Raw genomic sequence first — 115,343 nt, 5'->3', positions numbered from 1 at the left:
TATCAGATATTGATGCTGTTAGGAATCCGAGAAGGTAGCAGGTAAGGGTAGTCGATTCCGGTGGCACGATCGCGCACTCGATTTCGGGTCTGAATCTCAGTTTCGATCGCTTGCAGATCAGCTTGAAATTGGTGCAGAATCGCCCGATCGCCCTGATCCAAAAATTGCATAATCTCATCACTTCCTAAGCGACTCCAAATAATGCCACTCAGAGCAAAGGTTAGCTTCATTTGGGCAAGGTCTTGCGCGGGTTTGGGCAGCATCTCTTTGAGCGATGCAGAAACATCAGGCTGTGTGTAGGCGGCAAGTGGCGCATTGGGAACGTAGCCAAAATAATCAAACTGGCTAAAATTCACCGCCGCGTGTTGAGCGCTGCACGTAAAAATAATCTGCGTTGCGGCATCAATGAGTTGCTGTAAGGTGACGATCGTCCCCGGATTCTGCATCGTCGGAAATCCGGGAACTCGCGGATAATCAGGCAACTCGTCAATCGACAAACCCACCTGCGCGGCAATCTCTGGAGAAATCCAGTCAGGAGCTTGAGCAAATTCGTCACGCGATCGTGTGTTGAGAGGTGCGCCCAATTCTGCTGCCCAAGCTTGCAAATCGGGGTCTTGCTGAACTGCAAGATCATCTTTGTAATAGCGCTGTAGATAAGCCGTCACATAGTGAGCGATCGCGCCCCACAGCAGTTGAGCATCGTCTCGATAGGGATAGTCTGACAGAAATTCAGCCTCTACGCCTCGATGTTTGAGATCGGTTGGCAACGCATAAGACTCAAACGGACGATCGCGATAAGCTCGATTCATCACGGCGATCGATGCTTCACGAGTCGGAGCCATGAGCGTGTCGATCGCGGCTCCTTCGCCTAGCAAAATGGCATTGCCGCGCGTGTTGATTGCCAACAAAAATCTAACATGTGGTTTGAGTAGTCGATAAACGGGGTGATTAGAGGGCAATCGGCGCGGAGTCGCGATCGCAAATGCTTCCATTGCCAAATGGGTATAGCACAAATGAGTCAATAACTCATGTTGGGTAATATCTGCCACCTGAACAAAAAGTTTTGCCCGCATCCAGTCATCGGCATCGCTGGTTGGTGTGTAGATTTTTTCACCCGACTCTAACTGAATTAGGAGCGGTTCTAAACCCTGATCACCTCGATAAAAAAGCGTTTTTGGACTACCTACATAGCGACCGATCTGCAATTCTGCGGGCGCAAATTTTAACAATGGATAGTCTAATCGAAATAAACGATTTTGATCCGCAGCCTCTTCAAGAATCACAGCAGTTCCGCTAGAGGTAGAGCAGACTTGATCGCCTTGCCAATCTGCTAAATCTACTCGATCGCTGACTCGCTGTAATGAGGTTGGGTTCGGCCCGGCGAGGCGCTGACGCGCAAACTCACGATCGCTCAATCCACCGTCTCGATCGTGAATTTTAATAATTTTGGGGCGCGATCGTCCGTGTTCTTTTAAAGTCTGATAAAACTGGAGGCGTTGAGCTTGAGCAAAATTCGGCTGATTAGAATTAACTTTTTTCGCTGCCTTTTCTGCGTTATTTAGGGCTTCTCCCATCTTGCGCCGCAACTGCACAAATTCGACATTAAACTGCTCGGTTGGCGGCAAATCAAAGTTAAACAAATCAGACTGAAAAATCTCGAAATCGACCAGTAGCGTTGTCAGTTTTAACCAGGTTTCATGGAGCGTATGATCGTCCGATTCGATCTGCTCTAGTGCCCAAGTCAACGGCGCAGAAAGTTGCCCCCGCTCTAGCAAATTGTGGCGTAGCTCAGTCAGAATGTATCGTAATGCACCATCTTCTCCAGCGTGGGGAAAGATTCGAGCCGGGGCAGCCTGACTGATTTGGGTGGGATCGTAGCGATAATGACCCTGTTGTTGCTGAAGTGATTGAGACATCACTAACTCCAGTAAATTTGTGATTAGCGTCAGTTTGACGAGGTTTTTCGCTTTGTTGTGGGCGGCTTCTGCCCCCTAAATCCCCCAAAATGGGGGACTTCAAGCCAAAACTTCCGGTTCAAAGTCCCCCAAAATGGGGGATTTAGGGGGCTTTCTTCACAACCGGAGCAAACCGCTTCTGTCGAACTGACGTTGTGATTAGCGCGATCGTATAACGATTCGCATTGATCAAATACACAATGAATCGGTGTTTCTCCGGTTTCACTACACAATTTTTAACGACCCGACCAGCGCAAAACGACGACTTCTTCACGCAACTGTTCTTGAGTGACGGTCGCTAATCGAGTCCGAAATAGATCAATGCTGACGACTTCATAGCCAAGGGATTTTGCAATATCTGCCAAGAGCGTCCCCGTGCGGATCATGACACGCAAATAGGATGCCTGATCACCGACCACGTAAGCAAGCTGGGCACCTGGGCGCAAAACATGACGCAAATCTGCCAGATGTCTCGCCATGCCGCCAAAATAAAGCCGGGTAGCTCTCGCATACATTCGCTCAAAGCCGCTCGTTTTGCCGAGTTCGATCCGTTTGGCTTCGATCGCATTAGCAATGCGCTGAATTTCAACATGATCGGCAACCCAGCGATCGTCGTCGTCGGCTTTATAGACATTGCGAGAATTCGATCGCATCAAGCCTTTTTTGAGAGTTCGCAGTTCTGCCTTGTCGTTGATAAATTCTAAAATCACAGATTCTAAGCGAGTCGTGCGCGTGTAGTCTTTCTCGTTGGGATAGGGCGGTGACGTAATCACAGCGTCGATCGAGTTAGGCTCTAAAACGTCAGCTAGTTGGCGAGAATCGGCATGATGCACGATCGCGCTCGTGTCAGGCAGAGTTTTGAGACAACGGAGATCAGCAGCGATCGCTTCTATGCCTTCGAGCCACGAATCGACGACTTGAGCATCGGTCTTGGCCTTACCGACTCCCACTTCTGGTCCAAAGTGAAGATTGCTAATCGAAAAAACTAACGCTTTAGCCAAAGCTAACAATTCGTGACGCTGATAGGGCGAGTCAGTATGTTGTTTAATTTGCTCTAGCAGCACCAGCGATTTGTGAAGCGGTAATGGACTAATTGAGTTTTTGAGCAGCAATTTTAAGCGATCTTCGGGTAGCGTTTGCCAGGGTTCTTCGGTGCGATCGAGCCTTTTTTCGGTCGCTTTAGCAATCTGATCAGCGTGGCGCAACAGCTCATCGGGGTCAAGACTCCAATCGAGTTTTACCGTTCCTGCAAACCACGCCATCGGATTCGCCTCAACCCCGACGCTGGGAATTCCTAGCTTTTTGCATTCAACCACTGTGGTGCCTGTTCCACAGAACGGATCGAGAACTTGATGCGACTCATTGACCCCAAACTTTTCTAAATAATCCTGCACTAAATGCGGCGGAAACGACAAAATAAACCGATACCAATGGTGGGCGGTTTTGTCTTCAGTGCGAAGGTGATTGAGTTCTGAATTGTTGGATTCTAGCTTGAGATGGGGAATGAGCGGTTGAATGTATTGCAAGGGAACAGCAGCAGCTTTGGCAAGAGTAGCACTGGCATTCTACTGAGAGCAATGGTGTAGTTGCAAGCGCTAAACGCTAGAACCGCGATAAGCCTTGATGGTTGCGACGTATAAGTGAAACGTGCCGGGAGTAAATTTGGGATTGAGTGCCCCATCATACTCAAATTTACTCAGCATCAGTTGCAGCGATCGCAGATGTTGAGTAGCGATCGGGTTAGCATCTTTCAGCGTCTTTGCCCGAAATGCTGGAACCAACTCTGCAAACGGAATGTTGACGGTGAGCCACTCATCAGCCACGGTGTCAAATGAATAGGTATAGGCGATGCTGTCCCACGTCTCGTCATCACGAGCGATAAACTTATAGCGGTTGCCGTCGCCCTTAACACGCAGTTCAATGCCTTCGTAGCCTGAAAGATTGACAGCAGGCTCAAAATTGCGAGTCCGAACTGAGGCAAAGCCACCCGAATTTTCAGTCGAGACAGTGCCCGTAAACAGCGCCGCGCGATCGATCTGCTGAAACGAACTGGCGCTAACCCCTCCCATCACCACATCATCCAAGGCTCCCCAGAGATTGATCGTGCCTGACGGATTGCTAAAGTCAAACAAAACGTCTGACTGAGGGTTAATCGGCTGAGAAGGCGTGTCACCTTGAAACATTTTCTGAAGCCAGCTTACGAGAGGGATCACCTCAAAGTATGCCAGGGTTTGCACAAATCGACCTGCATCCCATTGAGCCATTAGGGTTGTCCTCGCAAAACTAAGAGATCTCCAGCTTAACGAATCTGACGATCGAGCGATGACATTTCGATCGCAAACTGCGTTAATCTCCAAATAAACGAGTGTGATAGAGCAGAATGGTACAGTTTCAACCTCCAGGATTTGGTCAGAAAAATATTCAGACTTCGCTGGGTGAGATCGCTTATTACACCCCAGTCGCGGCACCTTGGACGATCAAGGAGTCGCCGCGTCCGCCGATCGTGTTTCTCCACAGTTTTGGGGGCGGTTCTTCGGCTTATGAATGGTCAAAAGTGTATGCGGCGTTTGCCAATACGCATCACGTCATCGCGCCCGATTTGCTGGGCTGGGGCAACTCTGCCCATCCGATGCGAGACTATCGAATTGAGGATTATTTGATCACGATCGCCGAACTGATTCAGCAAGTATCGTCCTCGCCAGTTGCGGTGGTGGCATCTTCGCTAACGGGCGCGATCGCGGTTCGGCTTGCGGTGCAAAAACCAGCGCTCTTTCAGTCACTTTATCTCGTCTGTCCATCTGGATTTGACGACTTTGGGCAAGGTGCAGGGCGAAGAATTCCGCTTCAGATTATCAATACGCCGATCCTCGATCGCCTGATCTACGCGATCGGGGCGACGAATGAGATTGCCGTGCGTAACTTTTTGGAACAGTTTTTGTTTGGCGATCGCAGCCGCATCACCGATGAAATGGTTGCGGCTTATTTAGAGTCTGCCCAACAGCCCAACGCCGAATATTCTGCCCTGGCATTTTTGCGCGGCGATCTCTATTTTGATTTGTCGCTGTATCTGACTCAGTTAACTGTGCCCACGTCGATTTTGTGGGGAGAGTTGGCACAGTTCACCAATGTTGCTTTAGGGCGACGACTAGCGGGGCTAAACCCTCAAGCGGTACAGGAATTTGCAGTCTTGCCTCAGTCAGGAGTGCTGGCTCACCTCGAACAACCGAGCGTGATCACAGGATTGCTAGGAAGTTGGCTAAAGAATTTTTGTTAACGTCAGTTCGATGAGTTCTTTCGCTTCGTTCTTCAGCGCTTCAGCCCCCTAAATCCCCCAATTCTGGGGGACTTTAAGCCCAGAATTGAGGTTCAAAGTCCCCCAATTTTGGGGGATTTAGGGGGCAGCCTGGATTTGCAACCGTAGCGAAAAGCTGCATCGAATTCACATTTTGTTAGCCTTGTAGGTTAATTTTCGGCATTGGGTAGAGGCAATCCTCCCGTGGTTGCCCTCCGCCAGGGGTAGGCACGGGGGCACTAACCCTACTTAGTGGGTTGAGTAGCCCGATTTGGAAACGGCGCATCCACGAAGCCAAGTTCTAGCAGTTGTTGATAAGACTTTTGTCCTAAATCGCGGGTAGGCTGTTGACTGCCGATGATCTGCACCAGCAGAGGCACTGCTAATTCTGGCTGATTTTGGGCCCGATGCACGAGCGCCAGTTGATAGGTTGCCTGATCCCGCATTTGAGCCGCTTCGAGGGCTTTCTTGCGTTGGCTATCTGCCACCCGATTATCAATGCCAGAAAAACTAGTTGCTAATTGTTGATAGAAATTGGAAAGCTGGTTAAACACCTGACGCGCTTCTTGCAGCTTTTTGGTGGCTAACGGATAGTTTTGACTGTTAACGGCTTTGGTGGACTCATCCATCAGCCGCTGCCCGCCTTGAGCGCTGAGAAGGCTGTCATTTTGAACGCGGAGCGCATCGTTGTCGGGTTGAATGGTGCCAGGCGGTGACGAAGGTGCAGGAGTTTGGGCACTCACGGCTCTGGTCAATGTCAAACTTGCCAAAACTGATAGTGAAATCAATCCTGGGAGATAAAGGCGGCGAACAGTTCCAGCAAGTACCATGAATGACCTTTCGTATTTACAGAGAGAGGACAATTTTAGACTTCGGGTATTTTATCACTACGCGACCCTTTCAGAGCGAGATCGCGACTAACTAACCACAATCAGAGAGCTTCATATCCTGACTGTATTTAATAGCGACGCGAAGTTTTTTAATAAGTTCCCAGTGACTTGAATTGTGGGGTCGATCGCTGTCCGAACCAAGAATTTTGAGCATAGATTCCTGACTCGAAGACTAAACTGAGAATAGTTTGCGGTGAGGCGTTTATGACTAACCCATCCAATGTGCCAAATTCTGCTCAAAATCAACCTGCCAATGCCAGTGTCGCTGAAGAGAGTCGAGGCAAGATTCTACAGCGCGGCGGCGAAGAACTGCTGTTAGAAAAGGTAGACGATCGCTTCACAGTCCACGCGGGGTCGGGTCAACAAGCTAGAGATTTAGCCAATCGGTTTCCTGCAACGGTCGCTCCGGGCACCGCTCCGCCTGAGTTAACAGAGTTTGTGGTCAACCCGGCACAAAAAGATCAGGTGCTGAACGAGGTTCGTCAAGCCGACACGGTAGAGTATGCCAGTCACGTTTACCAGGTTAAAGACAATCCCGCCTCACGAATTTATTTGACCAATCAGGTGACGATTCAGTTTGCGCCTAGCGTCAGTGCAGAAACGATCGCTACCATCACATCAGAGTTGGGGTTGAGGCAGGTCAAACCGATCGTGGGCGTTAACAATGCTTTTGTGTTTGAACTCACGTCAGACGCAAAAGAAAACCCGATGAAGATGACTAATCGGTTGATTGCTCGCACCGATGTGATGACTGCCGAGCCGAATGTGATCGTCAAAACCCAATCGCACTATCGCCCCAAAGATCCGCTTTATGCTAAACAGTGGCACCTCAATCACACAGGCGGGTTTGGCTTAACGTCCGGTTCTCATGTGTTTGCCGAACAAGCCTGGGATGTGACGCGAGGTAGCCGCTCGATCGTCGTTGCTGTGATGGATGACGGCATGGATCTCAACCATCCCGATTTTCAGGGAGTCGGCAAAATCGTTGCACCCAGAGATTTTAAAGGCGATGATTTTGACCCCGACCCCGACGAAGCTGGAGAAGATCACGGCACTTCTTGCGCGGGGGTTGCCGTCGCTGAAGAGAATGGCTTCGGGGTCGTGGGAGCGGCTCCCGAATGTGCGCTAATGCCCATTCGGACAACGGGCTTTCTGGATGACGATACGATCGAGTCGCTGTTTGATTGGGCAACGACCAAAGGCGCGGCAGTGATCTCCTGTAGCTGGGGACCGAGTGCCGTTTATTTTCCGCTATCCCTGCGGATGAGAGCGGCTCTGACTCGCGCTGCCACTGAAGGACGTAACGGTAAAGGCTGCGTGATTGTGTTTGCTGCTGGCAATGCCAACCGCCCCACGAATGGAACGGTGAATGAATCCGGCTGGCCACGCGATGCGGTCAGTAATACCACCATCAGTGGTGACACCAAATGGTTAGGCGGTTTTAGCGTGCATCCAGACATCATCACGGTGTCTGCCTCCACCAGTTTAAACAAGAAGGCTGCCTACAGTAATTGGGGTGCAGAAGTTTCGGTGTGTGCGCCCAGTAACAATGCGCCTCCAGGAGTTGGATTACCTAATTTGGGCTATGTGGCAACGCCGCCACAGGTCAAAGTTCAGCTTCAGGGCTTGGGGGTGTTCACCACCGATCGAGTCAACGCGGCGGGTTATGACGCGAGTAGCTTCACCTCAGAGTTTGGCGGCACGTCGAGCGCAACACCGCTTGTAGCAGGAATCGCAGCATTAGTGCTGTCGGCAAATCCTGAGTTGACGGCTCAAGAAGTGCGACAAGTTTTGCAGCAATCTGCCGACAAAATTGTCGATAGTGATGCTGATCCGCAGTTGGGCTTGCGGAAAGGCACGTATGAATCGAATGGGCGCTGTGACTGGTTTGGCTATGGTAAAGTCAACGCGGCAAAAGCCGTTCAGATGGCAGTTCAAAAACGGGCAATGCTCGCGGCATCACAGCGATCGATTCAATTGCAAAACAATACGAGTATCGCCATTCCTGACAACAATCCTCAAGGCATTGTGAGCGTGATTCAGGTCGCAGACAGTGCGATCGTGCGCGATGTGCAAGTTGCACTGGATATTGATCACACTTATCTGGGTGATTTAGAAATTAGTTTGGTTTCGCCATCTGGCAGTGCCGTGATGCTGCAAGGTCGCACGTTAGGACGCAGGACAAAACTGCAAACGATTTACTCGCTGCAAACCACGCCAACGCTGAGAAAGTTTTTTAGTCAACAAACACAAGGACGCTGGCAGCTACGCATTATAGATTCAATCGCCAATGATATAGGAACGCTGAACTGGTGGAAATTGACGTTGGGAGCTTAAAGACTAAAATGACAATAATCTGGCGTTGCTGAATTGCGGTATGAATGGCTAAGTTCTCCCTCACCCCAAAGGCGAGGGAACAAAGATCCAGCTCCCTCCTCCTTAGCAAGGCTAGTTCATCACATTATTTTTTGTTCTATGAACTAGCCCTGCTTTGTGAGGAGGGCTGTCCAGGTTCATGCATGAGGTCTATTCTCTAACGTTAGCAAGGCACCTTATTCGTGCACTCGACCATTGGGCATGATGGCTCCCGTGAGAAACGCCCCGGTGAGTTTGACCATGATGCGATCGTCAAACCCAATCTTTGCCCCGCGCAAATCTGCCCCGCGCAAATCTGCCCCACTCAAATCTGCCCCAATCAGATTCGCTTCTCGCAAGTCTGCTTTGTTGAGACTCGCCTGAAGCAAGTTGGCTCTAAACAGGTTTGCCTTGTGCAAATTTGCTCCGTCTAGATTGATCTTGTGCATAAAAGCGTCACTCAAGTTGGCATTGCTCAGGTTTGCGTGGCTAAGATTACGACCCGACAAATCTCTTTCTTGAAGGTTTTGCCCGCTCAAATCAGTTCCGCTCAAGTCAGGAGTCTGCGGTCTAGGGGGCGTATGGGCACGCTGTTGGGGCGGATGATAAGGCGAGTGAGGATAAGGACTCGCAGGTGGGGGGCTAGGCTGTGGGCGCTGGGTTTGCGTATTTGCCTGATGCGTTTGAGGGTCAGGCGATCGATGATATTCCGGTCGATAGTGAGACTGCGTATAGTAGTTTTGATCTTTTGACTGAGCGTGAGTCTGTCCACTATTGGCTTGATGCCCATTCTGAGACTGCCCGTTTTGAGCACGATCCTTTTGAGAATGCCCATGGGTCTGAGAATGACTCGCCCCCTGAGAAGTCTGCGAATTAGGCTGAGGCGGACGGTAATAATAAGATTGATAGTAGGTTGAAGCTTGTTTCGGGGTGGGTGCAGGCTGCGCTTTTGGGGCTGGACGCTCACGCGCTTGGGTTCGCAGCGTATCTCGTGCGTGATTAATTGCTTTAATTTGGTCTTCTGCTTTTTTGAGCAACCGAGGATTGTCTTTAGGCACGCGATCGGGATGCCAAACAAACACCAGGTCTTTATACGCCTGGTTCACTTCTTCTAGTGAGGCACCGGGTTCGAGTCCCAAAATTCGATAGCAACGGTCTAACTCACTCATACTTCACCAAGATTGCTATTCAACCATCTATATAAAGATGTGTTTGCGAATCAGATTTCTCATGAAACCACACACTATGCCCACTCTCCCTTGTGAAGTAGAGGTTTTTCTAGTCTTACAAAGTGTAGTCTGAACTCGATAGAGCGGTCAGAAAGTAAAGACTGATTTAATAGAATGGGTAAATTGTTAATATAAAAGAAACTTATCATTGAGTCTATTTTTCAAAATCCCGTAACAAGATCGTAGCGCAGACCTCCCACTTATCACTGAGTCAGCGAGAGATCTGCGCTAAATACGTCCAAATTCTGCTCAGGACATCAGCGAAAGATGTTAAAGATGCCCAAAAAGCCCGACAGAGGTGCGAAGATCGTCCCTAGAGTATCGCCGATGCCAGCCAGCCCTGACTTGCCGACCACGATCGTATCGTTATTTCGCAACGGCGGATTGCTCTGCTCGTTGATGCCTTGATTAAAGTTAATGGCAATATCACGGCGATCGACCGTTCCGTTAGGGTTGAGTCTTAGAAAACTAACTTCTCGCTTTTTGGCGCGCGTGTTAAATCCGCCTGCTGCCAAAAGTGCCTGATTAAGCGTCGTATTGGGCGGAAGCTGAACCGTTCCGGGTTTAGCCACTTCGCCGACGACATTGACCACGATCGCATCAGGCGAAAAACTGGCACGAGCCAAAATCGTCGCATCGGCTGGAGAAAGCGTCGCGGCGGTGGGAACGATCACCCGATCGCCATCCTGCAACGAAATATCTTGCCGCGAATCGCCCGCTTGCAGCAGTTGAAACAAGTTGACCTTCATCACCTGATCAGATCCAGCTTTAGTTCGTCTTCGCACTTCAATCTCGCGAATGTTGGCAGATTGCGTGATTCCTCCGGCAATTTGCAGCGCTCGTGTCACCGTCGGCACCTGCACCTTATTGCCGATCGTCGGAGCCGTCCCGCCCGTTTGAGTTTGCGGCACCGCCTCGCTTTTAATACTGTGAGGGCCAGGACGATTGACCTCACCCGCCACCACGATTTTCAACGGCTGATCGGTGCTGACCGAAAAGCTAGAAGAGGCGATCAGGTTTGCGTCATCTATATTCACAGCAGTAGATGCCGGAACAACAATGCTATCCCCATCGCGCAGGGGCAGGTCTTGACTGATATCGCCCGTGAGCAGCAGTTGTCGCAAATCAACGGTGCGTACTTGAGGGGCACCGCCCTTGCTCGATCGCCGCAACACTTGCACTCGCTGAAGATCGGCTGACTGGCTCATGCCGCCTGCTAGTTGAAGCATTTTGGTTAAAGTCGGAATGCCCCCTTCGGTCAGCGTCGTAGTGTAAGAGCCGGGGCGAGTCACTTCCCCCGACACCGCTACATTAATCGGTCGCGATGCCACTAAGCTGACGGTGACGATCGGGCGAGTTAGCCATTCACTGAATTTCTTAGAAATTGCTGTCGATGCGTCCTTGATCGTCAGCCCCTCTACCGTGACGCTGCCTGCTAGAGGCAAATTCAACGTTCCGTCAGCCAACACTTGATAGTCGCCGCTATATTCTGGCACGCTAAAAATGTCGAGCTTGATTTTGTCACCCGCTCCTAACAGATAGCCTTGGTCAACAGGCAGAGCCGGACTCGGTGCGGAACTAGACGCTGGAGAATTTGATCGAGGCGGTTGAGGGGTTTGAGCAAAGCTGGGATCGACCAGGCTGAGACTCAATAGAATTAGGAAAAAGCTCGATCGATTCAACATACTCACTCGTTTAGAAAATTGACTCGTCATAGATCAAAGCCTCGGATTGCATCCTCATAGACCTCTAATGTTTCTTGATGCACCCGTTTCACCGATAGCCACTCTAAGTTTTGCGGTGCCCGTTGTTTCCACATCTCTAACTGCGTTGGGTGAGATAGCAATTGGATCAACGCTTTTGATAAGGCAGATGCGTCTCTGGGTGGTACTAATAGTCCGGCTTTTCCGCCCTCCAAGACTTCAGGAATGCCATCTACCTGAGTGGCCACAATCGCACACCCGGCTTCTCGCGCTTCTGAAAGCACTAGCCCAAAGGGTTCTCGATCGGATGCCAACACAAAGATATCAGTTGCCAGCAAATAGCGCTGTGGTTCTGGCTGAAAGCCTTCAAAATGAATGCGATCGCCGACTGGACTTTTTTGGGCGTGACGCTCAAACTCGGCCCGATCGTCGCCGTCTCCGACCAAATAAAGGTGAACGGGAAAATCAGCCAGACTAGTAAACATTTCAGTAAAGGCATCAATCAGTGTTTTAATCCCCTTGCGGTGAAACATGCCTGCAACCGTTGTGATAGCGGCACGGTGTAAGGGGAGAGGTTCGATCTCAGACAACGGGCGACAGCGAGGACTGCCCAACGTGCCATTGGTAACGACTCGCAGTTTGCTAGCCGGAATGCCTCGCTGCTGCATCGAAATCGCGACGGCTTGACTAATGGCGATGACGCGATCGGCAAGTCCCATCAAAATTGCACTGCGCTGAAACTCATTGTGAACCGTAGCTACGATCGCGTAATTGGCACTGCCTTTAAGCAGTTTTGCCAAGACGACCCCAGTCATCATGTGAGTATGGATAACGTTTGGCTCAAACGCCTCCACGATCTTCCAAAAGCGCTGGGCGGCTTTGATTAATGGCACAGGTCGGCGGCGTTGATCAAACCTAAAGTGCCGCACTCCATAGTCAGCTAACAGCGCCTCAAACTCACCGCCGCCCGATGCGACAGCGACATCATGACCCGCTTGAGCTTGGAGGCAAGCCAAATCGATCGCCACATTGATGATGCCGTTGCCGATCTTTTGAATATCGTTGAGAACGTGAAGGATTCGCATTAGGTGAGGTGCGTCAATCTCTCTAAAACTTCCATGTATTGGTCAATCACGCGATCGGTCGAAAACTCTAGCGATCGCCGTTTCAAAACCGTTGCATGAATGGGATGGTCGAGGGTGTCTAAAATGGCTTTGGCGAGAGTGGGCGGATCAGCAACTGGCGCTAACTCGCCATAAGTGCCATAGTCTAAAATCTCCGCCGGGCCGCTAGGGCAATCTGTGGAGACGATCGGGGTTCCGGTTGCCATCGCCTCTGCAACGACATTGCCAAATCCTTCAAATTTAGACGAAAGCACGAACACCGAGGCGTGAGCCATATAAGCGTAGGGATTGTCTGCGAACCCCGGTAGTGACACATCCGCTTCTAAATTCAATTCGCGGATCAGCCGCTCTAGCTGTGGGCGTTGTTCACCTTCGCCTAAAATCATCAATCGAGCCGGGCGCTGCCGTCGCACTAGCGCAAATGCATTAATCAACGTAAAGAAATCTTTCTGACTCACTAACCGCCCAACGCCCAAAATCACGGGCGGTTCTGCTGGCAAAAACCAGGGATGAGCGATCGGCTCTTGGCTTTTCTCTAAAACTTCAGGCGTGACGACTGGATTGTAGATCACTCGAATCCGCTCTAGGGGAAGCGAGGTGATTTGTGCCAGATCTTCGGCAGTCCCTTGAGAAGCTGCCACCAGATCATCTGATTTTGGGTAAAGCCAGCGCACTAACTTGGGTCGAAGTTTTCCCATCGTGTTAGGCTGATGCTCTTGAAATTGTCCAGATAGATAGGTTTGGATGCACATCACCACACGAGTCGGAACTCGCGCACTCCACTTAGCCCAGAGAGCAGAACTAACAATATCTAGCGCTGAAAATAAAACCGTGGGTTGTTCTTGCTGCAAATGACGCTGCAATGCCCTTGTCTTTGACAACACCACTGGAAACTTAGACTTTAAATCCACCAGCCTGACGTTTGCCGGAACTTGCTTAAGATAGTCTCCTTCGGCTTCTGCAAGCACTAGATTTGTCCTTAAACCGCGATCGGCAAACCCCTGCGCCAGGTGCAGCATTGCTCGCTCGGCACCACCTCCCGCTAGAGCAGGCAGAAACACGCTTACAGAAGAATTATTCACTGTCATACTTGCCAGACTTACGGCTAATCCTCCTGAGAATGGCGTAAGGACAGGAGATTTACCTCCCCCCGAAGTGAGAATCATTGTAAAAATCTCCCGATCGCGGCATCTATCCATCTAACTATTGCCGCAGTTCGAGCGACCTACCGGGCTGAGGAGATCTAGCGGCGATCACTTGTTCTAAAAGGTGCCGAATCTGCTTCCGAGTCACTGTGAGATTGAAGCGTTGCTTTGCTTGCTGTCGTCCTTGCTGCGCGATCGTCTGGGTTTCCTGCCAATAGTTTCGACAGTGGTTAATCGTTTCTGCTAACCGTTGAGCGTCGCCCGGAGGCACCAACCAGCCAGTCACCCCTGGTTCAACAATCTCTAACACGCCTCCCGCATCAGCCGCGATGATCGGCTTTCCACACAGCATGGCTTCTACGATCACTCGTCCAAACGGTTCTGCTGTGGTTGACGTGTGCGTGATTAAGTCACACATCTTCATCAATGGCACGACATCTGAGCGGAACCCCAAAAAGTGAACTCGATCGCTTAAGCCCAATCGCGCTACTTGGTCATGCAGTTCTTGCACATAATCTTGCTCACCAAATAAGTCATCTCCGACTAAAACGGCAGTTACGTCTGGAGGACAATGAGTCAGGGCATCGATTAAGATGTGTTGCCCTTTCCAAGCGCAGAGACGGCTAAAGTGCCCGATTACGAAACGATCGTCAAGTCCCAACCGATCGCGAAGTTGTTGAGCCGTGTTGTGTTGCCGTTTCTCGTCAGGGTCATCGTCGCTATAGTCTTGGAGCTGAAAGCCGTTGTAAACTTTGACTCCGATTTCTGGACGACCTCCCGCTTCAATAAACGAGTTTAGGCTGGCTTGAGAAACCGCGATCACCCGCGAGGCAAACCGATTGCATAGCGCGACGGTCAGCCGACGATTTGCGCGACTAAAGTGGTCAAGTGAGAGAATATCGTGAAGATGAAAGACGAGCGGACGACGAGCAATCAAGCTCGCGAATGCGCCCACAACCAGAGCCTTTAGAGTGTTGGCATAAATTAAGTCATAGTCGCGGCTAAGTTGCGTCACGTTAGCCACTAATGGAATCAACGAACCCAAACTGCTTAACCCCACCAGCCAACTGCTTTCTTTGCGAACCGCGATCGTTCTATCACTCAAGATTTTGACAGGCACCTGGTTTTGCTCGGCTAATTGCCTAAACTGCCCGTCCTCAAATAAGCCTAGCAGAGCATCTGGATAAACTTTTGCAAGGTCGAGTAGGCTTAACTCTGCACCTCCCAGCTTTCCACTGTAATTAAGGAATAAGATTTTCACGGATGCTACTCAGCAGATGTCCGTCTGATTAAACCCCGATCGCAGCGATAGCAGGGTCTAACCTTTGGCAGATTCTAGCCAGTCATAAATTTGATCAAGCTGTTGCAGCGTCACTAGCCCATATTGCCAAAGAATCATCGGCAAAGGCCCGTTGTTTTGTTCTCGGTGTCTAAGGGCAAACGCGATCGAAGAGTCAGAAATCGCTAACTCTTCTCGTAAAAAGCAAATAAATTTTGAATGGGTTGTAGGTGCCATTATGCTCTCATCTCCTGAGTGACCCTATCTTGAATCGATAGTCTGCTTTTCGATATTTGTCAGTAGCCACTCTTTAATCTGGACTAGAAGATCTTTTTTCAACCACCCACACCTAGATCAAGGCTCAATCTCCGCAGTGAGCCAACTTAAAACGTTGCTAATTTAACGTGAGTTCGACGAGTTTTTTCGCTTCGTTCTCAGCGGCTTCTGCCCCCTAAATCCCCCAACTTGGGGGACTTCAAGCCAAAATTTCCGGTTCAAAGTCCCCCAATTTTGGGGGATTTAGGGGGCTTCCCGAATTCATCATCGGAGTGAACCACTTCTATCGAACTCACGTTAATTTAACTGCCTTAAAATGACGGCTCAGAAAATAAGCCTCTAAGTTACATAGGGCTGAAGAACTATAAATCTATCTAAAGACAGGTTGCAGAAGAACTATTTAACATCGGTCTATCGTAGCCGAAGTTAAACAAATGGATGCATCAAAAATTAATTTTGGGCAGATCTACCCGTTTTGAGAAACTGAACCGGAACTCGATCGCCAACCTTCAACCCTAAGTCAGTCGATCGTCCGCCGCGTAGCTCAATCACCTGGTCAATCGCATCGCGAGTCGAGCCGTAAGTCGCACAGGGATCAGAAGTGCAGGGAGGCACATTCACCGCGATCGCCTTGACTACACCTTTATAAAGAAAGATCATGTCCAGGTTGATCAAGGTGTTTTTCATCCAAAACTGGGTAGGTCTGGCGGGGCTAAAGATAAACAGCATTCCCCGATCGTCTGCCAAGCTGGTGCGACCCATCAAGCCAATTTCTTGCTCTTGCGGCGTTTTGGCGACTTCTAGCTGAATGACTTTTTTACCGATCGGCGCTTGAGCCGTGATTTGCAAACTCTGTCCCAAATTTGCGTTGGCTTGCATGAGAGGTGACGAACTAGCCGCTTGAGTCGCAGACACCGAAGCCGTCGGCGCAGGAGAACAGCCTATTAGCAGTAGACCCAACCCTAGCCCTGCCCATTTAACACGACGACCTAACTCAGATTTAGCAAGTTTATTTGCGCTCATTTACCTTCACCTACGCTTCCCGCAGCACATATCCTACGCCACGTACAGTCTGAATTAACCGCTTCTCGCCTTCGTCTTCGATTTTCAAGCGCAGATAGCGGATGTAGACTTCAATCACGTTCGATTCGCCGACAAAATCGTAGCCCCAAACGCTTTCTAAAATTTGCTCACGAGTCAGAACTTCACGCGGATGCTCCATCAAACATTTGAGCAAATCAAACTCTTTCATCGTTAAGTCGATCGCGCGCCCATTTCGCAACGCTTGGCGGATCGCCAGATCTAACACGAGATCTCCAAATCTCAACTGCTCTGCGCCGGGAGCATCGACTTTTAGATAGAGCTTAACTAGTTTGAGAAAATCATCACTCCGGTAAGGCTTGAGGAAATAATCATCGGCTCCAGCCTCTAAGCAAGCCACCCGATCGTCTACAGCATCTCGTGCCATCAACAGCAAAACAGGGGTTCGCATTCCCGTGCCGCGCAGATGATTGCAAAACGCCAGTCCTGATTCTCCTGACAGCATCCGATCGACCACAATTAAAGCCGGATGCCGCTCGGTTGCTTGGCGCAAACCACTCGCTGCGTCATGGGTGACGATCGTCCCATATCCAGACTCTTGCAGGTCTAAACTGACGCTGTGAGCTAGGGTCTCGTCTGTTTCGATGATCAGAACGCAAGGGCTGTGATCAAGGGTGGCAATACTCATAAAACCTGGGGAATAAAGGGTTTTAATCTCAGCACTGTTGTAACACGTCTGGCAATCATTGGTTACTTAAGTAGGTTTTGCAATGTGAGGTAAGCCCCATCCTAGCTTCTCGCGCAGCAGATGAAAAAACTCTGGCGGGCGGAGGCGAACGAAACGAGCCAGGTAGGGCGATCGCTGTACCCGCACACAATCATCGGGCAACACATAGCATCCAGCATTGCCATCGGCAGTCATCACTAAGCGGTTGGGGTTTGCCGGAAAAATCGTCACAGGCTCACTGTTAGCAAACACCAGAGCGCGAGATGCCAGCGAATGCGGACAAATTGGCACCAAGATCATCACCGGAACTCCGGGCGTGATCACGGGCCCTCCCGCCGAGAGCGAATAAGCCGTCGAGCCAGTTGGCGTAGACAAAATAATGCCATCTGCCGCAATGTCTACGCGAGTGTGCTTGCCAATCTCAACCTCAAAATGGCACATGCTGGTCAGTGGTTCTCGATGCAGCACCATCTCGTTTAAGCAGAGCGCTTCCCAAAGAACGGTGTTTTCTCGAAAGACTTGCACCTGTAGCATGGTGCGTTCTTCGACCTCGTAGTCACCTGCCAAAACTGCCTCGATCGCTTCTGGCAACTGCTCTAACAAAGTCTCGGTGAGAAACCCCATGTGCCCTGTGTTGACTGCCAAAATCGGCACATTGCAAGGAGCCACCTGCCGAAACGCAGACAAAACAGTGCCGTCGCCTCCTAGCACCACAGCAAAGCGCATCGCTTCATCAAACCCTGGAGGAGATAGCTGATCGATCGGAGCATGACAAACCGGGCTTCCCGGCGTGGAGTAGCCCAAAATTCCACCCGCTCCCGTTGCTAGAATGACTTCCCAGCCGCACGAAATTAGCTTATCTTTTAGCTCCCTAGCCGTTTGACAAGCGATCGGTTTGTCGTCGTTGTAAATAATGCCAGCTTTAGGCACGCGCAAAAGTCCGTATCAGAACAGAAAAACGAATAATTGGGACTATAGCACTCCCCATGAGAGCGATGAGATTTAAGTTAAGCAACTCAACGCCCATCGCTCGATCTAAAACCGGGGATAGGTTCGACCGTCTTTGGCAGTTGGCTTCTTCTTGTTCTTGATTTGAGCCTGAGCGACTTCGACTTCTTTCAGTTTTTTGAGAATCCGACCGAAGTAGTCTTGCATATAAGCTTCTAATGTCGTCATATCCTCCGGGTCTAGCTTAAAGGTTTTATAGACCTCATCCATCGGGGCACTCAAGGGTTTACCCGTTGCAACCACTTCGGTGAAAGACAGCCGATCGGCGATGTTCCAAGTCCACTGAAAGAATCGGGCAAAGCGGGTGAAGGCACGCAGCAAGCCGATCGGCATCCGTGAAACTTTTGCCTGCTTGCCAGACATCCGCTCACATAAACGAATAATCTCATAGGCACCCCAGGCTCTTGACCCCACCACTGGAAAGGATTGCTTCTCAGTTTCAGGCACCTTCAGCGCTTGCACCGCGAACTTAGCCACGTCTTGCGTATCCATGTAGGCGATCGCAGAGGTGTCACCCATCACCCAAACGGCTTGCCCTTCTAAGATCGGAATCGCATATTGACCAATTAAGCCTTGCAAAAACCCAGAGGGACGCAGGATAGTGTAATTTAACCCTGATTCGGCTAAAAGCTTTTCAGTACAGGCTTTAATCTCCATCAACGGCACTTTGGGAAACTTTTCAGCATCCAAAATAGAAAAGAAAATATAGCGATCGATGCCCGCCGTTTTTGCGGCTCGAATCAGATTTTCTTTCCCATCCCAATCTACCTGTCGAATGCTGAGAGAATCGGTGGCGCGGGCGGTTGCCGCATCAATGATTGCTGTCACGCCTTCTAATGCTGGCGGGAGACTTTCAGGATCACAAATATTGCCCGTTACTAACTCTGCGCCCCACTCCTTCAAGAAGGCAGCTTTCTTAAGACTCCGCACCAAACACCGCACCTCGTACCCCTCATCTTAAGGCGCGACGAGTCACCTGTCTTCCTAAAGTGCCAGTGGCACCCACAATTAATAAGCTCATGAGGAATTCGTGACGAATTGTTAACTTTTTGTCAGATTCTATCAGAAATTTCGACCAAACGGAGAAACTTCCCCCATTCAGATGAGATTCTCAAGAAGAGTGTTGCGATCGTCCCTCAAAACAAGCCGCCATATTGGGCATGTGTTGCCTTGGGGTCTGTTAAGCTACCCTAAAAGCAGCCTTCTTCTCTGCTGATCGCTTAAGCGGTTCAGCTACATGAACTTTTATGAGTAACTTAAACTCTGCCCATGTCAGTGATTTTAAGGTCGATCGCAGCCAGACCTCTGACGATCTAAACTGCACTATTCAACATCCTGTCGATCTGAGTCAGGTGCGGCAGTTAAACCGAGACCTGATCAGCGTCGAGAAAGCCCAGCGAATGGCAGAGTTTTTTGCGCTGCTAGGAGATGCCAATCGGCTCCGAATTTTGTCAGCATTGGCAACTCAAGAACTATGCGTGTGTGACCTCGCTGCTGTTGTCAAGATGACTGAATCAGCCGTGTCTCATCAACTGCGATCGCTCAGAGCGATGCGTTTAGTGGGTTATCGCAAGCAGGGGCGCAATGTTTTCTATTCTCTTAAAGACAATCATGTGTTCAACCTTTATCGAGAAGTAGCTGAACATCTTGATGAGTCAGACGACTGATCAAAGGCAAAGGGTCAAAGCAGAATTTTCTCGCTTTTCCCCTTTTTTCACTCTTTACTATTCCTCACCACCCTGAATCTTAAGCAGCAAAAATCCTAGGGCTAAGCCAATGGGAATCAGGGTGAACGATAGAATAGCAGCGTTAAACATCTCTCCAGACATTGATCGAATCCTCCTAAACTTGAATTTTATGGGTCGATCGTGACCCCAGTTTTGTAAGCAGGTGTGTTTACTTAAGTTAGTAGACCCGCAGAAAGTATTGTAAACCGTTCAGTAGCGGGTTTTCTGCAAAGGGTGTAGATGAAGAAGTTTTGAGGTTGTCTGATTGCGCTGTCCTTTAGTTTTCCGTCTTTATGAATCGTGTTCGTTTAGTGATTCCGGTAGGTGACCCGGCTGGAATCGGGGCAGAAGTGACTTTAAAGGCGTTGTTTGATGCGTCTGTGACTGATAGTGCAGAGGTGACGATCGTTGGCAGTCAGGCTCATCTTCAAGAGACTTACGATCGTTTGGCTGCAACCTGCGATCTGGCAAATCCCAGTCGGCTGACTCTTTTAGATATTCCATTAGAGCAACCAATTACTTTGGGAATAGGCAATGCGGCTAGTGGGGCTGCAAGCTTTCAGTATTTAGAATCCGCGATCGCGCACACCCTGGCTGGAGAATTCGAGGCGATCGTGACTGCCCCGATCGCCAAATCTGCCTGGAAAGCAGCCGGACACCTCTACCCAGGACAAACCGAGTTGCTAGCAGAACGAGCCAACGTGAAGCGATTTGGGATGTTGTTTGTGGCAAGATCGCCCCATACAGACTGGCAGTTGCGAACTCTGCTGGCAACGACGCACATTCCTCTGCGGCAAGTGGCAGATGCGCTTACGCCTGACTTGATGACGCTCAAACTTGAACTTCTGATCGAATGTCTAGGGCGATCGTTTGGCATTGAACAGCCGCGAATTGCGATCGCAGGTTTAAATCCTCACAGTGGCGAACAAGGGCAACTCGGACGGGAAGAACACGACTGGCTGTTAGGCTGGTTAGAGCAGATGCGTTGCCGCTTTCCTCAAGCCCAACTTGATGGGCTGATTCCACCAGATACGCTTTGGGTAAAACCAGGACAGGCGTGGTATGGAGCGAATCCACCTGTAATAGCTCACGATGGTTATCTAGCGCTCTATCATGATCAGGGGCTGATTCCAGTTAAGCTGATGGCGTTTGATCGGGCAGTTAACACCTCGATCGGGCTACCATTTATTCGCACGTCTCCCGATCACGGCACTGCCTTTGACATTGCTGGGAAAGGAGTTGCTGATGCCACCAGCATGAAGGCAGCGATTCAGCTTGCGATCGCATTGGCACGAAAATAGGCGCTGTAAAATTTCAGTTAGAAAGTTATAATTTACTGACATTTGTAACAGTTCTTAATATGATTGGGAAGAGTTCACCCCGAAAATAGAAATTATTCAGTATAGGTTACTACAAAGCGCGATTGTAGAAGCTACATAACAATAATTTCCTGACATTTTAAGTTTTGCTCCAATTTATGGCACCAGTTGCAGGAGGGCGATGATGGTTCAACTAGCACAGTACTCTTTAACCATGATTCAAGACGAGGTTCGCCAACTCGTAGAGAAAGGAGTGGTCAACCGCCAGCAGCCAATTTATAGCCTCTGCAAGCACATTCCTTCTCGTGAATGGGTTTGTATGGAGGGCGAATTAGAAAAATGTGATTTTTTGTTGCGCGATCGCATCGGTGATCTGATGGGGCACGAAACTTGGGACAACGACTAAAAAGTTTGAGGGTTGAGTTAGAAAACCAGCCCTACAGATCGTGAATTAAATCCCGGAAGTTGCATCAGGGCATTGCCGTGCCCATTGTTCTTGTAAATAACCGATATTATTTAATTCACACTTCTAAGTTTCCTGCAAACACTCTCGTCGCCGGGCCCGTCATAGCAATTCGTCCGTCGGCTGCCCACTCAATTTCTAGACAGCCACCGGGTAGCTCGATCGTGGCGCGGCGATCGCACCTACCCGTCAGCACACCCGCAATTAGCGAAGCGCACGCCCCTGTACCACACGCTAATGTAATTCCAGCGCCTCGCTCCCACACACGCATTTTTAGATAGTCCGATCGCACTACTTGAATAAACTCAGTATTGATGCGCTGCGGAAAGGCTGAATGATGTTCAAACTGAGGTCCAATTTGCTCTAAAGAAATCGCAGCCACATCTTCCACAAATGTGATGCAGTGAGGGTTTCCCATGCTGACGCACGTCACCTGCCAGGTTTGACCCGCCACGTCTAGCGGTTGGTCAATGACCTTGAGATCGGCATCCACCAAGCTGGTTGGAATCTCTGCGGCTAATAGGTAAGGCATTCCCATATCGACTGTGACCTGCCCGTTTGCTTCGAGCTTTAGAGTCATCACGCCTGCCAGTGTGTGAATCAGATATTTCTGCTTGGAGACTTCGGTATCGGTGGTTTCAAGGTCTGCTAAAAATCGACCCAGACAGCGAATTCCATTGCCACACATTTCTGGCTCTGACCCATCAGAGTTAAAAATTCGCATGGTGTAATCGGTGCCATCTTGCCCAGGTAGAGCAAAGATTACACCATCTGCGCCAATGCCAAAGTGACGATCGCACAGCTTAACGGCTCGGTCAGGGGTCAAACGAAGCTTAGTTGAGGCACGATTATCGACCAAAATAAAATCGTTGCCGAGTCCGTGATATTTGACAAATTCGAGGCTCATAAGTATCGATCCGCAGAATGTGTAGAGTTGCAGTAGGGAACTATAAAGGTGCGGTCAGCAAATGCTACTCTCACTGCTAACCCTTGATCATTTTAAGAAAGGAACTCAGCATGGCTATTGAACTAGATACTGGACTGCCGAGCGTTCGTCAAATTCAAACCGTGATTCGTGAAGAAAAAGAAGTTGAGATGAAACTCGTCACGGGCGATTTGCTGACCGGAAAAGTGCGCTGGCAAGACCACCATTGTATCTGTGTGTTGGATCAGTATGACCAGCCTGTGATTGTTTGGCGACAAGCGATCGTTTACGTCAAACCAAAAGCCTAAAGCTCTGCTGAATCGATGGAAATCGGCAGAATTGAAAGCTCAAATTTTGGCGAGATAGAAGTCGTCGCTTGGTTTAAAGCGTGAAAACTTCCGCACAGCAGTAAGCGATCGCCTGCTTGCACATCTACATCATCGGCAGGAAACCGCAAAAATTTGTTTTCTCGCCGAATTGCCTGAATTTGAATCTTATACTGCCGTCGCCAATCTAACTCCGCCAGGGTTTTGCAGACGATCGTGCTATCTTCAAGCACCTGTATCCACTGACACGACGCATTTTCAGCCGGAACCGCCGCTTCTCCTTTGGCTAACTCGTCAAAGGCGGCTAGCTCATCCGATTCGCCCACAATTAGCAAGCGATCGCCCTGTTCTAACGTGGTGGCGGCATCGGGGTAGTCTAGTTCAGCCCCACCCGCTCGCCGAATTGCCATCAAGGTCACGCCCGTTAACCGTCGAATATCGGTTTCTTCTAACGTCATCCCTGTGAGCGGCGATTCTTCAGGCAGCGGATACCACTTGCTGTTCATCTCCTCGGTTGCGGCTTTTAACTCGCGAGAAATTTCAGCCGACGGGCGCTCAGGACGCAATTCTAAATAGTGCGAGTTGCGAATTTGCTGCACTTCTCGCTGAATTGCTGGCAAGGGCAGACCCACACCATTCAGCAAGTGGGCTGAGAGTTCTAAACTGGCTTCAAATTCTGGCTGAACGACTTCTCTTGCGCCCAACTGATAAAGCAACTCAATGTCTTTTCCCTGGTTGGCACGAACGACGATATCCAGATCAGGGGCAATTTCTAGCGCACGCTTGAGGCAGAGACGAGTGCTCATCGGGTCGGGCAAGGCGATCGCCATCCCTTGGGCGTGAGCAACCCCCGCTTTTTCTAAAACGTGCAGACTCGCCGCGTTGCCATAGATATAAGGCAGCCCTGCTTCTCGGACTTGCTGAATCCGGCTTTCTGATTGGTCAACCACCACGACTGGATAGCCACGATCCTGCAAAAGTCGCACAATGTTTCGTCCGATTTGCCCATAGCCGCAAACCACGACATGATTTTGGGTCGGCAGATCGTCGGCGATCGCTAACGGCACATCACTTTCCTCAAGATATTTTTTGAGCAGTGGCAGAGACTCCGCCCAAGTAAAGAGCCGGGGCACCAATCGCAGCACAAAAGGGGTTAGCACCAATGTGACGGCTGTGGTTCCTAAAATCAGCAGATAGACGCGACGAGAAACTAGCCCTAGTGACAGGCCTTCACTGGCCAACACAAAAGAAAATTCTCCGATCTGGGCTAGTCCCAATCCGGCAATCAGTGCCGTTTTAAGGGGATAGCGAAACAGTCGGACAAGAGGCGTGATGATCAAAAACTTGCCGACAAATACGATCGCGACTAATCCTAAAATCAACTCTATATTGTTCCAGAGAAAGACCGGATCGATCAGCATTCCGATCGACGCAAAAAATAGCGACGCAAAAATATCGCGGAGTGGCTCGACATAAGTGAGCGTCTGATCGGCGTATTCTGCCTCTGAGATCATTAACCCGGCGACAAAGGCACCCATTTCGATCGACAGTCCTAAATGCTCAGTCAGCAGCGCAATGCCCAAACAGATGGCCACAACTCCTAGCAAAAATAGCTCACGACTCTCGGTTTTTGCCAGCAATCTCAAAAGCGGCGGAATCACCCAAATTCCAGCAGCGATCGCGCCGAGGGCAAAAAGCCCAGTCTGAATCAGCGCCCAACCGACTGCCAGTCCAATTTCTTCTACAGGTTTATCTAGTGCCGGGAGAACTGCCAGCATCAGACCGAGCGCCAAGTCTTGCACCACCAAAATGCCCAACATCACCTGTCCGTAAGGTGTGCCTGTTTCATTGCGCTCCATCAAGCACTTCAGCACAACGGCAGTCGAGGACAGAGAGAGAATCGCCCCTAAAAACACGCCTTGGGCTGGAGACGTGACCCAACCTAAGCCAAGCGATACCAGAGTAGTCACCAAAACCGTCAGCGTGATCTGTAACCCACCGCCTCCCAAACTGATGGCTTTGACTTTCTTCAACTCTGAGAAAGAAAACTCAACGCCCAGTGCAAATAAGAGAAAGGCAACTCCAAACTGAGCCAGTGTTTCTACCTGCACAACTTCTTTAATCAGCCCTAGCCCAGTTGGGCCAACCACCACGCCTGCCAGAAGATATCCTAGCAAGACGGGTTGTTTAAGCAATGCAGCCAGCAAGCCTCCTGCGGCAGCGGCAGCCAAAACCGAGACGAGATCGACGATTAACCGGAAATCTTCTTGCACGGGTTCTAAATATTAGAAGAAATATTACAGTTTATAAACTTTAGAATACTAAGTTTTCAGGGAGTTTGTTAAGGGAATCATAAAAGAGCGATCGATCTCTTAACGATCGCCACACCCTTATTGCACAAACTGCATAACTTTTTATAATTCTGCGTAATTGAAGTGTTGTTTGACACAGAATCTAGGGCAGAATGATTCGGGGGTTGTCTATATCAAACTGCTGCTTGGAGTTTAAAAAGGCGCTATGAGTATAGTCAAAATTGTTGAACAAGCCTTACAAGACGGCTATTTGACACCAGCAATGGAAGCTGAGGTGGGGCGCATTTGCGATGCAGCTTCAGAACTGTTGATCGAAGAGTATATGGCTTTAGATCGGCTGATGGGAGCGCTGCTAACAGGCGAAGTCGTAGCAGTTCCCCGAAAGCAATTTATCAATGTGATGGAAGAATTAGTGTTGACGGAGGCGATCGCACGAGTTGCGGAGATCGAAGCGACGAGCGATCGCACGTTAGATCTCGGCGATATTGCGGCTTATGCGCTCAATCGCTTATTGCCGCTTTATGCCACGACTGAAGAAGGTGCAGTTTATCAACGTCAACGAGCCAAAGAAGAACTACAAGGACTCATTGCTCAACAGGTCGGTGCCGCGATCGCTCGCAGCCTCGATCGTCCCGAATTTTTTCCTGAGCGGCAAGCGATCGGCAAAAAATCAAAAGACGAAATTTTGGCGCAAGTTAGCACTCTGCTGCAAGCCTACGCGCCTAACTTTGAGTCAGAGCCAAGCCGATAGTCAAAAGTCTCATCACAATCTTGGAGGTGAGGAGCTTAAGGATCGTGAATTCAATCATATCGGTTACTTGCAAGGTCAATGGGCACGGCAGTGCCATGCCCGTACGCAAGCTCTGGTCTTAATTTAATTTACAATCCTAAGCCCTTTTTTTGCTGTTTTAAGGTTTTACCGTGACGGGTGTTCCGGTAGATATTTGTTTGTAAAGCTTTCCAATGTCTGAATTTCTCATTCTTAAGCAACCATGAGACACGGGTTGACCCACTAGTCGTTCATCGTTGGTTCCATGAAAGCCGATCAGCAAGCTTCCGACCGACCCAAACCCAATCCACCACTTGCCGAGGGGATTTCTTTTTCCGGGTAAAACCTTCTCTCCGGTGATTGGGTGTTGCCAAACAGGGTCTTGATACTTTTGCGACACGCTGGAGGTTCCGATCGGAGTCTCCCAGCCCGGTTGCCCGATCGCCACAGGGTAACTAACTTTTTTGAGGTCTTTCTCATAAACATAGACGCGGCGATCGCTGAGATCCACCACCAGCTTTAAACGTTTAGCCGCGACTTTTGGAGACGGCTTTTTTGCCATTGGCTCTGGTTTAACAAAACTAGGGACTTGAATCTTAGACAAAGCCGTGCGAGGAAGCGCTGAAATTTGCTGCCACTGGGACGCAATTAGCAAAATGCCAGTCCCCATACACAGCACCATTAAATGGCGAGGAAACGTAACATCCTGGTTTTTACTCGCCATTCTGCTGAGTCTAGTCACACTTTTTTGAACTTCAGAGTTTCTTAAAATTGCTCTGTGGAATCACGGTCGCAATTGTCGAACCACGATCGTACTTTACTAATAGCATTCCGGAAGTGATCGTCTCAGCGTGAAGAACAAGGTAGCAGCCCTAAGCGTTAGGGAAGCACGATCGGAGATGACAGACGATCGTAAACTCTCGTTCAAAAAAGGCAAAAACTTCAACGCTTCTTCATAAATTAACCTAGATTTCTTTTCGGAACATAGGGCACTTTATAGGTGCAAGTGCATTCTTGAGGTTGGAAGAGCCTGCTAAAACCGATTGAAGCACTCTTCTAAATCTACAATTTCATCTACTTATTGGTGTGCAGGTCTTGTGGGGGAAAATAACGATGACTGAGAGATTACTACTAGCAATCATAATCACATTCTCACTCAACTGTCTTTTAGGGCTTTCTGCAACATCAGCGCAAGAGACAGCAGGCTCACAGCCGATGCAAGCCATTCAAAAACAAGTCACCATGCTTTTGGCGAGTGCGGCTCTGCATGACAAATAAGTTGAGTCATCTATCAGTAGTCTGAAACCCGCTCTGCCAGTAAAAGATATTTTGCGCCGTGTGCGAGATATGCTGGTGAAACAACCGGAAAGATTGGGAGATTATCAGGGAACTTCTAAAACAGAGTTTGTGTCATGGGAGAAAGAATGTAGGAACGTTTAGAGCGAATTCCGCCCATGAGTCAATCCTTTCCTGTATCCTGGTCTTCGGTTGAGGCAACCGCTTCTCAAACGCCAGTGCAAGCAGAAAAACTCCCTAACTACGATTTAGTTTTGCAGTGTCAGACCGGGCATCGTCCAGAGAAAGCGGCGTTTGCTGAACTCATGCGGCGATATCAGTCTCACGTTGACAAAGTTCTCTACCACTTGGCTCCTGATTGGCAAGATCGGGCTGACCTGGCTCAAGAAGTGTGGATTCGGGTCTATCGCAACGTCAAGCGACTCAACGACCCGATCAAGTTTCGAGGCTGGCTGAGTCGAATCGCAACCAACTTGTTTTATGACGAGTTGCGAAAGCGTAAGCGTAACTCAAGTCCGCTTTCTCTAGATGCGCCCCTCACCTTAGATGATGGCGAATTAGACTGGGAGATTGCTTCAGCCACTCCTGGCCCTGAAGAAGATTTGACGACCCGCGAGTTTTATGACCAGCTCAATGAAGCGATCGCTGACTTGCCCGAAGTGTTTCGCACGACGATCGTGCTTCGAGAGATTGAGGGCATGGCTTATGAAGAAATCGCTGAACTGACTGGCGTTTCTTTAGGAACGGTTAAGTCTAGGATTGCGAGAGCGAGACATCGTTTGCAGACTCAGCTACAGCAATATTTAGATGGAGGCTGAGGTTTTAAGTTCTGATGACTCCTAATGTATTTACAATTTGTTTCTGCTAATATTTCTTGACTGCGGTAATTACTACGACTTGCGTCAGTTGAATTTCTCAGATTGACTTCGGTAGACTAACTTGTGTTGATGACAACTGGGTATTCTCATTTCAAGAGAAGTGATTCCACGATGAACCCTGATTTAGATCCGCTTAATAATTCCATGCAACCATCCTCCGATCCGGCTTCCCCTAAAGATTCGTTTGAGTCAACCACTCTGCAACGCGATCGCTTTGAGTTGCTGAGTGCCTATTTAGATGGCGAGGTGACTGCCGCCGAGCGCAAGCAGGTCGAAGAGTGGCTAGTCGATGATGTCACGGTGCAAAAGCTTCACGCTCGTTTAATGATGCTGCGTCAAGGGTTCCGTTCTCTGCCTGTGCCGCAGCCCAGTCAGCCCGTTGAGCAGACGGTTGAGAAAGTCTTGGCTCAGGTTGAGCGTAGACCAAAACTCTCACTGGTTTGGGGAGGGTCAGCGATCGCGGCTCTTTTTGTCGGAGCGGTGACGATCATTTCTCCGATAGTTAGACCTCCGGCTTCACAAGTGGCAATCAAGACTTCGCAGCCTGCGGTGACTAATTCACAGCCTAGCGTTGAAAGTGATGGGCTATTAGTCGCGCTCGATCAACCCGTGTTGGCGATTCCTAAAGAGGCAACTACTCCCAAAGCTACTACCGGGGTGAAATCGAATAGCTCGGCGCATTAAGAATCGGCTCTTCTAGCTCATAGTCCGCAGTCGTTCAGTCTGGCTGCGGATTGTTTTTATTGCCAACTTGCTTCATCGAGCAAATTACCTCTGTGGTGAGTAGAAAGTGTCACAATAGTTTAATCAACGTCAGTTCGACAGAAGCGGTTCGCTCCGAGCAGCTTTGTTGAGCCGAAGGCAGTGTAAATTCGGGAAGCCCCCTAAATCCCCCAAATTGGGGGACTTCAAGCCAAAATTTCCGGTTCAAAGTCCCCCAGAATGGGGGATTTAGGGGGCAGAAGCCGATGACAACGCAGCGAAAAAGCTCGTCGAACTGACGTTAAATTAAATCGTTAAAGCTTAGTTAGGAGTTCCGATCGTGGAGTCTCGTTACAACCCCGCCGACATTGAGCAAAAGTGGCAGCAAGTGTGGAATCAGCATGGGCTGAACCGGACTTCAGAAGATAGCAGTAAAGAAAAGTTTTATGCGCTATCGATGTTTCCCTATCCGTCTGGCGACCTTCACATGGGGCATGTGCGGAACTATACGATCGTGGATGTGATTGCGCGTCTGAAGCGAATGCAGGGTTATCGCGTGTTGAACCCGATGGGCTGGGACGCATTTGGTCTGCCTGCGGAGAATGCGGCGATCGAGCGGAATATTCACCCGGCAAAGTGGACTGATCAGAATATTGCTCAGATGCGGGATCAGTTCAATCAATTGGGAATTTCCTTTGATTGGGATCGAGAGATTGCAACCTGTTCGCCCGATTATTATCGCTGGACGCAATGGATCTTTCTGGAATTCTTTAAAGCAGGATTGGCGTATCAGAAAGATGCCACAGTAAATTGGGACCCGATCGACCAAACTGTTTTAGCCAATGAGCAGGTTGATGCAGACGGAAAATCCTGGCGATCGGGCGCGATCGTCGAACGCAAACAATTGCGTCAGTGGTTCTTAAAAATCACCGATTATGCCGAACAGTTATTGACCGATCTCGACCAGTTAACCGGGTGGCCCGATCGCGTCAAGCTGATGCAAGCCAACTGGATTGGCAAATCAGTCGGCGCTTATTTAGAGTTTCCGATCATGGGAATGGATGAGAAAGTTGGCGTGTTTACGACTCGTCCTGATACGGTTTATGGCGTGACTTATGTGGTGTTGGCTCCTGAACATCCACTGACGCAACGAGTAACAGTCAGCGATCGCAGAGCAGCCATTGACGCATTTGTTCAAGAAGTCTCGACGCAAACCGAGCTAGAACGGACTGCGGAAGACAAGCCAAAACGCGGAATTCCGACGGGCGGCAAGGCGATCAATCCCTTTACAGGGGAAGAAATTCCGATCTGGATTGCAGACTATGTGCTGTATGAGTATGGAACCGGGGCAGTGATGGGCGTTCCGGCTCATGACGTGCGAGATTTTGTGTTTGCCCAACAGAATGAGTTGGCGATCGTCCCTGTAATCATTCCTGAAGGCGGCGATGTAGCGACTCCTCTAACGGCTGCTTACACAGAGCCAGGTGTGCTGATTAACTCTGCTGAATTTGATGGAATGCCGTCTCCCAATGCGAAACAAGCGATCATTCAAAAGGCAGAACAGGCGGGTTGGGGCAACGCTCGAATTCAGTATCGGTTGCGAGATTGGTTGATTTCGCGTCAGCGCTATTGGGGTGCGCCGATTCCGATCGTCCATTGTCCCAATTGCGGTGCGGTTGCTGATGCTGATCTGCCCGTGAAGTTGCCCGAAGATGTTGAGTTTTCGGGGCGTGGGGCTTCTCCGTTGGCGAAATTAGACGCTTGGGTAAATGTGCCGTGTCCGACCTGCGGCGCTCCTGCAAAACGAGAAACCGATACGATGGATACTTTTATGGATTCGTCGTGGTATTTTTTGCGCTATCCCGATGCTAAAAATGATCACGCAGCCTTCGATCGCACGAAAATTAATGATTGGATGCCCGTTGATCAATACGTTGGCGGCATTGAACACGCGATCTTGCATTTACTGTATTCGCGATTTTTCACAAAAGTGTTGCGCGATCGGGGCTTGCTCAAGGTTGACGAACCTTTTCAACGGTTGCTAACACAGGGTATGGTGCAGGGCAAAACCTATAAAAATCCACGCACCGGAAAGTATGTGATCGCGACTCAGATTGCAGATTTGACGACTCCGATCGATCCTGAGACGGGCGACAAATTAGAAGTCGTCTACGAGAAAATGTCGAAGTCAAAATATAACGGCGTAGCACCCGGAGATGTGATTAAAAAATATGGGGCTGACACGGCTCGAATGTTCATCTTATTTAAAGCGCCACCCGAAAAAGATTTGGAATGGGAAGACGCAGATGTTGAAGGACAGTTTAGATTCTTGAACCGGATCTGGCGTTTAGTCACAGAGTTTGCACCGGGTTCAGGAATTAGAGTTCAGGGTTCATTGAGTAAGCCTGAAAAGGAACTGCGGCGATCGATTCACATCGCAATTAAAGAAGTCACTGAAGATTTGCAAGGTGACTATCAGTTCAACACTGCCGTTTCAGAGATGATGAAACTGAGTAATGCGCTGAGTGATGCCGCGATTAAAGAGTCTCCTGTTTACGCAGAAGGGATTCAGACTTTGCTGCGGCTGTTGGCTCCTTTTGCGCCTCACATCGCTGAAGAGCTGTGGCATCTGCTGGGGCACACCGATTCAATTCATACGCAAGCGTTTCCGATGCTTGACCCGGCCGCTTTGGTGGCAGATGAAATCACGATCGTGATTCAAGTGATGGGTAAAACGCGAGGAACAATTCAAGTTCCGGCTCAGGCAGACAAGGCGACGATCGAGCAATCTGCCCGCGAATCAGATGCCGCGCGGCGACACATCGACGGCAAGGAGATTAAGAAAGTGATCGTCGTGCCTGGGAAACTGGTGAACTTCGTCATCAGCTAGTTAATCTTGGCGCGAAAGCGGATAAACCCATAGGAAGTAGCGGGATTTCCAGATCCGATCGAGCGGTCAACCTGACCCACATTTACCAAGACGGCTCCATTTCCAGGACTGGTGCCCGTGCAAGTGGTTGGAAAAGCAGATCCGCCATAAAAGCCGCCATCGGTGTCACTGCCTCCTACCGGATCTGAGATCGGCGTGGGCATTCCGGTGCCGATCGAGCGTTGCAGCGAATTGATCACGTAAGTCGTGTTTTGGGGCACAAAATCACAGATGCTGACGTTTTTAGCGTCTGCGGCACCATTCGAGAGAAAGTAGATCGTGTACTCCATCTCATCCTGGGGCTGAGGTTGATTAGCCGCTGGAATTTGGCTTGTGTCAAAAGCGCCCCTCAAATACGCTGTGCTTGACCAACCGGGGTCGTTATCGTCTCCCGCGTTGGCACCTGTTGTTAGATCGTTGAATCCATTGATTGAAGTTCCGGTAAACGTGCCAGATGTGGTTTTGCCGATCGCAGTAATCCGCTTGACCAAAACCAGATGCGGGTTTGACGAAGAACTAGCGGTAAAGCTGGCACTTGCTGGCTCTAAATTAGTATCTCCGCTGGCGGTTAACAGCGCTTTGGCAGCGATCGTATTAGTTCGTGCCCCCGCTGTGATGGCTTTAACATCTACAGAAACGGTGCAGGACGATTGGGGAGGCATTGTTGCTCCAGCTAAAGTTACGCTGTCTGTGGAGGTGGTCACACTGCCGTTAGTGCAGGCTGTCGCAGCATTGCTGGGAGAAGCAATCACTAATCCTGTCGGTAGAGTGTCAGTGATGCCGACACTGTTAAGCGACGAACTGTTGTTGAAGTTTGAGATAGTGATCGTGAGTTTGACCACATCACCGATCGTCGCTGCACTCGGAGAGAAAGCTTTTGAGACTCCAGGACGAGGCAAAAATGTGATGGATGCCTTGGCCTCTTGAGGATTTTTTGCGCCTTCTCTCGTGGTGACTGCGTTTGCAGTGATCACATTCGTTAAGTTTCCGGCAGTGGTCGAGGTGATGCTCAAGGTGATTTTGCAGGTGCCGCTCGGCGCGATCGTGCCACCTGCCAACGATAAGCTACTAGTTCCTGGAACAGCAGTTAGCGTTCCTCCGCAGGTGTTGGTTAAGTCGGGCTGAGTTGCGATCGTCATCCCCGTGGGCATCGTGTCGGTAAACTTTACGTCGTTGAGAGAGGCTGAAGAGTCTTGGTTGGTGAGGTCGATCGTCATTGTTGCTGAAGAGCCACCTGCGACGCTCACCGGATTAATCTCTTTGTTGACGGTGATGCCGATCGTAGTGACCCCGGTCAATTTTGCCGTCGCCGCGAGAGGATTGGTCGCTCCCTGTTGGGAGGTAAAGGCATCTGCCGCGATCGTGTTGGTCGCGGCACTGGCTTTGGGCTTAGTGACATCGATCAAAATTGAACACTTACCCGGAGTTGCACTGTCAAAGGCAGGTGGAATAACGCCGCCAGCTAATGACAGAGCGGTATCTCCGGGTTTAATCGCGCCTGAGTTTCCGGTGATGGTTCCTCCGCAGCTATTAGTCAAGTTGACTGGATTGGCGACCCTGAAGTTGTCAGCCGTATTGGACTGCACGAAGTTGTCTAGAAACGCTGCCTGAGTAATCGGGTAGGTTTGAGGATTCTCGATATCAATTCGCATTCGAGAAATTCCGCCGATGGCGATCGTGGGACTGACAAAAGATTTCCGAATCCGAACTCCCGCAGTCGTGATCAAACTGGCGGAGGCTTCACTATCATTGGTGACTTTTTCTTTTGTGACCACCTGCTTGGCTGGAATCGTGTTTTTATAAATGCCTTCTAACGGCACCGTTACGTCTGCTGTAATCGTGCAAGTTCTTCCCGCCGGGAGAGTAGTATTAAAAATGCTCACCTGGTTGCTGTTAACTGGGTTATCTGATGAGGACGAACCTGTTAGGGTGCAAGTGTGAAAGATCCGTTTTCCTGAAACGACGGTCATCCCAGCGGGCAACGTATCTTTGATTTCTAACGCGGTCAGGTTGACGTTGCTGGCTGGGTTGCTGAGGGTAATCGTCAAGATAGAGATTCCGCCTGCTGGAATCGTTGGAGGGCTGAAACTCTTGTCGATCGTCAGCGAGTCTTTTCCCGTTCCGCCACCGCCTGTAAAACTGGTAATGGTGATCGTGTCACTCGCTGCGTTGCTATTCGTGATGTTTTCAGTGTTGGTGAGTGCGTTTGCTCCGATCGTGTTGGTATAGATTCCGGCTGTTTTACCAACCACATCAACTTTGATGGTGCAAATTCCGAATCCTGTAGAGGTCGCGATCGGAATAGTGCCACCACTGAGAGTAACGCTAGTGTCACCTGCGTTGCCGCCGACTGTGCCGCCAGTGCAGTCAGTTGATTTTCTAGGCGTTAGTGCAATTTGCAATCCAGTCGGAAGATTATCGGTTAGTCCAGCATTGTTTAAACTGCTCACTGTGCCATTCGTAACTGTGATTGTCAGGATGAAAACCTGATCGATGTTAGCGGTTATTTTAGAAAAAGTCTTTGCAATCCGAACTCGACCATCGACCTCAATATCGTCGTAAAATGCCTGATCGTTAGTGACTCCACGACCCGTTGTAATTGCGCCTTTAGCAATCGTGTTGCGATATTTGCCATTGCCTGACGGAGCAATCACATCAATCTCGATCACACAGTTACCGCTTGCTGGGAGAGTCAAGCTATTTACTTTAAACGAATTGTTATCGGCGGCAGTAGTGATCACTCCGCCCCCATTTCCCCCAGCGGAACAGACGATCGTTGGATTAGGAGTTCCTGAAACTTTTAATCCGATCGGCAGCAGGTCATCGGTAAAAGACGTACCAAAAATGGCGATCGAGTTGGAATTGCTCAACGTGATTTTCACTCTAGAAATCCCAGAAGGAGGAACCAAGCTAGGTGTGAAACCTTTTGTGCCCGAAATGGGTGAGAGTGTGATGACTTGAAGAGTGGCGCTGGCTGGAGTGAGATTTTTTTCGATGGTTCCGGTGGTTCCGTTAACGGTTTGCAGCGCTCCAACTGGCAACGTGTTGAAGTTATTTCCGGCAGTGGTGGAGGTGACATTAACCGTCACGGTGCATTCTCCATTGGGAGCAATAGTACCGCCTGTAAGTTTGATGGAGCTACTCGTCGCTGCTAAGGTTCCGCCGCAGTCTGTGACCTCGGTGCCTGGAACAATTTGAATGCCAGGATTAGGAGTATCGGTAAAAGTTGCCTGCTTTTGTTCGACTGCCGCCGATGAGTTAAACAACTTGATGGTCAGCTTAGACGTGTCTCCAGGATTAATGATTGACGGACTAAATGACTTGTTAATTGAAACATCTGCCCGTGCTGGTAATGCGAATAAAATGCTTAATAGAATGAAAAAATTAACCCATAGCGAATGCTGTGGTTTTAAAGTAGCGATCGCTAGAATTTTGTGCAGCAGCGATCGCCGCATCTCATTATTATCAGCATTCAATAAGTTAGCTTTTTTGCTCATGGCTCGGTTCTAAATCAGGGGCTGGTTTGGGAAGGTGACGGGCTAGACGGAATTGTGGCTATCGGCTTGACAGTGGACTTTTGCGGCTGGGACGCAACTTTCTGTAACCCAAACCCGTTAAACAATTGGTTGAGCTTGACGGTTAAACCAGCGTAAAATCCGCCTGTCGATCGAGAGCCGTCAAAGTCTCGATCGTTGATTCGTCCAAAGCTATATCCGGCTGCCAGTCTCAGATTGGGCGTGAGGTAATAACCCGCTTCGACTAAGAATCCGGTTTCGCTATAGCCTGCATTCAGTTGGTTGATCCAGCGCGCTTCTCCAACCAGATCCCATTGAGCATTTAATCGGTAAGTGGCACGCGCTTGAGTTAGTGTTACGGTGCTTGTGCCGACTAAATCATCGGCTAGATAAGAAGTGCCACTCCGCAACGCCAACTTGCCATAAAACTCCCAGCGCCAGTTGGGGGCGTAGATTCCCTCAGCGCTAAAGAGATGCTCGATCGAGCCTGTGCCACTGCCAAGCAAAATCGTGTCGGGAATGGTAGAAGGATTCTTACGATATTCGTAGCGCAATAACGCGTTGAATTGATCATTGTTGATGTCGCGATATGCCAAACCTAATCGCAAGGTGGCGGTGTCGCCGAGTCCGATTAGCCCTTGATTGGCAGCATTTGCCTGCTGATAGTTGAGCAGAGCAGTGATCGAGGGCGATAATTTGCCGAGTGCCGCCGCCGTAATCACCGTATTTTTGCCCGATGAAGAACTGCGATGTTCAAATCGCGCACTGGTCTGAAAATTAGGATTGTCGTTATAAGTGATGCCAACACTGTAGTTATCTCCATCTTGTAGTCCTAGAGCAGACGCGCTTTGACCAAATGCAAAAGGCTGTACAAACTGAGTTCCAGCAGCGGTGCGACCGATCAAGCCACCAAACAAATGCTCGTAGGCGAGATCGAGCTTTAAGCCGGGTGAAAGCGTGATACCTTGGTTGACTCCGAAAGCTCCGCTCCACGAAGTGTTCGCGCCTTGCACTCTAAATCCGTCACCCCCGTTGAGCATGGAATAGCGACCTTTAAGCGTCGTATCAGAGCCGAGTTTGTAATCTCCGGTGAGATTAAGGCTGGTGATCGATCGCCCTGCAAGCTGCCCGCGTGTGTAGAACTGTTGGGCGATTTGGGCGTTGATTCCGGGCATGACTTTCCAATTCAAGCCGAGTAAAGTGCGATCGCTATAAACCGCATCGACTTGAGACGAAAGCGTTGTTTCGTTTTGTGCCAACAAGGTGAGGCGGCTGTTGATCGGCAAGGTGAAGCGCGATCGCAATTGGTCAGAACGGCTGTCAAGCAGATTAGGATTGAGGCGATCTGTGCGATCGCGGTGCAGCCAATCCACAGTTAAATCAGCTAACCCAAAGCGCTGCTGTATACCTGCCGTGATTGTGGTCAGAGAGTTGTTGACTGCTGTTCCGGGAATAGCTTCTTGACGAGGCGTGAACAGATCCGCGAAGGTGTTGAGGGGCTGCGGGGCGATGCCTTTGTTGTCTTCGTGGTCATATTGCAGTCGCAGATTGGTTTGGGGCGAAACCTGGGCAGTGACTTGGGCACCATAGCGAGTCTGACCAGGCACAAAGCTGATCGTGGCATTGTTGGCAAATCCGGTGTCGGTGTGACGATAGAAAGCACTACCCAGAATGCCTTTAGCGATTTCACCCTCTAGCTCTAGGCGATAGGCAGAGCCAGTCACAAATCCTAGAGATTCTGAGTTGTTTTGGGAGTGGGCATATTCGGCGATTAGTGTTCCGGTTGAGCCGATCGGAAACAAAGCATCGGCTCCATAAAGCTCAAAGTTGCGGAAGCCGAGATTTTCTTTGAGGTAGGTGGCAGCGATCCAGCTTTCACGGTCAGCCTCTCGCGACAGGTTATATTGCAGCCGTCCTGCATAAATCTGATTGTTCGAGCCGGGTGAATCGAATTGGTAGGTGACAACAATGCGACGGACTAAAGTCTCACCATTTTGCCCAATATCGGTTCGCAAAATCGGCTCTCGAAAGAACAGAGTGCCCCGATCGTAGTCAATCTCATAATCGGCTCCGCGTGTCAAAGATTGACGATCGAGGACAGTGCCGGGACGATTTAACTCCTCGACTTCAACAAAGACATTTTCGCTGCCTGCTACCAACAAGCGACGAGAAAGGAAGTAGTAGCCACTGGTGCCATCGGGCGCGATCGTGTCCCGTTGAAATCCCTGAACATTGTTGCCATAGAATCCACTAAATGCCAGCTTGCCAATGTTGTAATTTGCCTTGAAACCGTGGAGTTGGCGAGTTGTCGCGGTGAACTGCTGCGATCGTCGCGCAAACTCTTCGGTATTGTAGTCACCCCACATCACATAATCGCTGCCTGCTTTGGCGACGGGAGACGTACGCTCTAGCCGCAAAAACACACTATCAGTAGAAGGCGTGATCACTGTCGATGTTGAGCTATCGCCATAAACCGGATAGCTGTTGTCACAGGGCTGCGACGCTCGAAACAAAGCATTCGTGCCGTCACAGGTTTGATTGAGCGGATGATCGCTGTTATAAGCGCCCGTAAATAACCAAGTGCCGACTCGCCCGGTTGCAAACACTGCCGCACTCAGATCGAGCTTAGTGTAATAATTGCGATCGGGCGGCAAAAAGTTTCGTAGTTTGCCATAAAAATCGGTGCCTCGTTTCCCTAAGCGGAGGTTGATTACACCCGTGGCGATCGAGGGACGCAAACTCGTCTCAAAGTCTAGCTGAGTAAAGGTTTCAAGATCTGCCATTGTTGCCCGAATCTGCACCTTTTTGGCATCTAATCCCGATCGCAACGTCGCGTTAAACTTGCCTTGTCTTGCCTGCACTTGAAATCCGGACTGGTCGCGATCAGCATCTGCGCCGACAAACTCACCCGCGTTAGTTGAGAAGGTGACGATCGCGTCTCGGTTTGACACAATGCCCTGTGCGTCTAGAAGTTGCCCTTCGATCGTTGCGGTCGATCGTCCATCTGCCGGAATGCGCGACTCAATAGCAGACACCACAAGTTGCTTCGGAATTCCTCGCACTTTGACTGACGTGGAGGCGACTGAATGCTGCCCCGATGCGGTTTTTGCCTGAGCCGTGAGCGTGTTGGTTCCCTCTTTTAAAGGCACACCATACCAGGTCTGAGTGACGAGGTGCGTTGCGTGATTGGTTTCGGTGCGTCCGATTAACTTTGAGCTAACTGTCTCACCGTTTGTCTGCAACTCGACTTGACTACCTTCTGCAACCTGCAAGATCACAGTAGCGGCTGGCACATCAAGCGTTTCATCAACTTGAGGAGACAGAATTTTGATGTTCAATTCTGTTGATGGATCAGTCGCTTTAGTGTTGTCCTTTGGATTAATTTTTTCTGATTTTAAGCGCGATTTTTCTGGGTTGGAGTTGATTAAATTCTTGATTTCTTGGATCGAAGGAGCGATCGCGTGCGCTGGAGTGGTGAGGGAGAGAGCGATCGAGCCAGCCATCAACGTCAACCAGATTCGATAACAACGGTGGTGACGGCTAATCATTTCTGTTTTGCTCCCTGAAATGGCGTAACCGCAAAATTCATGCGAACTAGAGCGCCCGGTGCAATGTTGACGAGTCGCGACTGGCTATTGCGCTCTTTGACATAGAGATTGGGCGCGAGGGTGTAGCCCAAAATCGAGGTCAGATCCAAGACTCCGGTGCGGTGTCCAGCTAGGACTCCACTGATCGAAAACAGCCCATTTGCATCAGTGGTGATGCGGTTGCCATCATCGAGAAAAATTACTGAATTAGGCACCCCTGGCTCTCCGGGCTGCTGCTCTCCATCAAAGTTTTTATCGACAAAAACGCGCCCGATTAGAGTACCGCAGTCTGAGAGAATGCCATTCCGAATTCGCAAGCGATGCGAAGCCGGGCCGTCTTTGACCGACTGCGAATTATCGGCGCGGCGGGCAGTTGCGATCGCAATATTTTGCCCCGATCCTCGAATCGCGTCGGGCGTAACTTGTGCCGCATAAGCGATGTTGAGAATTTGATTAGCATTAGATTTAATCGAAAGAAGATTGATTCCCGGTGTGCTAAAAGTAATGGTCGAATCGGTTTGAGTAGTTGCGATCGTCACTAATTGCCCCGCTAACTCAGCCCTGACCGATCCCGGCAAAAAGCGAAAACCCAACGGCAATGTGTCTCTTACCGTGACGTTATTTAGATTTGCGCTAGAGAGATTGCGAACGGACAGACGATAGATCACCGTATCACCCGGAATCGCTGTCGCCCGATCGCCCGATTTGGTAATCTGAATTTCTTGTGCGTCGCATACATTGACTGCAATATTGACGACTGCTAGCGATAACCCCACTCGTTCTGCATCTTCAACAGTTAGCGTGCCATTGACCGAAGTAACTCCGTTACTCGTATTGATTGGTTTTCCATCTAGAGCCGTGGCAGTATAAGCGATCGTTTTACCATTAATATTCGTAATCGTTAACTTGATGCGTCGCTGGGCATAAGTCGAGTTGGTCGGCGGATTCACCACCAAAATATAAGACTTACCCACAGTTAACTGTCCCTGACTTTCATCCAAAATGAAGTTGTAGGTGCCGTCACTTTGAATGAAATAAGGATTGCGGTTTTGTGCATTGGGAGCAAGCCCGCCCGAAATGCCGTTACCCGGAATATCGGGGACTTCTGTTTGAGTTAATGGCACTAACCCTGCCAAATCAAGTCCGATCGCGTCGGTGTTATAAACGCCAACGCTAAACCCCTGATAGTCGCTGAGTAGTTCGCCATTGCAGCCTGTAATCTGCCCTAATGGGTCGGCAAGAGACTGGGTGAGTTGATTGGTTTTGCCCGCAAAGCTTTGACCTGATGGATCATCGTAGCGATAGGTGGCAACATTTGTGACGGTTTTCAGGAGTTTTTCAGGAGACGTTTGGGAAACACCGGGGGTTGACAGTTGCAGAATGCTGATGCCACCTGAAAGCACACTCACAGTCAACCGTCGAACCCACAACTGAACTGGGCGATAAAAATAATGCACGGTAGATTGAGCAATATAAACTAGAGTCGGTTATTGATGCCTATTTCAAAAACAATGGCGATCGATTGGGCGATGGCGAGAGGACACGACACTGCCATGTCCCTACCGCGCCTCTCATGGATCTGTCACGTTTACGATCGCACCTTCACCCAATAAGCAGCTTTCACGTCTGCCTTTGGTTCAAGCCCGTTGTTAACGCTTAAACGAATGTGCGTATAGGCTTCAGCCGGAGCAGGACGCTGTTCAATCTGACCGCTGGCTAACGTGACTTTAATCACGGGTTTAGTCACGAAGGTTTTGCCACTATCAATGCTGTAAGTAATGGCGTTATTATTCGTATTCACAACAGTGGCAGAATTTAGTACATAAACCGTTCCGATCGGAATAGGTTGAGTGACTGCGAGATTTTTAGCCGCCCGATCGCCTTTGTTTTCACCTTTGAGTGTGTAGCGAATTACATCACCTGGATTTGCCCCCGTGTTTCCTGAAGTCATAGCTTGCCAGGTTGTAATTTCTTTCCCCTGTTCGTCTTTTTGAAGGTGTTGCTTTTCAGCACTGAGATTCAATTCGACTTTGGGCTGCTTGAGCACGTTTGCGGCGAGGTGATTGCCTGCGTCGATCGCTTTCGCCAACAGCGGCGCTCCGTTAAACGGAAGCATTGAGAGAGTTGTAACGACGGCTAAACCAACTAAATAGGGCTGCTTTTTCATGGGGGTGACTTGCGTTTAGAGTGAGAGAAATGGTGCCGATCGCTTACTTGATTTGACGGCGAAACTTAAACTCTCCGATCGCGCCCGGAGCCAGGGTTGAAACCGTATCAACATAGGTCTGCACGTCTGCACCACTAAAGGTTGCGACGACTGCGCCTGTGGTTGAGTCGGTTCCCGATCCTTTAACCGTGTCGGTCGGGTTGGTGTCTTTGGTTGTGGTAAACCAATTGTTTGGGGCAGTCGTGCCGTCTTCGGTGATCTTCAAGGTGTTGGCAGGCAGCATGACATTGTTGGCACCACTTCCTTGACCGCTAGAAAGGTTTGTGTAAGTAATGCGATACTCGATGATTCTGCTGGGTAAGGCGGCGGCATTGAGGGCTTGTTGTTCGGCAGCGGTTGAAGCTGTGGTGAAGCCAGCGACTTGGGTGTTGCCGTCTGCTTCTAAGATTCGGGCTTCTTTCTTCAGCGACACATAGCCTGTGTAAACTCGATCGAGGGTGAGATTTCCCGGTTCTTTCGTGTTGTCATATTGACCATTTCCATCGGTGTCAATGAAGGCAGCGATCGGAACTGAATAGCCAATGTTTTGAGCCGCATTGTCCCCTAAATTGATGGTCACGCCATAGCTTGGAGTTCCGCCTGCGGGCACTACCACACTGGGAACCGCACCATCTGGCGTGAAGGCTCCGGTTGCCTGGTTATAGGTGAATGTCACCGGAGTCGCGATCGTTCCGGTGCCATCGGAGTCGATCGTGACTTTTGTGCCGTTGGGCAAATCAGTTTTGACGGCAGGTGGCAGCGGAATCAGCACGATCGTCTGAGAACTGTCGCTGGTGTTTTGCACCGTGTTGACAAAGACGACATCTGGCGTTTGAGCATCGGTTAACAGCGCAGCGGGGTCTAGCCCGATCGCAGGTGAAACTGCTTTGTTCGTGAAGTCGTTATTGTTGTCATCGTCTGTGCCAGTGGCATTTGGGCCCTTCGCCGCAGGCTGACCTGCCGGGCCGTTTAATGGTGTGGCGGCGATCGTCAAGACAGTATCTTCTCCCCCGTTAGTCTTGGTTCCTGATCCGACTCCACTGTTTACGCCTGTGTTGGTTGTGGGATTCGTTGGATTGTTGTTAACAACCGTGTTCAGTGTTCCAGGATCGGTTCCATCTTCACCAGGGTTTGCTTCACCTGGGCTGATTCCTCCATTAGTAACAGCGACTCCTCCAGTGGTCGTCGAGTCAGGGTTTGAGCCATTTAATTCATTGTTAGAAGATTGGTCGCCCGACTCATCGTAAACAAGCTGAGTACCTGTTCCGGGAACGACTGCGCCGAGTTGTGACTGACCAAAAACCTGGGCAATGTTGGCAATTTGACCGCCTTTAAAGGTGGACAGTGGATTCACAGAAAACTTAAAGTTTTGCAGCGTAGTGCCTTTAGCGATCGCACCATCAGCAATAAATCCCACCCGTTTGATCAGGTTGAGCGCGGGTTTTGTAGTTGTCCAATCGGCTTGCAGAGCGGTGCTAGTGAGAGCAGTCGTGCTATAGATCGGTGTCCAGCCGCCAAGTGCAGTCGGGGTCACATTACTCAACTGAGTGCCCGCTGGAATCGCGTCAGAGATTAAGACTTTGTTGACGTTAACGACACCAGACCCGCTATCTAATTTGATTTGCGTGGCGTTGAGATCACTCACCACCCCAAACGGAGGACTCGCCGGATCTTCAACTCGCAGGGCTAACTCATAGGTCAGCAGGTCATCGGTTAATAGACCAGGAGTTTTGGGATCGTAAGCCGAGTTCACTTTCAAAATCGTGGCGTAGGCTTGCAGTCTGCCTTTAACCGTGACGACGGCGCTGGTGTCCATTGCCTCTTTTTCACTGGCGATCGACAACACGCCCGGATATTCACCCGTCACCGTATCAGGGTTATCTTGAGTATAGACACTGCCCGAATCTGCTACATAAGGCACTCCGATTTGAAGAGTTTCAGGTGTGGTTTTGCCTAACATGACGGTGGTGCTTGCCCCGGCAGGTGCAGTGTTGTTGACTTTGACTTTCACCTCAACAATCACGGTTCCGTCTTTAGGAACTGAGGCAGTTTGAACTGTAGTAGCACCAAGTGCGATCGGAATGCTGACTGTCGCGCCGTTAACTTTGGTAATCGTGATTGAAGTGACTGTAAAGCCTGTACCGTCGGATAGGGTTGCGATTCCTGGAATCTCAAAGGTGGTGGGGTCGTTACCTTTGTTAGTAATCACAAACGGAACCGTGAAAGTATCATCAGCGATCGGAGCCGTAGTGCTGGGCGGTTGAGCTACAAGCGTGATGCCAGCAATTTCTGCAACAGAAATCGTCACCGTGTTAGAGGTTGCGTTATAGCTGTTGGCTCCGTCTGAATAGGTAGCAGTTGCCTGGTTTGTGATCGGCGTTCCGGGTGCAGTTTGGGCGAAGGCTGACAGCACGATCGGCATCGTTCCTGCTGAAAGAAGAGTTGCTGCAAAAATCTGACGACAAGACCAACGAGAGTAGGTAGACATGATGCGGTTTCTTCTGAGACAAGTGACTGAGAGTGAACTTTTCTTTAAGTTGAATCACTGAAATATAAATATTTTTAAGGTATAAATCAGTAGATACCATTGGAACAATCAGTGGAAATGTTACGAATGAGTCCATTGATGCTTAGGCCTCTTGGATGTGAGGAATTCTTTGCAGTTCCTTTTCCTGCTTGAAGATTGCTCTAGTTAGAGGCTGCCCAGAGGGAATCTCTTTTGAAACATACATTCTTCAAGTTCCGTTAAATCACTGAGAAGACAGCAAGTATTATTTCTGATTGAAGAGCTGAAAATAACGACTAGCGATCGCCCTCACAGGTCTATACAGCTCATCGACCTGAATGCAAAACCAGCAATTTTTCAGAGAAATGATCCCGCGATCGGCGAACCATTAACCCAACTGCAAACGCCTCCGGGGATTCGTCGCAAAACGTGATTTAAATCACAATAATTACTGGGGTAGATCGCACAGCTTCCACGACTCAGGCATTACCCTAAAGGGTGAGAAGGTAGCTTGCTTGTTCTAGTCTTTAGCCTGAGTCACTGATCGTGAATTCTATCTAGCGTCTGGATAGGGTTGCAGACGTTTTAGGACGGCTCAAAGTATGAACAGGTCAAACATTCAATGTCATCGATCGTCCCCCGGTTCAGCCAGTATGATTCAGTCTCCTCTGCTCATTGCTCAAATTACCGATACTCATTTGTTTGCAGATTCCCACCAAGACCTATTGGGAATGCCGACCACAGACTCGTTTCAAGCGTTGCTTGAGCATCTGTCTAGACTGTCTCCTCAACCTGATTTGTTGTTGTTGACTGGCGATCTCTCGCAAGATGGCACACCTGAATCCTACGATCGCTTGCAAACTCTGCTCGCCCCATTAGGCATTCCGGTCTATTGGCTACCGGGCAATCACGATGCTGAACTTGAGGAGATGGAGCGATCGCTAACTCACCCACTATTCTTTCCAGACCGATCGTTTGCGGCGGGCGGATGGCGGTTTGTGTTGCTCGATTCTCAGGAAACTGGCTGTGTGCATGGATCACTCTTGCCCAGAGAGTTAAACCGATTGGATCGAGATCTCAACCAGCATTCAGAGCAGCCGACGATCGTCGCGCTGCATCATCCTCCCTTTCAGATGCGATCTGACTGGCTAGACACGAGCATTTTGCAGAACCCTGAAGACTTGTTTGCAGTGCTCGATCGTCACGCTCAGGTCAAGCTCGTTTTATTTGGTCACATTCATCAAGAATTTCATCGCCAAAGACGTAGGGTTACTTATCTAGGAACCCCTTCAACGTGCATTCAATTTGAGCCGAGAAGCCGTGATTTCTCGATCGACTCCAAAAAACCTGGATTCCGGCTCCTCAATCTCTACCCTAACGGCGCTTGGAACACCCAAGTTAAGCGAATTACCTATGCTCAACAGCTTGATTTAGCAGCAATAGGCTATTAGAATCGTGGGTTAACCTTCACCCTAGCCCTCTCCCCAAGGAAATGCTAGAAATTTTATTCTCCCGGTTTGACGGTCACGATTCCATAGGCGGCGGTTGGGAGATAGGTTTGAGCCGCAGCTTGCAACTCAGCCGTCGTCAGCGATTGAATGTGCGTCGGGTAGTTAAAGGCTGGCTCTAAACTGCCGATTTGCGACTGATAATAGCCATATAAACCCGACCGATCGCTGGGTGTTTCGTTGCTAAAAATAAAGTGGTTGGCGACTTGAGTTCGCACTCGTGACATCTCAGAATCCGTGACGAATTCAGCTTGCAGTTTTTGAATGTGTTGGACGATCGCTGCCTCCACAATCTCTAAATTTTCCACAGGCAAATGAGCCGATACGCAAAACAATCCTTGATGGCGATAGGTCATATTGCTGGCAGAAATGCTAGAAACTAACCCCTGACCTTCGCGCAAATCTTGCACGAGTCGGGATGTGCGCCCGTGTCCTAAGACGTTAGCCAACACATCCAGCGCATAAGTTTGCGACAGATTATTGAGTCCTGGTACGCGCCAGATCATCGTTAATCGCGCTTGTTGGAGACTGCGATCGACATATTCTTGACGCACAATTTCCGTAAACGGACTCTCGGAATTATATTGACTCCTTGTAGGTTCCTGCCCCCTGACTCGTAACCCCAGCTCATTAAAACTATCTTCAACCACGCTAATTAACGTCTCGACTGGCAGGTTTCCGATCGCAACTGCCGTCATCGAAGCGGGCTGATACCAATGGTGATGAAAGTCTCGCATTTGTTGAGCCGCAAGGTTTTCGATCACGGTGGCAGGGCCGAGCACTTGTCTACGATAAGGGAGTTTATCAAACGCCAAATCAGTCATGCGCTGATAATTGCGTCGTCTGGCGTTGTCTTCCGATCGCCGAATTTCTTCTAACACCACAAATCGTTCGCGCTCAAATCCATCGTCAGGAATACTGGCATTCAGCACCACATCCATTTGCAGCGGTGCCAGATCTGCAAAATCTTTAGGAGCAGTGGTGATGTAATAGTGTGTGTAATCCTGGCTGGTAGCAGCGTTGGTGACTGCGCCCCGTTCTTCAATTTGTTTTTCAAAGTCACCGCTTTTGAGGCGAGCCGTTCCTTTAAAAACCATGTGTTCTAAAAAGTGAGCCATGCCGTTAATCTCATCTGACTCGATCGCAGACCCGACATTCAGCCACAGATTGAGGTTGACTGCCTCGATCGGAAGTTGCTCGGCAATAATGGTCAACCCGCTCGATGAGTGGTGAATGGTCGGTGCGTTGAGTTTAGCGATCGAAGAAGACTCGACAAGAATTGAAGTCATGGTTTGCCCAGTGATGGCGACTACTTAACCCATCTTAATCTTCTTAAAGTTGCAATTGACATCGCTATCGAAGTGGAGAAGGGAAACTTTTAGGAATAGATTTTGCAATACACCCCGTTTTTGTCGGTTTCGTCTCAGAACTTGTGCAGAATGGCAAACGTAAGAGTCAATTTCCCGCAGGATGGTTGAGACATGGATGATCAAGTCAGACGACCTCTGAGTGTGTGGCTAACGCAGGCACTTTTCTTGATGGTCATTCTGCAATTCTCGATCGCCCTGTTGCTTATGGTGTTTCTTTGTTTCTCAAAAGATGAGATAAAAGACTGCTTCTCACTATCAAGAATTCCATATCTAGTCGGGAGTTTTGGGGCTTTTCTGCTGATAGGTTTAGCGTTTTGGGGGCTTCAGAACAGAAAACAATATGGCAGATGGTTAGGAGCGATTATTTTGGTCGCCTCAATGGTGGTGGGCATAACTCGCAGTCATTATTTTCAACTGTTTTATGGAGCGGTCTTCGAGGGGCAACCCTTACCCGTGCCTCCCTATAAATGTTGGGAGACCAATGTGCTAAAGGTCGATCAAACTTCCTGTGGTTACTCAAGCTACTCAGATTTGGTACTGCAAGGCGTTTTAGATCTCTTCCCTGACATTTTGCTGGGATTTTTAGCCTTACGGCTGATCTTCGGTCGTGCAGTAAAACGCTTCTTCAAGTAGGGGTGATGGCGCAAAAAGTGACGATAGAATAAGAGAAAGATTACGGAATGTAAAGTGGGTGGAATGCTGAGAGAACAGGGCGGTGAAACCTCTGGCGATCGCAACGTTTCTCGTGTCATCGTCATCGGTGCCGGAATTGGTGGACTGACGGCGGCAGCGTTGTTAGCGCATCGAGGCTATCAGGTGTTGGTGTTAGATCAGGCATTAGTGCCCGGTGGATGTGCTTCGACCTTTAAACGCCAAGGCTTCACCTTTGATGTCGGTGCAACTCAGGTGGCAGGCTTGGAACCCGGAGGCATTCACCATCGAATTTTCTCTGAACTAGAAATCGAGCTACCCGCAGCGACTCCCTGCGATCCTGCCTGTGCGGTTTATTTGCCCGGAGAAACCACACCGATTAGCGTTTGGCGTGACCCTCAAAAATGGCAAGCAGAACGAGAGCGACAGTTTCCGGGAAGCGAACCTTTTTGGCAGCTTCTCGCGGATTTGTTCAAATATAGTTGGGCGTTTCAAATGCGCGACCCAGTGCTGCCACCTCGCAATCTTTGGGATTTGTGGCAACTCACAAAAGCCGTTCGTCCCGACACATTAATGACGCTGCCTCACACATTCTCGACCGTCGGAGATGCGCTGCGAGGCTATGGTTTAGGTGACAATCAGCGCTTAAGAACCTTTTTAGATTTGCAACTTAAACTCTATTCGCAAGTCAACGCGGAAGAAACAGCTTTGCTTTATGCAGCAACCGCGTTAGGAGTTTCGCAGGAGCCACACGGGTTGTTTCACCTTCAGGGCAGTATGCAAGTGTTGAGTGATCGTCTCGTCTCGGCATTAGAACGCGTTTACCCCGAAGGGGGAACTGCTGCGCAACGCGGCAAACTCCTAATGCGTCACACCGTCGAGAAGATTCACACCCAGGCTGGAAAAACCACAGGAGTCACGATTCGCAACCAGAAAACAGGCGAGAGTTGGATTGAGCCGACCGATCGCGTTGTCGCCAATGTCACCGTTCAAAATTTGATACAGCTTTTGGATGAAGATGCCCCTAAAGGCTATCAGCGACGAGTCGATAAGCTGCCTCCCTCTTCAGGTGCGTTTGTCGTCTATCTTGGGGTCGATCGGGCGGCGATTCCTGCCAACTGTCCCCCACATCTGCAATTTTTGTATGACTACGAGGGCGCGATCGGGGAAAACAATTCGCTGTTTGTCTCAGTCAGCCATCCTGGTGACGGTCGCGCTCCAGACGGCAAAGCGACAGTAATTGCATCGTCATTCACCGATTCGTCAATCTGGTGGCAGTGTGATGATTACGAAGCGTTGAAGCAAAAATATAGTCAGGAAGCGATCGCTCGTCTAGGTCAATTTTTTAACCTGAATGAGACGATCATTTGTCAAGAAGCGGCAACACCTCGCACATTTCAACACTTTACGGCGCGCGATCAGGGGGCAGTGGGCGGACTTGGGCAGCGAGTGCCAACGTTTGGCCCATTTGGGTTTGCCAATCGCACTCCGATTAAAGATCTGTGGCTTGTAGGTGACTCAACCCATCCGGGTGAAGGAACGGCGGGAGTCAGTTATTCAGCGTTAACGGTCGTAAGACAAATTGAGGCAGAGTGATTTTGCGGATTCGAGGTCAATGCTACGATCGTTCACATTCCCTCACAGTGAGGCGCTATGAATCTTCCTCCTCAGCTACCGCAAAAAGTCGAAAAGTGGTCAAATTTGCAAGGAATTAAGCCAGAGCAATTCATTATGGAAGCGATCGCGGAGAAAGTAAATCGGCTCGATCGACAAGTCGATGAACAGAACTCCGACCAGCCCAAAACTTACTATGAAGGCAATGTCTTGGTTGTAGATGCAGAACTTCCTCCAGGCTTTGATCTCAATGCTTTTATTGATGAGCTTCGTGAGGAACGCATTCAGGAGCAGATGTTTGATGAAGGGAGCCGTGTTTTGCTTCAACAGGCAGGTGCGCTGGCAGATGATGAATCGCTGGCAGAGTTGAGAAGGGTGCGACCTCCATCCGATACATTGGAAAAAACCGATTACCTTTTGCTCCATAAGGGTTTTGAGTGCCTGTAAAATTGATCAATGAATAATCAAAAAGACTACTGTGAAATCGTTCAAAAACCTTATCAGCAGGAGGCTTGAGTCACTTTAGTATCAGGTAGAGGTCGCACCCGTTGAGAAGCACAATTTATCAAGCACGAGGGCGATCGGAGGTAGACGAGGAATTAAGCATCTGATGTATGCAGTTACCTAGTTTGAATTTGCAGCCCAAGGGCTTGCCTGCTCTGCCGCCTGCCATTTTTTAATCCGTCGAACTCACGTTCAACAAGTTCTGGTTGACTCGAAGAATCTAGAACAGCTCGACTCCTGCAAATTCCTTGATGACTCCGGCTTTGGCTGCTTCACCACACGTCCGAGGAGCCGGGAAAATCTTGGTTGGATTGGCAATGCCTTTGGGGTTAAATGCCTGACGCACAAATTGCATCGTCTCCAAATCTGCTGGCGAAAACATTTCTGGCATATAGCAGCGTTTATCTGCACCGATGCCGTGTTCTCCTGAAATGCTGCCGCCGACTTTCACACACAGTTTGAGAATGGCTCCACCCAGTTCTTCGACTTTTTCTAGCGCCCCCGGAACGGCATTATCGTAAAGAATCAGAGGATGTAAATTGCCATCTCCAGCGTGAAAAACATTAGCGACGTGATAGCCAAATTTTTCGCCTAGCAGGGCAATTTCATGCAGCACATACTCTAATTTTGTACGGGGAATTACGCCATCTTGAACGTAGTAGTCAGGGCTAATTTTTCCCATCGCGGCAAAGGCAGCTTTGCGTCCTTTCCAAAGTTTTAGACGCTCATCGGGGTCGGTGGCGATCGTCACGTTTCGCGCTCCGTTTTGGCTACAAATTGCGGCGATGCGCTGGCTGTTTGTCTCGGCTTCAATTTCTAGACCATCGACTTCGATCAGCAAAATCGCCTCGGCATCGCGCGGATAACACTCGGTGCAAACGACATCTTCAACGGCATTAATGCTGAAGTTATCCATCATTTCCATGCCACCGGGAATGATGCCCGAACTGATGATGTCTGAAACGGTCGCCCCGGCTGCTTCGATGCTTGTAAAGTCTGCCAGCAAGACGCGAATCGATTCGGGAGTTTTGAGAATTTTGAGGGTGATCTCAGTCGCGATGCCTAATGTGCCTTCAGATCCGACAAAAACGCCTGTGAGATCATAACCGGGCATTTCAGGAATCTCGCCGCCCACATCGGCGATCGAGCCATCTGGCAACACGAGTTTCAACCCTAAAACGTGATTGGTGGTGACTCCATATTTCAAGCAATGAACGCCGCCAGAATTCTCGGCAACGTTGCCCCCGATCGAGCAAATAATCTGACTCGATGGGTCAGGTGCATAATAAAATCCCGCGCCGCTGACTGCTTGAGTTACCCAGTTATTGATCACACCAGGTTGTACTACAACGCGCTGATTTTCTAAATCAATACTGATAATGCGCTTCATTAAAGCAGTAACAATCAGCACACAGTTCTTAATTGGTAAGGCTCCGCCTGATAATCCGGTTCCTGATCCTCTGGCGATAAATGGGACTTGATAGCGATCGCAGATCTTCACTAGAGCAGCCACTTCTTCGGTTGTTCGCGGCAAAACTACAAGCTCAGGACGCTCTCGATAGCTGGTTAGCCCATCGCATTCATAGACGAGTAATTCTTCTCGCTTGCGGATCACGCCGTTTTTACCGACTACGGCTTCAAATTCTTTGGCGATCGTGTTCCAATTTTGTTTAATCGTGAGAGCAACCATAATCGGATTTTCTACAAAAGAATTCAGAAGTTGAAATGAGCAGTACTTAGAGTCTACCGCCAAAAAAAGGAAACCCTGTTGCAAAATCGATGCAAGATGCCAGCTTTGCTGTTTTGCTTCAAGAGTCAGTTGATCGCGCATTAGGAGCAGCAATTCCAAATTCAAAAGTTTCTGACGATCCTTGAACTCGACAAGCCTTGGTTTATCGTCGGCTTGTTGAGAATGGGTTCAATAAGCCAGAAACAGATCACGCAAAAAGTGGCTTTCGAGCTTGAATTTGGAATTGCTGCATTAGGAGTTGAGCGCAAGCGTGAAAAATACATCCAGTTAGGAATTGATCTGCGGGTTCAACTGGAGTACATAAATTCTTATCATTCCATGAGAAGTACCACTTTTAGGCGTGGTCATGGGGTGAGAGGACTCTGTAAGGTCAATAAGCAGGTGTCTACCTTAGCTGTACCTGATGCGGATGAACGAAGACGGAGAAGCAAAGTTTGGCGACGTAAATGCTCTGGAGAAGGAACAGTCAAGATCACGATCGGCAATGCTGTTCATGAAAAAGCTATAGAAACAAGCAAAAACGGCAGTTTAGACACTAATCTCAATGTTGCCGCTAAAAGAACCTGTCAGATCTATGAGCTACTGGATGCACCCTTCCCCAGGTAACTTCCAGATATAAATATAGGTGGATGCTATTCACCCACCTATTTTATTAGTGGAGCTTCATAGCTTATCCAGCCAGGAATTCAGAGAGATCTCGACCGTCATAATAGAAGCCAATTGAGTTTGCAGATAGATCCTAGAGTCCAGCAAACCATTCGTAACCGCGATCTTCCCAATAGCCCCGACTAGGAAGCAGATTGCTCGTGAGCATGATGCGAGTTACCCATTTGCTGTGTTTATAGCCGAGTTTAATCGGAGCCGCTAATCGCAACGGGGCACCATTATCGATCGGCAATTGCTCCCCATTTTTTTGATAGGCCATCAGCGTTTGTGGATGCAGACAAGACCGCAAATCCCAACTTTCATAATAGCCATCTGCCGATTGAAAATAGACATAGCACACCGTGTCTTTAGGCTGTGCAAGTTGAATTAAATCTCGCAAACGCACACCGCCCCACTGCACGATCGCCGCCCAACCCTCAACACAAACATGACGCATTACGACTGAAGTAAGCGGCAGTTTATAGAGTTCGTTCAGGCTTAGTTGCATGGGGTGATTGACCTCACCGTCGATCGTCAGTCGGTATTTAACCGGATCGATCATGGGCGTAAAGTCAAAGCTATTCACAATCAGCTTGTCTGGCTCGATCTGGCTAACAGGCAACTCAGGCACAGGTTTTTGCGGATTGAGCAAGAGTTCTTCGAGGCGTTGATTGAGCGGTTCTGTCACCTGCCCGACTACGCCAGCAAACAAGTCTGAGCCACAGCCACCTAACAGCAAACTGCTGCCAGACAACCCCGCGATTTGCAGAAATTGACGACGATTAAACCGTTGCATGAAAGACCTACCAAAACATCGATTCGAGCAGACGAGAGCCACCGACTTTGAGGGCGAGCAGTGAATGCACGATCGCAAACAAGATCACTGTCGGCACGGTCATAAAATGAACGATCCGCAAGGCTTGCCAATCGCCAAAAAAATCAACAATCCAATAAAACTGAGCGGGTTTATACATACCGATACCACTCAAGATTGCTAGAAGCAACACGGGAACGATCGCCGTGTAAACAATTCGATGCCATGCGTAGGCTTTGCGCTTGGGATTTTTGCCGACTTGCAGCGCTTTGAGATCATTTTCTCCAACAAATCGATGGTGCCAGCGACGGCTAATCAGAATGTAGAGTCCATACCACAAGAGGTTGAGCGAGAAGAGCCACATAGCGCCAAAGTGCCAGTCTCGCCCGCCTGCAAGCCACCCTCCGATGAAAATGGGCGGCAGATGTAACCCTTGCCGTCCCCCAAAAACCGGATTGGCATTGTAGATTTGCAAGCCGCTCCCCAACATGATGAATAGACTCACCACGTTGACCCAATGAAACGTTTTTGCCAGGAGTGCTTGCTTGGGGAGGAGGACGGGCTTGAGGCGAGGAGAGTCAGTGGTCATAGAGGCAAGCGAACATCAGAAGACTCTACCATCTTAAGGTTTTGTCCTGTATTTGGGTTTCAAGCCTTAAACCGTCGAAACTGCGATCGCCATTGTTCGATCGCATCAAGATTCAGCGTGATTTGGGTCGGAGTCGGAGTCTCGATCCAGTGAGTAATTTGTTCAAAGTCGTCACGAGCAACGGTGGGCAGATTGGTGTCTTTGGCAATTTCGGCAGCTCGGTTGTCAACCACAATGACCAGCGATCGATGACGATTAAGCAAGCATTTCACCCCGCCATGCAGCCAAATACCAATATAGTCAAACGAAACCCTCGACGCGCTGATATTTCCGCCACCCGACCCCCAACAGAACGATAGGGCTAATTCATTGTGATAGAGAAAATTTAGGATAGAGGAGTTCCTAAAAATGACCCGTTGGAAGTGCCGAAAACGTTGATTGATTACCTCAAAACCGTTGCCGATCATCGCGGGGTACGCGAACGACACTATTACAGATCGCCCTCTTCCCCTAAAATCAAGGATGAACAGACGGTGATTTTACCTTTTATCTTTTTATCGTTTCGCTTGGAGAACCGTAGTGGATTTAACTCGCATTCCCGCCCAGCCTAAGCCAGGTCTGATCAACGTTTTGGTCGAAATTCCCGCAGGCAGCAAAAACAAATATGAATTTGATAAAGATCTGAATGCCTTTGCCCTCGATCGTGTCCTCTATGCCTCAGTGCAATATCCCTACGATTATGGCTTCATTCCCAATACGCTGGCCGATGATGGCGATCCGCTTGACGGCATGGTGATTATGGATCAGCCTACTTTCCCTGGCTGCGTGATCGCGGCGCGTCCGATCGGCATGTTGGAAATGATCGACGGTGGCGATCGAGACGAAAAAATTCTTTGTGTGCCCGACAAAGACCCTCGCTATGTCAATGTCAAATCCCTTAATGATCTCGCCTCTCATCGTCTTGACGAGATCGCCGAATTCTTCAGAACTTACAAAAATCTGGAGAAAAAAGTCACCGAAATTCTCGGTTGGCAAGATGTAGATAAAGTTCTGCCGTTGGTAGAGCAGTGCATCAAAGCCTACCGCTAACTGCCTAGCAGTCGATTCAGTCAAAAGGCTCAGGGGTTCTCTGAGCCTTTAACCTATGGAAAAAGCTTAAATTCTGCCTGAATTGGTAACAACGGAATCGAAATGGGTAGCATAAAAGATAACAAACCCAGACTCTGCTGGGAGTGACCGCTCCAAACTCAGATAGACGCTCTTGAGACAAGTGCAAACCTAGAAATGATTAACTCTTCAGAATTCGTGATTCAATTTTGGGGCGTTCGGGGCAGCATTCCCGCTCCGGGGGGCGAAACCGTTCGCTATGGTGGCAACACCTCCTGCCTAGAAATGCGAGTAGGTGGCAAGCGCCTGATCTTTGATGGCGGAACGGGTCTACGGGTTCTAGGCAAGCAATTGCTGAAGCAAACGCCTGTTGAAGCCCATATGTTCTTCAGCCATTCTCACTGGGATCATATTCAAGGATTTCCATTTTTTGTGCCTGCCTTTGTGCCCGGTAACTGCTTTCACATCTATGGCGGCGTAGCACCCAACGGCGCAACCATGAAGCAGCGTCTCAGCGATCAAATGCACCATCCTAATTTTCCGGTGCCGATGCAGGTAATGAAGTCAGACATGAAATTTCATGACTTGATGCCGGGAGATGTCATTCAACTAGACGATATTACGATCGAAACCGGCCCGTTAAATCACCCTAATTCAGCGTTGGGCTATCGCGTTACCTGGCAGGGTCGCACCGCCGTTTATGCGACTGACACTGAACACTATCCTGATCATATCGACGAAAATCTGGTTTATCTGTCCCGTGATGCAGATGTTCTAGTCTATGACGCTTGCTACACCGACGAAGAATATCACGACCCCCAAGCATCCAAGATTGGCTGGGGGCATTCAACCTGGCAAGAAGCGCTGAAAGTTGCTCAGGTAGCTGGCGTGAAGAAAGCCGTGATGTTTCATCATGACCCTAACCACGATGATGATTTTCTCGACCAAGTAGAATCTGAGGTTCAGACCGTTTTCCCCAACAGCTTGATGGCGCGAGAAGGGATGATTTTGCCTGTTTAGCAATGGTTAAGATTGGACTGCCACTAGCGATTGAGTTGCTTTGCTAATCTCATCGAGCTTCTGAGCTGCCGCCCCTTGGGTCAGCAACGATGCCGCTTTGGCAAGCCCCGCGTCTAGATCTGGGCAAACGCCACAGCGCCACAGATAAAACCCGCCGTTCCAAATGGCGGATTGCGTTAGCTCAGACGGTTTGCCTGCTAACACTGCTTGCACGGCTTCGACCCATTCATCAGTTGGGCTGAGGGGCACTTCTTTGGCGGCAAACCCAGAGTCGCGAGGCACGAGACAGAGCCGTTCAAACTCAGACTTGTTTGCGCCGATGATCACCGTGCGATCGCGGGGCAAATCACAGCTTCCTTCTAGCCCTTTGACGGTGGTGAAATTTGTGATTCCGCGTCGAGCAAAGGCATCGCGAATCATATTTTCAGTCGGCGGATGGACAAATCCACAAACGACGTGAGCGTCTCCTGCATAGGGCGACCACATCAGTTCTAACGTGGAAAATGGGGGACGTTTGCCAATTTGGTCGCGATAAGTCACAAGTCCTGATGCGAGCGGAAAGTGATTGGTCAAGTAAACGAATCCTAGCCCTGTGGTTTCTAAAACATGCTGAACGCGATCGAGAGAAAGCTGTTCCCAATGAATCCCTAATCCCTGCCAGAGTTCGATTAGGGGCACCCCTTCTTTAGTGGGCATACGATCTCCCCCGTGCAAAATCACAGGCACGCCTGCACTGGTCAAAATCAGCGAGGTTAAAGGACTGATCGGGGCAGTGCGCGATCGCCCATCGTAAGGGAGACACAGCACGGTGACTGGATAGGCAGACTCAATGGGTTGAAGGGCTGGCCCTAATGCTTCGTAGGCATCTAGCATTCCTGCCAGTTCTTCTCCGGTCGGGCGCTTGATGCGATGGGCAATCATAAATGCCCCAATCTGGGCGGGGGTTGCTTCTTGCAGCAACATCATCTGAGTCGCTGCTTTTGCCTCGGCGCGGCTCAAATCTTCCCCGGTATGAGTCCCACTGCCCACTTTTCGCAGTAGCTCTCTAAATGCGTTACTCATAGTTTCTGCCCAAGCAACCTTAAGAATTTCATTGCAGACGCTTATCGTCCCACGATTTGCGAAGCGACGGGCTTTGGCATGACAGGTAAAGATAAGGGGCTACCTACTAGAGCAATGGGCTGACGCATTAGCTCATGGACGAGCGATCGAAAGCGTTGAATCGGGGGAATTTGTAACCGATCGTGGGTAGTCACCAGCACTACTTGACGAATCAGGGTCGGGTCAGCCGTTGCTCTCGACGCTAAGGTCGGATCGAGATGGACATCGTGAATCGCGCCTTGAGGCAATAGAGCGATCAGTTCACCTTGACGGACAATGCCTCGAAAAGCATCTAGGGTATTGAGTTCTAGCACGGCATTTAAGGCCACACCCTGACGCTGAAACTGTTCTTGTACAAGTCGCTGCATTCCATATCCATCTTTAAAGACAACTTGCGGATAGCGGACTAACTCCGTCCAGGGCACCTCGGTATATTGGGTGAGCGGGTGGTTTGCTGCCATTAACACTTTGACAGGCTCGTCGTATAGGACATCAACAACCATCTCAGGATTAGCGGTCAAAAAACGGTTATTCATGACGATCGCGATATCTACCAGCCCATCTTTGAGAACTTTGAGGGCCCGATCGCTGCCTAACGAGGTCACCCGCAGTTGCACTTCTGGGTGTTCTTGGCAAAAACGTTGCAGCACAGGTGGCAAGTGAAACGCGCAAACGGAGTGAATTGCCGCAACACAAAGCTCTGGCTGTTTGCCGTCTAGCAGGTCTGCTAACTCTTGGGTGGCGATGCCCCATTCGTTCCAGATTTTGCGAGCGTGGGGCAAGAAGCGATCGCCCGCAATGGTCAGCTTTGCTTGAGCCGATCGATGCAGCAGCGGCAGCCCGACTTCTGCTTCGAGTCCTTGAATTTGGCGACTGATGGTAGATTGCGTCACATTACAGTGGCGGGCGGCTTGTTGAAAGCTCCCAGTTTCTGCAACGGCGAGAAATGCCTGCAACTGCTCTAGACGCATGGATTTGTATTGAAGATGACACTTATTAGTGACCTTAACGAATTTGATCAAAAAATTTGGTAAGAGTTGATACAGGTTGAGGGCAAAGACCGTTTGAGAACTGTGAATTAAATGTAATATGCAGATTTACGTACGAGCATGGCATTGCCGTAACCATTGACCTTGCAAGTAATCGACATCATTTAATTCTCGTTCCTAAGTGATGAATTCTAGACTTAAAACTTTTCACAACTGCCATTCTTGAAGCGCGATCGCCACGCCTCGCCCCAATTCTGAACCGGAATTTTCACTCTCAGACAGTTGCTCTAAGCGTTGGTGAGCAGAATCAGGCGCGAGGGTTTTGAGGGCAGAAATCACATGCAATCTGACGCTGACATTGGGATCGGCAAGGAGATTGATTAGAGAATCGAGTGCGGCAAGATCACCAAGTTGGCCGAGGGTAAGGGCGATCGCTTGCCGCGCTGAGGCTGATCGAGCAAACGTGCCTTCTTGTTGCAGCAAATCGAGCAAAATTTGGGTCGCTTGCCGTTTTTGCTCAGGCTGATCGACTCGTCCTAATACAGTCAAGATTTCTTGACGAACTGACTCCGCTAAGGGAAGTTGAATCAGCGATCGCTCTAAACAATGCAGTGCTTCTGAGGTGCCGATCCAGCCCAAGGCTCTGATTAGCTCGATCGCCAAAAACTCTGGAGTGTGGAGTGATTGCAGGCTTTCAAACAGGGCATTGGTTGCCGATAGGGTGCCCAGCCGACCAAGGGCGATCGCGGTTTGTCGGCAAACTTCTAAGTTCAAATCTAGCAAGAGTGGATGCAAATGAGAAACCAGATCTAATGCCGCTAGGTCAGCACCGCAGAAGCCCAGCCCGGTTACGGCGGCTCGTCTGACCAGCACGGCGGGATCTTTTAATGCCTGGATCAAAAGTCTTGAAATTTCTGGATTGTGAAAGCTGCTGAGAGCTTCGATCGCCAGTGCCCGCACCTGAGCATCTTCATCGTTAACGACTTTTTCCAACAAGGGCACCGTTTCGGGGCGACGAATTTGAGCCAGGGTTTGAGTGGCTAATCGTCGCGTGTTGTCTTGGTTGAGCAACTCGGCGAGAATTTCGATCGTGCCGCTGCCCAGATTAGCGAGGGCGGTAACTGTCATCCCATTCAGTTCTTCGTTAGTGGATGTTTTGAGCAGATCGACTAATGCTGTGACAACTTGGGGATGGTTAAATCCGCCCAGAATCCGAATCGCAAACCACTGAGCTTCTGAGTCAGCGTCTTGGTTTTGCAGAAGATCGAGAAGTGGGGCGATCGCGGCTTCGGCAAAGCTCGGAAAGAGTTTAGCGACATTCCATCGGTCTTGAAAATCTCCTGACTCTAGACTCTGTAATGCCAAATTTAACAAGAGAAATGGATCTGCGGTAGGCGAGGCTGATGACTCTTCGCCTAGCAATTGTTGCAAATAGTGATTGAGCAATGCCCAGTCTTGATGAGCTGCGGCGGTTTGGGCTTGCTGCAACGTTTCGAGATAATTTGATTGCACGGTTCTTTTGCGGATGACCCACAGGGTTGTGGAATATGCTTGATTTTAGCTTCCACATTCCAGGTCAGCCGCCAACACTCAAAGTTTTAGAGAATTTATTGTGACAAAAAAGGCACCGCTAGAAGGTGCCCGATCGCTTTAATACCAATTTTGAAAACGGTTGCGATCGCTTAAACGCTGGCGGAAGGACACGACATGCCATGTCCCTACGGGTCAATCAAATCGCTCTGAATTTTTGCATTACATTTTGCCTTTTTGCATCACTTCTTGCAGGTGGTGACGAAGTTCTTGAGCCGTTTTCGTGTCATCGGCTTTCAACTTGCGAAACAGCTCTACACAGGGCTGAGAACTCATCTCTTCAGCATCTTTAATGTAGGTATCGTAGGCTTTGACGGCTTCTGCTTTGTTTTGCAGAGCCGTGAGCAGATCATATTCAAGATTGCTGAGGGCGAGAGTGTCTTGATTGGTTGCAGTAGTCATGGTCAAATCTCCAATCCAAATCGTGATTACTTAACGGTGGATCAGAGATCGCGATCGTTCATCTACCAAAAGTAAAAGCCGCATTAACCCTTTTTCACCAAGACTGAATTCCCTTCAATTTTTGCGATATAAGTCCCCAATGCCTTTCGCGCCGGGCCTTCGATCACCGCTCCCTCCGCCGTAAAAGTGGAATTGTGACAAGGGCACGCAAACGACTTGCGCTCACTTTTCCAAGCTACCAAACACCCTTGATGGGTACACGTCGGATTGACCGCCACCACTGCGGTCGGTGTAGTCGGATTGCGAATTATCAACACCGGACCGATCACCGACTTCTCACTTAAAATTTGGCCATTTTTATCTAAATCAGCCAGCGACCCGATCGTCTGAAAGCCATCACTGCTTGCAGCTTTGCTATCGGCACTCGGTTGCACCGCCGAATCAGAACTTTTAGAGCAAGCAGCCAACCCTGAAGCGATGGCTGTTAACGCAACAGGCAATCGGCTGACCGCCCAACCCAACCCAAACCAAGACAAAAACGATCGACGATTCATAGTGTTCTCTCAACTGAGGCAGCGTAGTAACGACTCATCCTAACAGCAGATGCAAATGTCTAGAAAATCCTCCTGATAAATGCTGAAATCGCATTGCAATGATGCGTGAACTTCATAATTAGAAACATTTGGTAACCAACTATACGAATTGTCATTGTGATCTCGCCTACCTTGGCTTCATCAGCACAAAGACAACGCAGCGTCAACTCAAGCGTTTGACAGCTTTGCCAGAAATTAGTTTCTCGATCGCCCGTGTTCGGTTCGGACACCCTTTATCAACAAGATTCACCATGACAGACACCCTTTCATCAGCCGTAACTCTCAATAAGTTTGAAAAATTGAAAGCAGAGAAAGATGGGCTTGCGGTGAAGGCTGAATTGGATCATTTTGCTCAAATCGGCTGGGAAGCGATGGATGAAACCGATCGTGACCATCGCCTGAAGTGGCTGGGGGTTTTCTTCCGTCCGGTGACTCCTGGCAGGTTTATGCTGCGGATGCGATTGCCCAACGGCATTATCACCAGCGCCCAAACGCGAATTTTGGCAGAAATTGTGCAGCGCTATGGCGAAGAGGGTTACGCCGACATCACGACTCGGCAAAACTTTCAACTGCGCGGCATTCGCATCGAAGATGTGCCTGACATCTTTAACCGATTTGAAAATGCAGGCCTGACCAGCGTTCAGTCGGGAATGGATAACGTCCGCAATATTACGGGGTCGCCTGTCGCCGGGATTGATGGCGACGAATTGTTTGACACGCGGGAGTTAGCAATTCAGGTGCAGGACATGATCACCAATCATGGTCAGGGCAATCCTGAATTTACCAATCTGCCTCGCAAGTTTAATATCGCGATCGCCGGATGTCGAGACAACTCCGTTCACGCTGAAATTAATGATATTGCCTTTGTTCCGGCTTATCAAAACAGCGTATTTGGCTTCAATGTCCTAGTCGGTGGTTTCTTCTCTGCAAAGCGATGCGAAGCGGCAGTGCCGATGGATGTGTGGGTAACACCCGACGATGTAGTGGGGATGTGTGAATCGATTCTCACGGTTTATCGCAATCATGGGCTGCGTGCCAACCGTCAAAAATCTCGTCTGATGTGGCTGATCGACGAATGGGGCATTGAGAAATTTCGCTCTGAAGTTGAGCAACACATCGGGCACTCGCTGCAAAGGGCGGCGCTTAAAGACGAGATTCTCTGGGACAAACGCGATCACATCGGCGTTTATGCCCAAAAGCAACCCGGTTTGAATTATGTAGGGCTACACGTTCCGGTGGGTCGGCTGTTTGCTCAAGATCTGTTTGACCTGGCGCGACTCGCTGAAGTCTATGGAAGTGGAGAAATTCGCCTCACGGTTGAGCAAAATTTTATCGTGCCCAACGTGCCCGACTCTCGACTCTCGGCATTGCTCGACGAAGCGATCGTCGAGCGGTTCTCCCACCAGCCCAACAATCTTTCTCGTGCGCTCGTGTCTTGCACTGGCTCCCAGTTCTGCAACTTTGCGTTGATTGAAACCAAAAATCGCGCCGTTGCTTTGATTAAAGAACTCGAAGCCGAACTGTCGTGCGATCGTCCCGTTCGCATTCACTGGACGGGGTGCCCCAATTCTTGCGGTCAACCTCAAGTTGCTGACATTGGCTTGATGGGCACTAAAGTCCGCAAAGACGGGCGCACGTTGGAAGGCGTAGACCTCTATATGGGTGGCACAGTGGGCAAAGACGCTCATCTGGGCACCTGTGTACGAAAAGGCATTCCCTGTGAGGATCTTAAGCCGATTCTGCGAGACATTTTGGTTGAGCAGTTTGGTGCCCATCTCAAAGCCGAGATGCCGATCGCCCAGTCTTCTCAGATTGAAGTCACCGTTGATGACGAATTGCCGACCAGCCTTCAGTTTTCTCAGCCGTCGCAGGTTTCTGCCCCTGCGATCGCTGCCCCTGCCACCGTCAAGTTTGCAAAATCTGGTCAAGAAATCACCTCAACTGAAGGTGGCTCGATTTTAGAGATTGCAGAACAGGCAGGAGTCGAACTCGACAGCAGTTGTCGATCGGGAAACTGTGGCACTTGTAAGCAAACGCTGCTTGCAGGTGAAATTCGCTATGACGGCGAACCCGATGCACTAGATGATGACGATCGCGCTGCCAGAACGATTCTGACGTGCATCGCTCATCCGGTGGGTGATGTCTCGATCGATGCCTGAGCGCATCGCTACCCGGACAGTTAAACACAGGGCAGTTAAACGCTAATTGCTGCCCATTTACACTGTTCCTCCTCACACACGCTGCAAGTTCCCCCTTGCAACCCCAAACCCAGCGAAATCATTGGAATAGGATTAATGAGCAATCTTTCAAGACGGAAATTCATCATCACCGCAGGCGCAACCGCTGCCGGGACGCTACTTGTTCACGGTTGTAGTAGCCCTAAATCTGCAACTGGTGGAAGTGCCTCTCCGAGCGCGGTTCCGGCTGTGAATTCTGGCACGGCTGACGCTCCAGAAGTGACCACTGCCAAACTCGGATTTATCGCCCTGACCGATTGCGCGCCGTTGGTGATTGCCAAAGAAAAAGGCTATTTCGAGAAGTATGGGATGAAAGATGTCTCAGTCACTAAGCAGACTTCTTGGGCAGTGACTCGCGACAACTTAGAGCTTGGTTCTGACAGAGGCGGCATTGATGGTGCCCACATTCTCACCCCCATGCCTTACCTGATGTCAGCAGGCAAGATTACCAAGGGCAACACGCCATTGCCAATGTATATTCTGGCGCGCCTCAACACAGACGGGCAGGGCATCTCACTGTCTAACGACTATGCAGACCTGAAAGTCGCGACAGATAGCTCTTTGCTCAAGGCAAAAATCGATGCGGCAAAGGCGGCTGGCAAGAAATTTAAAGCGGCTGTCACTTTCCCCGGTGGCACTCACGATTTGTGGATGCGCTATTGGTTAGCGGCAGGTGGCATCGACCCCGAAAAAGACGTGGACATCGTGGTGATTCCGCCGCCTCAAATGGTTGCCAACATGGAAACCAAAACGATGGATGCGTTCTGTGTGGGTGAACCCTGGAACGCTCGTCTGATCAACAAAAAACTGGGTTACACCGCAGTTACGACAGGCGAACTATGGAAGGGGCATCCCGAAAAAGCGTTCTCAATGCGGGCAGATTGGGTCGATAAAAACCCCAAGGCTGCAAAGGCGCTGCTGATGGCGATTCAAGAGGCCCAAGTCTGGTGTGACAAAGACGAGAACAAGCAAGAGATGTGCGAGATTCTGTCGTCTGATAAGTATGTGAAAGCTCCGGTAAAAGACATCATCGATCGAGCCAAAGGCAACTTTGATTTTGGCAATGGTCGCACTCTGCAAAACAGCGAGTTGCTGATGAAATTCTGGCGTGATGGGGCATCTTATCCGTTTAAGAATCACGATGCCTGGTTCATCACTGAAAACATGCGCTGGGGTCGGTTTGCGGCTGACACCAACGTCAAAGAGATGGTAGACAAAGTGAACCGTGAAGACCTATGGCAAGCGGCCGCGAAAGCGATCGGGCAAACAGCCGCGATTCCCAAAGACTCGTCGCGCGGGGTCGAAACCTTCTTTGATGGCACCAAGTTTGATGCGGCTGATACAGCAGCTTATCTCGGTGGTCTCAAAATCAAGAAAGCGTAGCTGCGTCTTTTTCTCAAAGCATTAAGCATTGGGGGCATGGCATCTGTGCCCCCCAACCAAAGAATTTGTAATCTGAACCCTCTGCAACCGTCTTTTCAAAGATTCCCCTATGACTGTTACTCCTTCCCTTCGCTCAGATTCGTCTTCTGCATTGCTAGAAACTCTTCAAAAGTTTGCAAAGCAGTTAATTCCTCCGATCGTCTGTACAGCAGTCGTGCTGGTGATTTGGCAACTGCTGTGTCTCTCACCGGAGACCAAGATGCCCGGCCCGATTACAGTGTTAAAGCAAACGTATGAATTGATCCTCAACCCGTTTTATGACGACGGCGGCACGTCTAAAGGGTTAGGGTTGCAGATTTGGATTAGTTTGCAGCGAGTCATGGTTGGCTATTCGCTGGCAGCGATCGTCGGCATTTCGCTCGGTGTCCTAATTGGCATGAGCCAGTTTATGCGGCGCGGTCTTGACCCGATGATTCAAGTGTTGCGGACGGTTCCACCTCTGGCGTGGTTGCCGCTGTCGCTCGGCATTTTTCAAGACAGCACCCCGGCAGCGTTGTTTGTAATTTTCATTACGGCAATCTGGCCGATCGTGATCAACACTGCGTTAGGCGTTCAACAAATTCCTCAAGACTATAACAACGTGGCCAAAGTGTTGCGCCTGTCGGGTAAAGAATACTTCTTCAACATTTTGGTGCCGTCCACGGTTCCCTACGTGTTTGGCGGATTGCGGATCGGCATCGGGTTAGCGTGGTTGGCGATCGTCGCCGCAGAAATGCTGAAAGCAGAAGGCGGCATTGGCTTTTTTATCTGGGATGCCTACAACGCAGGCAACGAAAACAGCATGAGCCAAATTATTATCGCAGTGCTGTATGTCGGTTTGGTAGGTCTGGCACTCGATCGGCTGGTTAACTACCTCGGTTCGCTGATCGTGTCGGAAAACTAGATTTCGGTTTGTCCGCATCAAGATTCAAGCCCGATCGCTGCACCCTTCATCCTACTCTTACCATGTCTGTCTTTTTAGAAATTGACCACGTTGATAAGGTGTTTCCGCTCACAGGAGGCGGAAGCTATGTTGCCCTCAAAAATATTGAATTGCAGATTCGTCAAGGTGAATTTGTCACACTGATCGGTCACTCTGGCTGCGGCAAGTCTACGCTTCTCAGCATTGTGGCGGGGTTGGATCAGCCCAGCGTGGGCGGTGTTGTTCTCGAAGGGCGACAGGTGACAAGTCCGGGGCCCGATCGCATGATGGTGTTCCAAAACTATTCGCTGTTGCCCTGGCTGACGGTCGAGCAAAACATCGCGCTGGCAGTCGATAAAGTCTTGAGCCATTTGCCCAAAGGCGAACGCAAAGGCATTGTCGAACAAAACATTGATCTGGTCGGGCTAAGACCTGCGGCACATCGCAAACCTAAAGAGCTATCGGGCGGGATGAAACAGCGAGTTGCGATCGCTCGTGCGCTGGCCATTCGTCCTAAAATGCTGCTGCTCGATGAGCCGTTTGGCGCGTTAGATGCGCTGACTCGCGGCAACCTGCAAGAGCAACTGATGCGAATCTGCGAAGAAAGTCAGGTGACTTGCTTGATGGTGACGCACGATGTTGATGAGGCGCTGCTGCTGTCCGATCGGGTAGTGATGCTTACCAACGGCCCGGCCGCTCACATTGGTCAAATTCTCGAAGTCCCGATTCCTCGCCCTCGCAGACGTATGGATGTCGTCAAACATCCTAGCTATTATGCGTTGCGGAATGAGATGATCTATTTTCTCAATCAACAAAAGCGCGACAAAAAGCGCAAAGTCAAAGAAACCGTCAAAGTGGCGATCGCCCGCAACGGTTTAGAAAAAGTCAATCTCGATATTGGCTTTATTCCGCTCACGGACTGCGCGCCGCTGATCATTGCCAAAGAGAAAGGCTTCTTTCAAAAGCATGGGCTAGAAGACGTAACGCTGCATCGCGAACCGAGTTGGAAAGCGATCGCGCAAGGCATCACCGAAGGACGACTAGATGCGGCGCAAATGGTTGCCGGAATGCCGTTAGGACTGACCCTCGGCATGAATGGCAAAGTTCCGCTGCCCGTGCTGACAGCGATGGTGTTGTCCCGAAATGGTGATGCGATCACGATTAGCAAAAAGCTCTACGATCGCGGCGTTCGTTCGCTCGAAGATTTCAAACAATTCATCACGCAAACGCCCGGAGAAACCCACACGTTGGGCATTGTACATGCCGCATCAATGCAGAATTTGCTGCTGCGCTATTGGCTGGCATCAGCAGGAATTGACCCCGATCGCGATGTCAATCTCGTCACGGTTCCCCCACCTCAAATGGTTGCCGCGTTAGAAGCGGGAACTCTGGACGGTTTCTGTGTCGGCGAACCGTGGAATTCGCGCGCGGTTCAAGAAGGGTTGGGCATAGTGCTGACGACGACTCATGATCTGTGGACGGGGCACCCAGAAAAAGTTTTAGGCGTTCGTGAAGACTGGGCAACTCAACATCCTGCAACGCACCTCGCTCTGATGAAAGCCTTGTTAGAAGCGTGTGAATATTGCGATGAGCGCCGTCACCGTGAAGACATGCTGACGCTGTTAGCGAAACCGGAATATGTGGGCGCTGACGTGAGCTATATTCGCCCCGGTTTTCTCGATCCTTACGTTTATGGGAGCGATCGTCAGCCCGAATCTATTCTGCGCTTCAATCAATTCCACATTGATCAAACCAACTGCCCGCAGCGAGTCGGCGCACTGTGGATTTTGACCCAACTCGCTCGCTGGGAAATCATTCCTGCCTTTCCTAAAAACTGGATTGAGATTCTCGATCGTGTCCGTCAAGTCGAGCTTTATAGCGAAGCGGCGAGACAAGTCGGCTACCCCGGCACTGAGCCAAACCGCAACTCTTTCACACTATTTGATGGCGTGGTGTTTAACCCCAACGACCCGATCGCCTATCTCAAATCTCTGGAGATCGGTCACGAAGTCAGCGTCGAAGAAGTCTTGCTCGACGTGCCCAGCGAGAGTGTCAAAGCCGCCTAGTTCTTATTCCTCACCCTTCACCTATGCAGACATTAATCAGCGAAGATTCTACTCCTCAAACTTCTCAGCCCGATTCGTTTCTCGTCGTCGAGAACTTGTCAAAGGTTTATCCGACTAAGAGCGGCGATTATACCGTTTTAGAAGACGTTAATCTTGCCGTCAGTGAAGGGGAATTTGTTTGCGTCATCGGTCACTCTGGCTGCGGCAAAAGCACGCTGCTCGATATGGTGTCTGGCTTTCGTCAGCCCTCTAGTGGCGAAGTTCGTCTTCAGGGAAAACGGATTACAGAACCTGGCCCCGATCGCATGGTCGTGTTCCAAAACTATTCGCTGCTGCCCTGGAAAACGGCGTTTGAAAATATCTATTTGGCGGTCAATTCTGTCTACCCTGACAAGCCTAAAAAAGCTAAAGAAGAGATCGTTCACAAGCACCTGGCGATGGTCGGTTTAGAAGAAGCGGCAAATAAAAAACCCGGTCAATTGTCAGGTGGAATGAAGCAGCGAGTCTCGATCGCCCGCGCTCTAGCCATTTATCCGCAAGTCTTGATTTTAGATGAACCGTTTGGCGCACTCGATGCGATCACCAAAGAAGAATTGCAGGAAGAACTCTTGCAAATTTGGACAGAGCATCGCGTCACCGTGCTGATGATCACACACGACATTGACGAAGCGCTGTTTCTCGCCGATCGCGTCGTCATGATGACCAATGGGCCCGCCGCCCAAATTGGCGAGATTTTAGAGATTCCCTTTTCTCGCCCCCGCATCCGCACTCAGATCATGGAAGACCCGCACTATTACACCCTGCGGAACCAGGCTCTAGATTTCCTGTTTAGTCGCTTTGCTACAGAAGACCATTAACCTTCCTACAACACTCATGTTCAAACAATTGTGGTCGTTTGGGGGTCGCTATCAGATTCTTCATTTGACTTGGTTTGCTTTCTTTCTCACGTTTGTCAACTGGTTTAACTTTGCCCCGTTTGCTACTACGATCGGCAAAGAGTTGGGCTTAGACTATGCCACCCAAATCAAAACGCTGGGCATTTGCAATTTGGCGTTGACGATTCCAGCCCGCATCATTATCGGCATGGTGCTCGATCGCTTCGGGCCCAGAATCACTTTTTCCTCACTGCTGATTTTCTCGATCGTGCCCTGCTTTGCAACAGCATTTTCCCAAGACTTTAATCAATTAGTCATCAGCCGTTTGTTGATGGGCATCGTCGGTGCCGGATTTGTGGTCGGCATCCGCATGGTGTCGGAGTGGTTTCCGCCCAAAGAAATTGGCTTGGCAGAAGGCATCTATGGCGGATGGGGCAACTTTGGCGCGTTTGCCGCAGAATTTAGTTTGCCTCTGCTCGCTGCCAGCACCGCATTTCTGGCCGGGGGCGCATCTAATTGGCGCTTGACGATCGCGCTCACAGGCATTGTCTCTGCCCTTTACGGCGTAGTCTATTTCCGCATGGCTCAAGACACCCCCACCGGAAAAGTTTACAGAAAGCCTAGAAAGAGCGGTGGCATGGAAGTCACCAGTGTCAAAAGCTTTTGGGCAATGATCGCGATGAATTTCGGCTTAATCTTTGCTCTTGGTTTATTGGCGTGGCGCTTACAGCAAGTCAAGTTTTTTGACCAAACGGGAATGCTGATCACCTGGGGTTTGCTGGGCATCCTCTACGCTTACCAAACCTATCAAGGCTGGCGAGTCAATCGAGAAATGCTCACGGGTCAGAAAAAATATGCTGCCGCCGATCGCTACAAGTTTCGTCAAGTCTCCCTATTAGCGTTTGCTTACGCCGCGAGCTTTGGCTCCGAACTCGCTGCCGTCTCAATGCTGCCCGCCTTTTTTGAGAAGACCTTTAGCTTAGAGCATGTAATTGCGGGTATGATTGCCGCCTCTTACCCCTTCATGAATTTAATCTCGCGTCCGAGCGGTGGGTTGCTCTCTGACAAACTCGGCAGCCGCAAATGGACACTGACAATCATCACAGTGGGTATCGGCATCGGCTACTTGCTGGCTTTTGGCATCAACAAAAGTTGGGCAATTCCCCTAGCGATCGCCGTCACGATTTTTGGCGCTTATTTCGCTCAAGCAGGCTGTGGCGCAACCTATGGCATGGTGCCCTTGATCAGGAAGAGCATCACCGGGCAGATTGCGGGCAACGTTGGCGCTTATGGCAATGTTGGCGGCGTGATTTATCTCACGGTTTATAGCTTGACCAACGCTCAAACCCTGTTTGCCACGATGGGAATCACGGCGTTAATTTGCGCTACCATGTGCGCTTTCTTCTTAAAAGAACCCAACGGCTCTTTTGCAGAAGACTATGCCCAGGAACCCGAAGCCGTATCGGGGCGCACAGAAAGCAGCCTCGCATACGAGCAAAAATAGTGCCCACTCAAGAGTAGTGGTCTGTCTAATCTGGACTAAGCAGCAGGAGAACACCCATTTTTAGCTGGAAATCCTAGCGCTGTCATTAAGGGACTTTTGGTATGACCCAACACTCGTCCGCTTCGCCTTCGGATGGCACCGATCGCGTTCTTTGCTATTACATCAATGCGACCAGTCAGCTTCAGATGGCTCGAATCACCCATCTCGCAAGCGGATGCTTTGAGCGCTTGATATTTCCAGGACAACGCCTGCTCTTTGAAGCTCCGCCCGATGCCCTGCTCGAAATTCATAGCTCCAAAGCGACGAACACGAGCCTTTTGGCTCAGATTCCCTGTCAGCAGTTGCGAGTCTACGAAAAGCTTGCTTCCTCCGATCGTACTCATGTCGTGGAACGCTTATGATTGATTCGACTAAGACCTTATGCCCTTACTGTGGAGTTGGCTGCGGGTTAGAAGCGCTTCCCCCCGCGCAAGCTGGCAAGGCCACCAATCGTGACAAACAAGGCACTCCGATCTGGCAAGTGCGCGGCGATCGTGATCACCCCTCTAGTCAGGGAATGGTCTGCGTAAAAGGGGCGACGATCGCCGAGTCACTGCACAAAGATCGGTTGCAGTTTCCGATGATGCGGGAGTCGTTAGATGAGCCGTTTCGACGAGTCAGTTGGGATGAAGCCCTCGATCGGGTTGCCAATCAAATTCAAACCGTTCGCTCAACGCAAGGGGCGGATGCTGTCTGCATGTATGGGTCGGGTCAGTTGCAAACTGAAGACTATTACATCGCTCAAAAACTGATCAAAGGCTGCCTGGGCACCAACAACTTTGATGCCAATTCTCGATTGTGTATGTCGTCTGCGGTTTCTGGCTACATTCAAAGCTTTGGGGCTGATGGTCCGCCCTGCTGCTATGACGACCTTGACGAAACCGATTGCGCTTTCATTGCAGGCAGCAATTTGGCTGAGTGTCACCCGATTCTCTTCAATCGGTTGCGGAAGCACCACAAACAAGACCGCACCGTCAAACTGGTGGTGATTGACCCGCGATGCACTGCCACGGCTGAAGTCGCTGATTTGCACTTGGCGATCAAGCCCGGAACGGATATCGATCTCTTTAACGGCATTGCTCATCTGCTGCTGAAGTGGGGCAAGGTCGATGCTGCATTTATTGACGAACATACGGCTCACTTTTCAGATCTTGCGGTGGTGATTCAGCACTATTCGCCAGATATCGTTGCCCACCGCTGCGGCATTTCAGAAGAAGATTTAGAAACGGCCGCGAAGTATTGGGGTGACTCAAAGCGGGTTTTATCGATGTGGTCGATGGGGCTAAATCAATCCAGCGAAGGAACTGCAAAAGTTAGAGCGCTGATTAATTTGCACTTGATGACCGCGCAAATTGGCAGGCCCGGAGCGGGCCCATTTTCACTCACAGGTCAGCCCAATGCGATGGGAGGACGCGAAGCCGGAGGATTATCTCATCTGCTGCCCGGATATCGCCTCGTCAACAATCCAGCTCATCGGGCTGAGGTTGAGCAATTTTGGCGACTCGAACCGGGCGCGATTTCAGCGACTCCAGGGTTAACGTGCTGGGAGATGATCACGGGTTTAGAGCGGGAAGAAGTCGGCGTTTTGTGGGTGGCTGCCACTAATCCAGCGGTAAGTATGCCCGATATTGAGCGCACCAAGGCGGCGCTGAAACGATCGCCCTTCACGGTCTATCAAGATGCCTATTATCCGACCGAGACGGCTGCCTATGCTCATGTATTGCTTCCGGCGGCTCAGTGGAGCGAAAAATCTGGCGTGATGGTCAACTCTGAGCGGCGCGTGACGCTTTGCCCTAAATTCCGCAGTCCTCCAGGGCAAGCCAGAGCAGATTGGGCAATCTTTGCCGAAGTCGGTCGTCGCCTCGGTTTTACGAAAGAATTTGCCTTTAATAACGCTGCCGAAGTCTATCGTGAGTTTGCTCAACTCACCCACGGCCGTCCTTGCGATCAGTCGGGCATCAGTCACGTTCGACTTCGGGCAGAAGGCCCGCTTCAATGGCCGCTTTCGGGAAAGACTGAAGATATGCCATCCGAACTGAAAGCCGAGGGTACACGGGCAAAAGGCGCAAGAATCGAGGTTGAGAAGCTTCAAGAGAAAAAGCCAGCAATTCAGCCTGCTGCGATTACGCCGCAGCCGTCTAAGCGTCTCTATACAGATCTGCGCTTCCACACTCCAGATGGGCGAGCAAGATTTGCGGCTTACCATTCGCGAGGCTTGGCAGAGCCGCCTGACGAGGGATATCCCTATGTATTGACCACAGGGCGGCTCTATGGGCACTGGCACACAATGACGCGCACGGGTCGGATTGAGAAAATCATGAAGATGCACCCCAACCCGTTTCTTGAGATTCACCCCCGTGATGCGGCTGCGATCGGAGTCAAAAATGACGAATGGGTGGAGGTGCGATCGCGTCGTGGTTTCGTCAGGCTTCCGGTTTTAGTGACGAAAGCGATCGCGCCGGGGACCCTATTTGTGCCGATGCACTGGGGCGCGCTCTGGGCAAGCCACGCAGAAGCCAATGCGTTGACGCATCCCGCTTGTTGCCCCGACTCAAAGCAGCCAGAATTAAAGGCGTGTGCGGTGCAGGTAGTGCCGATCGATTCAAAAGTCGCATCTCAAAAGAGCGAATTGCTGAGTGACGATGCTCTGATGCCACTGCTATCGATTCGGATCTAATGGCAATTGGCATTGCTGAATAACGAGATGAAGGTAGGGGCAATCCCTTCGTGGTTGCCTGACCTCAGGGGTAGGCACGGGGGCGCTACCCCTACAGTCATTCCATCCCCTCATTCTGCCCATTGAAATTTGGGCTGATTTCTTGATAAATCTTGAGCAGGTGATCAACCGTTTGAGCAGGAGAAAATCTCTCGCTAACATATTGATTTGCTCCTTTGCCGCGCTCGATCGTCTCTTCGGGGTGGTCTAGACAAAATTTCATGGCGGCAGCTAATTCTTCAACGTTTTCTTGCTCAAACAAGAAGGTGTGCGACCCTGCCATTTCTGGCAAACCTCCAACATTGGCCACGATCGAGCAAGTAGAAACGCTAGAAGCTTCAAGCACAACATAACCTGCGGGTTCTTGCCATCGAGAGGGCGCAACGAGCGCAAGTGCAGAACGAACGATCGACAAAATTTTTGACTGAGAACAGTTTCCTAAAAATTCAACCCGATTTGAAATGTCTAGTTCTGTTGCCAAGACTTGAAGTGCCTTTGCTTCTCCGCCGTCTCCAATAATTAATACCCGAAAGTCTCTATTTTGGGTTTGAAGCAGTTTTGTGGCCCTTAATAATAAATCAACTCCTTTATCGGGGTTAAGTCGTCCTACATAAACAAATGAATCAGGCTTAGATAGGTCATCGACTGTTTCTTGAAAGCCGTGATCTTGAACTTGAATCGGATTGTACAAGGTTGTAACTTTCCAAGGAAAGCTGTGAGAATCTGCCAAAAACTGACTGCAAGCAGTGTGACGATCGACAATCAAAGCGGTCAAAAAACGAGTCGCTAATTTTGCTAGTTTTACGATCGTGTGCAACTTCCATTTCAAAGGATAGTTAGGCTTAGGCAATGAGTCAACAAACTCTGTTCTGAGCCGTTGAAACAAAGACATCGGCTGATAAGTAGAGTGAATCGATGCATAGAACAAATAATGGTATTTAATTACGATCTTTTTATTGAGAATTTTACACAAACACGCAAAAGCTAAATGATTAGAATTCATGTGAATCAGATCAGCCCAAGCGATAGAGCTAACCCATTGTGACCACGAATTCTCAGTAGTGGAAATTACTTTAGTTTCAATACCTCTCAAGTTCAACTCTGATTGGATTGAAGAAATATAAGTTAGAACACCTGAGATTTCATCTTTATAGTGATTGTGCTGAATCAATAACTTCATCTCTAGAAACCTTTTATTATTTTGAGTTTAAACGACGACTCCAAAGATAGAACGGGCTAGTTAAACTACTCGTTAATAGCTCCATCTGGCAAGCGGTAGATAGATCTTTTTTGAGTAATTTCTGGTGCTTAATAAAATAAGAAACTGTTTTAATCAAGTCGTTGATTAAATAAACCAAAAACGCAAAGGGTCTCTGCCAAACGTCGAGGCGAATCATGCGAATGTGATGTTTCGCTAACCCGATTCCTCTCACTAAGTTCAAAAGATAAGTGCGTTCTAATCGCCATGCTGGAATCTGGTGATAAATCTGCATTGTCGGGTTATACCAAATTTCCCAGCCCGCTTTTTGAATGTGAGCGATCGCTTCAATGTCTTCGCTCGACAGCATTGAGTGGGGTGTGCGTCCTGTCAAAAAAGGTTTCTTAGGAACGCTCTCTAGCCAAGCCTGCCGCCGCACCACTAATCCGGCTGAAGGAGGAAGAACCCGCGTGTAAAGATGCGGGGTTGAGCCACGTTCGACGATCGCTAAAAAGATAGCAACTTGCTTAAATTCTGGCGAAGGTTCAGTTTCAAATTCGCCATGAATCTGCCCTCCATAAGCTCCTGCATCAGGATGAGTTTGAGCAAATTCATAGGCATTGACAAGCCAATTTTCATCTGGAAGCGTGTCGTCGTCGAGAAAGCCAACGAGATGACCCTTCGCTTCTTGAACTGCCCGAAGCCTAGCAAATGCGGCTCCTTGCTGAGGCTCAAATAAATAGCGAAGTGTTGCTGTAGAAAAGTGGCTCTTTTGATAATCATCAATGACTTGCTTGATGTGATCAGTGCTGTTGTTGTCAACTACAATAATTTCCCAACCAATGTTTTTGGAATTGACCTGCGAGTGCAGCCGCTCCAATACTTGCTGGATCCGATTAGCCCCGTTGTAGGTACAAATAGCAACTGTAAGGTCTAGCATTATTTACGATTAAATGATTAAGAAAGACTGATTAACTAGGGGCAAGGTTGCGTTTTTGCAAGTGGATATAACGGTTGATTGATCAGTAACAAATTCCTTTTAAAAAGATAGAAAGGGCTGAATAGGCTACCGATTAAAGCCTGCATCTCACACGCAGTAACTACATCAGTTTGAAGAATTTTGTGATGGCGGGCAAAAAATCTAGCAATCTTGCAGATGTCGCTGACCAAATATACGATCGTCATCCCAGGTCGCTGCCAGGGAGAAAAGTGGAGCATTCTTAAGCGATAGCGGCTCAGACCTAATGTGCGAAAGAAGCTAAGCAAATAGTCTCTTTTTAAGCGTCGTTCAGGGATTTGATGCTCAATTTGCATCGTGGGGTGATGCCAAATTTCCCAACCTGCTTTGCGGATGTGAAACAAGGCTTCGATCTCTTCACTTTTTGTCGGTAACAGATCGCCAGTTGGGCCTTGAAGAACAAGATGAGTTGGAACGCTTTCTAGCCACGCTTGCCGTCGGATGACGAGTCCCGCTCCGGCAGGCAACCCTTTTTCATAAGTGTCGTAACAATACTGTCGCGGGTTTTCTTTAATTGCTAAATATTGAGAGATTTTCTCAAAGTTTTTTGGGGGTTCTGTTTCAAAAACACCGTGAATCCGACTGCCAAATGCCCCAGCTTTGGGGGTGGCTTGTCCAAAAGCAACGGCGGCAGCCACCCAATTTTCGGAGGGCAAATTGTCGTCATCTAAAAAGCCGATCAGGTTACCCTGGGCTTCTTGAATGGCGCGGCGACGAGCGATCGAGGCTCCTTGCTGGGGTTCAAACACATAGCGCAACGGGCAATGTTCCCAGTTATTTTGGTAGCTTTGAATTACTTGCGCTGTGTCGTCGTCGCTGTTGTTATCGACCACGAGCACTTCCCAAGTGATCGCTTCAAGTTGAATCTGCGTCCGCAATCGCTCCAGAATCAGGGGAAGGCGTTTGGCTCCATTGAAGGTGCGGATGGCCACAGTGAAATCCAGCATGGTGACTACGGTAAGGTGTTTTGATTGGAAGCGTGGACTCGCGTCTGATGAGTCACTCACCCTACTTATAAGTTGCCCAAGCTGGATAGATTTCACACCATTGTGACTATTTCTGACCTAGCTGAAAGCGGTGGTTTTAGCTCGATCGGTAAACAGAATATTTCCTTTAGCATCGACGCTAAAGTCTTGTCCGGGATCTAAGCCGCGATCGATGAGACGTTTATAAACCGTGATGGAGGTGATTCTCCTGATCTCTCGCATCACATAGCCCGGAACTGTGTTTTCAACTGCCCAGCAAAATGCTAATTGATCTTGCCAGACGAGGCGTTCGAGGCTAACAAGCACCATTCCAGCTACGTCTCGTAGAGTCATTCGACATCTCAGACTTGCAATCACCTCTTTGCCGATCGTCGTGCTGCGAGTTGCAAAAGCGCTAGTTAATCGACTGAGATCGTTTTCAAGTTCCGGGTATTTGTTTTCTTGTTGCACTGGCTCTATCTCCAATGGGTACTATCAACCCTCTTAAGAGAGAGTTAAGATTTTGTAAAGTATACCCCAAGATAGATTTTCGCTAGGTGAGAAATAAGCAATTTTAGGAAGTTTTTTTAACGCAATGCACTAATACCAATTTGGTTGACGCAACAGATCTGCATGAGGGCCCGGCATGCTACGCCCGTACAAAATTGAAAGCCCCTCTCCTGCGGGAAAGGGGTTTGGGGTGAGAGTTCTTAATGGCACATCGCATTAAAATCGTCTTATCGGCGATTGACAAACCAGCGCACAAACAGCTTTTCCATCTCAATCCACACAAACATCAGGGCGCTAAAGCCAAAGCACACCGCTAATTCATTTAAGGTGAGATAGTGAGTGCCAAAGAAGCTCCGCAGCGGGGCGACGTAGATCAACAGCAGTTGCAGAATTGTGGTGATAATCACGGCACCCCAGACATAGGGATTAGTGCGAGGGTCTAGCTCGATCGTCAGTTTTGAATTAGACCGAATGGCGATCGCGTGTCCCATTTGAGCGATGCAAAGAGTGGTGAACACCATTGTTTTCCAGCGATCGGCATCAAGACCATTGCCAAAATTTTGAGTGGTGTAGTCATAGGCTCCGACCATCAGAACGATCGTCAAAACTGCCAGAATGATGCCGATGCGAATCATGTATGAACCCAAACCGCGAGAAAAGATATTCTCATCAGGGCGATTGGGAGGACGATTCATCACATTGGGTTCGGCAGGCTCGACAGCTAAGGCGAGAGCGGGCAACCCATCGGTCACGAGGTTCATCCAAAGAATTTGGAGGGGAGATAGCGGAACGCCGCCAGTGGATAACAGCAAAGGAGAGGCGGCGATCGTCAACACTTCGCCAATGTTAGAGCCAAGAATATATTTGATAAAGCGGCGAATGTTGGTGTAGACGACGCGACCTTCTTCGGTGGCAGCGACGATCGTGGCAAAGTTATCGTCAAGCAAAACCATATCGCTGGCTTCTTTGCTGACATCGGTTCCAGTAATTCCCATAGCGATGCCAATGTCGGCTTGTTTTAAGGCGGGAGCATCATTCACCCCATCGCCCGTCATGGCCACAATTTTGCCTTGACGCTGGAGCGCCTGCACGATCCGCAGTTTGTGTTCGGGGGCAACACGAGCGTAGATGCTGACCCGATCGACGTGCCGTTCTAATTCTGGCAAGTCCATTTTTTCGAGGTCGCGTCCGATCAGCACTTCGTCACCGGGTTTGGAGATGCCCAGATGTTCGGCGATCGCTTGAGCGGTGAGTTGGTGATCTCCCGTAATCATCACCGGACGGATTCCGGCTGTGCGACAACGAGCGACGGCATCCCGGACTTCTAGACGAGGCGCATCTAGCATATCGACTAAGCCGAGCCAGATTAAGTCATTCTCTGCTGAGTCGGAGCCTTCGGGCGGAACATTATCTAAAGGCTTATATGCAAACCCTAAAACTCGTAAGCCTCTGGCCGCTAACTGATTATTGCGCTCTAGAATTTGAGTGCGCTGCTCGTCGGTGAGACCTTGAATGCGATCGCCATATTGAATCTTCTGGCAGCGCTCTAAAACCAACTCTGGCGACCCTTTTGTAAACATCAAGTAAGGCGTTGACAAAAAGCCTGTCTCTGATTCCAGTAGTTTTGCGGCATCTTCAACGATCACGCTCATGCGTTTCCGCTCTGACGTGAACGGAATCTCAGACACACGCGGCAATTTGCTATTCCACTGATCTTGCTCTAACCCGGCTTTGGCAGCGACGACGAGCAGTGCGCCTTCAGTTGGGTCGCCCAAAATTGTCCATTGCCCGTTTTCTGATTGCAAAAGCGAATCGTTGCAGAGCGTGCAGGCTAAGAGCAGCGATCGCACTTCTGGATAATCGGTCGGGTTAGCAACCTGACCTTGAATCAGAAATTTGCCTTCAGGCACGTAGCCTTCTCCGGTGACGCTGGGCGAAAAGCTGGCCGTGTGAAACGATTGCACCACCATTTTGTTTTGGGTCAGCGTTCCGGTTTTGTCAGAACAAATCGTGGTCACAGAACCCAGAGTTTCGACCGCGGGAAGTTTGCGGATTAGAGCATTGCGACGCACCATTCGCTGAGTGCCGATCGCCAGTGTCACCGTGATCACCGCAGGCAAGCCTTCTGGCACGACGGCAACTGCCATGCTCAACGAAACTTGCAGCAGTTCTCGAATCGGGGCAAAGCTTCTAGCGGCAATCAGCCCCCCAATCACTACAACGCCCACGAGAATCAGCGCCCCGGTCACCAAGGCTTGACTGAGTTGATCCATGCGCTGCTGTAGAGGAGTTGGCTCAGTCTCTACGGCTTGCAGCATGGTGGCAATTTTGCCGAGTTCAGTTCGCATCCCGGTGCTAGTCACTACTACAGTGCCGCGACCTTGAACGACTTCGGTGCCTTGATAGACTAGGTTGAGGCGATCACCCAGCGAAGTCTCTTCGGGCAGATGCAAGTCGGCTTGTTTATTGACAGCGTGGGCCTCTCCGGTCAGGGCAGATTCTCGAATTTGCAGGTTTGAAGTTTCGAGCAGTCGCCCATCGGCAGCGAGTTGAACGCCTGCTTCTACCATCATCACATCGCCCGGAACCAATTGTTCTGAGTCGATTTCATGCACTTTGCCATCGCGGAGAATGCGAACTCTGGGAGAAGAGAGTTGTTTGAGTGCAGCCAGAGCTTTTTCGGCGCGGCTTTCTTGAAAGTAGCCTAATGCACCATTGAGCACGACGATCGCCAAAATCGCGATCGTGTCTTTAAAAGGAATATCTCCCGGTTTGCCGACTCCCTGCACTAAATCCAATAAGTCTAAAGCGCCAGACACTAACGCCACGCCAATCAGCAGCAGCAGCATCACGTTTTTAAACTGGTCGATTAAGATTTCCCAAGAGCTACGTCCGCCCGCTTCTTCTAGTTCGTTAGTGCCAAATTCTTGCAGCCGCTCATCGACTTGTTGTTGGGTTAACCCAATCTTGCGATCGCTTTGCAGAAGATCGAGCGATCGAACCGGGTCGATCGTGTGCCATGCCGAGTTGAGAGAGGGCAAAGAGTTAGAAACCATAGAATTGCAGAATGAGGAAATGAACGCCTACAGCACTTAATCATAGTGCCTAAAAATTATGTTTAGCACTATTAAATAGTGTGAATTTCCTGATTTAGAGTATAGACTGATTAATCTAAGCTGATAAGACCAAAAAGGAATAAGAACGCCTAACTCTAACCTGCTGATCAGGAAAGAGAGCAAGAAATTTATATACCTGATTTGATGTGAGATGGTCGATAACCCGTTTATTCCACAAACTTTAGTTGGCAGGCAGGCTGAATTGCATCAGGTCAGCGCCATTTTGTCTGCTGACGAAGATTTGCTTTTGGCAGGCGTACCGGGAATTGGACGGCGAACGTTAATTCGCTGGGCGGCGAAACAGGGTGGGGCGCGTGTCGTGGAGATCGACTGTCTGAGGGCAACTAGCTGCGATCGCTTTCTCCAACTCCTCGCAGAAGGCTTAATGTCAGTGTTTAGTGAAGCTGACGAACTTTCTCTAATCCAACGTTGGAGTCAGGATCAGCCTGTAATTTTGCAATCATCTTCGAGCGGACGGGCAACGCTGGTTTGGCATCTCTCATCAGGAAAAGAGTGGGCGTTATTTCAGGCTTTGCTGACACTGCCGCAGATCATGGCGGAGTGGCTCGACTGTCGAGTCGTGCTGATGTTTCAAAATTTTCCTCACATCCGATCGTGGGATCGCACAGGCAAATGGGAGCATCATCTACGTCACGAAATCCAGCAGCAAAGTCGGGTCAGCTATGCCTTAATTGCAACGGTTGCTGAACAGCAGATTCAACCCAGTGATTTGAAGGTGGTTTCGTTGGCACCGCTCAAAGATCAAGATCTGCAACCCTGGCTTGAAGCAGTGATGACCGCGAAAGGATTTCAGTTTGAGCCAGAGAGTCAGGCGTTATTTCTCACCTATGTGCAGGGGCATTTTGGAGATGCGATCGCCCTTGCCCGTCGCGTTTGGCTTGATCAGCGATCGTCGTTACCGCTCACCGTGATTGAGCCGCATCACGTTCATCGCAGCGCCTTGTCTCTCGTCGAAGATCTCTCTGTGACGTTTGAGTCGCTAATTTTGCTGTTGCCCCATAGTCAGGTGCGAGTCTTAGAGAGTCTTGCGCTTGATCCGACTGACAGCCCTCATGCACGGGAATATATTCAAAAGCATCATCTTTCGAGAGGCGGCGGCTTGCAGGGAGCGTTAGCCAGCTTGGAGCAAAAAGGACTGGTGTATGGAGCAGAACACAGCTATCGAATTGCACTGCCACTTTTGGGATTTTGGCTTAAATACCGATTGGGTTAACTGGCTTGCTCTCGATGACGACTTTGAGATTCGGCATGAATTTCTGAGAAGCGATCGGCATCTTCTGGTGCGTAAGTTGTAGCGTTTGGATCTGCCACCAAGCGATCGATTAGCGCATGAATCGCTTCTGTGTCGTTTCGATGCTGCAATACATAAGCTCTCAGTTCGGCTCCGCTCATGGCTGTAAAATCTGGTTTCATGCTAGGTGTCTCCATTGACCATCACGGAAAATCAGAATTTCTGTTTCTTCCCCTGCAAGGATGTAAATGTTGCCTGTTCGTTCATCTAAACGAAGAATGTGAATAGAAAGAAACGATGCAGTCAGATTTTGGCAAAGAACATAACATTTTGATTCTTGCTGCGAAGTTGGATGCAGGGGTCTACTCATTCTAACTTGAGCCAAAGTATCTGAATTTGCAGACCCCATCATCTCATAAGTGACGATCGCTACTGTCTAACCCTGACTAGTCGCTCGTCGAAAACAGGATCGAACACGACGATGAATTGATCGGTAGGTTCTAAGCGGCACAATATCTGACAATAACCCTCGGCATCAGATGCAGTGCGACGACGAGCAACGACGACTCGCTGCATTTTTGGCAGCAGTCGGATGACAGCCCAAGATTCGAGGCGGTCTTTATAGGGCATAATGATTACGTCTCCATGCGAATTGGAGCTAAGAACCAGCCCAAATGCTTTTCCAGGGCGAGGCTGGTTCTTAACAATTGATAGGTAACATCCGCGTCACCTGACATTAATATACCCGGAAAGGTGTCATTTGGCGATCAAATTTAGACACAAGGCTCTATTAAGACTTGACGCATGGGAAGAGCAGGGAACGCCCTTAGACAAGTACTCATCAATTACGAGATCAAGCGGAGCCAGCTTGCAAAAACGATGGGCATTAATGCTGGAGTCGTGAGTCGTTGGGTCAGTGAAGACAGAGATCCGTTAGCGGAAGCGTTGTTTGAGACTTATCGGGCGTTGCGAACGCTTAAACCAGAGGCGGCTGAAGAATTTATTCGGTTGTTTCTCAAAGATGCCGAGACTGATGAGGGTTACAACAGGAGTCATCAGATTTTTGAGAGAATGTCTGAGAACGCCCTGTCAAGAAAACGCAAATTATTTGAAAAGATTCTTGCTGGCTCCAAAAATATTCAATTTAGTGAACTCGTTTCTGTCATTGAAGCATTCGGGTTCACGTTGTCACGAGTGAGCGGTAGCGATCACCTCTTTACTCATCCAGACATCCCCGAAATCATCAACATTCAAAACAAGAAAGGAAAAGCCATTCCCTATCAAGTTCATCAATTTATAATCCTGCTCGAAGAATACGCCCTTACCCTGAAAGGGGATACAGGTGAAGACGAGCCATGAAAGACTATCACATCAACATCTTTTATCGCGAAGAAGACGAAGGCTACATCGCCGACATTCCCGATTTGAAATACTGTTCAGCATTTGGCGACACCATCGAAGAAGCCGTTCACGAAGTCTTAAAAGCTAAAGCAGCCTGGTTAGAAACGGCTAAAGCAGAAGGCAAGACTATTCCGACTCCTAAATATCGCCCAGCGATCTATCAAATTGCTTCCTGATCCGATCGTTCAACGCTCACTCACGGCACAATGACCGACAAAGCATTCGGCATCACCCGAAAATGCGCCGGGGTCGAAGTCGTAATCTCTCCATCTGTATTGATCGATCGCGGTCTGCGAGTATGAACGTGAAACTCCTTGCCTTGCCAAGTTTGCACCCAGGGCGACACCCCATGACTTCCACGCCGCATCGCCGGAAGCACCGCCAACATTTGCCACCAGTGTTCGATCTCCAGACTGTAGAGATCTAAGCGCTGATCGTCGATCGCCGCATCTTCTGCCACTGCCATACCGCCGCCATAATAGCGCCCGTTGCCCACCGCAATTTGGATGGCGCGAACTTTCTCCGATCGTCCCTCCATCTGAATCTCGGCATGAAACCGCCGACTATTCCACAGCGCTTGGATCGCAGTTGCTGCATAAGCAAAAACGCCCCAGCGCCGCTTGACTTCTTTAGTCAGATTGCGGGTGATTTGCACACTCAACCCTAAACTGGCGACGTTAAAGAAATATTTGCCATTCACCCAACCCAAATCGATCGGCTGCACCTTTCCTGCTGCAATAATCTGACACGCTTCGGGCAGCGTCGCCGGAATGCCGAGCGTCCGGGCTAAATCATTTGCCGTTCCTAAAGGCAAAATGCCGAGGGGGAGATGCGTGTCTACTAAGCCTGCTGCCGCTGCGTTGAGAGTGCCATCGCCGCCGCCGATAATCACCAAATCCACACTTCCTCGATGGTCGCGAATCACATCGGCGAGTTGATCAGGGTGGTCGATCGAGGCTTCCTGCAACTCAAATCCCAAAGATTTTAATTGGTTAGTAGCTGCGTCTAACTGCTGCTGCCCCTTACGAGCATGACGATTGACTAAAAATAGAGCGCGCTGGGTCATAAGTGTGTTGGGGATAGCGTTAACTCAAAACTTCTTCTATTACCTCCTATTTTTTGCATAGAGCGTGTCTTGATACATTTATCATTAGACAGTTTTGTTTATGATTAAGAATGCTGAACGCTTATTTTGAATAACACCGATGCTCAATCTCGGCATCTCTTCTGAGCAGCCCTCCTCGCTGACTGCATTTTCTTCGCCCCAGACACAGCCGCGCACCATCCGTCCGATCGCAGTCTACGCGCTCAACGGTTTGGCGGCATGGCAGGGTCAACTGCTCGCCCTCGACTCGCTTCGAGGTTATCTAGTTCGGCTTGATCCGGCAAGTGACAACACGATCGTGCTCAACGCTCACAGCACCGAACCCTTTGTCGATGCGACAGGTTTGGCGATTTGGGGCGAAACGATCTGGTTTACCCAGGGCAACAATGTTTATTTTTGTGGTCTTGATGACCTCACTCCGCAGCTTTTCACGACATTGCCTTATACGGCTGATGCCGTGGGCGTTTGGGAGTCTACCATTTATGTGACTTGCCAGAAGGCAGGCTATATCTTCATCTATGAGCGCAGCACTCAGCGCAGAATTACTCAGTTTCCCTTACCAGGTGTGGGAATTGCCAATCTGACAGTGCGAGACGAAGAGCTTTGGGTGTGCGATCGCACCGAGCAAACTGTTTATTGCCTCGATCGGGCAACCGGAACACTCCAGTTCAGCATTCTTACACCCTTTGAGTGTCCGACCGGATTGGCATTTCTACCCGAAGCCACCGGAGAGCAAGCCCTCTATGTCTCCTACGCCAGTGAAGAGGCGTATATTCGCGACAATCCTAATGCTGACCCCAGTCATGAACTGACCTTTCGCGATCGCACCTTCGTTCACCCGCTCTACTTCCACAATGACCCGAAAGAACGTTATGCCCTCTCAAACGGCTATTTGATTGAAATGTCTTACGTCGAAGAGTTGCTGCCGCTCGACGAAGTGCATTTAGAGAATTTAGAGTGGCGAATTGCTTTGCCGACTGAAACCGATCGCCAAAAAGTTAGGCAAGTTGAAGCGATCGGGATGCCTTTCACCGAAGAAATCCAGGAAGGGCAAAAGGTAGCGGTCTTCAAGTTTGACTCGCTCAAACCCCACGAACGGCACATCTTTGGCTGGAAAGCTCTGCTCGAAGTGCGAGCCATCAAATATCAACTCACCCCTGATGATTTCAATCACATTCCTGAACTGTCGCCAGAGTTCAAGGCGCGTTATCTGATTGATGACGATGAGTTAGCGATGGATACCCCGACCATTCAAGCGGCGGCACGAGAAGCGATCGGCACTGAAACCAACATCTTGCGGAAAATTCTCAAGATTCGTAACTTTGTCTACGATCGGCTGTCTTATGGCATCAAACCTCACATTGACTCACCCGATGTCGTTTTAGAGCGAGGCATCGGCTCGTGTGGTGAATATGTCGGTTTGTTGCTGGCACTGGCTCGTCTCAATGGAATCGCCTGCCGCACAGTCGGACGTTATAAGTGTCCGCCTTATCCCGAACGGCAACGAATTCCTTTAGAACCCGATTACAATCACGTCTGGATCGAGTTCTACGTCCCCAGTTTTGGCTGGCTACCGATGGAGTCAAACCCGGATGATGTCGTAGAGCGAGGCCCCTATCCCACCCGCTTTTTTATGGGGCTGCCCTGGTTTCATGCAGAAATCGGCAAAGGTGTCACCTTCGAGTCGCTGAGAAGTGGCGGCGTTCCGGTCGGCGACTTGTTTGATTTGTCGATCGGTGATCTCGCCATCAATCACATCCGCTTCACCATTTTGGAGGAGTTACCCCCGATTTAAGGGTGGGGGATGTGGGAGCGATCGCTTCAAGAATTGAGTGCAGCAGTTAAAGCACGGGCAATGTGGGGGCGATCGCCTTCGATGCAGGAAACCTGTAAGCTAACATCTGAACTAAATCTGAACCCAGGAGGAAAGATTCCGCTTACCCATCACCATGAGCGTATTATTCAGAAAGATTCTACCTATCTCCCTGATCTGGAGTAATATGCCGAAAGCACCTACCTATCCACCCATTTTGGCGTGATATGCGGAAATTTTCTCTCTAAAAAGCAGTTATGCCGCCTAAACCTTTGTAAAGATGCTTTTTCTAAGATAACCTGCCGTAATACAGGCTTGTCATATTCTAACGTTCGGTAGAGAGGTAGTTCCCCTATTAGCTGGGTGAACAACTACAATTAACTAATGCGGCTATATTATTTCTAGTGTTGGTTCTTGCAGTGGATGACGATTATGCCTAATCTAGAACTTTTGGAAGAGAAAGAAGAGACAACCTTTTTTGAGGAAGACGAGGACCAGGCAAATGGTCTTGAGTCTAGTAGGGCAAAACGTTTATCAGAGCTAGACGAGATTGCAGGAATCGTTGTTGCAGGAACTGATTGGACAACAGCTACTGTACTTGATCAATTAGTCCGTGGCAACATTCAACTTAATCCTAGATTTCAAAGACGAGATGCTTGGAACATAACACGTAAAAGTAGGTTTATAGAATCAATCATTCTTGGATTTCCAATTCCACAAATAGTTTTAGCTTCTAATGAAAAGGAGCGTGGAAAATTCATTGTCCTTGATGGTAAGCAGCGCCTACTTACCATTCTTCAGTTTTATGGAAAAAGTGAGACTCCAAATAATAAATTTTCTCTGAAGGATTTAGAGTTTAGACCTGAGCTAAATGGTTGCACTCATGAGGATTTAGAAAACAATCTCCTCTCCGCAGAGATACTTGATCCCCTCGATAATCAAACCATTCGTACTACATTGATTCGGAATTGGCATACGGATAATTTTCTCTATAAGATTTTTTTGCGTCTTAATGTAGAAAGTACTCCTTTGTCTCCACAAGAACTAAGACAGGCACTGCACCCAGGCGAGTTTGTCAATTTTCTAGATGATCAATCAGTTAAAAGTCAGGCTTTGAGGAAAATCCTTAAATCTAAAAACCCTGACTTTCGGATGCGTGATGTTGAGCTACTACTACGCTATGTAGCATTTCACTATTTTTTATCTGAATATCGAGGCAATCTTAAAGCATTCCTTGATATGACTTGCGAAGTCCTAAATAAGAGTTGGAAGAAACGAACTGATGATGTTCATTATGCAGTTAGCCAATTTGAAAAAGCAGTAGAGACAACTATAGATATATTCGGTGAAAAAAATTTCTCGCGTATGTGGTTGGGCACCTCTAAAGTCTATCGAAGGCAATTCAACCGAGCTATTTTAGATGTGATGGTTTTTTACTTTTCAGACGGTCTTATAAGGGAAGCTGCTGAAAAGAACAAGACGGCAGTGGAGAATGCCTTTAAGGAGTTGTGTTCATCATCTGAGAATGGATTTAGAGAAGCTGTTGAAGGAACTACAAAGAATATTCGTGAAACTCATATTCGGCTTTCATTGTGGGGATATGCTTTGTTAGGTGTTTTGGATTTAGAGTTTAATTTACCTGAGCTAGTGGATAATCGTATTATTTTCAACGGCTTACGGTAAATTTCGGTTCAGGTATGTCAAAATCTGTTAGGTTTCGCACTTTAACTAAAGAATTAAATAGACTAAAAAAACAATTTCTTCCCAAAATAAATCCTATAGGCTCCTATTCTGATAGGCAGCTAGCTCTTACTCTTGCATATAGAGTTTTAGCTCATGCTGAAATCGAAACTTATCTTGAAGACAGAGTTTGGGAAGTTGTCATCAATGCAAAAACAAGCTGGGATCGTACAAGTAAGCCCTGTCGAACTTTGATCAGCCTTGTTGCGTTTTCTGGGCAGATGATGGACATGCCGCCAGACACACTCACTCCTGCAAAACCAAGTAAAGCAATTCCTCCAGAAAGAATAAAGTTAAATAAGAAAATGGATTCAGCTATTAATTGCTTTAAACGGGTTATTGATCAAAATCATGGAGTAAAAGAGGCTAACCTCTTAGCATTGCTTTTACCAGTAGGGATAGACAGCGATGATTTAGATTCCGCTTTGTTAGCCACCATGAATGCATTTGGGGAGCAACGAGGGGTTGTTGCACATTCCTCAGCAATATCTTACAAAACAATTCAACCACCAGATCCTGCTACTGAGCTGAGTAGAGTACAGCAAATTATTACAGGGCTTTTACTAGTGGATGAATTGATAAGTAACTTGAAGAGATAAGTGGTTGTAACAAATGAATGCGGTGTAAAAATCCCAATGCACCTGACCGCCGAGAGGTTATCTGTGGCGGGTGATTGGGAACGTTAGCTTATTATACCTGAAAGCCAACGTTAAGTTTTAGGTACGATCGCCCTGTTCCCATTCCCGTAGTGGAGAGAGGATCTGTGAGATGCAAGACCTAAGTAGAGGAGCGGATCAATGCTAACCTGAACAGCCATAGTTGAACGACAAACAGGCATCGCTGCTAGCATAGTCTCAACAACTAGCTCAACAGGTGTATGAAAATCAGAGCGATCGTTCATCCAGCAGAAGAAGGGGGTTATTGGGCAGAGGTTCCCGCACTTCCCGGTTGTGTGACTGAAGGAGACACGATCGAGGAGGTGATGGCTAATTTGCAAGATGCGATTGAAGGCTGGCTCGATGTTGCCAACAGTCGTCATGAGATCGAGCCAACCGCTCAAATTGTCGAAATTGCTGTATGAAATCTATTTCTGGCAAGCGGCTGTGCAAGATTGTGGAGCAAAAAAGTTGGGTTTTGCGAAGAATTACTGGCAGCCATCACATTTATGAAAACCCTGAAGTAGAGCAAATTCTGTCAATTCCTATTCACCGTAATCAAGACCTAAAAATCGGCACCTTGAGAGCCTTGATGAAAATAGCCCAGCTATCTGAGGAAGATTTACTTTGAGTGTAAGTTGCCGAGGTAGCTGGCAAATGTCAGAGGATGTCTGCGGCTCAAATTTGCCGTTAGCGCGTCAGACTCAAAAGCCAACGTTAAGTTTTAGGTACGATCGCTCCACATCTCAACCCCTCTCATTTGACTCGGTAGTGCAAAAACACCTCCTTACCCGCAGATCGAACGTCTAGCAACTCTAAGCGAGGCGCAACTCCCCCTAAAAAGCCAACGCCCTCAACCGGGGTCGGAGCGTTTACACCCCCCAAAATTAACGGGCAGACCGTCAGCCAGAGTTCATCGATCAGGTTAGCGGCAAACAGCGAAGCGACCAGTTCACCACCGCCCAAAATCGCCACCCGCTCTAACCCCAGGGCAAAGAGTTGTTGAAAAGCTTCCTGCCAGTCGATTTTTGAAGAATCTTCTTTCGACTCGGCCACTAAAATTTGTTCAAATTCTGCTCGATCGCGCCATCTCTCTGCCCCGATCGTCGCCGTCAACAGCCACCGAGGAACCGACTGCGAGAAAAACTGCGCTTGACGATCGAGCATTGCCGAACCCGAACAGACAATTTGCACAGGCTGAACTGGCTTCCCTTGCTGCTGGCGTTGCCTTAGCAAATCAGGATGGACAACCTTGAGCGTAGTGCCATACGCCCGTAAGGTTCCTGCCCCAAACAACACGGCATCTGACTGAGCAACTTGCGTTTCGAGATGGAGCTTGTCGATCGCGCTGCCAAACCGAGCCGGAGCGCGAGTTACATCCGCGATTTTGCCGTCTGCACTCATCGCTAAGATAAGCGTTGTGTGAGGAAACTGATTTTCACGATCGGGCATAGGCTGTTAGATTCAAATCTCTTTCAGAAATGGGATGACCTTCATCGGTCAAATCGTTAGAATGTCCAATTATGTATTGACCTTCTACATTAGATTTCCTAAGTTCAAACACTACGTTCATTTTTAAGCTAAACATAGCGGTTTTTGATCCCATAAAGCACAACTAACCATAGGGGTGCAAGGCTTTGCGCCCTCGATATGTACTTTTATGGCTAAACTCGGTCAGTCCTCTTTTCGTCGCATTTTGCTGGCGCGTCTTTTGCTCCTCAGCATCCCCGTTTTGCTGACCGGAGAAGTTGTCGCTTATCGCAAAGCCCGATCGGGGCTGCTTGAAACTGCCCGCAATAACTTGACCGTCAGCGCTGTCAGAAAAGGCGAAAGTGTTCGAGATGCCCTCACTGCCCTACAAACTAATTTAGCCACCGCTACTACTGCCTCGGCGCTTCAGTCTAAACAGTCTGCCAAAATTAAGGGATTTTTAGAGCAGTTGCAGCAGTCTTCGGCGATCGAGGTGCAGTGTGTGCAACTCACAAACGTTCAAACTCGCCAAATTGTTGCCAGCACTTGTGGGCAAGCAGCGATCGCACAAACTTCAAAGAATTCTTGGTCGAAGCAGCAGCGTGGAGTGCTGATCAAGCCTGCATCGGTGCAAGTTTCCCTCGCTCAACGGTCAAAGTCAGCGACCCAAGCTGATGATCAACTTCGCCTCGTGTTGAGTGCCCCGGTTTATGTGCCACAGACTTCTGAAAACCCAGTTAGCCAGCTTCGATATGTCTTAAGTCTTCAGTCTGCGCTGCACCAAACCGATCGTGACTCCTCGAAGATGACGTTTGGCTATACGGTGATCATCGACGAAGATGGCACGATCTTGGCACACCCTAACCCTGATCGAGTCGGGCAAACGATCGATCAAGACCGCAACTCCGATCGTTGGCAAACTTTGGTCAGAAATGCGATCGCAGGCAAACAAGAGTCATATCTTTTTCCGTTTGAAGAAAATGGAGTAGATTGGCTGGCGGGATACAGTTCTGTGCAGATTTCCAGCAATGGCATTTCTCGAACCTGGGTGATTTTGGCAACAACGCCGCTCGCAACTGCACTTTCTAGTCTCAATGAAATTCAACAAGTTCTTTTAATTCTCACGGTCGGACTGTTGACGGCAATTTTGCTAGCAACGCTTTATATCGCGAGAGATTTGGCACGTCCGATCGAGCAACTCAGCGACTATGCGCTGCGAATTCGAGAACGCTATTCGTCTGATCGTGCGCCCAAAGATTTCAAAGTTCGAGAACTCAATCACCTGGCAGAAGCCCTTGATAACATGGTCGAGCGGCTCGAAGAACGGGCAGAAGAACTCGAAACAGCTTGGCAAGAAGCCCAAATCGCTAACCAGCTAAAAAGCGAGTTTTTGGCGACCACTTCTCATGAGTTGCGGACTCCTTTAAATGCCATTATTGGCAGTGTTCGACTGGTGAGAGATGGGTGCTGCGACGATCGAGCCGAAGAATTAGAATTTTTGCAACAAGCCGATGATGCCGCCCTTCATTTGCTGAAGATCATCAACGATCTGCTAGACATTGCCAAAATCGAGGCGGGCAAAGTCGAACTTAGTTTGCAGCCTGTGCCCATTCAAGATCTCTGCCGCCAGTGTCTCAAAATGGTCGAGCCAGGTTCAGAAATGAAGCGATTGAAGCTCGTTTTAGAATTAGACGATCGCGTCGATCGGGCACTGATTGACGAGCGCCGAGTCAGGCAAATGGTGATTAATCTGCTCTCTAATGCGGTCAAGTTTACGCCCGAAGGTGGACAAGTGACGCTGAAAGCTTGGCTGGCTCATGGGCACCAGTTAGAGCAAGATACTCGCCCTGATCACAGTCCTATTAATCCCCATACGCCTTATTTGTGTTTAGAAGTTCAAGATTCAGGAATCGGCATTCCTGAAGACCGATGGCATCTATTGTTTCGTCCTTTTCAGCAAATTGACTCATCGCTGACTCGCAAGCACGAAGGCACCGGGTTAGGGTTGGCCCTTACCAAGCGCCTCGCTGAACTGCACGGCGGAACGCTTTCGTTTGATTCGGTTCAAAATAGCGGCAGCACCTTTCGGATCTGGCTGCCACTGCTAGAACCCATGCCTGTGAATGCGGCTAAAGTGACGATCGACCCAGCAGAATCGATCGACCCCTCAACCCCTCAACTGAGCGAGACCCTCCCCCTCAGCGTTCCTCAAAGTTAACGGCTCAGTGGCTGAAGAGACACGATTTGCCCACCCTGTTGCAACGACTGAGACAGCGCAACGAGAATTTGAACGAGCGCTGCTCCGAGCCAACCCGAAGAAATATTTGAGGGCTGATTTTGCCGAACACAGGTGAGAAAGTGATCACAGACTTGCTGAAGTGGCTCCCCTGGCGGCAAGGTCAAACTCTCATAGCGTTGATTCATCGGAATGAACTGCTGGTCTTGCTGGTTTAGCTGCCCCCGCTGAATCGAGAGCGACTCTGGCGAAAGTTCGTCAAACGTCAGCGTTCCTTGACTGCCCACCACACTCAGCCTTCGCTGCTTATCAGGGTTTAGCCAGCATAGATGAATCGTTGCCTCAAACCCGCTTGGATAGGTGAGTGTGACCCAAACCACATCAGATAGGTTTGTCTGAAGCCATGCTGTCCCTTTGGCTTGCACCTGACAGGGCATTGCTCCGAGCCACTCGTTAAAAATTGCAATGTCGTGAATCGCTAGATCCCATAGCGCATCGACATCCGATCGGACGGGGCTGAGGTGTGTTCGGGCAGCATAGCCATAGCGCAAATCGCCTAATTCTTGGGCTTGAATCACCGCTTTTCCGCGCAGCACAGCAGGATGGAATAAGTAGGTGTGATCGATCACAAGTTGGTGATGCTGCTGGTCTGCAAGCCGACAAAGCTGAACCGACTCTGCCACACTCAACGTCAAGGGCTTTTCTGCCAAGACGTGAAGTTTCTGCTTTAAAGCTGCTGTGATCAAAGAGAAATGAGTTTCGGCGGGGGTAGCGATCGCGACCGCTTCAACCCCTTCGATTTGCAAAGCGGTTTGAAAATCGTGGGTTAAAACCACTCGATCGTCTAAGCCAAACTGCGCTGCTGCTCTGGTCAAATTATCTGGGTTGGGGTCAACTACCGCCACCACACGAGCGAGAGGATTTTCTAAAAAATTCCGCAGTAGGTGACTTCCCCAGCGTCCAACTCCCACGATCGCTATCCCAACTTGATCAGACATTCACAAACTCCTCAAATTAGGCAGCAGAGGAGAATTAAGATGCCTCTACTGACCACTCAACGCTAAAAATGCAATCTGGGCTGCGGCTTGTTCTGCGGCTTTGCGCGATCGCCCCGTTCCTTTTGCCAAACATTGCCCTTGAATCCACACTTCAGCCGTGAAGCGATCGGGGTCATTGTGAGTTTGCCCATTTTCTTGAGTCCGATAGTCAGGCAAGGTTTTTTGATGAGCCTGAGTCCAGGTTTGCAAGGCGGCTTTATAGTTTTGTCGAGCCGGATCAGCCAAAATTTCGGTCGCAAGTGGCTGAAAATGGCGATCGAGCCAGGGTCGAATTAGCTCTAAGGTACGGGTGCTGAGATAGAGCGCTGCCAAAACTGCCTCTAAAGAGTCTGCCATGCGAGACTCTTGCCCTGCCACGTCTGACATCGCGCTTGCAGACACTAGAAGATAGCGATCGAACCCATAATCGTTGGCAATGGTTGCTAGAATCCGATCGCTGACCAGCACTGATCTCAAAGCCGTAAATTCACCCACTTTTAAGTGAGGGTAAACTTCCAGCAAAAACTCAGCCGCGCCTAGTTTGACGACAGCATCTCCCACAAATTCGAGTTGCTCGTAGTTTTCTTCTGCTGAAATGGTAGAGTGCGTGAGCGCCAAATCTAGCAACTCCCACTTAATCGGAGCCGTTTCGGGCAAGCCCAATCTCTGAACTAATTGTCGTAGCTGCTGCTGACGACGGGGATACTGTAAATTCATCCTCAAGAATCGCCCAAGTGAAAGCGGTCTTCTCCACCCTACACCCTACCCTGTTTTCTCAAGATCTTGCTTCTAAGCAGAGCGCAACACAGCATAAGTGCGTTGAATCTCGCCGATCGTAGCGGTTGTCGGAAGCGGAACCTCGGTAGCTTCTTGAAGTGCCCGGTTGAGTGTAATCGTCGTCACCTTGAGTTGGTCAGAACTGGGAAGAAAAGCGGTGTTGCCCGATTTTCCTAGGTGCCAATGCTGTGCTCTCACGGCATCGATCGTACCCGGAAACACCCCCACCAACATTGCCAGAACTTCGCTCGGTAAACTGACCACGACTTGGCGACCAAAAAATTCTTCAAAACCCGCCAAGAGCCGCTCTGCCCGTAAGGTCGGTTCGGGGGTTTCAATGATTTTCTGCAACCATCGCCCCCATTGAATCCGTCTCCCGTAGGCTCTGCGCCGCTCGTCGATGGATTTAATCGGAATTAGCTGCGGTGACCCGATCGCAATCACCGCCCGATAGTGTGGCTCAACTAAGCTGCCAACCACAGCACCCGGGCCAGCAAACTCTGCATGAAATTCTTTACAGAGGATTAGCCCGCTCTTTTTTTGTTCGCCAATAGCAAGGAGGTGTTCAGCAGGAAGGGCGGACCCTGAACGGTTAGACGAGGTGATAAGAGTAGAAGTTTGGCTATCCACGAATTGATCTTACCGTCTGGCGGTAAAGTGAGCGTCTTTGAATCAGGCAGGTTCTCAAGTCACCCCATCCTAGTGCAGGTCAAAAGCATGACGTTGCTTCGCTCAAAGGACTTTGCTGAATCTACACATTTCTCAAACCAATCTTAAAGAATGTCGAGAAATCAAATCCTCTGCATTAGGTTGTAAGATTGGGACAGGCTTCTAGCCTGTAGGGGCAGGATGCTGATCCTACAAATCATTCAGGATTGCTATAAAGTCGATCGCGCAATTAATTAATAGAGAAGAGCCAGACATAAGCCGGGTTCTGTTCTTTGAGCGCACTCAAAGGGCAGTTATCTATCTGGGACATCTGTTACCAAATGCCTCAAGCGGCTCTCTATAACGGCAGTTATCCACCGCTATCACGCAGAACGGGAAAAAGACCAACCGTTGTTCTTTGACCTTGCTCCCAACCGGGGTTTACCGAGCCAGCACCTCTCGATGCTGCTGGTGCGCTCTTACCGCACCTTTGCACCCTTACCAAAAACGTTTTGAATGAGTCACTCAAACTGCTCTTGGCGGTATTTTTCTGTGGCACTATCCTCACGATCGCTCGCACTGGGCGTTATCCAGCAGGTTTGGTCTTTCGGGAGTCCGGACTTTCCTCAGGCTGATAGGCAGTGCCCACAGCCCGCAACTGCCTGCGCTGACTCTTCTCCTCCCCTAGTTTAGACGCAGATGGCTGAGGGTTGATTAGGAGGTTTTTTTTCGAGGGTTCCAGGGCAGTCCAGCAGTCCAGTCTAGTTTAGTAATAGTCAGGTTGCAGATAACGCGAGTGCGATCGCCTGTCGGAGAGGTGTTTGGGCCCGCAAGTCGCATGGCTAAATAGAGCGCAAACTTTAGCTCTTCTTTGCCGTCCATGAAATTTTTATAGCGTTTTTGTTGAGCTTCAGATGATTTTTTAGGGTCGGGCTTTGTCAGGTCAACGATCGTCTTTTCGGTGTCTAGAAACCCATTATCTCCTTTGCGAACGAGCATATCTTCAGAGGCAATCTTCTCTTTGAGGGTCTTGCCAGGAGCGATCACGCTGAAGACCTGATTTTGAAAGAGATCAAGAGTGCTGCCAGGGGGAAGTCGTGTGACGCGCCGCGATCGTCCGTCAAGGTCAGTCATTGAGCAATAGTCCCAATCGATGTAAATAGGACAGTTTTCAGATTTGTTGTTGATGCTGATCGCTAACTCTTTGAGTGTATGAAACTCATAGTGAGTGTCAAATTTGAAGCTAACATTGATAATGTCTTGCAGGCTAAGATCTTGAAGCTGTTGATTTAAGTCTCCTTCCTCTAGCCGAATTTTGAACTCATCGTTAAAAGAGTTGATAATCTCGTAGAAGACATAAGTGATGCACAAAAGATAAATCGTCAATAGAACATAATCGAGGTCGGTCATAAGAAACCTTGATACGTTTGAAAACCGTGCCTCTTGAAAGCGCGGAGGAAAAACGAACTAGCGACTAAAGTTGCCTACACAAATTACCCGATTTCGTGAATCTTAGAGAGGACAATCTGCTACATTCTCAAGATATATAGCGTTTCTTAGTCTAGCAAGGGATGGACAAGAGGCTCAGGGTGTGTTTTGAAACTCGTTCGCTGCGATTCCGTTCCACCCTGAACTGAAGTTCGGGCTAACAAGGGAAAGTCCACTGAAGTGGACTCAGACAGCAGTTTAGCCTCTTCAGTCCGTTTCAACGGACTTTCTACGACTAGCCCAAACTTCAGTTCAGGGCGAGTGAGCAGGATGGACGACAGAGCTTTAAACCACTGCCCAAGCCTCCTATCACGCGACGCGAATGTATTTAACTTATCTGGAAATTGCTATACAGACGATGCGGTTTCGGGTTTCAGGCAAAACTAATTTTTGACCCCTGAAACCCGATCCCTTTTGACTAGCTGGTCATCTCAGCCAAGATATCGGTGGCGTGAGTGTCAGTCTTAACCGTCGTGTAAACCTGGCTAATTTTGCCAGAGCCGTCAATCACATAGGTGACTCGCTTAGAATAACCGCCACCGTCTACATCAAACGCTTTAGTGAGCGCACCATCAGTATCAACTAGGAGAGGAAACGGTAGATTAAACTTCTCAGTAAACTTTTGGTGAGACGCTTCATCATCCATGCTGACTCCAAAAACGGTGACTCCCTTGTTCAAATATTGCGCGTAGTTGTCTCGAAAACTGCACGCTTCCTTCGTGCAGCCCGGTGTGTCATCTTTAGGATAAAAATAGATGACAACAGGCTTACCCACATAGCTTGCCAAGAAAACCGTGTTGCCATTTGTATCTTTAGCGGTGAAATTAGGGGCACTATCGCCAACAGAGAGAGGCATATGAATTAGCTCCTTGCGATTCAAACTCTGTCAAAAATTGTAATGTAATTAATGAGAAGAGTTTGAACTCCTCAAATTATTTGTTGCTGTCGTGTTTTAAAAAGATGTCGTCTGAAGGTCGATCGCTCATGAGAAAGCTCCTCTCCGCTCTTGGCAACCGTTGGGTTTTGACCATCGTTGCTTTGATTTTGACCACGCAATTGGTGGTTGCTCCTGCCCTAGCTACGAGTCTCTATGAGGTTCCTGGCATTCCCACAGATTCACAAGTTTTAGACTTAGCCAATATTTTGAGTCGGTTTAGTGAAGGCAAAATCACCGAATCATTTACTGATCTGAAGGCAAAAACGGGTCAAGAAGTCCGTTTTGTCACGATTCGGGGCTTAGATTATGACGAAACGATCGAGTCGTTTACCGAAAAGCTATTTAAGCAGTGGTTCCCAACACCCGACGCTCAAGCTAACCAAACCCTAATGGTGTTAGACAAGCTGACCAACAATAGCGCGATTTACGCGGGTGAGAAAGCAAGGGCGATCATGCCGGATGCGATCGCTCAAAGCGTGGCTCAAGAAACGCTGCAAGTGCCGTTGAAGATCGGTGAACGCTATAATCAGGGCTTTTTGGATGCCAGCGATCGCTTGGTAGCAGTTCTGTCAGGTCAAGAAGATCCCGGCCCGCCTGTCGTGAAGGATAACGTTCAAGTTGAGGGCACGTTTGCGACTCCAGAAGAGACGCAAGAAAGCAACGCCACCGTTTGGGTGATTGGGCTGTTGATTGCAGCGACGGTAATCCCAATGGCAACTTACTTCTGGTATGTGAAGTAAGCGGTGCCCACAAAGAACATTTAGTATTGACAACGGGTTTCTATAAATCCGTTGTCAATACAAATTAGTCTTGGATGTAATCTTGGCAAGTCAACATCGCGACTTCTGCGCGGATAAATTCTCTACCTAAATAGGCAGCGTGATCTAGGCGAGTGACGACGCAATTTTCGGATTTTTCAAACAGCTCGATGCAAAGTTCTTTAGCCGTTCTGCCCTTAAAAACTGTGCTGGATTGGCGTTGTAGTGTACCGTTACAAGGCAGGGGCGCACCCGTTTCAGGGTCACACGCTAACCCTTTGTCGTTAATGACATTTGTAAAGTGTTTTGCACAGATCAGTTGGTTTTCTCGATCGACATAAATAATAAAATATCCCTTGGGATCGAGTTCAATAAAGCGGTTAGAAAGCTGGTCGTCTAGAGCAGTGGTATCGGCAACAGTCGGGTTCATAATCAAACCTTAAAAGCGATCATTATTATAGCCTCCTCTAACTGATGAGGAGGCACAGGACTGTTCTTTGAAACGCTCTGTTTCTAATCAATTTTGAAGCTAACGGGTTCTTGTTTGAACGGCAAATCTTGATTGATTGCGTCAATTTCTTGCTGCTCTAAATCATTCACCTGTTCGATATGCGATCGCAAAATTTGTGACAGGCGGCTGTTATAAAACCGATGAAGAGAATAGTTTGCAGTAGCTGGAAAACCCCGGCGTTTTTTGTGCCGCCCACCTGCACCGGGATCAAAGAGTTGAATGCCGTTTTGAATCGCCCACTCGATCGGGGAATAGTAGCAAGCATCAAAGTGCAGACAGTCAATTTCCTGCAAAGCTCCCCAATAGCGCCCATATAAGCGATCGCCCTTCGTCAAGCAAAACGACATGCCGATCGGATGCTGATCATCCAATTCGCTATAGGCGGCAAAAAATACCACTCGTTGAGAAAATCGGGGATGCAATTGCTCAAAAAATCGCTTCGTCAAATATTTACTGCCCCACCAGCCAAACTTGTCGCAGGTATCACTATAGAAGCTGTACATCGTCGGAAACAGAGACTTAGGAATCTCGTCTCCCGTGAAAGCTTTTAGATACAATCCGGCTTGCCCAACGGCTTTGCGTTCTCGCTTAATGTTGCGTCGCTGATTGGCATTAAATGCGCCTAGATAATCATCAAAAGTGTTGTAGCCCTGGTTTTGCCAGATGTAACTGTGATGCTGCCAGGTGCTAAAGCCGTGTTGCTCCATCCGCGATCGCCACTCTGGGTCAACATATAAAAAGTTGCAGCCAGAAATTTGGTTGTGAATGCAAAACTGATCGATCGCGCTAACCATCAATTCGGTCAACTCGTCTTCGTCTTCTCCGGGGGCAATCAAAAAGCGATAGCCTTCAGCAGGCGTAAACGGAGACATCCCCAACAGTTTTGGATAATATTCGACTCCCAGACGGCTTGCTAGATCTGCCCATTGGTGATCAAAAACAAATTCGCCGTAGCTGTGACCTTTAAGATAGAGTGGCGCGATCGCGATTAAAGATCGATCGCGCCAAACCGTGAGGTGATTGGGCAACCATCCCGACTTAGCGGTCGTGCTGCCTGATGTCTCCATGTTGTGCAGCCATTCCCACTCGAAAAATGGGGTTTTGAGCGGCATCGCTAACGCATCCCAGTCGGCTTGAGGGATCTCAGAAATCTTATTAATCCAGGCAACAGAATATCGAGGCTTGAGTTGTTTCAACATCGCCACTTAGCACTGCACAGCCTCTAATCTAAACGAAAGTTCACTTAATCGGGGGCGCAGATTTGGGAGTTCCAAAGTAGGCTTTATAGATCTCGTGCGCGATCGGCACCGCAGACTCGGCTCCAAATCCACCATTTTCAACGACAACCGCCACCGCGATCTGGGGATCATTGAGCGGGCCGTAACCCACATAAAGCGCATTGTCTCGCTGCCCAATCACTTCAGCCGTTCCTGTCTTGCCAGCCGTGGGCGGAATCGAGCCATCGCTCAATCGACGGGCAGTGCCTTCTTTGACCACCGCAGCCAGCCCAGCCCGAATCACCTCGATCGTGTCTGGGTTTAACCCGGTTGCTTCTCGCTGCGCGGCTGGAGTGTTGGTTTGGTCGGACATCAGATGCGGTTTGACCCGATAACCACCATTGGCGATCGCAGACACCATCACCGCTAGTTCGAGCGGAGTCACCTGAACCACGCCTTGCCCGATCGCCATACTCACCGTGTCGCCGCCATACCAGGGTTCGCCATAAAGTTTCTGCTTTTGCTCAGGCGTAGGGATCACTCCATGACTTCCCCCTTCTAGACCCATTGAGGAGGTTTCGCCGATGCCTAATCGGTGTCCCCATTTTGAGATCTCATCGGGGCCAACTGCCATCCCAACTTGGTAAAAGAACGTGTTACTGCTAAAAGCGAGTGCGTCACGGAACCCGATCGTGCCATAACCACTGCCTCCGTGTTCGTGAAACAAGGTGCCACCGATGTTAATCGCTCCAAACGTTGGCAGCGTAGAAGTTGAAGAAAACTTGCCCGACTGAATGCCTGCCGAAGTAGTGACGATCTTAAAGGTGCTGCCCGGTGGATAGCCCTGCAAACTCCGATTTAGGAAAGGATGATCTTGCCCTTGAAGGTCTTTCCACTCTTGAGTTGAGATTTTGCGAGTAAACAGATTGGGGTCAAAGGTAGGGCCGCTTGCCATCACCAAAACGGCTCCCGTTTTGACATCTAGCGCGACCACTGCACCTCGCTGATTGTTTAATGCCTTTTCTGCCGCTTGCTGAAGTTTGAGATCGATCGTGAGCCGTAAATCAGAACCCGATACGGGCTTTTGTTCGCCCAACATTCTCAATTCTTTCCCAACCGAATCGACTTCGAGCAGGTGACTGCCCCACTTGCCGCGCAAACTAGGGTCAGCGATGCGCTCGATTCCCATCTGTCCTAGCAGCATCCCCATCGGAAAGTCGGGGTTGGCTCTGAGATCGTCGGCAGTGGCTTCGCCGATATAGCCCAAAATGTGAGCCGCAATGTTGCCGTTTGGGTAGTGACGGCTAGACTCTGCCTGAATTTCTAACCCAGGGATCTGCCCAACCTCAGCAAGCGCCACAAACTGTTGAGGGGTCAAATTGCGATAGACACGAGCCGGGATTGCCGATCGATACCCAACTTGCTTGAGCTTTTTAAGAATATCTTCGGCAGGGATGTCGAGAATTTTGCTGAGACGAACGGCGGTTTCTTGCCATTGCTGCATCGACTGCTCACGGGGATAGAGATAGATCGATCGAGACAACTGGTTAGCCGCGAGCGGAACGCCTTTGCGATCGAGAATGTTGCCACGGTCTGCCACAATCACCAAGGGACGAATGCGGTTTTGATCGGCAAGCTGGCGATTGTGATGACCCTGCACAATCTGCAACTGTGCTAACCGAAACATGCACCCACTAATTAAAGTGGTCGCTACCATAAATAAAAATACGGAGCGGTGAGAACGTCGCGATCGGGTTTGGTTTACACGCGAGGAGGTAGATACAAACGAAAATCCGCTAGCCATATTAACCCAGTTTCTTAACTTGAAATCAGAGATCGATTACGTCCACAAGCGAAAGGAGCCAGCCTGAACAGGCTCCATTTTGTGTCTTCAATTCTGCACGTCTGCGGCGGCTGCGATCCCCGGATTTTCTGGTTTGCGGAGATCAAAACCCCAAAACTTGTAAGGCTATCTTAAGCGATCAATCCAATGAAAATCTACCTTGATTTATTCTGCTGAGTATGCGTCCAGGTCAACCGCAAACAGCGAACCAACCGAGACGAAAACCGCGCTTTAGTTTCCCTAGATCCCCTCCATTCCTCTGTTACTTTCGCTACTTTTAATTCACAATCCGGAAAATCTTTCGATCGTCAGCCTAGTATCCAACGATTACAATCATTCGTTAAATTACTGAGTCAGACTTGATTTAAGAACGCTTGCACCCCTTGGAGCAAGTCTGCCAACTCAGCCAGCATCTCCGCAGCTTCTGATAATTGCTGGGCGTGAGCATCGGTTTCTAACTTGCCCGCGATCGTCTGCATCTCTGTTAGTCCGACATTTGCACTTGCCCCTTTAAAATGATGGGCTGCCCGCGAGACCGCATCGTAATCTCCCTTGAGCAGAGCCGCTTGTGCTTCTTTCAAGTGATTGCGAGTGTCTTCGACAAAGATTTGCAGTAGTTCTTGCTCAAACTCTTCACTGCCGTCTGAGATTTGATGCAAATGCTCCCAGTCGATCGCCAGATTTACCCGGTTTCGTTTGATCAGATCGCTTTCCAAACCCTCACTCCAATCGGTTAATTTATCCTTCAATTTTTCTTTTGATATCGGCTTGCTGAAATAGTCATCCATGCCAGCCACTACACCTCTCTCAATCTTCACGCAATCCATTCTCGATCAGGGTAATTACGGATAATATTTCAGATATGTGATTTACTTCTGTGGAAGCGTTACGTGTAACGTCCCTACAAGTCAGAGAAACAGATGTGAAGCGCTACCAGGTTTTCGATCTGATCTGCCGCATCTTTACTGGATTTAAAGCAGGTTGACTGGAGTACAGCTAATCGCCTAGAAACCAGGCGAACAGGAGAAATAGACTCAACGCCATCAGCCAAAGGGGAACTTTGAGCACTGAAATCAACTCTAAAGGAAATATCAGCAAGATTTGGGTGAAAAACAACCCGACGATCAACACCAAACTTAAACCTAGTAACGGCATAAATGCTCCTTTACAGTGGAATGTTGTTAGACGATCGTCATAGGTTCTCGCTTTGCTAAATCGGCTGGATTGTAGCCAACCGAGATTTCAATCTATCTTCTGCAAATTGTAGTGAGTGTGATCTCAAGCCGCGTCTATGCTTATTTTCATCCCTAATCTTTAAATATTTGTTACGGCAGAATCTTCTATTTTTAACGTGAGTTCGCCGAGTTTTTTCGCTTCGTTCTCAGCGGCTTCCCAAATTGATAATCAGAGTGAACCACTTCTATCGAACTCAGGTATTTTAAGGTGTTATTTGATACTAAAACTGTGAGAGATATGGAGGGTTTCTGTCCATCAGAATCATCTTGAGACATCACGATATCTTCAACTGATATGCTTCATTCAATAAGAATTGCTCCAAGCCTGAGTTTTTTCTAAAGTCTAAATTTTTTAGTTTTTATGAGTGAGAATGTTGAGATGTTAATTCAGCGAAAGCGTCAATTAAGTTGGAACCATTTACTCCTAACTTTTACCCTCTTCAGCGCAGTTCCCGTTTTAGCGCAGCCTGCCAATTTTGGCACGCTTACTTTAGGTTCTAACAATGCTTCTGGGAGTTTAAACGGCGCGACTGGAGGCTCGACTTCGCTGCCTGCCATCGTCAGCAACAGCGATCGCCACGACAAAAAATGTCTAGGCTTTGCTGACCCCAAACCCGATCATCTGCTCGTTTTGCAAAAGCCTTTCTCAAAGCTGAGGCTAAAAGTCAACAGTGGCGATAAAGAAACCACGATCGTGATTAAAGGGTCTGATAACTCAGTTCGCTGTGGCGATAACTCTAACGCTTCAAACAAAGGCGCGATCTTAGAAGATGGCGATTGGCAAGCGGGCACCTATCAAGTGTGGGTTGGCTCGATCGAGCCAGGAGTTCGCCAAAACTATCGACTGGTTGTCCAAGGAAATTAGTTGGCGAACTTGTCCTTTAGCGATTCTCAGATGCTTTTATCAAGCATGGGATTCCTGACGATCTTTTTCGCTAACCCTAACCCTTTTAGAACTTGAATCGCCCACCAGGTTGTGTCAATTTCCCACCAGCGCCAACCTGATTTCGCCACATGCGGATAGGCGTGGTGGTTGTTGTGCCAGCCCTCGCCATAGGTTAAAAGCGAAACCCACCAGAGATTTCGAGAGCCATCATCCACGTCAAAAGTGCGATAGCCCCAAGCATGAGCTGCCGAGTTAACCAGCCAGGTCGAATGCCACAATAAGACCGATCGCACCACAATTCCATAGAGCACAAACGACCAGCCGCCTAACCCATATAGCAAAATGGCAAGCGGAACTTGCAAGACTAAAAAGTAGCGATCGAGCCAGCGATAAAAGGGTTGTTTTGCTAAGTCAGGAGCATTCTTAGAATAGGATTCACGGTCAAAAAATTCTGGGCGACGATAGATTAACCACAGCATATGACTCCACCAAAAGCCGCGTCGTGCTGAATAAGGGTCTTTATCGATGTCTTCGGTGTGAGCGTGATGCTGACGATGCCCACCCACCCAAGCCAGCGGGCTGCCTTGAATCGACAAAGCGCCCAAGGTGGCGATCGTATACTCTAACCACTTAGGCACTTGAAAACTGCGATGACTCAGCAGTCGGTGATATCCTAAACAAATGCCAATTCCTCCAAACAACCAGTGCAGGAAGAGAGCCACACCCAAAGCAGACCAGGAGAAAAACCAGGGAGCCAGAAGCGCCAGCCCGTGCATCACCGCCAAAAAAGCCACTGTCGTCCAATCAAGCGCAAGCGGCTCACTGCTCTTAGGGAGAGCAGTCACAAGAGATTTTGAGTTCATTAAAATTCCAAAGACTCGATTTTTATCTCACAGAGCGTAGCTGTAAAACCAGGTAAGCACTGATTGTATCTATGCTATCAATTTCGGAGTTTGCCTGCAAGTGCCACTTGCATTTTGGGCGAGTTGAACTGCGATCGCTAATATAATTCGACGCTCATCCTTAAGTTGAGTTAGGAGTATCCAAAATCATCCCCAAAAAAGCCTCAGAATTTCTTCTGGGGCTTTTTTACGCGATTCACTAATTGTTAACGTGAATTCGATGAAGCTTTTTGCTACGGTTGAAAATCCGGGCTGCCCCCTAAATCCCCCAAAATTGGGGGACTTTGAACATAAATTCTGGGAAATTTAGGGGGCATTCCCGGATTCGTGCAGGAGGTCTATTGTTAGAGCCTATGATGACAAAATGCTAATCAGCCGCAGAAGTGATAGATTCCTTCTGTGAATTTGAAGCCTGATAAGCTTTCTCTAAACCCATGACTTGCTTTGCTTGCAGAGACAGCACATTAACATCTAACCAATTAACCAGCAAGGCATCTGTAGAAAACAAACCCGCCCCATTGACAGCAAACAATAAGAAGCAAGCTGCATAAACCGCAGACAGTTCTAAATAGGGAAGATTTAGCCCAGCAACGAGAATGTGATGATAGATCGCAACACACATTGTGCTAAACAGTCCAAACGCTGCGGGACGAGTCAGCAACCCAATTGCTAGTAGAGGCGCTCCAAGTAACTCGGTAAAGGCTGCTAGATAGCTAAAGACGATCGGAAACGGTAAGCCAATCACCTCGACGTAGGCTTGAGAAAAGCTTTGAATGTCACCTAGCTTGTCTAACCCGTTATGGATCATCATAATGCCAGCAACAGTTCGCAAGATAGCCCAAGTGGTCTGAGTCCAAAAGCCAGAACTGACACTAGGTTTCAGGAGCTTGGTTAAGAGAGGAGTAATCGACATAATCAATGCCTGTTACAGAGAATATATTAATAATCTTAACATAAGTTATTAATATATATGAACAAGGGTTACGTTATGTTTCCTGCTCTTATGACTTCATTAATTTATGGTCAAGCGCTAAACTGGAAGCCATCAGAATCTCTTTTTTCCCTCGTCTCATGTCTGATAGCTTTGACAATTTTAATGGTGAACAACTGACCCCAGCGCAAGCGATCGAGAACCTGCGATCGCTCGATTTGGGCTTACGCGTTTATGCTGCTTGGTGGTTAGGCAAGTTTCGCGTCAACCAGCCTGGGGTTGTCGAACGATTGATCGAGGCTTTAGAAGATGAAGCCGATCGCACAGAAGCGGGTGGTTACCCTTTACGGCGAAATGCAGCGAGAGCGTTAGGCAAGCTGGGCGATCGTCGCGCTGTTCCGGCTTTGATTACGAGTTTGTCGTGTGCAGATTTTTATGTCAGAGAAGCGGCGGCACAATCGCTAGAGATGTTAGACGATCGCACCTGCGTTCCGGTTCTGATTCAGCTCCTTAGAAATGAGATTGCAGGCACCGAACCCTCTCCGGTCAAGCTTGACTTGCCACAGCCCTACGAAGCGATTTTAGAAGCATTGGGAACGCTGGGCGCGATCGAGGCAATTCCTGACGCAAAATCCTTTTTAGATCACCCGGTTAATCGAGTGCAATATTCGGCAGCCCGTGCGCTCTATCAACTCACCGACGATCGGCAATATGGTGATCGGTTAATTCAAGCGTTGAAGGGTGCAGATTTACAGCTACGGCGATCGGCGCTGGCAGACTTGGGGGCGATTGGCTATCTCCCGGCTGCGGACGCGATCGCTGAGACGTTAGCTGAGAATAGTCTCAAGCTGATCGCCCTCAAAGGATTACTCGAACGCCAAGTCGGTGAAACTAATCTGCCTGATTTGTCGGATGGAGCTATCAAAGTCATGACCTTGATGGACTCATTGCTTTAATATGAGGCTTATTGACTCTTCTCTTAAAATCTCGTGACTGACATTCAAACCCTAATTCGTGCAGTTGATGAAGCAGACTCTTCGACTCATTTGTTAGAGGCGGTGCAAGCATTGGCGATCGCCCAAACCAAAGCCGCCATTCCTGCCTTAATCGCTGCCCTTGGCTATAACAATCCTGGAGCCGCCGTTGCTGCGGTGGATGGGCTGATCGGTCTGGGAGAAGCCTCTGTACTGCCGCTTTTAGAACAGCTAGACAGCTACAACTATGGTGCGAGAGCGTGGGCAGTTCGTGCCCTAGCGGGAATCGGTGACCCGCGCGGCTTAGATATCTTGCTCTCTGCGGCACAAAACGATTTTGCGATGAGTGTGCGTCGTGCCGCGACAAAAGGGTTGGGCAGCATTCACTGGCAGCAGCTAGAGCCAAACCGACTCCAGTTTGCTCAATCTCAAGTGCTGAAAGCGTTGCTGAACGTGTCTCAAGACCATGAGTGGATTGTTCGCTATGCGGCTGTTTTGAGTTTGCAGTCTCTCGCGATCTCAGTCTCAAAAATTCAACCCGATTGGCTTGCTCAAATTCAGACAAAGCTTGACAGTCTTGCTGAAACTGATGAGAGTTTGACGATTCGGGCGCGGGTTCGATTTGCTCAACAGCAGATTAAATTGGCATTAACAGCCAGTCATCAGTGATGTCTTAGTTCCATCACCAATAACATGATCAGACTTTTCAACCTTAACGATCGCTCAGTTGCTTTATGCAAAATAAGAGACGTTATTGATCAGGTTTCTACAAGCCATTCAAGGCAGTGTGATTAAGATGAATATCCGATAATTACGGCGCGATCGCCTGCAATGTCTTCCAGCTTTGATTAATTAATGGAATTGCAGAGACAATAATCAGCCCTGAAATCACTAAACTGATGGCTCCGTCTGCCCAAGACCAGTGCCAGATCGTGATCGCGATCGCTGCCACAATTACCCCGATCGCGCCCAAAGCATCTGCCACCACATGCAAAAAAGCACCTCGCAAATTGAGGTCATGGTCACTGCCTTGATGCAGCAGAGAGATATTGATGCCATTAACGACTAGACCGACGATCGCTGTGATCAGCATCGGTTTGCTGGCAATCTCAACGGCATCAATCTGCAATCGGCTGACTGCTTCCCAGGCGATTAGCAGCGCTACCACCACTAGCCCCAGCCCATTGATTAAGGCTGCCCACGTTTCAACCGAGTGATTTTCTTTAATTGCCACCTCGTTCACCCCTAGCCAACCCCACGTTGGTGGTGACTGAGTGATCCGGGTTGCCAGCAGTGCCAGTAAGAGTGCAAGACAGTCAGACACGAGATGTCCCGATTCTGCCAGCAATGCCAGACTGTGAATGCTTAGACCCACGGTTAATTCGACGATCGCAAATCCGCCTACTAACAGCAGCGCAATCAATAACTGCTTTTGCTTAGTTTGAGAATCGACTTCATAACAGTTACAGTCTGGCGAGTGGTGAGGGTGCATATCGATCGAGTCAAAAAATCGGGTAGGGTGCGCGGTTGCTCTACACATCCTACGCTAGACTCAACCGAAACTGCCCTCGTTTAGTTTCCCAATCAGCCCGCTACCACTTTTTATAAGCTAAGAACTTTCCGTTCATTGTGACTTGGACTCGATCGCCCTTTGGGTCTTCTATTTTGTCAATATCTAAGGTGAAGTCGATCGCGCTCATAATGCCGTCACCAAACTTTTCGTGAATGATCTCTTTCATCGGCATTCCATAGACTTGCATGATTTCGTAAAACCGATAAATTAAAGGGTCAGTGGGCACGATCGGGCCCAATCCCTTAATCGGAAATGCAGTCAATGCCGGGACGAGATCGAGACTGAGTTCTAAAGCGGTTAACAGTTTGGTGGCTTCATCTTCAGAAGCGCTTGCCTGTTGATAAAATAGTGCGGCAATCCAAACTTCATCGCGTCCGATCGTCGTTTCTAAGTCGGCAAAACTTAACCCTTTGGACTTTTTAGCTGCCAAAAGTTTCTCGGTGGTGGCTGAAACGGTCATGAAATAAGTTCGATACATTCAGCACTAGTCCTAGCAAGACGGCTGAGTCTGAGTGGTAGTCAACGCTACAAAATTCTGTCTAACTGTTTGAGTTTGGATTGCAGTCCTCTAAGATTGAATGTTGCAACTCATCCTTCTCCGCATGGCTCTTACCAATCTTCCTCCCCGATCGTTGAGTTTTTCTGAGCGTCCTAGCTTGTCATTGCAGATGATGCGAGTTGGGGCATTTCTAACGCTGATGTTTGTGGGCATCGCGGTGCTGGCTCCCGTCTTGCAATGGGTGGGCTGGCTGCAAAGTCCGATCGAGTTTCTCGACAATCTACCGCATCAACCCCCATCGGCTGCTCATTGGTTTGGCACTACTAATCTGGGCTATGACGTGTTTTCACGAACGCTCTATGGCACTCAGGCAGCGATTCAGGTCGTGATTTTAGCGACAGCACTCAGTTTAGTAATTGGGGTGCCGTTAGGAATGGTGAGCGGATATCTAGGCGGAAAGCTCGATCGCGTCTTGCTCTTTTTCATGGATACGATCTACACATTACCGGGACTGCTGCTGTCAGTGACGTTGGCATTTGTGGTGGGGCGAGGCGTGTTGAATGCCGCGATCGCGATCAGCATTGCCTATGTGCCGCAATATTATCGCGTGGTGCGTAACCAAACAGTCAGCGTCAAAACTGAGCTATTTGTCGAAGCGGCTCAAGCAATGGGAGCTTCAACGTGGCGAGTTTTATCGCGCTACTTGTTTCTAAACGTAATTCAAAGTGTACCTGTGTTATTTACCTTAAACGCTGCCGACGCGATCTTGACCCTGGGAGGATTAGGGTTTTTAGGACTCGGCTTGCCCGATGAAGTGGCAGAATGGGGACACGATTTGCGTCAAGCGCTCGATGCCCTTTCGACTGGGGAAATCTGGTGGACGGCGTTTTTTCCAGGATTTGCAATGACGCTGATGGTGGTCGGACTCTCACTATTAGGCGAAGGCTTAAACGAACTCACGGAGCGCAAAGTTAGGTAACAATCAACGTCAGTTCGATGAGTTCTTTCGCTTCGTTCTTCAGCGCTTCTGCCCCCTAAATCCCCCAAAATTGGGGGACTTCAAGACCAGAATTTAGGGTTCAAAGTCCCCCAGAATTGGGGGATTTAGGGGGCAGCCCGGATCTGCAACCACAGCGAAAAGCTTCATCGAATTCACGTAACATTAGAAATCTTCTAAGAGCCACTCTGAAGCGCGTTCGCCTAAATCGATCGAGATGTTGACCGCCTTTCCCAAACGCGGACGCTCACGAGTCTTCTCAATATAAGTTTGAACTTGAGCGATCGCGCCCCAAGCCCTGATATAACCCGCAACCTGATCAAGATGCTCGACATATTCCCCTTCAGATAGGGGAAAAGACGCTTGCTCTAGATATTTCCACATCACCTGGACAAAGATTTTGCCCTGAGTTCGTCGAACTTGAATATCGTAAGAGCGACCCCACTTATTGACTAAAAGCTGTCGGAGATCTGATCCTGTCATGATGACGATCGTGTGAGAATCTGTAACATTTCGTATAAATCTAAGGCTCTAACGGTTAGCTATGATGCTAATGTTAAAGTTTGTATAATACACTTAAGAAAGGCTACAAGCGACAACTCAGAAGGATTTCTAGCATTTTGTGATTTTAGAAAACCTTCTTTAAAAGCGCGATCGTAGCTCGTGTATGTAACTAAATCTAAACCCAGAGCTTTCAGATAAGTTCTGAGCGTCAATCTACTGTGATTGGTTGCAATCATCCCCGATATCTCTAGAGTGTAGACATGGCTCAACTAACTGGACCCGCAGATGATGTACCCAGCATGGGTCGTCGTCAATTTATGAACGTTCTGATGTTTGGCTCTGAAGCGCTGGTTGCTGCTGGTGCTCTCTATCCAGTCATCAAATATTTTATTCCTCCGTCGAGCGGCAGTAGCTCTGGAGGGGTCACTGCTAAAGATGCTCTAGGGAACGATATCGTTCTCACTGACTATCTGGCTAGCCACCCAGCGGGCGATCATTCTCTCGTGCAAGGCTTAAAAGGCGACCCCACCTACCTAGTAGTTGAGGAAGACAAAGCGATCGCCAACTATGGCATCAATGCAGTTTGCACTCACCTAGGCTGCGTTGTGCCTTGGAACGCCAACGAGAACAAATTTATGTGCCCTTGTCACGGTTCTCAATATGACAGCACCGGAAAAGTCGTGCGCGGCCCGGCTCCGCTGTCTCTTGCACTGGCACACGCCAACGTTGAAGACAACAAAGTCACCCTCACCCCCTGGACTGAGACTGACTTCCGCACCGATGAAGATCCCTGGTGGGCATAATTTAGGTTTTGGGTCAGGGGTCAGGTTTCAGTAGACTCCTGACCCCTGACCCCTGACCCCTGACCCCTCTTCCTTTTCTTTGTTATCCCTTTTATTCGCTAGAGATGAGAACAAGCTTTTTATCGTCGATGTGGCTGCGTAGCGCCCAAACCCTGATCCGAAAGGCAATGGTCGCGATCGTCGCAGTGACCGTCTTGCTTGCAGCGAGCCTTGCCCTGCCTCAAGCCGCGTCTGCTTACCCTTACTATGCTCAAGAAGCTTACAAAAACCCTCGTGAGGCAACCGGGAGAATTGTTTGTGCCAACTGTCACTTAGGCGCAAAACCAACCGAGGTCGAAGTGCCCCAATCGGTTTTGCCTGACACCGTGTTTGAAGCGGTGGTGAAAATTCCCTACGATACGAGCGTTCAGCAGGTTCAAGGCGATGGTAGTAAAGGCCCATTAAATGTCGGCGCGGTGCTGATGTTGCCTGAAGGCTTTAAGCTAGCGCCTGACGATCGTCTGACTGACGAGATGAAAGAGAAGGTTGGCGAACTTTACGTTCAGCCCTACAGCGACGATCAGCCTAATATTTTAGTGGTCGGGCCGATTCCGGGTGAGCAATATCGAGAAATCACCTTCCCGATTTTGTCTCCTGACCCCAAGAGCGATAAGTCAATTCGCTTCGGAAAGTATTCGGTTCACGTGGGCGGCAATCGGGGTCGAGGTCAAATCAACCCCACGGGTGAGAAGAGCAACAACACCGTTTATAACGCCTCTGCAACGGGTCAAATTGCTGCAATCAGCAAGACCGAAGAAGGTGGCTTTAAAGTCACCATCAACGCGGCTGATGGCAAAACGGTAGACGAAACCATTCCGCCAGGGCCTGAACTGCTGGTGGCAGAAGGTCAGGAGGTCAAGTCGGGTGATGCGCTAACCAGCAACCCCAACGTGGGTGGCTTTGGTCAAGTTGACAAAGAGATTGTGCTGCAAAGCCCCAACCGGATTAAGGGACTGCTGGCATTCTTTGCGATGTGTACTTTCACTCAAATCATTCTGGTGCTGAAGAAGAAGCAGGTTGAGAGAGTGCAAGCTGCTGAGATGAATTTCTAACGCGAAGGCAGCGAGTTGAGGTGAATCTTTCACCGCTTTTGGGGTGAGCTTATGGCTCATCCCTTTTTTAGTGAATACGGCTAAAGTTAACGTGAGTTCGACAGAAATGGTTGGCTTCGATTGCCCATCCAGGAGGCCCCTAAATCCCCCAAAATGGGGGATTTAGGGGCAAAAGCCGCTGTCAACGCAGCGAAAAAATTCGTCGAACTGACGTTAAAGTTATGCCTCCTCTGGCACTTGGAAGTATAGCCGCACATAGCGGATGATCTCAGATGTGTGGGGTTTGAGTTCCGGCAAATATTGGGCAATTGCCTCACTCACAGCAGCATTGAAATCGACGCTAGCTTTGCCTTTGACAAACGGTTCGAGTCGTTTGATCAACTGCCAGTTGCTATCAATGTCGAGGTCGCTCAGAGCTTTTTCTAAAGAGGCAGGCGCAGTTCCAACTTTGGGCAGCACCCGACTGCAATAGGTAACGCGGTGCATGACCCGCCAGGGTAAGCTTTTGTCTTTGTCCTTGGCTTGTTTCTGGGCTTGAACCGCTTGACGCAACGCGATCGCATTAGGATGCTGACTCTGGTTCAACCAAATGCTATCGACTACTTGGTCGGTGAACACATTGAAGTGCTGCACGTCAGGCTGAAGATAGAAGGTCATAAATCGATAGGCATCGACTTTGCCAGGAAGTTTGCTGCGATCGCCAAAGGGATCATTGAGGTCATCTCCTTTTGTCGGGTCGTAGATGTCTCGCTCTAGTCCATCCAAATTCACATTCAAGCCAAACGAGGTTTCTGAATCCTGGGTTTTCGCCACGGTTAGGTTGAGGTGCCCACCGAATAGCGCCTCTAATTCAAAGAAGATTGCCGCTTTGAAGGCGATTTCGCCAGACGCATAGATGCCTGCCATGCCCGTAAAGGCATAGGCACCCCCCGTCGTTTCTTGCCGCATATCGATCGCGGTCTCAGACTCGGTAAACAAACCGCCATCTGCTGTCCAGACGTAGGTATTGACCAGGTTGCGCTTCTCCGGTTTGGGCAGCTTGTCGAGCAACCGTCCTGTTGCCAAATCGCCTTGAGAGAAGTGGGTTGCTGCCTGTCTGCGACCCCTGCCGCCTGCGTTGTATTGATCGTAATAGCTGCGTAGTTCCTCTTCTTGGCGCTGAATCCGGTTTTTGAGTTGATAGGCTTCGATCGGCTTGAAGTAACTAATGTCTGAACTGTAGCTCATGGCATTGGGATAGCTAGTATCTGGAGCTAAACCGACTTTGCCGTCTAAGGTGCCCTGCTTGGTGTAGGCGGAGTTGATCGGAAAAGTCAAAATGTTCCAATCTTTTGGAATGTCGGGATTAGGGCGCATTTGGTAGGAAACCAGCACATTGTTATGCTGCATTCGTAGCGCAAACACATCGGCTGTTTCGGACTGTACCAGCGCAAAGCCAAGGTTACGAGGGGCAAATCGCTGATTTTTGGCATCCCATCTCCCTTGTAGATCGAGTTTGCTGGTTTTGCTGGTGACTTTGCCTGTGCCGACGCTGGCATCGTCTAACCAACCGAGCGAATTCTCGAACGCGGCTTTGGCACCGATTTGCACAGTGGTCTCTTCCACGGTTGTCGCGACGATCAGCCCGGCTGAGGTCTCCGACTTGAAGCCGATGCCGATCGATGCGGCGATCGCCATATCAAAGCCTGTGTCGCGTGAAGCCGAGTAGGTGTGGACAACGCTGGCGGCTTCAGTCATTTCTACGGATGTGGCTCCGGTGTAGTCTTTGTCTTTCACGGTCAGGTTCTCGCTAGGCACTGGGGGCGCACCTTCGATATAGCCAATTAGCTGCGGCGCAAACTGCACTTGCCCAATCCATTCCGTGATCAGGTTGCCGACTTTGTAACCTGTGAGAATGTGCCATTCGTGGTCTTGAATAAACGTGTGGCAGCGCTTGAGAACACCAATCAAATTGCCATCTACATCAGACTGCATATCTCCATACTCTTGCACACCGACGGGACTATGGAGGACATCGTGGAAAGCTGTGCGAATGCCTGCCACAGCATCGCGCACCTGCGGCACATCATTGCTGATCGGTGCGGTGGAGAAGACATAGGTTGGGCGGCTGTTGCCTGTGGCTAGGGCGAGATGATTGCTTTGAAAGGAGTAGTCGCGCAGTTCGTCTGCGGCTTCGGCATCAAAGGTGTAGTTGGCAATCAAGTGTTCTTGCTCACCTGAGAGGCGACGGAACAAATTGTCGCGAATTTGTTCGGGGGTGCGGGCAACTTTCCAGATTCGCACTTCTTCTAAGGTGCCGCAGAAGGCATCCTCAATGTTGCCGTTGCGCTTGCAGGCACCCAGCATAAATTGGGACTGGTCGGCTGGCAAATTGATCTTTTGGGTCGGAACAGGCTGCCCGTTGCAATAGAGGGTGAAGCTAGAGCCTTGCGGGTCAGGATTTTTCGCCCACTGGATGTTGCTGCCCGTGACGTGGTTGTTGCTCTTAGAGTCGTAGGCGATCGCGCCCGCGTTTTCCTCCATGCGCCACCAAGAGATCAAGCCCTTTTCCGACCCTTTAATCTCGACACCGAGAGTATCGATGCCCAGGGCGGTGCCCCAAACCCGCACTTCACTGATGCTGCCGTGAAAGAAGGCTGGACGCGCCCCGCTTAGATAGGCTTTGCCAATCTCAAACGGTTGGCTGCTGTTCCCTACTGCTGTCTTGTCGGTGCTATCAAAATCATATCGGCGAGATCCGACTTCCTGACGGTTGATATAGAACTGGATGTCATCCCACTGTTTGACAATCACGCCCGTTGTTGTGTCGCCGTCTTTCTGTTCTTTAGTCTCAAAACCAGGTTTGCGCGTCACGGCAACGCGATAGAACTTTCCGACTTCTAACGCTTGATTCGAGGAAAACTCTCGCAGCGTGTGAGCAGTATCTTCAAAGGCAAACACTAGCTTGCCATCGCGATCGACATAAAAGGCGTAAGGCACATCCTGATCAGTGCCATCATCCAGAATTCCCTTGGTGACAATCCCGCGCCGAACCCCTAAACTGTCTACTTTCAGGAAGGCTTCGATCGTTAAATCGCGGTTAATGTCTAGCGTTGTCGCGTTGCCACATTCTAAATAACTATCAACCCCATTAAATTGCAGCGCGTAGGATTGGTTGTATACCACTGCCAGATGATTCCAGGTGTCGCTGGAGACGATCGCTTCTTTCGTCTGTAAGCTCTGTTGATTCCCGACATTGACTGACATTCCGTAATCGACGAACGCCCCCACACCTGCTTGAGCAGTGCCTTGAAGAAGATCGATCGAACGGTTGTAACCTGAATAATCTTTCGGAATAGAACTGACTGACATGCCCCAGCAAGCTTGCAAGCCTGGTTGACTGCTCCTCAAGTGGCGGCGCATATCTGAGTTAATCTGTTTGGCGGGTCGCCCGTAATTCCAGATCCGAATTTCATCCAGTGATCCTTTAAATGACTGATCATCACCGAAACTGCCTAAAATAGTTCTACTAATATAAGCTCCTGTTCGGTTTGGCAGAGCGTCTTGAGCAACAAGTCCCCCATCGCAGTAAATTTTCCGCACGTTTGTGGAGCGATCGTACATGCAAGCCCAATGGTGCCAGTTCGTATCTGGATACTCCGGTGTGGAGAGAACATTAGAAGCAGAAAAACCGACTGTAGAGACCCAAACAAATTTAGCCCCGTCGAAGCTGAGAGTTAGCCCCTGGTAGTCTGAAACCGTTGTTTCGCTCTGAAAGATCTGCTCTGTGCGATCGACAACACTCCGCTTTGCCCAAAATTCGATCGTGAAGCTGGTATCTCCAAAGGAAAAGGCATCCTGAAAGGAGCTGCCGCTTAACCCAAATACTGTTTCTCCATTCATCTCGATTGCTCCGTAAGTGGAAGCGAACGGCTCTAGTGCGAGGCTGTATTGGGAGTGATCGCTGCGTTGACCGATCAAGCGAGATCTGTATTCCTGTGCTTTGGGCGTTGGTTTGACCCACACCTCTAACGTTAGATCGCCAGCAGCATCGAAGGATGACAATTGGGTATCAGACTTGAGGCTGACAAAATCATCTTTGCCGTCAAACTGAAGCGCATTTCCCAGGGGGAAGCTAGTCCACTGCGCCGATCGCGTCTTCACCTCGCTACCCTGAATTGCCCCGTCTTTCACCACTCCTTTGGCATTGTTGGCGACCACAAACAGCAGTGATCCTTGAAACTGATTGCTGCTGGTGATACCTTCAACTTTCACATTGGCGCTGTAGTCGTAGTAGAAATCATCTTGCGAATTGTTGGCTTCACCGTTGATGACTTGAGCAAATTGAGCCACCTGACGCGGCACTTTGTTCCAGGTTTCGGTGATGCCCATGACTGGATTGGACAGAACAACGGTGCAGATTTCTTCTGTATCTGTACTGCTAGACTGAATGACGATCGTGGCAGTATCCATCTGAGATCCAGCAGTACGAGCTATGAACACCAGGCTGCCTTCAGTCGCGGCTACCTCGTGCAACACTCTTTCCGTCAGGGTATCGTATTGAGCGGAGTAGAATTCATTGTTTGCCCCCCGGAGGTAGAGAATCAAATTGCCGTTGGCGCTATCGAACAGGCGAGGCGTATCTTTGCTTGCAGTCAGATTGAACACGGTTCCCGACACTGTTAAGCCAACTGGGTCAATGTAGATCGGCGGCATCGGAAATTGGCGGCTGCCCTGAAGAATGGCTTTTAATTGGGCTACCTCCTGCTGGTTGAGTTCTAGTTCTTGTTGCTTCGCTGCAAGTTCGGTCTGTTTTGCTGTGAGTTGATACAGTGGGTATTTCAGGTATTCTTGCAGGTCACGCCACTTCCTGCGAACATCCTCTAGTTCGCGCTGCTTCTTCAACAGGTTTAACACCTCAGGACTCCCCCCTCCCCTGGTTGGGGGAATGTTCGTCGAGAGAGCATTCAATTCTGCCTGACGTTGAGCCATTTCCTGTTCTATTGTCTGTATACTCGTTTGCCAACCTTGCACGATCTCTTGCAGCCGCTTAACTTCCTGCTGTAAAGGCTGAAGTTCTACCTGCAATCGCTGAACTGTTGCTTCCACAGGGCTGAGTCGGAGCATTGCCTGATCAAAGGAGATAGTATTGTTGCCCTGGACTCTGGCTTTGCGTTGTTCTAGTTCCTGGCTGGCTTTCTCCAATTGACTTTTCGCTACAACAAGGGGTGCGACCTCCATCCGATACATTGGAAAAAACCGATTACCTTTTGCTCCATAAGGGTTTTGAGTGCCTGTAAAATTGATCAATGAATAATCAAAAAGACTACTGTGAAATCGTTCAAAAACCTTATCAGCAGGAGGCTTGAGTCACTTTAGTATCAGGTAGAGGTCGCACCCTCGTAAAGCCGTCCTTCGCTCTGCTAAAGGACGGGGTTTCTACCCATTTCTCTGATGATAGGAACTGATCTGAGCGATCGCGCTTAACTGCACTAATCTCAAATCCTGATGGATATACTCAATCACTTGTTTCAAACTAGATTGAGACAACCCGTTTGAATCACTAGAGAGTTTGGGGTGCGTGGTGCAATACTTCCGTAATAGGTGAATCGCTAGGGCAGTTCTGAGGCTATCGACTAGCAATTGACCTGCCATTCCACTCCGCTCTGTTTCTACTTTCAAAGGGGTGCGACCTCTACTTGATTTAATCATTCAATCATGATATTACCTCAGTGATGCAACCAAGAGGGGTGAGTATGAG

The 115,343-nt window shown here is 49.3% G+C and carries 103 protein-coding genes and 1 other RNA gene; 43 read left to right on the top strand and 61 right to left on the bottom strand.

Going from position 1 to position 115,343, the window contains the following annotated elements:
• Nucleotides 1–2 precede the first annotated feature (2 nt).
• The 3 genes from C7B65_RS07900 to C7B65_RS07890 form a co-directional block, all read right to left on the bottom strand.
• Entirely contained in the window at nt 3–1,916 is a 1,914-nt protein-coding gene (locus C7B65_RS07900) for a lipoxygenase family protein (protein ID WP_073070275.1), read from the bottom strand.
• Between the two features lie 275 nt (nt 1,917–2,191).
• Nucleotides 2,192–3,481, bottom strand: a complete 1,290-nt coding sequence (locus C7B65_RS07895) for a DNA methyltransferase (RefSeq protein WP_223257319.1) — start codon at nt 3,479–3,481, stop codon at nt 2,192–2,194.
• Nucleotides 3,482–3,550: 69 nt separating this feature from the next.
• Complete coding sequence (locus tag C7B65_RS07890) at nt 3,551–4,219, bottom strand: CIA30 family protein (RefSeq protein ID WP_073070274.1); 669 nt, start codon at nt 4,217–4,219, stop codon at nt 3,551–3,553.
• 116 nt (nt 4,220–4,335) lie between these two features.
• Between C7B65_RS07890 and C7B65_RS07885 the strand changes: the two genes are divergently transcribed.
• On the top strand, nt 4,336–5,229 hold the full coding sequence (locus C7B65_RS07885) for an alpha/beta fold hydrolase (protein ID WP_073070273.1): 894 nt from the start codon (nt 4,336–4,338) through the stop codon (nt 5,227–5,229).
• Between the two features lie 263 nt (nt 5,230–5,492).
• On the opposite strand, the gene C7B65_RS07880 is transcribed toward C7B65_RS07885, so the two are convergent.
• On the bottom strand, nt 5,493–6,077 hold the full coding sequence (locus tag C7B65_RS07880; protein ID WP_073070272.1) for a hypothetical protein: 585 nt from the start codon (nt 6,075–6,077) through the stop codon (nt 5,493–5,495).
• A 264-nt stretch (nt 6,078–6,341) separates the two neighbouring features.
• Between C7B65_RS07880 and C7B65_RS07875 the strand changes: the two genes are divergently transcribed.
• Entirely contained in the window at nt 6,342–8,474 is a 2,133-nt protein-coding gene (locus tag C7B65_RS07875) for a S8 family serine peptidase (RefSeq protein WP_083582757.1), read from the top strand.
• Between the two features lie 215 nt (nt 8,475–8,689).
• Here the strand turns inward: C7B65_RS07875 and C7B65_RS07870 are convergent, their stop codons facing one another.
• From C7B65_RS07870 to C7B65_RS07825, 10 genes are all read right to left on the bottom strand, one after another.
• Complete coding sequence (locus tag C7B65_RS07870; protein ID WP_073070271.1) at nt 8,690–9,661, bottom strand: pentapeptide repeat-containing protein; 972 nt, start codon at nt 9,659–9,661, stop codon at nt 8,690–8,692.
• A 317-nt stretch (nt 9,662–9,978) separates the two neighbouring features.
• A complete protein-coding gene (locus tag C7B65_RS07865; protein WP_073070270.1) occupies nt 9,979–11,436 on the bottom strand; it encodes an SLBB domain-containing protein in 1,458 nt (485 codons plus the stop codon).
• The gene (locus C7B65_RS07860; RefSeq protein WP_073070269.1) at nt 11,433–12,509 is read right to left on the bottom strand and encodes a glycosyltransferase family 4 protein; all 1,077 of its coding nucleotides are present in this window, start codon (nt 12,507–12,509) and stop codon (nt 11,433–11,435) included. The genes C7B65_RS07865 and C7B65_RS07860 overlap by 4 nt, the downstream gene beginning before the upstream one ends.
• Complete coding sequence (locus C7B65_RS07855) at nt 12,509–13,714, bottom strand: glycosyltransferase (RefSeq protein WP_223257318.1); 1,206 nt, start codon at nt 13,712–13,714, stop codon at nt 12,509–12,511. Before C7B65_RS07855 ends, C7B65_RS07860 begins: the two co-directional genes overlap by 1 nt.
• Nucleotides 13,715–13,751: 37 nt before the next feature.
• On the bottom strand, nt 13,752–14,954 hold the full coding sequence (locus tag C7B65_RS07850; RefSeq protein WP_073070267.1) for a glycosyltransferase: 1,203 nt from the start codon (nt 14,952–14,954) through the stop codon (nt 13,752–13,754).
• Between the two features lie 57 nt (nt 14,955–15,011).
• On the bottom strand, nt 15,012–15,209 hold the full coding sequence (locus tag C7B65_RS07845; protein WP_073070266.1) for a DUF2949 domain-containing protein: 198 nt from the start codon (nt 15,207–15,209) through the stop codon (nt 15,012–15,014).
• Nucleotides 15,210–15,698: 489 nt separating this feature from the next.
• On the bottom strand, nt 15,699–16,271 hold the full coding sequence (locus tag C7B65_RS07840; protein WP_073070265.1) for a DUF192 domain-containing protein: 573 nt from the start codon (nt 16,269–16,271) through the stop codon (nt 15,699–15,701).
• Between the two features lie 10 nt (nt 16,272–16,281).
• Nucleotides 16,282–16,977: a response regulator transcription factor NblR gene (nblR, locus tag C7B65_RS07835; RefSeq protein ID WP_073070264.1), complete on the bottom strand. Its 696-nt coding sequence runs from the start codon at nt 16,975–16,977 to the stop codon at nt 16,282–16,284.
• Between the two features lie 66 nt (nt 16,978–17,043).
• Nucleotides 17,044–17,946 carry an NAD(+) kinase gene (locus C7B65_RS07830; RefSeq protein WP_073070352.1) on the bottom strand — a complete coding sequence of 301 codons (903 nt, stop codon included), beginning with the start codon at nt 17,944–17,946 and terminating at the stop codon, nt 17,044–17,046.
• Nucleotides 17,947–18,051: 105 nt separating this feature from the next.
• Complete coding sequence (locus C7B65_RS07825; RefSeq protein WP_317615804.1) at nt 18,052–18,954, bottom strand: NAD(P)H-binding protein; 903 nt, start codon at nt 18,952–18,954, stop codon at nt 18,052–18,054.
• Nucleotides 18,955–19,271: 317 nt separating this feature from the next.
• Here C7B65_RS07825 and C7B65_RS07820 point away from each other — a divergent pair, with 317 nt between their 5' ends.
• Nucleotides 19,272–19,691, top strand: coding sequence for an ArsR/SmtB family transcription factor (locus C7B65_RS07820; protein ID WP_073070263.1), 420 nt, complete (start codon nt 19,272–19,274; stop codon nt 19,689–19,691).
• A 57-nt stretch (nt 19,692–19,748) separates the two neighbouring features.
• Here the strand turns inward: C7B65_RS07820 and petM are convergent, their stop codons facing one another.
• The gene (gene petM / locus C7B65_RS07815) at nt 19,749–19,853 is read right to left on the bottom strand and encodes a cytochrome b6-f complex subunit PetM (RefSeq protein WP_073070262.1); all 105 of its coding nucleotides are present in this window, start codon (nt 19,851–19,853) and stop codon (nt 19,749–19,751) included.
• Nucleotides 19,854–20,044: 191 nt separating this feature from the next.
• On the opposite strand from petM, the gene pdxA reads away from it, so the two are divergent.
• Together pdxA and C7B65_RS07805 are read left to right on the top strand one after the other, a co-directional pair.
• Nucleotides 20,045–21,052, top strand: coding sequence for a 4-hydroxythreonine-4-phosphate dehydrogenase PdxA (gene pdxA, locus C7B65_RS07810; RefSeq protein ID WP_073070261.1), 1,008 nt, complete (start codon nt 20,045–20,047; stop codon nt 21,050–21,052).
• A gap of 232 nt (nt 21,053–21,284) precedes the next feature.
• Complete coding sequence (locus tag C7B65_RS07805; protein ID WP_397428387.1) at nt 21,285–21,476, top strand: DUF4327 family protein; 192 nt, start codon at nt 21,285–21,287, stop codon at nt 21,474–21,476.
• 115 nt (nt 21,477–21,591) lie between these two features.
• On the opposite strand, the gene dapF is transcribed toward C7B65_RS07805, so the two are convergent.
• Nucleotides 21,592–22,440: a diaminopimelate epimerase gene (gene dapF, locus C7B65_RS07800; protein WP_073070259.1), complete on the bottom strand. Its 849-nt coding sequence runs from the start codon at nt 22,438–22,440 to the stop codon at nt 21,592–21,594.
• Between the two features lie 110 nt (nt 22,441–22,550).
• On the opposite strand from dapF, the gene C7B65_RS07795 reads away from it, so the two are divergent.
• Entirely contained in the window at nt 22,551–22,766 is a 216-nt protein-coding gene (locus C7B65_RS07795; RefSeq protein WP_073070258.1) for an Hfq-related RNA-binding protein, read from the top strand.
• Here the strand turns inward: C7B65_RS07795 and C7B65_RS07790 are convergent.
• Nucleotides 22,763–25,057, bottom strand: a complete 2,295-nt coding sequence (locus tag C7B65_RS07790; RefSeq protein ID WP_073070257.1) for a cation:proton antiporter — start codon at nt 25,055–25,057, stop codon at nt 22,763–22,765. The genes C7B65_RS07795 and C7B65_RS07790 overlap by 4 nt on opposite strands.
• A gap of 244 nt (nt 25,058–25,301) precedes the next feature.
• Between C7B65_RS07790 and C7B65_RS07785 the strand changes: the two genes are divergently transcribed.
• Entirely contained in the window at nt 25,302–25,847 is a 546-nt protein-coding gene (locus C7B65_RS07785) for a late competence development ComFB family protein (RefSeq protein WP_073070256.1), read from the top strand.
• Between the two features lie 157 nt (nt 25,848–26,004).
• On the opposite strand, the gene C7B65_RS07780 is transcribed toward C7B65_RS07785, so the two are convergent.
• A complete protein-coding gene (locus C7B65_RS07780; protein WP_073070255.1) occupies nt 26,005–26,589 on the bottom strand; it encodes a L,D-transpeptidase in 585 nt (194 codons plus the stop codon).
• A gap of 389 nt (nt 26,590–26,978) precedes the next feature.
• Between C7B65_RS07780 and C7B65_RS27740 the strand changes: the two genes are divergently transcribed.
• From C7B65_RS27740 to leuS, 4 genes are all read left to right on the top strand, one after another.
• A complete protein-coding gene (locus C7B65_RS27740) occupies nt 26,979–27,143 on the top strand; it encodes a hypothetical protein (RefSeq protein ID WP_181314363.1) in 165 nt (54 codons plus the stop codon).
• Between the two features lie 176 nt (nt 27,144–27,319).
• Entirely contained in the window at nt 27,320–27,979 is a 660-nt protein-coding gene (locus tag C7B65_RS07775) for a sigma-70 family RNA polymerase sigma factor (RefSeq protein ID WP_073070253.1), read from the top strand.
• A gap of 171 nt (nt 27,980–28,150) precedes the next feature.
• Entirely contained in the window at nt 28,151–28,723 is a 573-nt protein-coding gene (locus C7B65_RS07770; protein ID WP_143162023.1) for an anti-sigma factor family protein, read from the top strand.
• A gap of 358 nt (nt 28,724–29,081) precedes the next feature.
• On the top strand, nt 29,082–31,631 hold the full coding sequence (leuS, locus tag C7B65_RS07765) for a leucine--tRNA ligase (protein ID WP_073070252.1): 2,550 nt from the start codon (nt 29,082–29,084) through the stop codon (nt 31,629–31,631).
• On the opposite strand, the gene C7B65_RS07760 is transcribed toward leuS, so the two are convergent.
• The 5 genes from C7B65_RS07760 to C7B65_RS07740 form a co-directional block, all read right to left on the bottom strand.
• Entirely contained in the window at nt 31,628–35,167 is a 3,540-nt protein-coding gene (locus tag C7B65_RS07760) for a beta strand repeat-containing protein (protein WP_106253967.1), read from the bottom strand. The two genes, leuS and C7B65_RS07760, sit on opposite strands and share 4 nt — an antisense overlap.
• A 14-nt stretch (nt 35,168–35,181) precedes the next feature.
• Complete coding sequence (locus tag C7B65_RS07755) at nt 35,182–38,733, bottom strand: TonB-dependent receptor (RefSeq protein ID WP_073070250.1); 3,552 nt, start codon at nt 38,731–38,733, stop codon at nt 35,182–35,184.
• Nucleotides 38,730–40,229, bottom strand: coding sequence for a DUF11 domain-containing protein (locus C7B65_RS07750; protein WP_083582756.1), 1,500 nt, complete (start codon nt 40,227–40,229; stop codon nt 38,730–38,732). Before C7B65_RS07750 ends, C7B65_RS07755 begins: the two co-directional genes overlap by 4 nt.
• A 131-nt stretch (nt 40,230–40,360) precedes the next feature.
• On the bottom strand, nt 40,361–40,939 hold the full coding sequence (locus tag C7B65_RS07745; RefSeq protein WP_073070248.1) for a DUF11 domain-containing protein: 579 nt from the start codon (nt 40,937–40,939) through the stop codon (nt 40,361–40,363).
• A 43-nt stretch (nt 40,940–40,982) separates the two neighbouring features.
• Nucleotides 40,983–43,466, bottom strand: a complete 2,484-nt coding sequence (locus C7B65_RS07740) for a DUF7925 domain-containing protein (RefSeq protein ID WP_073070247.1) — start codon at nt 43,464–43,466, stop codon at nt 40,983–40,985.
• A gap of 671 nt (nt 43,467–44,137) precedes the next feature.
• On the opposite strand from C7B65_RS07740, the gene cpdA reads away from it, so the two are divergent.
• Entirely contained in the window at nt 44,138–44,935 is a 798-nt protein-coding gene (cpdA, locus tag C7B65_RS07735) for a 3',5'-cyclic-AMP phosphodiesterase (RefSeq protein ID WP_073070246.1), read from the top strand.
• Nucleotides 44,936–44,988: 53 nt separating this feature from the next.
• Here the strand turns inward: cpdA and C7B65_RS07730 are convergent, their stop codons facing one another.
• Entirely contained in the window at nt 44,989–46,281 is a 1,293-nt protein-coding gene (locus C7B65_RS07730) for a M16 family metallopeptidase (protein ID WP_073070245.1), read from the bottom strand.
• A gap of 192 nt (nt 46,282–46,473) precedes the next feature.
• On the opposite strand from C7B65_RS07730, the gene C7B65_RS07725 reads away from it, so the two are divergent.
• From C7B65_RS07725 to C7B65_RS07715, 3 genes are all read left to right on the top strand, one after another.
• Nucleotides 46,474–46,995 carry a hypothetical protein gene (locus C7B65_RS07725; RefSeq protein ID WP_073070244.1) on the top strand — a complete coding sequence of 174 codons (522 nt, stop codon included), beginning with the start codon at nt 46,474–46,476 and terminating at the stop codon, nt 46,993–46,995.
• A gap of 63 nt (nt 46,996–47,058) precedes the next feature.
• Nucleotides 47,059–48,609 carry a C-3',4' desaturase CrtD gene (gene crtD / locus C7B65_RS07720; RefSeq protein ID WP_073070243.1) on the top strand — a complete coding sequence of 517 codons (1,551 nt, stop codon included), beginning with the start codon at nt 47,059–47,061 and terminating at the stop codon, nt 48,607–48,609.
• A gap of 57 nt (nt 48,610–48,666) precedes the next feature.
• The gene (locus C7B65_RS07715) at nt 48,667–49,074 is read left to right on the top strand and encodes a hypothetical protein (protein ID WP_073070242.1); all 408 of its coding nucleotides are present in this window, start codon (nt 48,667–48,669) and stop codon (nt 49,072–49,074) included.
• 277 nt (nt 49,075–49,351) lie between these two features.
• On the opposite strand, the gene glcD is transcribed toward C7B65_RS07715, so the two are convergent.
• Nucleotides 49,352–50,821, bottom strand: coding sequence for a glycolate oxidase subunit GlcD (gene glcD / locus C7B65_RS07710; protein ID WP_073070350.1), 1,470 nt, complete (start codon nt 50,819–50,821; stop codon nt 49,352–49,354).
• 258 nt (nt 50,822–51,079) lie between these two features.
• On the opposite strand from glcD, the gene C7B65_RS07705 reads away from it, so the two are divergent.
• Nucleotides 51,080–51,487: a hypothetical protein gene (locus C7B65_RS07705; protein ID WP_143162022.1), complete on the top strand. Its 408-nt coding sequence runs from the start codon at nt 51,080–51,082 to the stop codon at nt 51,485–51,487.
• A gap of 133 nt (nt 51,488–51,620) precedes the next feature.
• Here the strand turns inward: C7B65_RS07705 and C7B65_RS07700 are convergent, their stop codons facing one another.
• Genes C7B65_RS07700 through C7B65_RS07690 form a run of 3 tightly spaced genes read right to left on the bottom strand, consistent with a single transcriptional unit; the run spans nt 51,621 to nt 53,417 of the window.
• Nucleotides 51,621–52,322 (bottom strand): molybdopterin-dependent oxidoreductase, encoded by a 702-nt coding sequence (locus C7B65_RS07700; RefSeq protein WP_073070240.1) that lies wholly within the window; start codon nt 52,320–52,322, stop codon nt 51,621–51,623.
• 7 nt (nt 52,323–52,329) lie between these two features.
• On the bottom strand, nt 52,330–52,929 hold the full coding sequence (locus C7B65_RS07695) for a cytochrome b/b6 domain-containing protein (protein WP_073070239.1): 600 nt from the start codon (nt 52,927–52,929) through the stop codon (nt 52,330–52,332).
• A 59-nt stretch (nt 52,930–52,988) separates the two neighbouring features.
• Nucleotides 52,989–53,417 carry a hypothetical protein gene (locus C7B65_RS07690; RefSeq protein ID WP_146135823.1) on the bottom strand — a complete coding sequence of 143 codons (429 nt, stop codon included), beginning with the start codon at nt 53,415–53,417 and terminating at the stop codon, nt 52,989–52,991.
• Between the two features lie 91 nt (nt 53,418–53,508).
• Between C7B65_RS07690 and C7B65_RS07685 the strand changes: the two genes are divergently transcribed.
• Nucleotides 53,509–54,018 (top strand): inorganic diphosphatase, encoded by a 510-nt coding sequence (locus tag C7B65_RS07685; RefSeq protein WP_073070237.1) that lies wholly within the window; start codon nt 53,509–53,511, stop codon nt 54,016–54,018.
• A gap of 195 nt (nt 54,019–54,213) precedes the next feature.
• Nucleotides 54,214–55,056 carry an MBL fold metallo-hydrolase gene (locus tag C7B65_RS07680; protein ID WP_083582755.1) on the top strand — a complete coding sequence of 281 codons (843 nt, stop codon included), beginning with the start codon at nt 54,214–54,216 and terminating at the stop codon, nt 55,054–55,056.
• A gap of 6 nt (nt 55,057–55,062) precedes the next feature.
• Here C7B65_RS07680 and C7B65_RS07675 read toward each other — a convergent pair whose 3' ends face one another.
• From C7B65_RS07675 to C7B65_RS07655, 5 genes are all read right to left on the bottom strand, one after another.
• Entirely contained in the window at nt 55,063–56,118 is a 1,056-nt protein-coding gene (locus C7B65_RS07675) for an anthranilate phosphoribosyltransferase family protein (protein ID WP_073070235.1), read from the bottom strand.
• A gap of 41 nt (nt 56,119–56,159) precedes the next feature.
• Nucleotides 56,160–57,128, bottom strand: coding sequence for a LysR family transcriptional regulator (locus C7B65_RS07670; protein ID WP_073070234.1), 969 nt, complete (start codon nt 57,126–57,128; stop codon nt 56,160–56,162).
• A gap of 225 nt (nt 57,129–57,353) precedes the next feature.
• Nucleotides 57,354–58,658, bottom strand: a complete 1,305-nt coding sequence (locus C7B65_RS07665; protein ID WP_073070233.1) for a HEAT repeat domain-containing protein — start codon at nt 58,656–58,658, stop codon at nt 57,354–57,356.
• A 240-nt stretch (nt 58,659–58,898) separates the two neighbouring features.
• Complete coding sequence (locus C7B65_RS07660) at nt 58,899–59,138, bottom strand: hypothetical protein (protein ID WP_073070232.1); 240 nt, start codon at nt 59,136–59,138, stop codon at nt 58,899–58,901.
• Nucleotides 59,139–59,221: 83 nt separating this feature from the next.
• Nucleotides 59,222–59,692 carry a QcrA and Rieske domain-containing protein gene (locus C7B65_RS07655; protein ID WP_073070231.1) on the bottom strand — a complete coding sequence of 157 codons (471 nt, stop codon included), beginning with the start codon at nt 59,690–59,692 and terminating at the stop codon, nt 59,222–59,224.
• Nucleotides 59,693–59,982: 290 nt separating this feature from the next.
• Between C7B65_RS07655 and C7B65_RS07650 the strand changes: the two genes are divergently transcribed.
• The 8 genes from C7B65_RS07650 to C7B65_RS07615 all read left to right on the top strand — a co-directional run bounded on the left by C7B65_RS07650 (nt 59,983) and on the right by C7B65_RS07615 (nt 71,473).
• Complete coding sequence (locus tag C7B65_RS07650; protein WP_073070230.1) at nt 59,983–61,890, top strand: ferredoxin--nitrite reductase; 1,908 nt, start codon at nt 59,983–59,985, stop codon at nt 61,888–61,890.
• 135 nt (nt 61,891–62,025) lie between these two features.
• Nucleotides 62,026–63,351 (top strand): CmpA/NrtA family ABC transporter substrate-binding protein, encoded by a 1,326-nt coding sequence (locus C7B65_RS07645; RefSeq protein WP_073070229.1) that lies wholly within the window; start codon nt 62,026–62,028, stop codon nt 63,349–63,351.
• A 109-nt stretch (nt 63,352–63,460) separates the two neighbouring features.
• Nucleotides 63,461–64,294, top strand: coding sequence for a nitrate ABC transporter permease (ntrB, locus tag C7B65_RS07640; RefSeq protein WP_073070228.1), 834 nt, complete (start codon nt 63,461–63,463; stop codon nt 64,292–64,294).
• A 62-nt stretch (nt 64,295–64,356) separates the two neighbouring features.
• A complete protein-coding gene (locus C7B65_RS07635) occupies nt 64,357–66,378 on the top strand; it encodes an ABC transporter ATP-binding/substrate-binding protein (protein ID WP_073070227.1) in 2,022 nt (673 codons plus the stop codon).
• Between the two features lie 23 nt (nt 66,379–66,401).
• The gene (locus C7B65_RS07630; RefSeq protein WP_073070226.1) at nt 66,402–67,235 is read left to right on the top strand and encodes a nitrate ABC transporter ATP-binding protein; all 834 of its coding nucleotides are present in this window, start codon (nt 66,402–66,404) and stop codon (nt 67,233–67,235) included.
• Nucleotides 67,236–67,251: 16 nt separating this feature from the next.
• A complete protein-coding gene (locus C7B65_RS07625; protein WP_073070225.1) occupies nt 67,252–68,757 on the top strand; it encodes a NarK family nitrate/nitrite MFS transporter in 1,506 nt (501 codons plus the stop codon).
• Between the two features lie 101 nt (nt 68,758–68,858).
• Entirely contained in the window at nt 68,859–69,158 is a 300-nt protein-coding gene (locus C7B65_RS07620) for a DUF1830 domain-containing protein (protein ID WP_073070224.1), read from the top strand.
• The gene (locus C7B65_RS07615) at nt 69,155–71,473 is read left to right on the top strand and encodes a molybdopterin oxidoreductase family protein (RefSeq protein ID WP_073070223.1); all 2,319 of its coding nucleotides are present in this window, start codon (nt 69,155–69,157) and stop codon (nt 71,471–71,473) included. Before C7B65_RS07620 ends, C7B65_RS07615 begins: the two co-directional genes overlap by 4 nt.
• A 97-nt stretch (nt 71,474–71,570) precedes the next feature.
• Here the strand turns inward: C7B65_RS07615 and C7B65_RS07610 are convergent, their stop codons facing one another.
• The 5 genes from C7B65_RS07610 to C7B65_RS07590 all read right to left on the bottom strand — a co-directional run bounded on the left by C7B65_RS07610 (nt 71,571) and on the right by C7B65_RS07590 (nt 78,259).
• Entirely contained in the window at nt 71,571–72,404 is an 834-nt protein-coding gene (locus C7B65_RS07610) for a glycosyltransferase family 4 protein (RefSeq protein WP_223257317.1), read from the bottom strand.
• A gap of 304 nt (nt 72,405–72,708) precedes the next feature.
• Nucleotides 72,709–73,650 (bottom strand): hormogonium polysaccharide biosynthesis glycosyltransferase HpsE, encoded by a 942-nt coding sequence (gene hpsE / locus C7B65_RS07605; protein ID WP_073070221.1) that lies wholly within the window; start codon nt 73,648–73,650, stop codon nt 72,709–72,711.
• Nucleotides 73,651–73,685: 35 nt separating this feature from the next.
• Complete coding sequence (gene hpsE / locus C7B65_RS07600; RefSeq protein WP_073070220.1) at nt 73,686–74,675, bottom strand: hormogonium polysaccharide biosynthesis glycosyltransferase HpsE; 990 nt, start codon at nt 74,673–74,675, stop codon at nt 73,686–73,688.
• A gap of 117 nt (nt 74,676–74,792) precedes the next feature.
• Nucleotides 74,793–75,164, bottom strand: a complete 372-nt coding sequence (locus C7B65_RS07595; protein ID WP_073070219.1) for a hypothetical protein — start codon at nt 75,162–75,164, stop codon at nt 74,793–74,795.
• 266 nt (nt 75,165–75,430) lie between these two features.
• Nucleotides 75,431–78,259 (bottom strand): cation-translocating P-type ATPase, encoded by a 2,829-nt coding sequence (locus C7B65_RS07590; RefSeq protein WP_073070218.1) that lies wholly within the window; start codon nt 78,257–78,259, stop codon nt 75,431–75,433.
• A gap of 211 nt (nt 78,260–78,470) precedes the next feature.
• Here C7B65_RS07590 and C7B65_RS07585 point away from each other — a divergent pair, with 211 nt between their 5' ends.
• Nucleotides 78,471–79,553 (top strand): P-loop NTPase family protein, encoded by a 1,083-nt coding sequence (locus tag C7B65_RS07585; RefSeq protein WP_073070217.1) that lies wholly within the window; start codon nt 78,471–78,473, stop codon nt 79,551–79,553.
• Here the strand turns inward: C7B65_RS07585 and C7B65_RS07580 are convergent.
• The 3 genes from C7B65_RS07580 to C7B65_RS07570 are packed head-to-tail and all read right to left on the bottom strand — an operon-like array spanning nt 79,550 to nt 80,201.
• Nucleotides 79,550–79,753, bottom strand: coding sequence for a DUF6887 family protein (locus C7B65_RS07580; protein WP_073070216.1), 204 nt, complete (start codon nt 79,751–79,753; stop codon nt 79,550–79,552). The genes C7B65_RS07585 and C7B65_RS07580 overlap by 4 nt on opposite strands.
• Nucleotides 79,750–79,941: a DUF6888 family protein gene (locus tag C7B65_RS29555; RefSeq protein ID WP_073070349.1), complete on the bottom strand. Its 192-nt coding sequence runs from the start codon at nt 79,939–79,941 to the stop codon at nt 79,750–79,752. The genes C7B65_RS07580 and C7B65_RS29555 overlap by 4 nt, the downstream gene beginning before the upstream one ends.
• Before the next feature lie 59 nt (nt 79,942–80,000).
• Nucleotides 80,001–80,201 carry a hypothetical protein gene (locus C7B65_RS07570; protein ID WP_073070215.1) on the bottom strand — a complete coding sequence of 67 codons (201 nt, stop codon included), beginning with the start codon at nt 80,199–80,201 and terminating at the stop codon, nt 80,001–80,003.
• Nucleotides 80,202–80,375: 174 nt separating this feature from the next.
• Here C7B65_RS07570 and C7B65_RS28695 point away from each other — a divergent pair, with 174 nt between their 5' ends.
• Nucleotides 80,376–80,930 (top strand): type II toxin-antitoxin system HicA family toxin, encoded by a 555-nt coding sequence (locus C7B65_RS28695; RefSeq protein WP_223257316.1) that lies wholly within the window; start codon nt 80,376–80,378, stop codon nt 80,928–80,930.
• Nucleotides 80,927–81,148, top strand: coding sequence for a type II toxin-antitoxin system HicB family antitoxin (locus C7B65_RS07555; protein WP_073070214.1), 222 nt, complete (start codon nt 80,927–80,929; stop codon nt 81,146–81,148). Before C7B65_RS28695 ends, C7B65_RS07555 begins: the two co-directional genes overlap by 4 nt.
• 20 nt (nt 81,149–81,168) lie before the next feature.
• Here the strand turns inward: C7B65_RS07555 and C7B65_RS07550 are convergent, their stop codons facing one another.
• A complete protein-coding gene (locus C7B65_RS07550) occupies nt 81,169–82,038 on the bottom strand; it encodes a lipid kinase (protein ID WP_073070213.1) in 870 nt (289 codons plus the stop codon).
• A 139-nt stretch (nt 82,039–82,177) separates the two neighbouring features.
• Here C7B65_RS07550 and C7B65_RS07545 point away from each other — a divergent pair, with 139 nt between their 5' ends.
• From C7B65_RS07545 to C7B65_RS07520, 6 genes are all read left to right on the top strand, one after another.
• The gene (locus tag C7B65_RS07545) at nt 82,178–83,872 is read left to right on the top strand and encodes a transglutaminase-like domain-containing protein (protein ID WP_073070212.1); all 1,695 of its coding nucleotides are present in this window, start codon (nt 82,178–82,180) and stop codon (nt 83,870–83,872) included.
• 9 nt (nt 83,873–83,881) lie between these two features.
• A complete protein-coding gene (locus C7B65_RS07540) occupies nt 83,882–84,076 on the top strand; it encodes a hypothetical protein (protein WP_073070211.1) in 195 nt (64 codons plus the stop codon).
• Between the two features lie 246 nt (nt 84,077–84,322).
• Nucleotides 84,323–85,573, top strand: a complete 1,251-nt coding sequence (locus C7B65_RS07535) for a DUF262 domain-containing protein (RefSeq protein ID WP_073070210.1) — start codon at nt 84,323–84,325, stop codon at nt 85,571–85,573.
• A gap of 14 nt (nt 85,574–85,587) precedes the next feature.
• Nucleotides 85,588–86,229 (top strand): HEPN domain-containing protein, encoded by a 642-nt coding sequence (locus C7B65_RS07530; protein WP_073070209.1) that lies wholly within the window; start codon nt 85,588–85,590, stop codon nt 86,227–86,229.
• Nucleotides 86,230–86,507: 278 nt separating this feature from the next.
• The gene (locus tag C7B65_RS07525; RefSeq protein WP_073070208.1) at nt 86,508–86,711 is read left to right on the top strand and encodes a type II toxin-antitoxin system HicB family antitoxin; all 204 of its coding nucleotides are present in this window, start codon (nt 86,508–86,510) and stop codon (nt 86,709–86,711) included.
• Nucleotides 86,708–86,917 carry a type II toxin-antitoxin system HicA family toxin gene (locus tag C7B65_RS07520; RefSeq protein ID WP_073070207.1) on the top strand — a complete coding sequence of 70 codons (210 nt, stop codon included), beginning with the start codon at nt 86,708–86,710 and terminating at the stop codon, nt 86,915–86,917. Before C7B65_RS07525 ends, C7B65_RS07520 begins: the two co-directional genes overlap by 4 nt.
• Before the next feature lie 125 nt (nt 86,918–87,042).
• Here the strand turns inward: C7B65_RS07520 and C7B65_RS07515 are convergent, their stop codons facing one another.
• The gene (locus C7B65_RS07515; RefSeq protein WP_073070206.1) at nt 87,043–87,738 is read right to left on the bottom strand and encodes a RibD family protein; all 696 of its coding nucleotides are present in this window, start codon (nt 87,736–87,738) and stop codon (nt 87,043–87,045) included.
• A 208-nt stretch (nt 87,739–87,946) separates the two neighbouring features.
• Between C7B65_RS07515 and C7B65_RS07510 the strand changes: the two genes are divergently transcribed.
• On the top strand, nt 87,947–89,974 hold the full coding sequence (locus C7B65_RS07510; RefSeq protein ID WP_073070205.1) for a sensor histidine kinase: 2,028 nt from the start codon (nt 87,947–87,949) through the stop codon (nt 89,972–89,974).
• Here C7B65_RS07510 and C7B65_RS07505 read toward each other — a convergent pair.
• From C7B65_RS07505 to C7B65_RS07480, 6 genes are all read right to left on the bottom strand, one after another.
• Nucleotides 89,971–90,990: a Gfo/Idh/MocA family protein gene (locus C7B65_RS07505; protein ID WP_073070204.1), complete on the bottom strand. Its 1,020-nt coding sequence runs from the start codon at nt 90,988–90,990 to the stop codon at nt 89,971–89,973. The two genes, C7B65_RS07510 and C7B65_RS07505, sit on opposite strands and share 4 nt — an antisense overlap.
• A gap of 45 nt (nt 90,991–91,035) precedes the next feature.
• A complete protein-coding gene (gene rnc, locus C7B65_RS07500) occupies nt 91,036–91,746 on the bottom strand; it encodes a ribonuclease III (protein WP_073070203.1) in 711 nt (236 codons plus the stop codon).
• A 72-nt stretch (nt 91,747–91,818) separates the two neighbouring features.
• Nucleotides 91,819–92,286, bottom strand: a complete 468-nt coding sequence (locus tag C7B65_RS07495; RefSeq protein WP_143162020.1) for a hypothetical protein — start codon at nt 92,284–92,286, stop codon at nt 91,819–91,821.
• A 428-nt stretch (nt 92,287–92,714) separates the two neighbouring features.
• Nucleotides 92,715–93,129: RNase P RNA component class A (gene rnpB / locus C7B65_RS07490), an RNA gene on the bottom strand.
• Between the two features lie 39 nt (nt 93,130–93,168).
• On the bottom strand, nt 93,169–93,864 hold the full coding sequence (locus C7B65_RS07485) for a hypothetical protein (RefSeq protein ID WP_073070201.1): 696 nt from the start codon (nt 93,862–93,864) through the stop codon (nt 93,169–93,171).
• A 496-nt stretch (nt 93,865–94,360) separates the two neighbouring features.
• Complete coding sequence (locus tag C7B65_RS07480; RefSeq protein ID WP_073070200.1) at nt 94,361–94,798, bottom strand: peroxiredoxin; 438 nt, start codon at nt 94,796–94,798, stop codon at nt 94,361–94,363.
• A gap of 128 nt (nt 94,799–94,926) precedes the next feature.
• Between C7B65_RS07480 and psb32 the strand changes: the two genes are divergently transcribed.
• On the top strand, nt 94,927–95,619 hold the full coding sequence (gene psb32, locus C7B65_RS07475; RefSeq protein ID WP_073070347.1) for a photosystem II repair protein Psb32: 693 nt from the start codon (nt 94,927–94,929) through the stop codon (nt 95,617–95,619).
• 64 nt (nt 95,620–95,683) lie between these two features.
• Here the strand turns inward: psb32 and C7B65_RS07470 are convergent, their stop codons facing one another.
• From C7B65_RS07470 to C7B65_RS27735, 5 genes are all read right to left on the bottom strand, one after another.
• Entirely contained in the window at nt 95,684–96,067 is a 384-nt protein-coding gene (locus C7B65_RS07470) for a DUF4346 domain-containing protein (protein WP_073070199.1), read from the bottom strand.
• A gap of 83 nt (nt 96,068–96,150) precedes the next feature.
• The gene (locus tag C7B65_RS07465; RefSeq protein ID WP_073070198.1) at nt 96,151–97,347 is read right to left on the bottom strand and encodes a GNAT family N-acetyltransferase; all 1,197 of its coding nucleotides are present in this window, start codon (nt 97,345–97,347) and stop codon (nt 96,151–96,153) included.
• Nucleotides 97,348–97,387: 40 nt separating this feature from the next.
• Nucleotides 97,388–99,169, bottom strand: a complete 1,782-nt coding sequence (gene mrdA, locus C7B65_RS07460) for a penicillin-binding protein 2 (RefSeq protein ID WP_073070197.1) — start codon at nt 99,167–99,169, stop codon at nt 97,388–97,390.
• A gap of 392 nt (nt 99,170–99,561) precedes the next feature.
• On the bottom strand, nt 99,562–100,026 hold the full coding sequence (locus C7B65_RS07455; RefSeq protein WP_181314362.1) for an Hpt domain-containing protein: 465 nt from the start codon (nt 100,024–100,026) through the stop codon (nt 99,562–99,564).
• 178 nt (nt 100,027–100,204) lie between these two features.
• Nucleotides 100,205–100,363 carry a hypothetical protein gene (locus tag C7B65_RS27735; RefSeq protein WP_181314361.1) on the bottom strand — a complete coding sequence of 53 codons (159 nt, stop codon included), beginning with the start codon at nt 100,361–100,363 and terminating at the stop codon, nt 100,205–100,207.
• A gap of 441 nt (nt 100,364–100,804) precedes the next feature.
• On the opposite strand from C7B65_RS27735, the gene C7B65_RS07450 reads away from it, so the two are divergent.
• Complete coding sequence (locus C7B65_RS07450) at nt 100,805–101,308, top strand: hypothetical protein (RefSeq protein WP_219898430.1); 504 nt, start codon at nt 100,805–100,807, stop codon at nt 101,306–101,308.
• A gap of 26 nt (nt 101,309–101,334) precedes the next feature.
• Here C7B65_RS07450 and C7B65_RS07445 read toward each other — a convergent pair whose 3' ends face one another.
• Together C7B65_RS07445 and C7B65_RS07440 are read right to left on the bottom strand one after the other, a co-directional pair.
• Nucleotides 101,335–102,192, bottom strand: a complete 858-nt coding sequence (locus C7B65_RS07445) for an acyl-CoA desaturase (protein WP_073070195.1) — start codon at nt 102,190–102,192, stop codon at nt 101,335–101,337.
• Nucleotides 102,193–102,598: 406 nt separating this feature from the next.
• Nucleotides 102,599–103,144, bottom strand: coding sequence for a DoxX family protein (locus C7B65_RS07440; RefSeq protein ID WP_073070194.1), 546 nt, complete (start codon nt 103,142–103,144; stop codon nt 102,599–102,601).
• A gap of 158 nt (nt 103,145–103,302) precedes the next feature.
• Between C7B65_RS07440 and C7B65_RS07435 the strand changes: the two genes are divergently transcribed.
• Nucleotides 103,303–104,118 (top strand): C-phycocyanin alpha-cysteine-84 phycocyanobilin lyase subunit CpcE, encoded by an 816-nt coding sequence (locus C7B65_RS07435; protein ID WP_073070193.1) that lies wholly within the window; start codon nt 103,303–103,305, stop codon nt 104,116–104,118.
• A gap of 33 nt (nt 104,119–104,151) precedes the next feature.
• Nucleotides 104,152–104,805 carry a C-phycocyanin alpha-cysteine-84 phycocyanobilin lyase subunit CpcF gene (locus C7B65_RS07430; protein ID WP_181314360.1) on the top strand — a complete coding sequence of 218 codons (654 nt, stop codon included), beginning with the start codon at nt 104,152–104,154 and terminating at the stop codon, nt 104,803–104,805.
• 142 nt (nt 104,806–104,947) lie between these two features.
• On the opposite strand, the gene C7B65_RS07425 is transcribed toward C7B65_RS07430, so the two are convergent.
• On the bottom strand, nt 104,948–105,676 hold the full coding sequence (locus C7B65_RS07425; protein ID WP_219898428.1) for a cation diffusion facilitator family transporter: 729 nt from the start codon (nt 105,674–105,676) through the stop codon (nt 104,948–104,950).
• Nucleotides 105,677–105,728: 52 nt separating this feature from the next.
• Nucleotides 105,729–106,187: a cyanase gene (gene cynS, locus C7B65_RS07420; RefSeq protein ID WP_425320461.1), complete on the bottom strand. Its 459-nt coding sequence runs from the start codon at nt 106,185–106,187 to the stop codon at nt 105,729–105,731.
• Between the two features lie 100 nt (nt 106,188–106,287).
• Between cynS and C7B65_RS07415 the strand changes: the two genes are divergently transcribed.
• Nucleotides 106,288–107,187: an ABC transporter permease gene (locus C7B65_RS07415; protein ID WP_317615803.1), complete on the top strand. Its 900-nt coding sequence runs from the start codon at nt 106,288–106,290 to the stop codon at nt 107,185–107,187.
• Nucleotides 107,188–107,370: 183 nt separating this feature from the next.
• Here C7B65_RS07415 and C7B65_RS07410 read toward each other — a convergent pair whose 3' ends face one another.
• Nucleotides 107,371–107,688, bottom strand: coding sequence for a DUF3067 family protein (locus C7B65_RS07410; RefSeq protein ID WP_073070192.1), 318 nt, complete (start codon nt 107,686–107,688; stop codon nt 107,371–107,373).
• Nucleotides 107,689–107,969: 281 nt separating this feature from the next.
• Between C7B65_RS07410 and petC the strand changes: the two genes are divergently transcribed.
• Nucleotides 107,970–108,512 (top strand): cytochrome b6-f complex iron-sulfur subunit, encoded by a 543-nt coding sequence (gene petC / locus C7B65_RS07405; protein WP_073070191.1) that lies wholly within the window; start codon nt 107,970–107,972, stop codon nt 108,510–108,512.
• A gap of 128 nt (nt 108,513–108,640) precedes the next feature.
• On the top strand, nt 108,641–109,603 hold the full coding sequence (gene petA / locus C7B65_RS07400; RefSeq protein WP_223257315.1) for a cytochrome f: 963 nt from the start codon (nt 108,641–108,643) through the stop codon (nt 109,601–109,603).
• 219 nt (nt 109,604–109,822) lie between these two features.
• Here petA and C7B65_RS07395 read toward each other — a convergent pair whose 3' ends face one another.
• Nucleotides 109,823–114,823, bottom strand: a complete 5,001-nt coding sequence (locus C7B65_RS07395) for a laminin G domain-containing protein (protein ID WP_181314359.1) — start codon at nt 114,821–114,823, stop codon at nt 109,823–109,825.
• 198 nt (nt 114,824–115,021) lie between these two features.
• Nucleotides 115,022–115,264, bottom strand: a complete 243-nt coding sequence (locus C7B65_RS07390; RefSeq protein ID WP_143162019.1) for a hypothetical protein — start codon at nt 115,262–115,264, stop codon at nt 115,022–115,024.
• Between the last annotated feature and the right edge of the window lie 79 nt (nt 115,265–115,343).

This window comes from Phormidesmis priestleyi ULC007 (assembly GCF_003003695.1).
Taxonomy (GTDB): domain Bacteria; phylum Cyanobacteriota; class Cyanobacteriia; order Leptolyngbyales; family Leptolyngbyaceae; genus Phormidesmis_A; species Phormidesmis_A priestleyi_A.
Note: the sequence above shows the minus strand (reverse complement) of the source record. Positions and strands in the feature narration are given on the sequence as shown.

Bases quoted from the DNA above. Each gene is read 5' to 3' on its own strand.
- C7B65_RS07900 (WP_073070275.1), bottom strand. From the start codon at position 1,916: ATGTCTCAATCACTTCAGCAACAACAGGGTCATTATCGCTACGATCCC.
- C7B65_RS07890 (WP_073070274.1), bottom strand. From the start codon at position 4,219: ATGGCTCAATGGGATGCAGGTCGATTTGTGCAAACCCTGGCATACTTT.
- C7B65_RS07885 (WP_073070273.1), top strand. From the start codon at position 4,336: ATGGTACAGTTTCAACCTCCAGGATTTGGTCAGAAAAATATTCAGACT.
- C7B65_RS07880 (WP_073070272.1), bottom strand. From the start codon at position 6,077: ATGGTACTTGCTGGAACTGTTCGCCGCCTTTATCTCCCAGGATTGATT.
- C7B65_RS07875 (WP_083582757.1), top strand. From the start codon at position 6,342: ATGACTAACCCATCCAATGTGCCAAATTCTGCTCAAAATCAACCTGCC.
- C7B65_RS07870 (WP_073070271.1), bottom strand. From the start codon at position 9,661: ATGAGTGAGTTAGACCGTTGCTATCGAATTTTGGGACTCGAACCCGGT.
- C7B65_RS07865 (WP_073070270.1), bottom strand. From the start codon at position 11,436: ATGACGAGTCAATTTTCTAAACGAGTGAGTATGTTGAATCGATCGAGC.
- C7B65_RS07860 (WP_073070269.1), bottom strand. From the start codon at position 12,509: ATGCGAATCCTTCACGTTCTCAACGATATTCAAAAGATCGGCAACGGC.
- C7B65_RS07855 (WP_223257318.1), bottom strand. From the start codon at position 13,714: ATGATTCTCACTTCGGGGGGAGGTAAATCTCCTGTCCTTACGCCATTC.
- C7B65_RS07845 (WP_073070266.1), bottom strand. From the start codon at position 15,209: ATGGCACCTACAACCCATTCAAAATTTATTTGCTTTTTACGAGAAGAG.
- C7B65_RS07840 (WP_073070265.1), bottom strand. From the start codon at position 16,271: ATGAGCGCAAATAAACTTGCTAAATCTGAGTTAGGTCGTCGTGTTAAA.
- nblR (WP_073070264.1), bottom strand. From the start codon at position 16,977: ATGAGTATTGCCACCCTTGATCACAGCCCTTGCGTTCTGATCATCGAA.
- C7B65_RS07820 (WP_073070263.1), top strand. From the start codon at position 19,272: ATGAGTAACTTAAACTCTGCCCATGTCAGTGATTTTAAGGTCGATCGC.
- petM (WP_073070262.1), bottom strand. From the start codon at position 19,853: ATGTCTGGAGAGATGTTTAACGCTGCTATTCTATCGTTCACCCTGATT.
- pdxA (WP_073070261.1), top strand. From the start codon at position 20,045: ATGAATCGTGTTCGTTTAGTGATTCCGGTAGGTGACCCGGCTGGAATC.
- C7B65_RS07805 (WP_397428387.1), top strand. From the start codon at position 21,285: ATGATTCAAGACGAGGTTCGCCAACTCGTAGAGAAAGGAGTGGTCAAC.
- dapF (WP_073070259.1), bottom strand. From the start codon at position 22,440: ATGAGCCTCGAATTTGTCAAATATCACGGACTCGGCAACGATTTTATT.
- C7B65_RS07795 (WP_073070258.1), top strand. From the start codon at position 22,551: ATGGCTATTGAACTAGATACTGGACTGCCGAGCGTTCGTCAAATTCAA.
- C7B65_RS07785 (WP_073070256.1), top strand. From the start codon at position 25,302: ATGAGTATAGTCAAAATTGTTGAACAAGCCTTACAAGACGGCTATTTG.
- C7B65_RS07780 (WP_073070255.1), bottom strand. From the start codon at position 26,589: ATGGCGAGTAAAAACCAGGATGTTACGTTTCCTCGCCATTTAATGGTG.
- C7B65_RS27740 (WP_181314363.1), top strand. From the start codon at position 26,979: ATGACTGAGAGATTACTACTAGCAATCATAATCACATTCTCACTCAAC.
- C7B65_RS07775 (WP_073070253.1), top strand. From the start codon at position 27,320: ATGAGTCAATCCTTTCCTGTATCCTGGTCTTCGGTTGAGGCAACCGCT.
- C7B65_RS07770 (WP_143162023.1), top strand. From the start codon at position 28,151: ATGAACCCTGATTTAGATCCGCTTAATAATTCCATGCAACCATCCTCC.
- C7B65_RS07760 (WP_106253967.1), bottom strand. From the start codon at position 35,167: ATGAGCAAAAAAGCTAACTTATTGAATGCTGATAATAATGAGATGCGG.
- C7B65_RS07755 (WP_073070250.1), bottom strand. From the start codon at position 38,733: ATGATTAGCCGTCACCACCGTTGTTATCGAATCTGGTTGACGTTGATG.
- C7B65_RS07745 (WP_073070248.1), bottom strand. From the start codon at position 40,939: ATGAAAAAGCAGCCCTATTTAGTTGGTTTAGCCGTCGTTACAACTCTC.
- C7B65_RS07740 (WP_073070247.1), bottom strand. From the start codon at position 43,466: ATGTCTACCTACTCTCGTTGGTCTTGTCGTCAGATTTTTGCAGCAACT.
- cpdA (WP_073070246.1), top strand. From the start codon at position 44,138: ATGATTCAGTCTCCTCTGCTCATTGCTCAAATTACCGATACTCATTTG.
- C7B65_RS07730 (WP_073070245.1), bottom strand. From the start codon at position 46,281: ATGACTTCAATTCTTGTCGAGTCTTCTTCGATCGCTAAACTCAACGCA.
- C7B65_RS07725 (WP_073070244.1), top strand. From the start codon at position 46,474: ATGGATGATCAAGTCAGACGACCTCTGAGTGTGTGGCTAACGCAGGCA.
- crtD (WP_073070243.1), top strand. From the start codon at position 47,059: ATGCTGAGAGAACAGGGCGGTGAAACCTCTGGCGATCGCAACGTTTCT.
- C7B65_RS07715 (WP_073070242.1), top strand. From the start codon at position 48,667: ATGAATCTTCCTCCTCAGCTACCGCAAAAAGTCGAAAAGTGGTCAAAT.
- glcD (WP_073070350.1), bottom strand. From the start codon at position 50,821: ATGGTTGCTCTCACGATTAAACAAAATTGGAACACGATCGCCAAAGAA.
- C7B65_RS07700 (WP_073070240.1), bottom strand. From the start codon at position 52,322: ATGCAACGGTTTAATCGTCGTCAATTTCTGCAAATCGCGGGGTTGTCT.
- C7B65_RS07695 (WP_073070239.1), bottom strand. From the start codon at position 52,929: ATGACCACTGACTCTCCTCGCCTCAAGCCCGTCCTCCTCCCCAAGCAA.
- C7B65_RS07680 (WP_083582755.1), top strand. From the start codon at position 54,214: ATGATTAACTCTTCAGAATTCGTGATTCAATTTTGGGGCGTTCGGGGC.
- C7B65_RS07675 (WP_073070235.1), bottom strand. From the start codon at position 56,118: ATGAGTAACGCATTTAGAGAGCTACTGCGAAAAGTGGGCAGTGGGACT.
- C7B65_RS07670 (WP_073070234.1), bottom strand. From the start codon at position 57,128: ATGCGTCTAGAGCAGTTGCAGGCATTTCTCGCCGTTGCAGAAACTGGG.
- C7B65_RS07660 (WP_073070232.1), bottom strand. From the start codon at position 59,138: ATGACTACTGCAACCAATCAAGACACTCTCGCCCTCAGCAATCTTGAA.
- C7B65_RS07655 (WP_073070231.1), bottom strand. From the start codon at position 59,692: ATGAATCGTCGATCGTTTTTGTCTTGGTTTGGGTTGGGTTGGGCGGTC.
- C7B65_RS07650 (WP_073070230.1), top strand. From the start codon at position 59,983: ATGACAGACACCCTTTCATCAGCCGTAACTCTCAATAAGTTTGAAAAA.
- C7B65_RS07645 (WP_073070229.1), top strand. From the start codon at position 62,026: ATGAGCAATCTTTCAAGACGGAAATTCATCATCACCGCAGGCGCAACC.
- ntrB (WP_073070228.1), top strand. From the start codon at position 63,461: ATGACTGTTACTCCTTCCCTTCGCTCAGATTCGTCTTCTGCATTGCTA.
- C7B65_RS07635 (WP_073070227.1), top strand. From the start codon at position 64,357: ATGTCTGTCTTTTTAGAAATTGACCACGTTGATAAGGTGTTTCCGCTC.
- C7B65_RS07630 (WP_073070226.1), top strand. From the start codon at position 66,402: ATGCAGACATTAATCAGCGAAGATTCTACTCCTCAAACTTCTCAGCCC.
- C7B65_RS07625 (WP_073070225.1), top strand. From the start codon at position 67,252: ATGTTCAAACAATTGTGGTCGTTTGGGGGTCGCTATCAGATTCTTCAT.
- C7B65_RS07620 (WP_073070224.1), top strand. From the start codon at position 68,859: ATGACCCAACACTCGTCCGCTTCGCCTTCGGATGGCACCGATCGCGTT.
- C7B65_RS07615 (WP_073070223.1), top strand. From the start codon at position 69,155: ATGATTGATTCGACTAAGACCTTATGCCCTTACTGTGGAGTTGGCTGC.
- C7B65_RS07610 (WP_223257317.1), bottom strand. From the start codon at position 72,404: ATGTCTTTGTTTCAACGGCTCAGAACAGAGTTTGTTGACTCATTGCCT.
- hpsE (WP_073070221.1), bottom strand. From the start codon at position 73,650: ATGCTAGACCTTACAGTTGCTATTTGTACCTACAACGGGGCTAATCGG.
- hpsE (WP_073070220.1), bottom strand. From the start codon at position 74,675: ATGCTGGATTTCACTGTGGCCATCCGCACCTTCAATGGAGCCAAACGC.
- C7B65_RS07590 (WP_073070218.1), bottom strand. From the start codon at position 78,259: ATGGTTTCTAACTCTTTGCCCTCTCTCAACTCGGCATGGCACACGATC.
- C7B65_RS07585 (WP_073070217.1), top strand. From the start codon at position 78,471: ATGGTCGATAACCCGTTTATTCCACAAACTTTAGTTGGCAGGCAGGCT.
- C7B65_RS07580 (WP_073070216.1), bottom strand. From the start codon at position 79,753: ATGAAACCAGATTTTACAGCCATGAGCGGAGCCGAACTGAGAGCTTAT.
- C7B65_RS29555 (WP_073070349.1), bottom strand. From the start codon at position 79,941: ATGAGTAGACCCCTGCATCCAACTTCGCAGCAAGAATCAAAATGTTAT.
- C7B65_RS07570 (WP_073070215.1), bottom strand. From the start codon at position 80,201: ATGCCCTATAAAGACCGCCTCGAATCTTGGGCTGTCATCCGACTGCTG.
- C7B65_RS28695 (WP_223257316.1), top strand. From the start codon at position 80,376: ATGGGAAGAGCAGGGAACGCCCTTAGACAAGTACTCATCAATTACGAG.
- C7B65_RS07555 (WP_073070214.1), top strand. From the start codon at position 80,927: ATGAAAGACTATCACATCAACATCTTTTATCGCGAAGAAGACGAAGGC.
- C7B65_RS07550 (WP_073070213.1), bottom strand. From the start codon at position 82,038: ATGACCCAGCGCGCTCTATTTTTAGTCAATCGTCATGCTCGTAAGGGG.
- C7B65_RS07545 (WP_073070212.1), top strand. From the start codon at position 82,178: ATGCTCAATCTCGGCATCTCTTCTGAGCAGCCCTCCTCGCTGACTGCA.
- C7B65_RS07540 (WP_073070211.1), top strand. From the start codon at position 83,882: ATGTGGGAGCGATCGCTTCAAGAATTGAGTGCAGCAGTTAAAGCACGG.
- C7B65_RS07535 (WP_073070210.1), top strand. From the start codon at position 84,323: ATGCCTAATCTAGAACTTTTGGAAGAGAAAGAAGAGACAACCTTTTTT.
- C7B65_RS07530 (WP_073070209.1), top strand. From the start codon at position 85,588: ATGTCAAAATCTGTTAGGTTTCGCACTTTAACTAAAGAATTAAATAGA.
- C7B65_RS07525 (WP_073070208.1), top strand. From the start codon at position 86,508: ATGAAAATCAGAGCGATCGTTCATCCAGCAGAAGAAGGGGGTTATTGG.
- C7B65_RS07520 (WP_073070207.1), top strand. From the start codon at position 86,708: ATGAAATCTATTTCTGGCAAGCGGCTGTGCAAGATTGTGGAGCAAAAA.
- C7B65_RS07515 (WP_073070206.1), bottom strand. From the start codon at position 87,738: ATGCCCGATCGTGAAAATCAGTTTCCTCACACAACGCTTATCTTAGCG.
- C7B65_RS07510 (WP_073070205.1), top strand. From the start codon at position 87,947: ATGGCTAAACTCGGTCAGTCCTCTTTTCGTCGCATTTTGCTGGCGCGT.
- C7B65_RS07505 (WP_073070204.1), bottom strand. From the start codon at position 90,990: ATGTCTGATCAAGTTGGGATAGCGATCGTGGGAGTTGGACGCTGGGGA.
- rnc (WP_073070203.1), bottom strand. From the start codon at position 91,746: ATGAATTTACAGTATCCCCGTCGTCAGCAGCAGCTACGACAATTAGTT.
- C7B65_RS07485 (WP_073070201.1), bottom strand. From the start codon at position 93,864: ATGACCGACCTCGATTATGTTCTATTGACGATTTATCTTTTGTGCATC.
- C7B65_RS07480 (WP_073070200.1), bottom strand. From the start codon at position 94,798: ATGCCTCTCTCTGTTGGCGATAGTGCCCCTAATTTCACCGCTAAAGAT.
- psb32 (WP_073070347.1), top strand. From the start codon at position 94,927: ATGAGAAAGCTCCTCTCCGCTCTTGGCAACCGTTGGGTTTTGACCATC.
- C7B65_RS07470 (WP_073070199.1), bottom strand. From the start codon at position 96,067: ATGAACCCGACTGTTGCCGATACCACTGCTCTAGACGACCAGCTTTCT.
- C7B65_RS07465 (WP_073070198.1), bottom strand. From the start codon at position 97,347: ATGTTGAAACAACTCAAGCCTCGATATTCTGTTGCCTGGATTAATAAG.
- mrdA (WP_073070197.1), bottom strand. From the start codon at position 99,169: ATGGCTAGCGGATTTTCGTTTGTATCTACCTCCTCGCGTGTAAACCAA.
- C7B65_RS27735 (WP_181314361.1), bottom strand. From the start codon at position 100,363: ATGCCGTTACTAGGTTTAAGTTTGGTGTTGATCGTCGGGTTGTTTTTC.
- C7B65_RS07450 (WP_219898430.1), top strand. From the start codon at position 100,805: ATGAGTGAGAATGTTGAGATGTTAATTCAGCGAAAGCGTCAATTAAGT.
- C7B65_RS07445 (WP_073070195.1), bottom strand. From the start codon at position 102,192: ATGAACTCAAAATCTCTTGTGACTGCTCTCCCTAAGAGCAGTGAGCCG.
- C7B65_RS07440 (WP_073070194.1), bottom strand. From the start codon at position 103,144: ATGTCGATTACTCCTCTCTTAACCAAGCTCCTGAAACCTAGTGTCAGT.
- C7B65_RS07435 (WP_073070193.1), top strand. From the start codon at position 103,303: ATGTCTGATAGCTTTGACAATTTTAATGGTGAACAACTGACCCCAGCG.
- C7B65_RS07425 (WP_219898428.1), bottom strand. From the start codon at position 105,676: ATGTGTAGAGCAACCGCGCACCCTACCCGATTTTTTGACTCGATCGAT.
- cynS (WP_425320461.1), bottom strand. From the start codon at position 106,187: ATGTATCGAACTTATTTCATGACCGTTTCAGCCACCACCGAGAAACTT.
- C7B65_RS07415 (WP_317615803.1), top strand. From the start codon at position 106,288: ATGTTGCAACTCATCCTTCTCCGCATGGCTCTTACCAATCTTCCTCCC.
- C7B65_RS07410 (WP_073070192.1), bottom strand. From the start codon at position 107,688: ATGACAGGATCAGATCTCCGACAGCTTTTAGTCAATAAGTGGGGTCGC.
- petC (WP_073070191.1), top strand. From the start codon at position 107,970: ATGGCTCAACTAACTGGACCCGCAGATGATGTACCCAGCATGGGTCGT.
- petA (WP_223257315.1), top strand. From the start codon at position 108,641: ATGTGGCTGCGTAGCGCCCAAACCCTGATCCGAAAGGCAATGGTCGCG.
- C7B65_RS07395 (WP_181314359.1), bottom strand. From the start codon at position 114,823: ATGGAGGTCGCACCCCTTGTTGTAGCGAAAAGTCAATTGGAGAAAGCC.